The following is a 114,696-nucleotide window of genomic DNA, read 5'->3' on the forward strand; positions in this document are numbered from 1 at the left end:
GCCTGGGGCAATATCGCCAAGTCGCTGATCTTCATGCCCATGGCGATCAGTTTTGTCGGGGCCTCGGTGATCTGGAAACTGGTCTATGACGCGCGCCCGGCGGATGCAGAGCAGATCGGCATCCTGAATGCGCTGTATATCTGGTTTGGCGGCACCGACCCGCAGCAGTGGCTGACCATTCCGTTCTGGAACAACTTCTTTCTCATGGTGGTGCTGATCTGGATCCAGACCGGCTTTGCCATGGTGATCCTCAGCGCCGCGCTGCGCGGCATTCCCGAGGAAACGGTCGAGGCTGCCATCGTCGACGGCGCAGGGCCGTTCCAGATCTTCTTCAAGATCAAGGTGCCGCAGATCATGCCGACCATCATGGTCGTCTGGACCACGATCACGCTGGTCGTGCTCAAGATCTTCGACATCGTCTTTGCCATGACAAACGGCCAATGGGGCACGCAGGTTCTGGCCAACTACATGTTCGACAAGCTGTTCCGCGCCAATGACTGGGGGGTGGGATCTGCCTCGGCCATTGTCATCATGCTGCTGGTCACGCCAATCCTTGTCTGGAACGTGCGTCAGGCCCGCAAGGAAATGCGGTAAGGAGGGCAGAGAGATGGACAATATCGCGGGCCAGAAATCCTCGCTCACCTGGGCGGTTCACATCTCGGTCGTCGTACTGGTGGCGCTGTGGCTGTTTCCGACCGTGGGGCTCTTCGTGTCCTCCTTTCGGACGGCGGACCAGATCGCCAGCAGCGGCTGGTGGAAATCCATGTTCCCCACGGTTCAGAACCTGACCCTGCGCACGGCAGAGCCGGACAAACAGGTGCAAGACGGCGCGCTCTATGTCATCGAGGGCAACCTCTTTGCCGAAGATGGCCGTGAGCCTGCGCCGATCACCGCCTGGGGCACGTCCTCGCGCGATGTTTCGGCCCATGCTCCCGGTGATGCGGTGGACCTGCGCAGCGGCGGCGCGATCACGGTTGCGGACAATGGCGATTACCGGCTGGTCTCGGACCAAGAACTGACGGGCCGCAGGGGCGCGCGTATCTTCGTGACGGCTACGGTCGCGCCCGAGTTCACGCTGGCCAACTACGATCAGATGCTGCTGGACGAAAGCAACAGCGCGGGCATGGCCAAGGCATTCTTCAACACGCTGACGGTGACCATTCCGGCGACGATCATTCCCATCGTCGTGGCCGCCTTTGCGGCTTATGCCTTGGCCTGGATGGATTTTCCGGGCCGTGCGCTGCTGATCGCCTTTGTCGTCGCCTTGTTGGTGGTGCCGCTGCAACTGGCGCTGATCCCGCTGCTCAAGCTGCATCTGAACATCGGCATCGGCAAGGGCTATCTTGGTGCCTGGTTGGCGCATACCGGGTTCGGCCTGCCCTTGGCGGTCTACCTGCTGCGCAATTACATGTCCGGCCTGCCACGGGACATCATCGAAAATGCCCGGGTCGACGGCGCGACCGAATTCCAGATCTTTACCAAGATCATCCTGCCGCTGTCTTTCCCGGCGCTGGCCAGCTTTGCCATCTTCCAGTTCCTCTGGACATGGAACGACCTTCTGGTGGCCAAGGTGTTTCTGATCGACGCCACGGGGCAGACCACGGTCATGACCAACCAGATCGTCGAGATGCTGGGAACCTTCGGCGGCAACTGGGAAATCCTTGCCACGGCGGCTTTTGTCAGCATCGCGGTGCCGCTGATCGTCTTCTTTGCCATGCAACGCTACCTCGTGCGCGGCCTGCTGGCCGGCTCGGTTAAATAAGTGAAACCCCGCCCCGGACGTGATCCGGGGCCTCTACCGGGTGCGGCGATGGCAAGACCATCGCGGGCCCGCGACGGGATACAGGACCCATGAACGCACAGACCAAACCCACGCCCGCACTCGCCGCCGACAAGGATTGGTGGCGCGGCGCGGTGATCTATCAGATCTATCCGCGCAGTTTTCAGGACAGCAACGGCGACGGGATCGGCGATCTCAACGGTATCACCAGCCGCCTGCCGCATGTGGCAAGCCTTGGCGTCGATGCCATCTGGATCTCGCCCTTCTTCACTTCGCCGATGAAGGATTTCGGCTATGATGTCAGCGATTACTGCGACGTCGATCCGATGTTCGGCACGCTGTCGGATTTCGACGTTCTGGTGGACACGGCGCACAAGCTGGGCCTGCGGGTCATGATCGATCAGGTGCTGTCGCATTCCTCGGACCAGCATCCCTGGTTTGCCGAAAGCCGGTCCAGCCGCGACAATCCCAAGGCCGATTGGTATGTCTGGGCGGATCCGAAACCGGACGGTACGCCGCCCAACAACTGGCTGTCGATTTTTGGCGGCTCTGCCTGGCAGTGGGATTCACGGCGCGAACAATACTACCTGCATAACTTCCTGACCTCGCAGCCGGATCTGAACTTTCATAACCCGGACGTTCAGGATGCGCTGCTGGAAACCGTGCGTTTCTGGCTGGATCGCGGCGTGGATGGCTTCCGGCTGGATACGATCAACTTCTACATCCATGACAAACAGTTGCGGGACAATCCGCCGTTGCCGGTCGCGGATCGCGACGATTCCATCGCGCCGCGTGTGAACCCCTACAATCACCAGCTGCACCTATATGACAAGAACCAGCCCGAGAACCTCGATTTCCTGAAACGGTTTCGCGCGCTTCTGGATGAATACGACGCCACCACCGCCGTGGGCGAGGTGGGGGACGCCCAGAAGGGGCTTGAGATCATGGGCGAGTACACCGCCGGGGACGAGCGGGTGCATATGTGCTACTCGTTCGAGTTCCTCTCGGGAAGCCAGCCAGACGCCGCGCGCGTGGCCCATGTGATGGGGCGCGTGGATGAGGTGGTTTCGGACGGCTGGGCCTGCTGGGCCTTTTCCAACCACGATGTCGTGCGCCATGCCTCCCGTTGGGACTTGTCTCCGGCAGCGCAGCGCGCCTTTGCCACGCTGATGATGTGTCTGCGCGGGTCGGCCTGCATCTATCAGGGCGAGGAACTGGGCCTGCCCGAGGCCGACGTTGCCTTCGAGGATCTGCAAGACCCCTATGGCATCGAATTCTGGCCTGAATTCAAGGGACGCGATGGGTGCCGCACACCGATGGCATGGGAGAAGTCCAACCAGAACGGGGCATTCACCACCGGAAACCCTTGGCTGCCGGTCAGCCATGCGCATCTGCCGCTGGCGGCTGCCGAGCAGGAAAAGGATCCCGGCGCGCTGGTGCATCACTACCGCAAGGCGATCCATTTCCGCAAAGCCCATCCCGCCTTGGTCAAGGGCGCGCATGACCGGGTTCAGGCCACCGGCAGCGTGGTGCATTTCATTCGCAGCCATGGTGCCGAAGAGGTCTTTGTGGCGGTGAACCTCAGCGGCGATCCGGCGGTGATCGACATGCCGTCCGGCCAGTGGCAGCAGATCGGGCAGGAACTGGGCAGCACCACCGCCGCCCCAGATGGCAAGCTGCATCTGGGGCCATGGCAACCGGCGCTGGCGCGTCGGACGGTTTGAACGGGGGGAGAAACGGTCGATGACCACGCTGAAACTGACGAATGTCCAGAAAACCTATGCCGGCACGGTTAACGTGCTCAACGACATCAATCTGGACATTGCCGAGGGCGAATTGATCGTCTTTGTCGGTCCGTCCGGCTGCGGCAAGTCCACGCTGTTACGGATGATCGCGGGGCTGGAAAAGATCACCGGCGGTACGCTGGAAATCGACGGGCAGGTCGTCAATGACGTGCCCCCGGCGCAGCGTGGTATCGCCATGGTTTTCCAAAGCTACGCGCTGTACCCGCATATGACCGTGCGCGAAAACATGAGCTTTGCCCTGAAACTGGCCAAGAAATCCTCGCAAGAGATCGAAGAGGCGGTGAACCGCGCGGCAAGGATGTTGCAGTTGGAACCCTACCTTGATCGTCTGCCCAAGGCCCTTTCGGGCGGGCAGCGCCAGCGGGTCGCCATCGGCCGGTCCATCGTGCGCGACCCCAAGGTCTATCTTTTCGATGAGCCGCTCTCGAACCTCGACGCGGCGCTGCGGGTTGCCACCCGGATCGAGATTGCTCAGCTGAAAGAGCAGATGCCTGACCGAACGATGATCTATGTGACCCATGATCAGGTGGAGGCGATGACGCTGGCCAGCCGGATCGTGGTGCTGGCTAACAAAGGGATTGCGCAGGTCGGGTCGCCGCTGGAATTGTACGAGCGGCCCAACAGCGAATTTGTCGCCCAGTTCATTGGCTCGCCTTCGATGAACCTCCTGCCCGGAGAGGTCGTGGGGACGGGTACGCAAACCACGGTCAAACTGGCCGGGGGCGGAACAGCCATATCAGACTATCCGACAACCGACGCGGACATGGGGCTGGCGGTGAATGTGGGCATTCGTCCCGAGGATTTCGTCGCGGCCGACAGCGGCGAGGCCTTCAGCGGTATGGTCGATATCGTCGAGGCCTTGGGCGAGGTGACGCTGCTGTATTTCAAACACGCTGAGGGTGTCGAGCCGGTGATCGCCAAGCTGCCGGGCATCCACGAAGACATGCGCGGCAAGACCGTTGCCCTGACGGCGGCGCCGGAGAAGGTTCACCTTTTCGCCGGAGGAGTCTCGCTGCTGTATCGCTAAGCGGGTGTCGGGCTGGCCTTTGGGGCGGCGTGTGTCGCTGCCGGTCAGGAGTATGAAGCGGCATCCCGCCACGAAAGAGCCGTAAGATTTTCGGCCAAGGGGCGGGTTTGCCTGATAAAACCCGCCAATGAGGCTTGATTTCGAAAAATTTGCGTTGCATTCGTGTCGTGGCTGGATAATTTGCGGCCATGGATGAGATTGACCGCAAAATAATCGACCTTCTTTCGGCGGATGCCCGACGTTCGCTTGCGGACATCGGTGGCCACGTCGCTTTGTCGCCTTCAAGCGTCAACGACAGGATCCGTCGTCTGACCGCCTCTGGTGCAATCCGGCGATTTACCGTCGAGGTTGACCCGACCGCGGTGGAGATGGACACCCTTGTCTTTGTCTGGGTGGCGTTGCGTGAAGATGCCGATGAGGGCGGGTTTCGCGATTTTGCGGCGCGCCATACCGCGATCCTCGAATGCCATCACGTGACCGGCAGCTGGGCCTATATGGTCAAGCTCCGCGTGCGTGCCATGCCTGAGGTCGAGTCTTTCCTCGCAGAACTGAAGGCCAATAAATTCCTTGGCCGCAGCGAAACGGTGATCGTTCTTTCCTCTCCGGTGGCGGACAGGCTTGTGCAGAAGGGGGCTGGCTGATGGAATTCTGGTTGTTTGTCAAAAGCCTGTTTTTGGGCCTTGCCATCGCCGCGCCGCTTGGACCGATCGGGGCGCTTTGCGTCAACCGGACGCTGGAACGTGGCTTTGCCGCCGGTGTCGCCGGTGGGTTGGGTACTGCGCTCGCGGATGGTGTCTACGCGGCCCTTGCGGCCTTTGGCTTTGCAGCGTTTTCCTATGGACTCGGCCTGATCGACACGCCGCTGCGGCTGATCGGGGGGGCTTTCATGCTGTGGCTTGGCTGGAAAAGCATGGTGCCCAAGCCGACCGGCGCGGCGGCGGAAGTGTCCGCCCGGCATCTGTTGGGCACTGCTGCGGCGACTTTTTTGCTGACGATCACCAACCCGATGACGATCCTGTCTTTTGCCGCGATCTTTGCGGGGCTTGGCCTGGCCACTGCCAGCGGGACTAGCGGGGCGGGGATGGTTGTGGGCGGGGTCTTTTTCGGGTCGATGCTGTGGTGGTGCCTGCTGAGCGGCGGTGTGGCCCTTGCCCGGCATCGACTGCCCGGGTGGTTCGCGACATGGATTTCGCGCCTGTCCGGGGTCTTGCTGATTGGATTTGGCGGTTGGGCGGTGATCTCGGCTTTTGCCTGAGCGGCATGCCCCGCGACCGGACTTGCGGATGATGTCGGGACATCAGATCGAGGCGCAGACCTCGGTGATCACATCGCGAAGCCAGCGGTGCCCGGGATCACTGCGGTGCCGTGGGTGCCAAGCCACCTGCATGGGGAACTGGCCAAGGTCGACGGGCGGCGGCAAAAGCCGAAAGGCCGGATCGTTTTCATAGATCCGCGCAATTCGTGTGGGCAGCGTTACCAATCCGCCAATTTCCGCGACCGCCAAAGGCGCGGCAAGGAAATGCGATACGGTCAGGGCAACATGGCGTGTCAGGCCCGCCGTCCCAAGCGTATGGCCCAGCCCAGTTCGCCATTTTCCGGGCGGCGAGACCACGACATGCGGCAGGCTTTCATATTGTTCTTTCGTCACCGAATGCTGGCCGGGCAGGTCATCCTTGCGCAGAAGGCACAGAAAGCCATCCTCCATCAGCGGGGAGATCACAAGGCTGTCGGGCGCGTTGTCAAACCGCCCAAGCGCGATGTTCAGATCACCTGCCGCCAATGCCTTTGTGTCCAGATCCGGCCCAAGCGGTTCGACGACAAGGCTTATCCCTGGCGCGTCGGTTGTGACGCGCGCCATCAGCGAGGGGATTACCACGCATTCGAAATAGGCGCTTGCCGCAATGCGAAAGCTGCGGCGCGCGGAGGCCGGGTCAAAGCTTGGCCGGTCCTCAAAGACATGCCGGAGCCTGTCCAGCGCTTCAGAGACCTCCGGTGCCATGGCGCGCGCCTTTTCCGTCGGCACAACACCATAGCGCGCACGCAGGAAAAGCTCGTCGTCAAAGGCTGCCCGCAGCCGCGAAAGGGCCGCGCTGACCGCTGATTGCGACAGGCCCAGTCGGTTGGCTGCCGCGGTCACGTTCTGTTCTTGCATGATGGCATCAAAGACGGCCAGCAGGTTCAGATCGTATTTCATGATCCCCTCGAAATCGATTTCTGAATGCCAGTCAATCAATTTCTTGATGAACTTGCCAAGACCTAAGTGAGCCTCAGCACAGACAAGAGGACTCGTCGATGGACCAAACACTGAAAATCGTTGCCCGGATGGTGGCGGCCCCCGGACAGGCGGACGGCCTTGCAGACCATATGAAACAGCTGGTCGAGGACACCCGGAAAGAACCCGGCTGCCTTCGGTACGATCTGCTTCGCGGCACGGACAATCCCGACATCCTGATCTTTGTCGAGGAATGGGAAAACCGGGATTTGTGGCAGGCCCACATGGCCGGAGAGGCTATTCGGGCGTTTAACGCACGCATCGGGAACGGGGCCTTTGCGGCCGGAGAAGTTCACCCGCTGCAACAGATTTCTTGAACGTATTCAAACAGGAAAAACACCTATGTCTGACCTTGGATTTGGTGTCGTGGGCACCGGTTTCATCGCGGGTATCGTCGCCAATGCGATCATCGCCGCGAAAGGCGTGAAACTCAGCGCCGTGTCGAGCCGCAAAATTGACAATGCCCGTGCCTTTGTCTCCGAACGGCCCGGAGCCGCGGCGGTCGAAGGGATTGACGCGCTCTTGGCCCGCGATGATGTGGGGGCCGTCTATGTGGCGACACCTACCGCGGCAAAAGAGGCCGTCGCCCTGTCGGCAATAGCGGCAGGCAAACATGTGCTTGTGGACAAGCCGCTGCTGGACGCGGACTCGGTCCGGCGCATGACCGAAGCGGCCTCGGCCAAGGGCGTTCTGTTCATGGATGCCACGCATTTCGTCCACCACCCCAGAACAGAGGCCATCCTTGCGGGCGCGTCCGAGAAGATCGGACAGCCCAAATCGCTGCATACGACCTTTTATTTCCCCTTCGACGATCGCGAAAACATCCGCTTTGATCTTTCGCAGGAACCGATGGGGGCGGTGGGCGACATGGCGTGGTATTCCATGCGCGCGGTTGTCGAATATCTGCACCCGGAGGGCGCGCTGAGCAAAGTGGCCGTTGTGCCTGAGTTCGATCCGACGACCGGGGCCGTGATCCGGGTTTCGGGGCTGGTTGGGTTTGAGAGCGGCGAAGCCGCGACCTTTGACGTGGGCTATACGGCCGGAACCGCAATCATGGATCTTGGTCTTTTGGGCACAGGCGGCATGATTTCGATGGATGACTTTGTGCTCGACTGGAACAACAGCTTTGCGTTCAACAATGCAGAGATCCCCGCCGGCTACACGTATCGCAGCGGCATGGCGGATCGCAGTGCCTTTGCGTTCGTGGAAACGCCAGCGGAAGCCAGTCAGGACAGCCTGATGATCCAGCATTTCGCCGAGGTCGCCTCAGCCGGTGACAGGACTGCCTATGCCGCCAGCGCCAAGGCAAGTCTGGCGACGCAGAGGCTGTTGGATGCGGTTTGGCGGGCCTGTCAGACCGGGGCGGACGCCAAGGTGCCAGCACAAAAATGATGCGGCAGATGGTGCCGAACATGCCGCAAAAAAGCAAAGGCCCCCTTGGCGGGGGCCTTTCCGTTTGTCCTGAACCGGTGGTCATTCCGGTTCGTAGGTCAGCTCAATCGGCTTGCGGAAGATCACGCGATTGCCTTGTCCGATGACGTAGCGCAGTTCGTATTTGCCCGGACCTTCTGGCATCTTCAGCACCATCGGACTGTCTTCGCCGGTGTATTTATACAGGCTGTGCTTGTTGTCCGGCTCTCCGACGCGGGCAAGGCTGATGTAGTCGCCCTTGAAATCCGGGCCATCCCAGTTCAGCCCCAGCACGCCGCCAGCCGGGACCTTGTCCGGGGCATCAATGCTGGCCTCGACTTCGGTCAGCGTGATCTGACGCGTCCCGATCACGCTGGCGCCCTTGCTGGCGGCGACGTAGCGCAGTTCGTAGGTGCCGGGCTCGTTGGGCAGCCGCAGCAACAGTGGCGTCCCTTCGCGGGTGTAGGTGTAGTGGATGTACTTGTTTTCGGGCATTCCCGGTTCCGCGACCGAGATGTAGTCCGGCTGATAGCCGGGACCGTCCCATTCCACGAGGATCGACGCCCCTGCGCGGGCTTGCTCGGGCGCGGTCAGCGAGGCGCTGACCTCTGTCACCTCGATCGGTTTGGTGACCACCACGGTGTTGCGCTGGCCCAGTGTATAGCGCAGTTCATAGGTGCCCGGTTCCGCCGGCATCGTCACTTGCAGCGGTGAACCTTCGCGGGTGTAGGTGTAGCTGATATAGCGCTCACCCGGAATGCCGACGGCGATATAGTCGCCCTGATAGTCCGGTCCGGTCCATTCTACCGTCAGCGGCGCACCGGCGGCGGCAGTGTCCGGGGCCGCCAGCGTGGCGGCCACATCCGTCACCGTGACCCGGCGCGAGGCCATCAACGTGTTGCGTTGACCAAGGAAGTAGCGCAGTTCGTATTCGCCCGGTTCGGTCGGCATGACCACGTTCAGCGGGGATCCTTCGCGGGTGTAGGTATAGTTGATATAGCCTTTCTCACCCAGTTTCTGCACGCCGATGTAATCGCCTTGATAATCCGGTCCCTGCCAGGTGACCGGCAATGGGGCGCCGGCCATTGCCGCCTCATCCGCGTCCAGCGTGATGTCCACGGCGGTAACGGTGATGGGCCGAGACGCCATTGGCGTATTGCGCTGTCCAAGGAAATAACGCAGTTCGTATTCGCCGGGTTCGGGCGGCATGACCACGTTCAGGGGCGAACCTTCACGGGTGTAGGTGTAGTTGATATAGCCCTTTTCCCCGCGCTTCTGAACGCCGATGTAATCGCCCTGATAGTTCGGGCCATCCCAGCTTACCGGCACCGGCGCACCGGCGATCACCGTGTCGTCAGCGTCCAGTGTGATGTCCAGCGGCGTGACGGTAATCGCCTGTTTCGCCAAGGTCTTGCGTCCGTCCGAGAGGATGTAGCGCAGTTCGTATTCGCCCGGTTCCGGCGGCATGACCAGCCCGGCGGGGTTCGCCTCGCGGGTGTAGACGTAATTCACATAGCCGTTGTCATCTGGTTTCGAGATGGCAATGTAATCGCCCTGAGCGTTCGGGCCCTCCCATGCAATCGGGACGGTGGCCCCGGCCACGGCGCTGCCCGGTCCGCTGACCGATGCATCGGGCAGGGAGCTGGGCAGGATCAGCGTAACCGTCTGATCGCCGTCGACCACGTCAAAGGTCTTTTCCACGCTGGCCTCGTCGCTGGGGCGCAGCACTGAAACCGTGTAGGTGCCAGCCGTTAGATCGACGTCCAGATTAGGGACGCGCTGAAAGTCGACGATCAGCTCGTCGCCGCGGCGCAAGTCCCAGACCAGTGGGGTCTCGATGGCACCGCCATCCGGCCCGTCCTGCGCCACAAAGCGCGTGCCGTAGGTTGCGGCGGGTTGCGCCTGTGTCACCTCGGTCAGGGCCTGCCCCAGTTCGCTGGCGTTGGCCGCCAGCAGGAATTGCCCGCCGGTTTCATCGGCAAGGCATTGCATCTGGCGGCGCGCCTCGGGGTCATCCACGTCAAATCCTACCACGTGAACGGTCAGGTCCACGCCGGCCTGTTCCAGCGCACGGGCCGCGGCACAGGGGTCGGGGTTGCAGGTTTCCACCCCGTCCGAAACAAGGATCACGGTGGCCGGTTCCTCGGTGTATTTCAACGCTTTGGCGGCCACGATCACTGCATCGGTCATAGGCGTCTTGCCGCGCGGGCGCAGCTTGTTGACGGCGGCGGCGATGTCGCCACGGCTTGCAGCACCGGGCGCGATCAGCGTTTCGATATCGGTGCAATCGCCCTTGGTCCGATGGCCGTAGGCGGTCAGCCCGATGGTCTGGGTGTCGGGCAGGGTGCGCAGCAAATCGCCGACGACCCCCTGCGCGATCTCGATCTTGGTCAATCCGTCGATCTGCCCCCACATGGAGCCGGAAGCATCGAGCACGAGAATGGATTGACTGCTCTCTTGCGCCACGGCGAGGCCGGGCAGAAGAGAAAGCGCCAGCGCGGCGCGGCGAAACCGGGTCATGGAAATCCCCCTTTGGCGGTAATGCCCATATCCTGCACCGGGGCACCGGATCGGGGCAAGGACGGGTTTACCCGACTCGCGCCTGACCCTTGCAGAGTGCTTTTGCCTTTCCTACCTGCACATTCCTGCCTGTCGTCGTATGTTCACACTTCGTTCACGTTTTTCGATTGGCCATGGCAGGGAATCCGATTATGTCTAGGCGGGTCCGAAGGCCCGGGGGTGCGTGATGCCGGAACTCAAGCAGATCGAAGTGCGCGGTGCGCGCGAACACAACCTGAAATCCATCGACGTGGATATCCCGCGCGATCAACTGGTTGTCATTACCGGCCTGTCGGGGTCCGGCAAGTCGTCGCTGGCGTTCGACACAATCTATGCCGAAGGACAGCGCCGGTATGTCGAGTCGCTTTCGGCCTACGCGCGCCAGTTCCTCGACATGATGGAAAAGCCGGACGTGGACCATATCAGCGGCCTGTCACCGGCGATTTCCATCGAACAGAAAACGACGTCGAAGAACCCGCGTTCGACCGTGGGCACCGTAACCGAGATCTATGACTACCTGCGCCTGCTGTTCGCGCGGGTCGGGACACCTTATTCGCCGGCCACCGGTCTGCCCATCGAAGCGCAACAGGTGCAGGACATGGTCGACCGTGTCATGGGGATGGAGGAAGGCACGCGCGCCTTCTTGCTGGCACCTATCGTGCGGGACCGCAAAGGCGAATATCGCAAGGAGTTTCTGGAACTGCGCAAGCAGGGCTTTCAGCGCGTGAAGGTGGACGGCGAGTTCTATGAACTCGACGAGCCGCCGACGCTGGACAAGAAGTTCCGCCATGACATTGACGTGGTTGTCGACCGGATCGTAGTGCGCGAGGGCATGGAAACGCGGCTGGCGGACTCTTTCCGCACGGCGTTGGATCTTGCCGACGGGATTGCCGTGCTGGAAACCGCCCCGCGTGAGGGCGACCCCGAGCGGATCACCTTTTCCGAGAATTTTGCCTGCCCGGTCAGTGGCTTCACCATTCCCGAAATCGAGCCGCGGCTGTTTTCATTCAACGCGCCCTTCGGGGCCTGCCCGGAATGTGACGGTCTTGGGGTCGAGCTGTTCTTTGACGAACGGCTGGTGGTGCCCGATGTGACGCTCAAGGTGGCGGACGGGGCGCTTGCGCCCTGGCGCAAGGGCAAATCGCCTTACTTCCTGCAAACCATCGAGGCCATCGCCAAGCATTACGAGTTCGATAAGAACGCGCGCTGGAAGGATCTGCCGGCCCATGTGCAGCAGGTCTTTCTTTATGGTTCGGGCGACGAGGAAATCCCTTTCCGTTATGACGAAGGCGGGCGCGTTTACCAGGTGACGCGCGTCTTTGAAGGCGTCATTCCGAACATGGAACGCCGCTATCGCGAGACGGACAGCAACTGGATCCGCGAAGAATTTGAGCGTTATCAAAACAATAGGCCCTGCGGTTCATGCGGCGGCTACCGGCTCCGCGAAGAGGCGCTGGCGGTCAAGATCGGCCCGTCCGATGGCGGGGCCGACCGTTTGCTGCACGTGGGCCAGGTTGTGCAGATGTCGATCAAACAGGCCTTTGACTGGTGTGCCGAGGTGCCGCAATACCTGACCGCCCAAAGGAATGAGATCGCGCGCGCCATCCTCAAGGAAATCCGCGAGCGGCTTGGTTTTCTGAACAACGTCGGACTTGAATACCTCACGCTAAGCCGTTCTGCCGGAACACTTTCTGGCGGTGAGAGCCAGCGTATCCGACTGGCCAGCCAGATCGGGTCCGGCCTGACCGGCGTTCTTTACGTGCTGGATGAACCTTCAATCGGTCTGCATCAGCGCGACAACACGCGGCTGCTCGACACGCTCAAGAACCTGCGCGATCAGGGCAATACGGTTCTGGTGGTCGAACATGACGAAGAGGCGATCCGCGAGGCGGATTACGTCTTTGACATCGGGCCGGGCGCAGGGGTGCATGGCGGGCAAGTGGTGGCACATGGCACGCCGTCCGAGATCTCGGCCGATCCGTCCAGCCTGACCGGCCAGTACCTGAGCGGCGCGCGGGAAATCGAGGTGCCGACCAAGCGGCGCAAGGGCAACAAGAAAAAGATCAAGGTCGTCAAGGCGACGGGCAACAACCTCAAGGAGGTGACAGCCGAGTTTCCGCTGGGCAAATTCGTCTGTGTCACCGGGGTGTCCGGCGGCGGCAAGTCGACCCTGACCATCGAAACCCTGTTCAAGACTGCCTCGATGGCGCTGAACGGCGCGCGTCAGACGCCCGCACCCTGCGAGACGATCAAGGGGCTGGAACATCTCGACAAGGTCATCGACATCGATCAGCGCCCCATCGGAAGGACCCCGCGATCGAACCCGGCCACCTATACCGGGGCCTTTACGCCCATCCGCGACTGGTTCGCCGGTTTGCCCGAAGCCAAGGCGCGCGGCTACAAGCCCGGGCGGTTCAGTTTCAACGTCAAGGGGGGCCGCTGCGAGGCCTGTCAGGGCGACGGTGTCATCAAGATCGAGATGCACTTTCTGCCCGATGTCTATGTCACCTGCGAGACCTGCAAAGGCGCGCGCTATAATCGTGAAACGCTGGAAATTCTGTTTAAAGGCAAGAGCATCGCGGACGTTCTTGATATGACGGTCGAGGACGCACAAGAGTTCTTCAAGGCGGTGCCCTCGATCCGGGACAAGATGGATGCCTTGGCGCGTGTCGGGCTTGGCTATATCAAGGTCGGCCAGCAGGCGACCACCTTGTCCGGTGGCGAGGCGCAGCGGGTCAAACTGTCCAAGGAACTGGCGAAACGGTCCACGGGCCGAACCCTGTATATCCTCGACGAACCGACCACCGGCCTGCACTTTGAAGACGTGCGCAAGCTGTTGGAAGTGCTGCATGAACTGGTCGAACAAGGCAATACGGTCGTGGTGATCGAACACAATCTGGACGTGGTGAAGACCGCCGACTGGATCATCGACATCGGTCCCGAAGGCGGCGACGGCGGTGGGCAGATCGTGGCCGAGGGCACGCCTGAGAAAGTGGCCGAGGTCGAAGCCTCGCACACCGGGCGGTACCTCAAGCCGTTGCTACAGGCGCGCAAGGTGGCTGCGGAATAACCCGGCCACCCGAAGAAAAGCGCGGACAAAAAAGGCCCCGTTGCGGGGCCTTTTGCCATGCTGATTGGCTCAGGACTTCGTCTTGCAGGTGTTGATCCCCAGCAGCGCATAGGGCGGGCAGGACCCCATCGCCGAGGTGCCCAGCATCACGACGCCGACAACCAACAGCAGCCAAGACCAGCCGCCCGACACCATGAAAAAGGCGATGATCGCGATCACGCCGACGATGGCGCGGATAAGGCGGTCAGTCTGACCCATATTCTTTTTGAACATTGTTACCCCCGGTAAAGGTTGATCCAAGATAATGCTTAACGCCGGATCGCGAGTCTTGCATATGATCTGGATCAACCTTCGGGCGGCTTAGTCCGCCAGTTCCGCCAACGCGCCGATGATATCCAGCACGGCGCGGGTATCCGGATCGACGCGGTAGACCTGATCGCGGACCACGACGTAGGTGCGGTCATCGCGCAGACCATAGCGCCCGGGGTCCAGCAGGATCTGCGCGTCACGCGTCACATGATCGCCGCGCGACAGATGATGATGATCGCCTTGTTTCTTGGCCTGGCCCGGAGGAACGCAGGGAACGGCCTTTTTGGCGAGTCCCGGCGGGCAATGGGCCGGGCTGGCCAATGCGGGACCGGCCAGAGGGGCGGCGAAAAGCGAGGCGCCAAGAAGGATGCGGGCAAAACTGCGGTGCATGTTGGTCTCCGGGTTGAGTGTCTTTGCGTCTTTAACGCCTCAACCCGGGGAATGGTCGCATCGGTCGCAAAGGGTCGGCGGCAATCCGCTGGGCCGGATCAGCCGCGCCCGCGTTTTTCAAAGCGTGGCAGCATGGCCGAGAAATCGCGGCCCATGCCGTCCTCATCCTCGACAAAGCTGCGGTAAAGCTCCATCGCGGCCTGACCCAAAGGCGTGTCGGCATCGGCCTCGCTGGCGGCCTGCTGCGACAGGCGCAGGTCCTTCAGCATCAGGTCGGCGGCGAAACCGGGTTGATAGCCATTGTCGGCGGGCGATTTCGGGCCGACGCCGGGCGCGGGGCAATAGGCGTTCATGCTCCACGAATAGCCCGAAGAGGTCGAGACCACGTCGAACATGGCCTGCCGGTCGAGGCCCAGCTTGTCGGCGAGGGCAAATGCCTCGCAGGTGGCGATCATGGTCACGCCGAGGATCATGTTGTTGCAGATCTTGGCGGCCTGGCCATTGCCGGCGGGGCCGCAATGCACGGCTTTCTGGCCCATGATGTCGAACAGCGGCAGTGCCTTGGCAAAGGCCTCGTCCGGGCCGCCGACCATGAAGGTCAGCGTGCCGCCCGCCGCGCCACCGATGCCGCCCGAGACCGGCGCATCCAGCGCCATCATGCCTGCGGCCTCGGCCTCGTCGGCGACTGCGCGGGCCGAGGCCACATCGACGGTGGAACAGTCCAGAAGCACCGCACCCTTGCTCATGGCGGGCAGGATCTGTGCCGCGACCGAACGCAGGATCTGGCCGTTGGGCAGCATGGTGATGACCACATCCGCGCCGGTTGCGGCCTCTTCCGCGGTGGCGACGGGGGTGACGCCCTCGGCGGTGGTGCCCGCCACGTCAAAGCCTTTGACGGCGTGACCTGCCTTGGCGAGGTTGGCGGCCATGGGAGCGCCCATATTGCCCAGTCCGATGAAACCGATGTTCATGGTCTTCTCCTTGAAATCCAGCGTGTCGGCGCCAAGCGGCATCAGCATCTTCGAAACGTCGATCAGCGGCACGCTGTCGAGATCATGCCGCCACTTGGGCGATTTGTCCTTGTCGATGATGGCCGCGCGGATGCCTTCGAGGAAATCGCCCTGTTGCATGATCCGGTGGCTGACGCGGTATTCCAGTTCCAGCGCCTTGCGGATGTCGAGCCCGGGGCCGCGCAGCCGGTGGATCATCTCGAGCGTGACCGCCATGGACAGGGGCGCATTGCGCGACATGGTCTTGAGCCCCTTTTGCGCCAGCTCGCTGTCGCTGTTGCGCAGGGTGTTCAGCACGTCCTTCAGCGCCTCGCCATCGAAAAGCCTATCGATCTCGGCCTGTTGCGCGGCAAGGGCGCTGTCGGGCGGCGTGGGTGCATCCCCCAGCGCCGCAAGATCGCCGCTGTCGATCAGAGCCTGTTTGAGGGCGGGCCAGTCGGCCTCGGGGTGAAAACGGTCAGCAAAGCCCGCGTGGATCGCATCGCCCGGACCCATGCGCGCGGCGGTGATGCCGAGGTATTCGCCCAGACGGCCCGGTGCCTGCGCAAGCACAAAGCTGCCGCCCACGTCCGGGACAAAGCCGATACCGCATTCCGGCATGGAGATCTGTGTCGACTCGCCCACGATGCGATGCGAGCAATGCCCGCCGATGCCGACGCCGCCCCCCATGACAAAGCCGTGCAGGAAGCTGACGATGGGCTTGGGGTATTCCGCCAGCTTGGCGTTCATCCGGTATTCGTCGCGCCAGAAGGCGCGGCCATAGTCGAAATCGCCCGCGGTGCCGGTGCGGTACATCTCGGCGATGTCGCCGCCGGCGCAGAAGGCGCGATCTCCCTCGGCATCCATGATGACGAGCTTGACGCTGTCGTCGTTGCGCCAGGCGTCCAGCGCCTGTTCGGTGGCCAGGCACATGTCCCAGGTCAGTGCGTTGAGCGCCTTGGGTCGGGTGAGCGTGATGCGGCCTGCCTGGCCTTCGGTACGGATCTGGATATCGGTCATTCTGGCCATTCCTGATGTTGAAAGGGGGCTGTCTGCCCCCTCTGGACCTGCGGTCCATTCACCCCCGAGGATATCTTTCGACAGAAGAAGCCCGGGGTCTGTCCGTTGATCAGGCGGCGAGCATCTGGCGCGAGATGATCAGGCGCATGATTTCATTGGTGCCTTCGAGGATCTGGTGGACCCGCAGGTCACGGACGATTTTTTCGATGCCGTAGTCGGCGAGATAGCCATAGCCGCCGAACATTTGCAGGCAACCATTGGCGACTTCGAAGGCATTGTCGGTGACCATGAGCTTGGCCATGGCGCAGAACTTGGTGGCATCGGGGGACTTGGCGTCGACCTTCCAGGCGGCCTGACGCAGGAAGGTGCGCGAGGCTTGCAGTTTGGTTTCGTATTCCGCGAGGCGGAATTGCAGCGCCTGGAACTGGTTGATCGGTTTGCCGAAAGCCTTGCGTTCGGACATGTATTGCAGCGTCAGGTCCAGCGCCTGCTGGGCGGCGCCGAGGGCGCTGGCCGAGATGTTGAGCCGTCCGCCGTCGAGACCGGCCATGGCGTAGCTGAAACCGCGGCCTTCTTCGCCGATCAGGTTTTCCGCCGGGATCGGGCAATCGTCGAACTGGACCTGCGCGGTGGGAGAGGAGCGCCAGCCCATCTTGTCCTCGAGCGCGCCGAAGCTGAGGCCCTCGGTTCCGTTCTCCACGAAGAGCGTCGAGATGCCCTTGGGGCCGTCCTCGCCGGTGCGGCACATGACGACATAGGCATCGGAGTAGCCACTGCCCGAGATGAAGGCCTTGGTCCCGCTGAGGTTGTAGCCCTCGTTGGTGCGGGTGGCGCGGCTGCGCAGGGCGGCGGCGTCCGAGCCGCTGCCCGGTTCGGTCAGGCAGTAGGACAGCACGGTTTCCATGGTCAGGACCTTGGGCAACACGCGGGCCTTGAATTCATCGCTGGCGAAACTGTCGATCATGCGGGCGCACATGTTGTGGATCGACAGGAAGGCCGCGACCGAGGGGCAGGCCATGCTGAGCGCCTCGAAGACCAGAGTCGCGTCCAGCCGTGACAGGCCGGAACCGCCGCTTTCCTCGCTGACGTAGAGACCGCCAAAGCCGAGCTGGGCGATTTCCGGCCAAAGTTCCTTGGGGATGGTGCCTGCGGCTTCCCATTCGCGGGCGAAGGGCGCGATGCGCTCTTGTCCGAAGGCGTAAGCCATGTCGAAGATGGCTGTCTGTTCCTCGCTGAGTGCGAAATCCATTGCGGGGCTCCTCCCTGCCGGGCTCTGAATTGAACGCTTGTTCAGATTGTGCCGCGAAGTGACCTGCAAAGCAAGCGGTGCGCGCGCAATCCTGCTTTGCGTTTTTGCAATGGTTGGGGCGCGGCCTGCGATGGTTGTTTGCGTTAACGCAAAGCGTCAGGGCCGAACCGTCGCGCGGATGACCTGTTCGACGCGCGCCAACCCGATGTCATTGTCGAATTTCGCCTCGGCGGTGGCTCGGGCGGCGGCGGACATGGCGGAACGGTCGGGCGTGTCGAGAAGCTGGCGGATGGTGTCGGCAAACCCGTCTTCGTCCCATTCCTCCACGAGATAGCCGTTGACGCCGTGTTGCACCGCCTCGGGGATGCCCGCGTGCTGGGTGGACAGGGTGATGCAGCCGCAGGCCAGCGCCTCCTGAATCGCGGTGGGCAGGCCTTCGGTATTGCCGTTCTTGGCGGTGACGGAATGCTGAAGGAAGACTTCGGTCGTCAGCAGGTGGTCGCGGACCTTGTCATGGGGCAGGGCACCGGTAAAAGTCACCTGGTCCTCGATCTGGAGTAGGCGGGCCTTGGCCTTGCAATCCTCCAGCAGCGGGCCGTCCCCGATGAAGGTCAGATGGGCATCGCGTCCCTTGGCGGCCTTGGCAAAGGCGCGCAGGGTGATGTGCGGGGCCTTTTTTTCGACCATGCGACCCACGGCCAGAAAGCTGCCGGGCCGTTTGGGGCCGGGGGTAAAGCGGCGGATGTCGACGCCGGAAGGCACGACATGCGCATTCGGGTGCGTAATGCCATGAGCGGCGAGGTTGTCCAGCAGGAACTGGCTGACCGAGAACATGCCCGCAAGGCGCGGCATCATCAGCCGGTAAGACCGGATGCGCTGTTTCGATCCCAGTGCGGCAGAGGCATCGGTGCCGCGCCAGTAAGTGAAAACCGGGATGCCAAGATCATTGCCCAGCTTGGCCACCACAAGCGCCTGGGTGCCGAATTCGGCCAGGATCACCTTGACCTGCTGATCGCGCAGGAAATCCGCAAGGCGCTTGCGGTTGTCTCCGAAGGGCAACCGCGAGGTGCCATGCAGAAGCGCGCCAGAGACAGCGGCGAAAGGCGCGCGCAGCTTGTCCATCACGGTCAGGGGCGCGCGGCGTATGAACAGCGGTTTGCCCAGCGGATCCTCACCGTTGTGGCGTCCGCAAACGACGCAGGTGTCGCCACCGAAGAGATGCTGGATGTGACGATTGATGAAGGTCTCGCCCATCACGAAATAATCGGAGGTTGCGATGGCGGTTTTCATGCGGTGCTCCCGGCTGTTGCGGCGGTCGTACCTTGACCGGGGCGCGCTGCCAAGGGGCGGCTCAGGCCGTATCGAACCCGATGCCCCACCAGCGCAGCGTGTTGACCAGATGCAGGCGGATCGCGGTCACGGCGCGATCGGCATCGCGCGTCTCTAGAGCCGAGATGATTTCCAGATGTTCTTGCATGGCTGGGATGATGCGGTCCGCAAGAAACGGGCGCATGTTCTGGATAATCGCGACACGGTTGCGATTGTCTTCGTACAGTCCTTCGGCAAGTTGCAGCCCGATCCCGCGCGCCAGCATGTCATGCAGGCTGAGATCGGTTTCGATGGCCCGCCGCTGAACCTCTGGGGTGACACCGGCGCGGGCGCGTTCACACATTGCTTCGTGACTGTCACGCAAGGCGCCCAGAGGCAGCGGTTGGCTTGCGTCAATCAGGCGACGCGCGCCCTCTGCATCGAATATCGCGCGCAGTTCAAGGCATTCGCGGGTCCGCTCGGGATCGGCTTCCATGATTGCCAGCCCGCGTTTGGGCAGGATCGTAACCAGTCCCGCCGCTTCGGCCCGTTTCACCGCCTCGCGCACGGCGGCGATGGGCATGGCCAGTTGGTCCACCAGCATCGGCATGGACATAAAGGCCCCGCTGCGCAGACGGCCCTCGCGCAGGTGCCGGATCAGTTCCTGATGTGCCTTGTCGGCCTGCAACTCGGCGGTGCGAACAGATGAAGAAAGCGGCATCGCGGCCCTTCGCCCTTGATTGTTCCGGAAATCAGAAAGGTCATGTTTGATTTTCACGATATCCTGCATCTAACCTATCATCTAACATTTTAGATGCAATGCCAGTTGGCAGGTCAACAGAAATGAAAATCAGGACGGCCCGATCACGTCACAACGGGGCCGCCAAAAGGGAGTAAGAGGATGCACGCCACGACAGCCGAAACAGAGCGGGTGGACGGATCGGAGGACGCGCTGCGCCCGGTCACCCCGCAAGAGAAAACATGGGGCTGGTTCGCCATCTTCAACGTCTGGGCCAACGACATCCAGTCGCTTTTCGGCTATTCGCTGGTGGCTTCGCTGTTCATATCCTTCGGGGTCAGTGGCTGGACAGCCTTTGCCTCGCTGATCGTGGCGGGCTTGTTCGTGATGTTCCTTGTCAATCTTTCGGGCGCGGCGGGTGAGAAATACGGCATTCCCTATCCGGTCTTTGCCCGTGCCAGCATGGGCACCGCAGGAGCCAAGCTGCCTGCCGTGCTGCGGGCCACGGTGGCCGTTTTCTGGTACGGTGTGCAGGTCTATTTCGCCTCGACCGCGTTGGCGTTGTTGATCAAATCCGTCACCGGTGCCAGCGGCGGAGCGATGTTCCTTGGCTTGACCGAGATCGATTGGCTGTCCTTCGTTCTTGTTTGGGCCTTTCACATCGTGATCTTCTGGCACGGCATGGATTGGGTCGAAGGTTTCCTGAATTTCGCCGGGCCCTTTGTTTACGCAGTGATGATCGGACTGGTGATCTACCTGTGGTTTGCCGCCGACGGGAAACTCCTGTCCGAGGCGCAGACGATCTTTGCCAACCCCGAGGGCACATGGGGCACCGAACTGAAGGGTGCGGTGGCGATCTTTGGCACCATGGTGGCCTATTTCGCTGCCGTCATGATCAATTTCTCGGATTTTTCGCGTTACGCCCGGGACAAAAAGGCGATGACACGCGGCAATCTTGCGGGGCTGCCGTTCAACATGATCCTGTTTTCGGCGCTGGCCCTTTTGACCACCGCCGGGGCGGCCGTGGTCTATGGCGAAAAGATCATCAACCCGACCGAGATTGTCGACCGTACGGACAGTATCGTGCTGGGTGTGATCGCGGCCATCACCTTTTTTGCGGCGACCGTGGGTATCAATTTGGTGGCGAATTTCATTCCGGCAGTGAACGGGATCGCCAATCTTGCGCCGGAAAAGATCAGCTTTCGCAAGGCGGGTCTGATCACCTCGGGGTTTGCGCTGGTGATCGGCGGGCTGTGGACCAGTTTTATCAGCCAGTTCGGAATTGGCGGTTTTGTGAACACGCTGGGCGCAACGCTGGCGCCGCTCTACGGGATCATGATCGTGGATTACTACCTGCTGCGGAAACAGGCGCTTAAACGGGATGATCTCTACAAGACGCAGGGCGGGGTCTATCATTTTGGCAATGGCTGGAACGATCACGCGCTGGTGGCTTTTGGCGTGGCCGCGATCTTTTCGGTGGCCACGGTCTGGGTGCCTCTGCTGAGCGACCTTGCAGGATATGCATGGATCATTGGTGCGGTGCTGGGCGGGGCGATCTACTATGCCCGTGCCAAGGGCAAGGTCTCCGTCTGACCCCGACGGTCAAAGGCTGCAAATACACGCCGGTCCCTGTGGGGCCGGCGTTTTGCGTTCACAGATCAGCGTGGAATTCCTCGATCAGATGATGGACCACAGCGCGCATCTGGCCTTCGTGGTCGGCACCGGCCGCGCGGGCGGCTTCCAGCGCGGCGCGCTGGCGTTGCGCCGAAGTGCCGCTTTCGACGATCTCGCGTGCGCGGGCGGCCTCGGCCAGACATTTCAATGCGGTGGCATCCTCTTCGATCAGGGCATAGAGGTCTTCGACCAGTTGCGGGAAGGGGACGACCTGCGCCGCGCCAAAGTCGATCAACCCTTCGGTGACGCCGTAGCGTTGCGCCCGCCAGCGATTTTCGCCGATCAGGAACCGGTCATAAAGGCGCCAGCGCTGGTTTCGGACGCGCAGCCGCCAGAGCATCCGCATCAGGCATTGCACCAGCGCGGCCAGCGTCAGTGCATGTTCCAGCCGGGGCTGCACATCCATGATGCGCGCCTCCAATGTCGGAAAATTGGAGGAGGGCCGCAGATCCCACCAGATACGGGTGCGATCCTCGATCACGCCGGTGTCGATCAGCACCTTGGTCGAGCGATGGTAATCCTGCCAACTGTCGAACTGTGGCGGCAAGCCGGTGCGGGGCAGGTTGTCAAAGACCGAGATCCGGTAGCTGGCCAGCCCGGTGTCCTCTCCTTGCCAGAACGGCGAAGAGGTGGACAGCGCAAGGAGATGCGGCAGGAAATAGCTGGCCTGCGCCATCAGGTCGGCGCGCAGCGGGTCATCCTCCAGCCCCACGTGCACATGCATACCGCAAATCAACATGCGACGAACGACGCCGCCAAGGTCGCGGTCAAGGTCGTTGTAGCGCTGCTTGTCGGTGTGGTGCTGGTTCTTCCAGTCGGCCAGCGGGTGACAGGAGGCGGCAATGGGCGACAGCCCGTGTTTGGCCGCGTGGCGCGACACGGCCGACCGCAAGCGGCGCAGGTCGTCGCGTGCCTCGGCCACGCCAGTGCAGGGTCGGGTGCCGATTTCGATCTGGCATTGCAGGAACTCCGGGCTGACCTGATCTTGCAATTCGGCAGCGCAGGCTTTCATCAGACCGTCCGGCGCTTCGACAAGGGCGCAGGTTTCGCGATCCACCAAGAGGTATTCTTCCTCGATGCCGATGCTGAACGGTGGTTCGGCCATGTCGTCACTCCCTTTTCAAGGAAGAAAACCAGAGCATGTCCATTCTGTGAAGAGGGCAATATCGCCCGGTCAGCCCACGTTTTGCCGCGGCGCCAAAGCCGAGTCGAGGGCGTCAAAACCTGTTTCCGGTTGGCCGGATGCTGCCAAAGCCTCGGATTCATCGCGCAGAATCTCGAACCGCAGATTGGACACCGGTTCGGTGACTTGCTGCATGATCCGCGCGACACCGAATGTCACATCATTCGGTGCGTGGATGACGCTCAGCCCGCCGGTGTCCTGATACCTTTGCAAAAGGCCGTGCGCCCGCTGAACAGATGCGACGATGCCAAGGAAACTGGCGTCCACGCCAAGAACACGCCGGGTGTCGGACAGCATGATGAAATCTGGGCTGAAGTCACGGTGTTGGACATAGTCGCGAAAAGAGGTGAAGCCTTGGGACACGTCGATGACGCCAAACATGCGAAATAACGCAAGACTGCGGTCTGGAAAAATCGTGAATTCAATCGGCATCGCCGTATACCCGTTCGCGATCGTTAAGGAGCCTCCGCGACCTGTCGTTCAATCCCTGTCCTGTCCGGGTATTTGACCTGGCAACAATTGTCGCCGGATACCCGAGTGACAATTGACCTTGGGAATAAAGTTGCATTGGTCACACGCATTAACACAAAGATATGCATCAAAGACACATTTTGTCAAAGGTAGCGCCAATGGAAAAGGCGCGCCAATTAATGGCGCGCCTCTTTTTTTCAAATGGATCAGTCCATTGCCTTGAAGTTGAACTCGCCACCTTCCTTGATGCCCGAGAACCAGCGCGCCGTGACGGTCTTGGTCTTGGTGTAAAAGCGGAAGGCGTCGGGGCCATATTGGTTCAGGTCGCCGAAGGCCGATTTCTTCCAGCCGCCGAAGGTGTGGTAGGACAGCGGCACCGGAATCGGGAAGTTGATGCCGACCATGCCGACATTGACCCGGTGGGCAAAATCACGCGCGGTATCGCCGTCGGCGGTGTAGATCGCGGTGCCGTTGCCATAGGGGTTGTCGATGACAAGGTTCAGCGCGTCTTCGTAGGTGTCCGCGCGGACCTGGCTCAGGACCGGGCCAAAGATCTCTTCCTTGTAGATGTCCATCTCGGGGGTGACGTTGTCGAACAGCGACGGACCGACAAAGAAGCCGTTTTCGTAACCCTGCATTTCAAAGCCGCGGCCATCGATCACAAGGTTGGCGCCCTGGTTCACGCCGCTGTCGATCAAGCCTTCGATGCGCGACTTGGAGGCGGCGGTGATGACCGGGCCATAGTCCACGTCTTCGCCGGCGGTGTAGGGGCCGACCTTCAGCTTTTCGATGCGCGGCACGAGGCGCTCGATAAGGCCGTCGGCGGTTTCCTTGCCGACCGGCACCGCGACGGAAATCGCCATGCAGCGTTCGCCTGCCGCGCCGTAACCGGCACCGACCAGCGCGTCGGCGGCCTTGTCGAGGTCGGCGTCCGGCATGATGATCATGTGGTTCTTGGCGCCGCCAAAGCACTGGGCGCGCTTGCCGTTGTTCGCGGCGCGGCCATAGATGTACTGGGCGATCGGGGTCGAACCGACAAAACCGACACCGGCGATGTCCTCGTTGTCGAGGATGGCGTCGACCACTTCCTTGTCACCGTTGACGACTTGCAGCACGCCATCGGGCAGGCCGGCCTCTTGCAGCAGTTCAGCAAGGCGCAGCGCGGTCGAGGGCACGCGCTCGGAGGGTTTCAGGATCATGGCGTTGCCGCAGGCCAGCGCCGGGGCCATCTTCCACAGCGGGATCATGGCGGGGAAGTTGAAGGGCGTGATGCCCGCAACCACGCCCAGCGGCTGGCGCATGGAATAAAGGTCGATGCCCGGGCCGCCGTCATCGGTAAATTCGCCTTTCAGCAGCGAAGGCGCGCCCATGCAGACCTCGACGACCTCAAGGCCGCGCTGCACGTCGCCGCGCGCGTCGGGCAGGGTTTTGCCGTGCTCGCGGCTGACCAGCTCGGCCAGTTCGTCCATATGCTCGTTGATGAGCGCGCCGAACTTCATCATGACGCGGGCGCGGCGCTGCGGGTTGGTGGCCCCCCATGCCTTTTGCGCCTCGGCTGCCTTGGCGACGGCGTCGTTCAGTTCTTGGACGGTCGACAGCGGGGTCTTGGCCTGAACCTCGCCGGTGGCGGGGTTGTAGACATCAGCAAAACGGCCGGAGCCGCTTTTGACGTGCTGGCCGTTGATCCAGTTGGTGAGTTCGGTCATGTGACTCCTCCTTTGCGGTTGCGCGGACCTTATCCTTGCAAAAATGTTGCGAAAAGACAGAATGCGGCAAAAGCGTTTTGCACAAATGCAAAGGGGATGCAGTTGGACAATTGGGATGACCTGCGGATTTTCCTTGCCGTGGCGCGCGACGAAAGCCTGTCGGCGGCGGGGCGCCGGTTGCGCATGGATGCGGCCACGGTGGGGCGGCGGGTGGCCCGGCTGGAGGAGTCGCTGGGCGCGCCGCTTTTCGCCAAATCACCGCAGGGTTATGCGCTGACAGAGGCCGGCACGCGGCTGGTGCGCTTCGCCGAAGAGGCCGAACAGGCAGCCAGCCAGGCCTCGGAGGCGCTGGTGGGCCGGACCGAGGGGTTGTCTGGCCAGATCCGCATCGGCGCGCCCGATGGTTGCGCAAATTTCCTGTTGCCGCAGGTCTGTGCCCGTATCGCCAGCGAGAACCCCGACCTAGAGGTGCAAATCGTCGCCTTGCCGCGTGTGGTGAACCTGTCGCGGCGCGAGGCCGATATGGCCATTGCTGTTTCTCCACCCTCCGCGGGGCGGTTGCTGGTGCAAAAGATCACCGACTATCGCCTGCATCTTGCTGCCAGCGCCGGATATCTGGCTGAACACGCCCCCGTATCCAGCGTCGAAGATCTGCGCGGGCACCGGATTGTGGGCTATATCCCCGACATGATCTTTGACAAGGAACTGGACTATCTTGGCGACCTCGGGCTTGAACGGGTGCCACTGGCGTCAAACTCGGTCGCGGTTCAGTTTCATTGGCTGCGGCAGGGGGCTGGGCTGGGTGTGGTCCATGACTTTGCCATGCCTCTGGCCCCGGGGATGCGCTTTGTGTTGCGGGACGCAATCTCGCTGGTCCGCAGCTTTTACCTTGTTCGCCACGCAGATGACCGCCGCCTTGAACGGCAGACCCGATTTGCCGAGGCGCTGGTGGCCGGTATGCGCGACGAACTTGTACGGCTGGAAGCCATGGCGCTGAAGGGGCAGGCGATTTCCTGAGCAGACCCGGCTATCCCGCGATCCGCCAAGACTTTCTGGTACTTGACAGGGTGCATGGGGCCGCGTCACGCTGACGCATAAGGTATCGTCGATGGAGGTATAACGATGCAGGTCCACCAGATCCTGAAGAGCAAAGGCACCGATGGCGTGTTCACTGTCAAGCCCGGCACCAAGGTGGCCGATGCTGCACGGATACTGGCCGAAAAGCGCATCGGTACCGTGGTGGTGTCGCCCGATGGCAAGAAGGCTGTGGGCATCCTGTCGGAACGCGACATCGTGCGCGAACTGGCGGTGCATGGCGGTGCCTGCCTTGACGCTTCTGTCGAAACCTACATGACACCGGATCTTGTGACCTGCACGCGGGAAGATCCGGCAGAGGGGATCCTTGCCAAGATGACCGAAGGAAGGTTCCGCCATATGCCCGTGATCGAGGACGGCCAGTTGGTCGGCCTGGTGACGCTGGGCGACGTGGTCAAGGCACGCATGTCCGAACTCTCGGCCGAGAAGGACGCGCTTGAGGATATGATCTCGAACCCCTGGTAACGGATTTCGTCGCACTCGGCGGTTCCGGGTTGCATTCACCGGCGCAATATTGTTGCGTGCCCTCGGACTTACCATAAGGGAAGCTGCGATGCGCGTCGGTCTTTACCCCGGAACCTTCGATCCCATCACACTTGGTCATATCGACATCATCCGGCGGGGTGCTTCGCTGGTCGATCGGCTTGTGATCGGTGTGGCGATCAACCGTGACAAGGGGCCTTTGTTCTCGCTCGAAGAACGCGTGGCCATGGTCGAGGCCGAATGCCAGGAGATTTCCCGGCAGACCGGCACCGAGATCATAGCCCATCCATTCGAAAACCTGCTGATTGATTGTGCCCATGACGTCGGTGCCCAGATCATCATTCGCGGCCTGCGCGCCGTGGCGGACTTCGAATATGAATTCCAGATGGTCGGTATGAACCGGGCGCTGGACGACAGTGTCGAAACCGTCTTCCTGATGGCCGAGGCCCGTCATCAGGCCATTGCCTCCAAACTGGTCAAGGAAATATCGCGCCTTGGGGGGGACGTGTCCAAATTTGTCCCGGCCGAAGTCAAGGCCGCGCTGGACCAGCGGTTTTCTGACTGAATTGGAAAGGGGGCGCCAAGGCCCCCTTGTCTGTGGTCAGGCCTTGCAGGTGAATTGCAGAACCACATCCTGCGCAGGATAGGTGCGCCGCGTGCGGTAGGGGCCATTGTCGATCACATCGGTGATCATGCGACGGTTCGACCTGTCCGCCTTGGCGATGGAATAGGCGCCATCGCCGCACCTGTTCTTGGCAGCGACTTCGCATGTGCCGTACAGCGGAATTCGTCCGGTGCCGAACAGGCCTTTTTGGCCAGCGGTGCTAAGATCGACGGTACAGCGCGTCTGGTACAGGGCTTTGCCATTCAGCGTGCCGATTGGTTCGCCATCGCCGTAAATCGCTGAAAGGCAGCCAGACAACAAACCAAGTGCTGAAAAGCCAAGAATAATACGTTTCATGGGGTGCTCGTATCGGTTGAAATGACCGACCGAATAAAAACCTCTCGCTTTATCGGCAAGGCCGGAAAAGCGAGGCGCCGTCCCATGTCTCCACGGGCGGCGCCTTTCCGCAACACTGTGCCGGTGTCTCAGCCGTAGACGGCCTGGCGGGCAATGCGGCGGATGTCCGAGGGGGCGATGTCCAGATCGCGGGCCACGGCGGCGTCGAGGCTTTCCAGCTCACGGACGGTTGCTCGGTACTGTGCGCGTTTTTTCATATTGGTGCGGATTTCGCTGAAGACGCTCATTGGTCTACTCCTTGTTCGTGTTTCCGTTATCGCAAACATAGCAATGCTGCGGCGCAGAACAATTGACAGAACCGGAAAGGCGCTTTGCGTTTCTTGCAGGTCTGGGAAGGCGACCATGGTGTGTGCGCAACGAAAAAGGCCGCCCGAAGGCGGCCTTTCTTGCGGTCTGGATCCGGTTCAGATCAGCTTGCCGATGGCGACAGCGGTGTCGGACATCCGGTTCGAAAAACCCCATTCGTTGTCGTACCACGTCAGGATGCGGCACATGGTGCCGTCCATCACGCGGGTCTGATCCATGTGAAAGATCGAGGACTGCGGGTCGTGGTTGAAATCCATCGAAACCAGTTTGCGATCCGTATAGCCAAGGATGCCTTTCAGCGGGCCATCGGCGGCAGTGCGGATGGCATCGTTGATTTCTTCGATGGTGGTGGCGCGCGGTGCTTCAAAGGTCAGATCGACCACCGAGACATTGGGCGTGGGCACGCGGATTGCGACGCCGTCCAGCTTGCCAGCCAGTTCCGGCAGCACAAGACCGACGGCCTTGGCCGCACCGGTCGAGGTGGGGATCATCGACATGGCCGCCGCGCGGGCGCGGTACAGATCCTTGTGCAGCGTGTCCAGCGTCGGCTGGTCGCCGGTGTAGCTGTGAACCGTGGTCATGAAGCCGCGGGTGATGCCGATGGTGTCGTTCAGCACCTTGGCCACCGGCGCAAGGCAGTTGGTGGTGCACGAGGCGTTCGACACGATCAGGTCTTCGCTGGTCAGCGAGTCGTCGTTGACGCCGAAAACGATGGTTTTGTCCGCATCCTTGCCCGGGGCCGAGATCAGAACCCGTTTGGCGCCGTTGTCCAGATGCGCCTGGCAGGCTTCCTTCGACGCGAAAATGCCGGTGCATTCCATTACGACATCCACGTCCGACCAGGGCAGGTCGGCGGGGTTGCGAATGGCGGTCACGCGGATCGGGCCGCGGCCTGCATCAATGCTGTCGTCGGTATGCGTGACCGCAACCGGGAAACGGCCGTGCACGCTGTCGAATTGCAGCAGATGCGCGTTGGTTTCCACCGGACCGAGGTCATTGATGGCAATCACCTCGATATCGGTGCGGCCGGATTCGATGATGGCACGCAGGACGTTGCGGCCGATGCGGCCAAAGCCATTGATGGCGACTTTTACGGTCATGGGATGGGTCCCCTTTGTGACTTACGGGCGGGTGCGGAATAGAGCCGGGCAAGGCCCGAGGATGCCGTTAACGCTAACAATCATCGCGGCGCGGAAAAGTCAACCGCCGTGGCGTCAGCCCGGACGGGCAGTGTCAGCGCCAGAAGGCCAGCCAATCCAGCAAGACAAAGAGTTTGCGGCCCAGAAACAGCAGGTTGGCCCCCTCGGCAAGGGTCAGATCGGCTGCGATCAACCCGATGATGACGAGGGCGATCATGATGGCAAGCCTGTTGGTCATGGGCGTTTTGTCTCTGCTCGAAGCTGTGCCACCCTCATGCCAGAGCGCGGGGGCGCTGTCACGAGGGTGCGGCGTTCATCAGTTCCTCGATGAAGAAAGCGAGAAAGGCACCGCGCCCGGTGACGCCGGCCTTGCGATAGATCGCCCCCAGATGCGTCTTGACCGTGCCTTCGGCATTTCCGCGCAACCGGGCGATTTCCGGGATCGCCAGCCCCTTGAGCGTCAGCATGGCCACGTCCTGTTCCGCGGGGGTGAGGCTCCATTTTCCGAAATGCTGGGTCACCACGTCGTGAAAGGCCCCGGCGGCAAGGCTCAGCTGCTGTTCCAGATGGGCCTCGCGCCGCAGCATGGATTTGAGCGTGCGCACCTCAAAGGCAACGGCGGCGATCAATACGATGGCGGCAATGGTTTCCACGATGAAATGCCAATGCGTGACCGGCGGCCAGCCCAGTTCGATTCCGTCCGAAAGCACATCGAACAGAAAGAAGGCTGCGCAGAGAGACTGCGCAGCGATCAGGGCAATCAGGGGCAGGGGGGCCTTGTCCGTCATGGCTCCAGTCGTACCGTGTCCGGCACGGTTTTGACACCCGTTACCATGGCACGGGCCAGATTGATCCCGGTCCTGCGGCTTTCCCAGAGAACGGCGGCCACATGGACCACGACAGAGATCTCGGCCCAAGTGACCAGCGCCTCGTGCAGGGATTCGACCCAATCGACGCCCCAGAACAGGGAGGTCGTCATCATGTATCCGCTGGCCGAGATCCCGATCAACACGGCGATCAGGTTAAAGATCATCAGGGCGCCCAAGGGCGAATGCCCCAAATGCGCAGATTTACGGCCCGTGGCCATGTCCATAAGCTGTCTTCGCAAGGTGCGCCGCCGAGGGGCAAAGCTGTGGAACCGTGCCGTCTTTGGGCCGATCAGGCCCCAGATCAGGCGCAGCACAACCAGCGTCCCGACAGCGTAGCCGATCCAGATATGCAGCGCGCTTTCGGGGTCAGTCAGCAAGGTATTCAAAAGGAACAGCCCCGCCGTGCTCCAGTGAAAGACGCGTAAGAACCGGTCCCATACGTGATGTTCCGTCATCACCAATCTCCTGTGATGTGCACCCGGCTCTGCCCGTGACAGGCAAAGCCGGGCCGACCGGTCAGTCGTCGTTTTCGCTGTCGGTGATGTTCAACTCGGCGTCGAGCGTCAGTTCAAGGTGCTGGCCGTCTTTCAGGGCATAGACCTCGATCTCGCCGTCTTCGGCTTCGATCTTGCGCACTTCGTAACCCTGTTGGGTCAACAGCTGAGTGATCTCGGCCTTGCGGTCGGCATCCGGCGTGACGTCAGTTTCATCGGAGGAGGCGAAAAGCGGCAGGGCGATCAGCCCGGCGAGCGCGGCGGCAACAAGGGTACGTGTCATGGTTGGTCTCCTGTCTGGCGCCCCACGGAATTGCGGGGCGTGACAGGCAGATGGGCGGTGTCGCGCCCGACGGACATCGGCCCAAAGCCGTGGATCAGGCACACTGCGACTTTGGTTTAGGTCTGAAATCGCGGGATTTTCGGGCGCCCTGGATCGGGCACGCCGAAATCGGGGATCAACGTGCGCGGATCGCCAGAACGAAGAGACCGGCAATCGCAGCTGAGGCAAAGACGTTGTAATTCGCCATGGACAGGCCGAACATCTGCCACGGGATCTGGTCGCAGGGCACCATGGGCGCGTTCATGATCGCTTCCATCGCTTCTTCGGGCGACAAGCCTTCCAGCGCGGGGGCGCTACAGCTTTTCAGCCCGTCCCACCACTGGCGTTCGACACCGCTGTGAAAGATCCCGATGACCGAACTGGACAGAGCCGCCAGAGCGCCGAGTCCCAGCAGGATACGGTTTGGCACGAACAGTGCGACAACGCCGAAAATCATCGCGCCTACATGGCCATACCGCTGCCAATAGCACAGCTGGCAGGGCAACAGGCCGCGCACGTACTGGAAATAAAGTGCGCCCAGCAAAAGCCCGGCAGATCCAAGAATGCCAAGAAGGGTCAGCAGTCGGCGGTTCATGACAACCTCAAGCGTTGTTTCGTCATTCACAGGTGCCGCAGGCCAAAAGGCGACGCAAGCCCAAAGACCCCGATGCCAGCGTTGTGATCAAAGCCCCAGCCAGGTCTTGATCAGGCTGGCCAGTGTCGCCCCGGCCAGAACAAGCGTCGCGATCCACACGGTGCCCAAGGCGCTGCCGACCAGAACCAGAATTCCGTCGCGCTGAAGCAGGCCCATGGCCACCAGGACCACGGCAAATCCGGGGACGGTGTTGGTGCCGGGCAGCGGCACGAGGATGGAGGCGCTGAACAGGACCAGGGCGATTCCGATGATCCGGTCCAGCGGCGGGCGCGTCAGGGCACCCAGCCTCGGGCGGCTGACTGCCTCGATCCGGCGCAGCCAGGGGCTGGCGCGCCGCGACAGCGATTCCAGTCCGCTGACAGAAACGGTCCGCTCTCCGAGCTTGCCGGGCAGCCAGGGAACCTGCCGTCCCAGCAGGATCTGGAAGGACACGAACATCAGCGGCAGCGCCACGACCTGCGGGATGCCATAGAGAAAGGGAATGCAGCAGGGCAGGGCAAGGATCAGCAGGAACAGGCCAAAGGCCCGTTCGTGCAGTTGTCCTAACACCCAGGTGAGCGTCACGTTTTCGCCTTCGGCATCCGAGGCCAGTGCCGCAAGCCGGTCCGAGATTGCCGCATCCGTTTGGTTCAGAGGGGTCATCCAGCACTCTCCTTGAGTTTCAGACCGAGCTGTTTTCCCGCTAACAGGTCACGTTGCGGTAGGCCAGCGTCCGACCGTCGCACCTGGCAAGGCCGCAGGAAAAATCGTCTCTGAATGGCAAAAACGCAGCGCCAACTCCGCTTGCCCCCGTTCGCGGCCCTGTGTATAGGAACCTTCGGGCCCAAGTGGCGGAATGGTAGACGCAGGGGATTCAAAATCCCCCGCCTTCGGGCGTGCCGGTTCGAGTCCGGCCTTGGGTACCAAAGACTTGCGGATGCGCTGGCCCGGCGCATCATGGCGGTCAGACAGCTGGAGGCGCAGCGGCGCGTTCCGTTCACCGTCTGAATTCGAGGACCATGATGGCCGCATGATGACCGGTAGCTGAGGATTTAGTCCAGCGGCGGGCCTGTAAAGGTCAGATGATGCCGTCTGCCTGCTTCGACGATGGCGGGCATGTCCTCGGTGATTGCGAATTGCCCTGCCGCCATCTCTGCGAAGAAACGTTCAAAGCCTCCGGGCGTCAGAATGACGAGATGGCGCGAGGGTGCCTCCCCGATGACTTTGAATGTGTGTTCGCTGCCCCGCGGGACAAAGGCGCTTTGCCCCGCGTGCAGGACGGTTTCCACCCCTTCCAGCCAAAGCCGGCACGCACCGGTGAGGATCACAAAGGTTTCGTCCTCATTGTGGTGAATGTGGCGTGGCGGGCCGCTGTCGACCGGCGAGAGACTGTCCACGATGGACATGGTGCCTCCGCTGTCTTCGGAACTGAGGATCGTCTTGTAATAGACACCGTGCCAATGGATCGCGGCGTCATCTGTCATCAGGTCTTTCATCGTTTCATGTCCTTGTCTTGGCGTGAAACGAAAGCGCTTTCGTTGACCTGATCCTAGGACACGTGCAGCATATCCATCAAACCGGTAAATCTTATACGGGCTATCGATGCTGTGAATTTCCTGACCTTCGATTTGAACCTGCTCAAGGTTCTTGACGCCTTGTTTCGCGAAGGGTCGACCACGCGGGCGGGCGATCGTCTGGGCTTGTCGCAATCGGCGGTGTCCTCGGCGCTGACCCGGTTGCGCCACGCCCTTGGCGATCCGTTGTTCGTGCGACAGGGAAACCGCCTTGTCGCCACCGAATTCGCCGAAGGATTGCGGCACAGCCTGCCGCAGGAACTGGAACGCCTAGAGGCGCTGCTGTCGCCGCCGGGCGCGTTTGACCCGTCGACCGCTCAAGGCGGTTTCAAGATTTCGGCAACGGATTTCATGGCCGAGATGCTGATGCCCCGGCTTGGGGCCTTGTTGAATGCCAAGGCGCCGGGGCTGACGGCCCAGCTGGTTGATCTGGTGCCATATGACTATCTTGACAGCCTTGAACGCTATGACGCGGATCTGGCCTTGATCCCCGACAGGGACCTGCCTGCCTGGATCAGTCGGGAACCCTTGTTCCGGTCTTCTTTCGTCGTGGTCGCCCGGGCCGGAAATCCCGGCATCCAAGGGCTGACGCCCGGTGAGGTGATGCCTTTCGAAAGGTTTTGCGCCCTGCACCACGTGATCTTTTCGCCCGAAGGCAATCTGAGCGCCATGGGCGACGCTGCCTTGGCCAAGGTTGGACGCAGTCGAACGGTGGCCATGACGGTGCCCGTCTTTTCCGGGGTGTGCCGGGTTGTCAGCGGCAGCGACCTGATTGCCCTTTTGCCGGTGCAACTGGCCCGCACCGTCGAAGCCGCCTATGGGCTGCAACTGTTTCAGCCGCCAATGCGGATAGATCCCGCGCTGATCGTCGGGATATGGCACAAACGGGCGGATCGTTCTCCGATGGCAGCCTGGATGCGGGACCAGATTTTCGATCTTCTCAGGCCGCTGGATAGCATGGCCTGACCGGGTTCCATGAGCCGCTGGAAGGACGCAACCGCTGGATCCGCGGTGCATGGGTGTTGACATTGCATCATTCGGGCTTCCTCATAGAGCCCGGCATTGATGCCCAAGTTTCAGGCTTCGCACCGTCGATCAGCCCAAAACAGCGACAGAAAGCCTTGTCCGCTACGTTTCGCGGTGATGTTGTCGTCTTTTGGCTGGCTGGTCCCGGTACGGATGATCTGCTTGGAGCACAGGCCGAAACGAGGCCCCGCAGAGGGCCGTTCAACAGTGGAGAACGTTATGAAACATGTATTGACGGCAACGACCGCCATCGCCCTGACCCTGTCCAGCGTGGCACCTGCTTTTGCGAAATGCTCGAACGACACCTGGAACAAGGTGATGGAGCGGGGCACGCTGGTTGTAGGAGTGAAAGCCGACTACAAGCCTTGGGGCTTTCGCGATACCGACGGCAATATCGTCGGAATGGAAATCGACATGGCGCAAGACGTCGCTGACAAGATGGGCGTCAACCTTGAACTGGTGGCCGTGCAGTCTTCGAACCGGATGCAGTTTCTGGAGCAGGGCAAGATCGACCTGATGATCGCCACCATGTCCGACCGGCAGGACCGCCGTGACCTCGTCGGGATTGTCGGCCCGAACTATTACACTTCCGGCACCAACATGCTGGCCCCCAAGGCGCTTGGGCTGACCGATTGGGAGGAACTGAAAGGCAAGCCGGTCTGTGGTAAGCAGGGCGCCTTCTACAACCAGATCGTCGAAGAGCGTTACGGCGCGCAGATCGTGGCCTTTACCGGCAACGCAGAGGCAAAACAGGCCCTGCGCGACAAGAAGTGCATCGGCTGGGTCTATGACGACTCCTCCATCATGGCGGATCTGGCGTCGGGTCAGTGGGACGATTTCGAAATGCCGATGCCGACCGAGGATGACAACCCATGGGCGCTGGCCGTGCCGAAAGCCGAGGAAAACTGTGTCTTCGGTCGCTTCATGTCCGGCATGCAGTACCAGTGGCACCAGGACGGCACCCTGATCGAGCTGGAAGAAAAGTGGGGCATTCAGCCCACCAGCTATCTGGCCAAGCAATCCGACCGGTTCAGCGACTGGCTTGCTGAATAAACCCGTCCGACGGGACCCAAGGACGAAATCCAAAGGTGTCGGCCCCCGTGGCCGGCACCCGATGGGGTCGTCTGCGTGACTAACGCCAACCGGGGGCGCGCATGCTGGACATGTTCACGGAGTTCTTCCGCCAACTGGCCGAAGACCATCCGCGGTGGAACTTCATCTTCTTCTATGAAGAGCGACAATGGGACAAGGTCGTCAGCGGGCTGTGGCTGACGGTAAAGCTGTCCGTGGCCTGTGTGATCTTTTCGGTCATCATCGGCATCGTCGGGGCCGCCATGCAAGGGGCCAACAGCCGCTGGGTGCGGGGCATCGTGAATGGCTACATCCAGTTCTTCCGCAACACGCCGCCTTTTGTGCAGTTGTTGTTCTTTTACTTCGCGCTTGGCCGGTTCACCCCCACCTACAGCCCGGACGGCTGGCTGGAAGTGCCGATCATCACCAACGTCGGCTGGGCGATCATTTCGCTGTCCTTCTTTGCCGGGGCCTTCAACGTCGAGATCTTTCGCGCCGGGGTCGAGGCTGTACCGAAATCCACGCAGGAGGCGGCTGAGGCCTTGGGGTACAAGCGGCTTCAGATCTATCGCTACATCGTCTTGCCGCTGGCCCTGCGCGTGTCGATCCCGGCGCTGAACAACAACCTCGTGAATCTGGTCAAGACCACCACGCAGGCCTTTGTTATCGCGGTGCCGGAACTCTTGTACCAGTCGATCACCATATGGAACGATTTTCCCTCGGCGCAGAACCCGATGATGCTGGTGCTGTTTTTCAGCTATCTTGGGTTGGTCGGGATCCTCGTCATGGGCATGAACAAATGGGAACGTTCGATGCGCATCCCCGGATACGGAGGCTGACATGAGCATTCCCGGTCTCACCGCCCCCGCAACCACCGACATGCCGGTGATGCATTCCTTCAAGGCGCGCTACCGTGCGCCCTCTCAGATCGGGTTTTCCCAATGGATGGCCTCGATCCCGCTTTGGGCCATTCTGGGTGTCTGCCTGATGCTGGCGCTTTGGCCGGTCATGGCTTTGGCCCAGACCGCAACAGAGGATCTTGACCAAGGGCCGATCGCATCGCTGCTGCGCTGGATCCCTTTCATCGTCTTGCAGGGGTTCGTCTTTACGCTGATCATCAGTTTCCTGACCATGGCGCTTGGGACGGTGCTGGGCGTCTTTCTTGGGCTTGGGCAACTGTCCCCCCTGCGTCCGGTGGCATGGCTGTCGATGGTCATCACGCAGATCTTCCGCAACTCGCCCTGGCTGGTGCTGTTGTTCATCGTGATGCTGTCCTTCCCGTTCGAGATCGTCATCGCGGGCGTCATCATTCCGGTGCCCGACTGGTTGAAGGCGGTGATCGGGCTGGCGCTGCCGGTTATGGCCAATATCTCGGAAATCGTGCGAGGGGCGGTGAATTCTGTGCCCACGGCACAGTGGGAAGCCTCGGAAAGCCTTGCCTTCACCCGCCGCCAGACCCTGTTCCAGATCATCCTGCCGCAATGCATCAAGCGCATGATCCCGCCGTGGATGAACTGGTACGCGATCCTGACCATGGCCACGCCCATCGTGTCGATCCTTGGCGTCGAAGAGGTGCTGAACCTGACCCGTCAGGCCATCGAGGCCGAAAACAACCGCCCGGAATTGCTGGTGCCGTTCTACGGCTTCGTGCTGGCGATCTTTTTTGTCTATTGCTACCCGATCGCGCGCTGGACCGTCCGTCTGGAACGTCGCTTCGCGGTCAATCTCTAACGGAGGCGCCAAGATGGCCTGGACCCCGGACCAACCGATCGTATCGCTCAAGGACGTTCACAAGAGCTTTGGCGACCTGCAAGTTCTCAAGGGCGTCAGCCTTGAGGTGATGAAAGGAGAGGTGATCTGCATCATCGGCCCGTCTGGGTCGGGCAAGTCGACGCTGATCCGCTGTATCAATGCGCTGAACGACATTCAGCAAGGGTCGATCACCGTCGAAGGCCAAGAGGTGCATGATCCCAAACTGGACAAGCTGGAGCTGCGCAAGAAGGTCGGCATGGTCTTTCAGCAGTACAACCTGTTCCCGCACAAGACCGCGCTGGAAAACGTCATGATGGCGCCGATCAAGGTGTTGGGCGAAGACAAGTCCGAGGTCGAAACCCGCGCCCGCGCGCTGATCAAGAAGGTCCGGCTGGAAGGCAAGGAAAACAGCTATCCCGGCGAATTGTCCGGCGGACAGCAACAGCGGGTCGCGATTGCGCGGTCGCTGGCCATGCGGCCCGACGTGATGCTCTTTGACGAGGTGACGGCGGCGCTGGACCCGGAAACGGTGAAAGAAGTGCTGGTGACGATCAAGGATCTCGCCGCCGAGGGCATGACCTGTATCCTTGTCACCCACGAGATGGGCTTTGCCCGCGAAGTGGCCGACCACATCTATTTCACCGACAAAGGCGTCATTGTTGAACACGGCCCCCCGGCCACGTTCTTCGACAGCGCGTCGGATCCAAGGACCAAGGAATTCCTCAGCCAGATCCTGTAGGCGGACACTCTGCTGCAAGGCTGACCGTGCGGACCGCTGCTTTGTCCTGCAAAGCGCAGGCACGGCTGCGGTGGTGGGCCAGCCCATGTGTGTTGACTTGAGCAACAGCGGTCATGGTTTGTCTGTGCGGATAATTGTCATTGCCAATGTCAACTTGACATCTATAATGGCATTATGAAAGCGAAGAACCTTTATGAAATCGTCTGGACGTCGCGGCCTTTGATGCAGGCTGCGGAGGCGTCGGTAGAGCAGGGACTGGTTGGCACCGGTCTGACCGTACGTATGCGTGCCGTGTTGGAGGTGCTCAGTGCCCATGGCGACCTGACCGTGCCGGATATTGCGGCTTGGCTGGAGATCAAACGGCAGTACGTTCAGCTGATGGTGAATGAGACACTGGCGTCGGGGTTCACCGAACAACACCCGAACCCGCGGCACAAAAGATCGCCTTTGTTGCGTCTTACTGACAGCGGTCGGTACGTGATCGCCAGCGCTATGTCCAAAGAATTGGAGTTGATGGAACAGATTGGTGCCGACCTCGCGGAGGAAGAAATTGCAACCGCTCTGAGGATCGTGCGTGCGGTGACAGCGAAGCTCAAGGCGCAAAACGGAGATGTTCAATGATCCTAGGCTATTTACTTGCGAGCTCGGCGCTTGGCGTCGTGGGATGGCTTGGCAATGGGATCCGGCGGATCGGTGCGATCAGCCAGGGCAAACCCATTGGTCAACGGGCCGGCACGGCCCTGCTTATGATTGACCTTCAATCTGTCTTCTGGGAGCAGGGTCCCTATACAGAGTCCGTAAAATCCGAGGCGCAGACAGCAATTCTGGACGAGGTTCGTGCCGCACGGGAAAACGGCTGGCCGATCGTGGCGATCCGACAGGAATGGTCCATTCCATCGACACGGTTTCTGGCGCGGATGACGATGAAGGGGCAGGCGGTCGAGGGAACCCAGGGCACTGAACTTGCGCAACCTTTCCGTGGTTTCGCGGACCATGAGCTGGTCAAGCCGGTTCAGGACAGCTTTGCCACAGGGGAACTGGATGTTCTGTTGGCTGGGCTAGGTGTCGGGCGGTTGCGGATCGTCGGGCTGGATTTCAACTACTGCGTTCAGAAAACTGCCCTTGCCGCCCGCAATCGGGGGTTCGAGGTGCATGTCGTCCGGCGCGGGACGCTGGCGGCGGCACCGACAGGGCGGGCAGAGGACCGGATGGCGGCGCAGCAGATCACGGTCTAGGGTCCGGCGCTTTCCGTGCCGCGATCTGCCAGCGGCGCGATCAGCCTGTCCACAATCGGATGCGGAAAGCTGCGCACTGCGGTCACCGCGTAAAAGCTTTCGACAATTTCAAGCGGGAAGGGCGCGCTGGCCAGCAGGCCCTGCGCCAGTTCGTCGGCGACGACAACGGCGGGCGTAATCGCCAGACCGACGTCGTTGCGTGCCAGCAAACGCACCATGGCCATGTCATCGACGGTTGCCGCGATCCGGGGCGTGATGCCCAGCCGCGCGACGAGGCTGTCAAACCCCGTACGGATCGAACTTTCAGTGGGCAGGATCACAGGTTCCGAAGACAGAAGATCCGCAAGCGAGGCATGGGTCAGCCGTCGCGCCGTTCCGTGAAGCGCAACAGGCTGTTCGGCGATCCGGTGCGCCACGAGGTCGGGAAAGCTGTCGCGCGAGGGCGGATCAGTCAGCAGGACCACGTCCAGCGCAAGGTCTTCGAGCGCGCGCAGCAACGTCTGGCTGTTGCCGGAGGACAGCACCAGTTCGATGCTCTCGGCCAGTGCGGGCTGCACGAATCTCAGCTGAAAATTCCGTGACAGGGTCGACAGCGCGCCGACCCTCAGCGGCGCCTTGGCCGCGCCGGTCCCGGTCAGCGTTGCGATCAGATCGTCGCCCACGTCAAAGATCCGGTCGGCATGGTCCAGAGCGATCCGTCCGGCCTCTGTCAGGGTCATGGCGCGCCCGGCGCGGGAAAACAGCGCATGGCCAAGCCTTTCTTCCAAAAGGCGGATTTGGGTCGAAAGCGCGGATTGCGACAGGTTCAACCGCGATGCTGCACGGGTGAGGTTCCCTTCGCGGGCGACCTCTTGGAAATAGCGCAGGTGATGATAGTTCAGTCGCATATCGTTCTATTAAAGCGAATGAATGCATCCATACAATATATTTTTATTCAAACATCGAAGCCTCTAGATCAGCGCGAGATTTGGATTTGGAGGTCTACGATGAGTTACCTGCTCTTGCTTGCACCGCTTGTGCTGGCCGCGGCGGCGGTCGCGATGTTTCTTGCCCCGCCGGATCGGGGCGGGTGGCGATTGCGTCTGCCCGAGCTTTCCGCGCTTGCAGCCCTTGCGATTGGTGCGCTGGCCGCATTGGATCTTGCCGTGTCAGGGGCGACCACCAGCGGATTGATCGGCTTTGCCTCGATCGGCGTGTCTACCCGGATCGACATCGTCAGTGTGGCGATGATCCTGACCGTGGCTTTTGTCGGCTGGATCGTCTTGCGCTTTTCGCGCGTGGCGCTGGACGGGGATGTGCGGCAGGCCGCCTTCATGGGCTGGATGGCGGCAACGGTCGCCTGCGTGCTGTTGCTGGTCAGCGCGGGCAATATCGTGCAGCTGGCGCTGGGATGGGTGGCCACGGGCGTTACCCTGCATCGCCTGCTGTTGCACTACCCGGATCGGCCACGGGCGCGGCGGGCCGCGCGCAAAAAGGCGCTCACCGGGATCATTGCCAGCGCGGCGCTGTTGATCGCGGCAGGGATCCTTGTGGTGGGCTTTGGCACCTCGGATATCGCCGCGATCAACGCCGCGGCGGGCGCGGGCGAAGGCACGGGCCTGCTTTGGCTGGCGGCGCTGCTGTTGGCGGTGGCGGCCGTGTTCAAATCGGCACTGGTGCCAACGCATGGCTGGCTGACCGAGGTTCTGGAGGCACCAACACCTGTGTCGGCCCTGCTGCACGCGGGTGTCGTCAACGCCGGAGGCTTTTTGCTGATCCGCTTTGCGGATGTGCTGATCGCGGCGCCGGGTGTGCTGGCGATGCTGGCGCTGATCGGCGGGTTCAGCGCACTGTTGGGTGCCGCCGTGGCGCTGACCCAACCGGCGGTCAAGACCTCGCTGGCGTGGTCCACCACGGCGCAGATGGGCTTTATGGTGCTGCAATGCGGGCTGGCCCTGTTCCCGCTGGCGCTGCTGCATATCGTGGCGCATTCGCTGTACAAATCGCACGCTTTCCTTGCCTCCGGCGGGGCGGTCAAGGAGGTTGCCTTTATCCGGCGGCCGGGTCCGGTGGCGGTGCCAAACCTTGGCGCCGTGGTTCGGGCTTTTGGTCTGGCGCTGGCGCTCTACGTCGGGGTCGGCCTGTTGTTCGGCATCCTGTCCAAGCCACCGCAGACCGTGGCGCTTGGTGCGATCCTGATCTTTGGCGTTGTCTACCTTATTGCACAGGGGCTGGCCGATCTTGCGCCGCGGGCCCTGACCTTGCGGACGGTCGGGCTCTCTGTGGCGGCGACGGTGGCCTATTTCGCGCTGCAACAGGGGGCGACGCTGCTGTCGGCGGGCACCTTGCCGCCGCCGCCCGCGCCTGACGGGCTGATCTGGGCGACGATCGTGCTGGCGCTGGTCAGCTTTGCGGTCGCTGCCGTGGCACAGGCAACCTTTCCGCTCTGGGCCGGGCATCCGGCGGCGGCTGGTCTGCGGGTTCACCTGATGAACGGTCTTTATCTCAACGCGGTCTTCGAGCGGCTTGGCGGCCGCTGGACCCCCAAGTCCGGAGCGATCCAATGAAAGCGCAGATGACCTGGCCCGGCCAGACCCTTGAACTCCTTGCATCGGCTGAGCAGGCGATGCAGCAAATCCCCCCGGCGTTCCCGCTGGAGGCCACGGTCGCGGTCAATCCGTGGCTTGGCCAGATCGGGGAGGACCGCACCAGCGCCGCAGCCCGGATGGCCCGTGTCGGTGCAGGGCGGATGTTCCTGCCGCGTGAAGAGGTGGCCGCGATGATCGACGCGGGCACCGTGACACCAGCGGACCTTCGGGCTGCCGCACTGGCGCATGGGATAGAGCCGCAGGCGCTTGCACGCGCAGCGCGGGATCCCTCTTGCACCGTTGCGCCGCTGCCGACCATTGCCGAGCTTGCCCAACAGGCCGATGGCGTCGACTGGCCCATGCTGGTCGAAGAGCGGATCAGTCATTGGGCCGCGGCCCAGTTCGACCGGGGACAGGCGTTCTGGCCTGCGCCCGCAGTACGGGCATGGGCGTCGTGGCGGATCTATGCCAGCCGTGACCTGACACCGGGCCTTGCCGGGCTCAGCGGCTTTTCCGCCCGGGTCGAAGCCCTTCCGACCGATCCACAGGCCGCCTTTGCCGAGGCTTGCGAAACACTGAGCCTGACGCCCGAAGCCGCTCCGCTGTATCTGCACCGGCTTTTGGTGACGCTGTCGGGTTGGGGGCAATACGCGCGGCACCTTGGCTGGACCTCTCAGCGCGACGGAAGCCGGGACAGCACTCTGTTTGACTTGCTGACCGTGCGATTGGTGTGGGAAGCGGCCCTGCTGGAGGCCGGCGGCCCGTCGCTGGCAGAGGCTTGGGAAACGGCGATGGCGGACTATGCGCCGCCGGTCGCGCCCGATGCCGATGTGGTGCTTGAGGCCGCCTTGCAAGAGGCCGTGGACCGCTCCGGCGAAAGGCGGCTGGCTGAGACTCTGGCGGGCGACGGCGATCCCGCGCCGCAGGGGCGGCCCGCGATTCAGGCGGCCTTTTGCATCGACGTTCGTTCGGAACGCTTTCGCCGGGCGCTGGAAAGCGCCGATCCCCAGATCCGGACCATCGGCTTTGCCGGATTCTTCGGGCTGCCGATCCGGCACCAGGGGCATGCGTCGGATATTGTCGAGGCGCGGGCCCCGGTTCTGCTGAGCCCGGGCATTGAAACTCGCGCCAGAGGCGATGCTGAGGCCGACGTGCATCAGCGTGTACACCTGCGGACCATCCGGGCATGGGGCCGGTTCAAGCGTGCAGCGGTTTCGGCCTTTGCCTTCGTCGAAGCGGCCGGTCCGCTATATGTGGGCAAACTCTTGCGGGACAGCCTTGGCAAAGGTGAAGGTACAGCGCCAGAGCCGATGCCGGAACTGGATCTGGCATTGGACAAGCGGATCGACGCGGCAGAAACCATCCTGCGGGCCATGTCACTGACCGAAGGTTTTGCGCGGCTTGTGCTGGTCTGCGGACATGGCGCGACAGTCACCAACGCGCCGCACGCCAGCGCCCTGCAATGCGGTGCCTGTGGCGGTTTTGCCGGTGACGTCAACGCGCGGCTTTTGGCGGGGCTGTTGAATGACGATGCCATCCGCGCGGGTCTGGCCGACCGGGGGATCCGCATCCCGGCCGACACCGCTTTCGTGGCCGGGTTGCACGACACCGTGTCGGATGAGGTGCGGCTGTTCGAAGCCACCGGGCTGACCCGTCACCGGGCCGATGTCGACCGCCTGACCGCTGCGCTGAAAACGGCGGGAGAACTTGCGCGCACCGAACGGGCGCAGGCGTTGCCTCGGGGTGCCTGTGAAACCCTTGGCCGGCGTGGGCAGGATTGGTCGGAACTGCGTCCCGAATGGGGGTTGGCCGGGTGCAGCGGCTTTGTCGCCGCGCCACGGTCGCGCACCACGGGGCGCGATCTGGACGGTCGGGTCTTTTTGCATGACTACGACTGGCGCAAGGATGACACGGCCGCCACGCTGGAACTGATCCTCAGCGCGCCGGTTGTCGTGGCCAGCTGGATCGCCCTGCAATATCACGGGTCAGCCATCGCGCCCGAAACCTTTGGCGCAGGCAACAAGCTGTTGCACAATGTCGTCGGCGGGATCGGCGTTCTGGAAGGCAGCGGCGGGCCTTTGCGGGCCGGTTTGCCATGGCAATCGGTTCACGACGGTGAGACCGCGCGCCATGTGCCTAGCCGCTTGGTCGTGGCCATCGACGCTCCGGCAGAGATGATCTCGCAGGTGCTGGACCGGCGCCCCGATGTGCGGGCGCTGTTCGACAACGGCTGGCTGACGCTGACGACTCTGGACGGCGGGCAGGGTCTTGGTCTGCGCTATGACAGGGGCACTTGGGTCGCGCGGACGGATCCCGTTGCCGCGGTGTCCGTGGCGGCGTGAGGTTTGCCACCCGTTGAAACGAACCCCCCGCCGGCGGCAACGCTGGCGGGGGGGGGCGGCCTTGTGCCAGTCAGTTGTTGGGACGCACGCGTGCGCCCGTCTTGTTGGCGAAGGCCTCCAGACGCTCGCGGGCGGCGGGTTGGGTGTTGACTACGCCCGCGACGACGGCCTCGGCATAGGCGGCATCCATGGCCGACATGTTGTTGAGGTGGCTGACCGCCGAACAGATGGCGAAATTGGTCAGCGGCAGGTTGGCCGCTGCCCGGTCCGCCAGTTCCACCGCCATGTCAAAGCTGGACCCGTCGGTGATGTATTGCGCCAGACCAAGGTCGACCGCCTCTTGCCCCTGATAGACGCGGCCCATCAGGATCATGTCGATCATGCGTGACTTGCCGATCAGGTCGCTGACGCGGATGGTGGCCCCGCCGCCGGTAAAAATGCCGCGCTGACCTTCGGGGAGGGCGAAATAGGTGCTTTGGTCCATCACCCGCACATGTGCCGCCGAAGCCAGTTCCAGTCCGCCGCCCACGACCGCGCCTTTGAGCGCCGCAATCACCGGGACGCCGCCGTATTCCATCTTGTTGAAGGCCTCGTGCCAGCGCAGGCAGACATGCATGAACTCATCCGGGCTGCGGTCGGCCTTCCAGTGTTCCACAAGATCCAGACCGGCGCAAAAGTGATCGCCGGCGCCGGTCAGAACCACGGCGCGCACCCCGTCCCGGTGGGCCGAACTGAAAAAGCGCACCAGTTCGTCAATCGTGGCCACGTCCAGCGCGTTGCGCTTGGCGGGGCGGTCGAGGGTCAGGATGGCGACGCCGTTGTCGCGCATCTCGATGGCCAGGTTGGTGTAATCGTCGAAACGGGCGTCAGTCATGTCTTTCTCCTTGGATCCTTGGGGCGCGCGCAAATCAGGCCGAGCAAAGCTCTGCGTCCAGCAGGCTGGCGGTCCCATCGGTGATGCGCGCACGGTCAACCGCGCATTGCACGAGGATATTGTGCGCATAATAAGCAGCGGTGGCGCATTTGCGGGTCATGAATTCGGCGGCCTCGCCACGGGCCAGCGCCTCTTTCGCGGCCAGCATGGACCGGCCCAGTTGCCAACCGGCGGCAAGGTTGCCGGTCAGCATCAGAAAGGGCACGCTGCCCGCGTAGGCTGCGTTGGCATCCTGCCCCAGCGTCGCCAGCAGGTGATCGAGACAGGCTTCGAAATCGTCGCGCGCCGCGTCCAGCCGATCGGCCACCGATTGCATCTGCGCGTCTCCGGCGGCAAGCGCGCGGGCCGTTTCAGCGACCATGGCGGCAAAGCGGCGGGCGGTTGCGCCACCGTCACGGCGCACCTTGCGGCCCAGCAGATCGTTGGCCTGAATGGCGGTGGTGCCTTCGTAGATCGGCAGGATGCGGGCGTCGCGGTAATAACGCGCCACGCCGGTTTCTTCGATGAACCCCATTCCGCCGTGGATCTGCACCCCAAGAGAGGCGACGTCCACCGCGCTTTCGGTGCTATATCCCTTGACCAGCGGCACAAGGAATTCAGCCATCTCGTCTGCCTCGCGTGCGAGCGTTGCATCCGGGCAGGTGGCGAGATCCAGCCAACCGGCGGTGGCGATGGTCAAGGCGCGACAGCCTTCGACGGTGGCGCGCATCCGCATCAGGATGCGGACCGTTTCCGGGTGCTGGATGATCGGCACGGCATCGCCCGAACTGCCGTCCACCGGGCGGCTCTGCACACGTTCGCGGGCATAGGCAAAGGCATGCTGTGTGGCGCGGTCCGCCACTGCGACGCCCTGAACACCCACCGCGAAACGGGCCGAGGTCATCATAACGAACATGTATTCCAGCCCGCGGGTTTCCTCTCCCACAAGAAAGCCGGTAGCGTCTTCGTAGGTCAGCATCGCGGTCGGGCTGGCCCGCACGCCCAGTTTGTGTTCGATCCCGCTGCACGTGACCGCGTTGCGCGCGCCGGGCGTGCCATCGGTCCGCGGCAGGAACTTGGGCACCACGAAAAGGCTCAGCCCACGGGCCCCGGCGGGCGCATCGGGGGTGCGGGCCAGAACGAGGTGGATGATGTTTTCGCTCAGGTCGTGTTCACCATAGGTGATGAATATCTTGCTGCCGTTCACCGCATAGGTGCCATCCGCGCGCCGGGTTGCGGTGGTCCGGATGCGGCTGAGATCGCTGCCGGCCTGCGGTTCGGTCAGGTTCATCGTGCCGGTCCAGCGCCCGGTCACGAGGTTTTCAAGGTAAATGGCCTTTTGCTCGGGCGACCCGTTCTTTGCCAGTGCGTCGATGGCGCCATCGGTCAGCAGTGGACACAGGCCAAAGCTCATGTCGGCGGCATTGACGATCTCGGTCGCGGCGGCACCCGCCGCACGGGGCAGGCCCATGCCGCCATGATCGACCGGATGCGCAAGGCTTTGCCAACCGGTTTCGACGAATTTGGCATAGGCTGCATCATAGCCTTGGGGCAGGGTGACACGACCGTTTTCCAAGCGCGCGCCTTGTTCGTCACCGGCCTGGGACAGCGGCGCCACCACGCCGGAACAAAAGCGCCCGAACTGGTCCAGCGCGGCGCGGATATCCTCGGGTTCGATGCCGTCGTACTGCGGCAGCGCGCGGACGCCGGACCAGCGCGACAGGTGCTGGATGTCGAACATGATGTCGTCGATCGGCGCTTGATAGGTCATCCCTGGGTCTCCTCTACCCTGTTTTCAGATGACACCTATCCAGCGTCCGGGTGGCTCTCAACGTCATGAGATGACAATCTACTTTCCAAAAGTGACAAATCGGCCTATCCGTCGCTTATGTCCACGGCATCCGATCCCGTCAGTTTCACCACCGTGTCCCGCCGGTTGATCGACGATTGGCTGGAGGCGCTGGCCGGATGCTGTTCGCCGGCGCAGTTGCAGGACATGCTGCTGCGGTCGGGACTGGAAACGCCGGGCCACCCCGAGGCGCGCGTCACGCTGGAACAGATCGTGCATCTCTATCAGATTGCGGCGGTCGAAAGCGGGGATGAGATGATGGGCCTGTGGAGCCGTCCCATTCGGGCGCGCGCCTTGCAGCATCTTTTGACCACGGTTCTGGCGGCCGAAAGCCTGCCGTCGGCCCTGCATCGGTTTTCCACCTTCTGGAACCTGTTGCTGGATGACTACCAATGCACCCTGCGCCCCGAGGACGGGGTCATCGCGCTGTCCTTGCAGCCGGTCGGGGATCAGCCGGTGCAGCGCTTTGGGCATATGTTGCTGTTGAAACTGGCGCATGGGTTGCTGTCTTGGCTGGCGGGGCACGAGGTGCCGGTGGCGCGCGTCCGGTTTGCCTTTGCCCGGCCAGAGTTTGCCGAAGACTACGCGATGATCTTTCCGGCGCAGGTGGCGTTCGACGCGCCGCTGTCTTCCATCGCCTTTGACACCGCGCCGATGGGGCCACCTTTGGCCCGCAGCAAACCGGAATTGGTCGATTTCGTGAAACGCGCCCCGCGAGACTGGATCTTTACCGGCTACCGCGAACACAGCCAGTCGCTGCGCCTGCGAGAGTTCCTTTACCGGTCGAACTGGCAGGACTGTGGCCTGTCCGATGCGGCCACCGCTTTTCGGATGACGCCGCGCACCTTGATGCGGCGGTTGGATTCCGAAGGCACCGCCTTTCAGACGATCAAGGACGGGTTGCGGCGCGATATCGCGATCCGCGACCTGCAGGAAAACGCCAAAAGCGTCGAGGTGATTTCGCAGGAACTTGGGTTTTCATCGTCAGCAAATTTCTACCGTGCTTTCAAACGGTGGACCGGGGCCTCGCCCGGGGAATACCGCAGACAGGGGCCTGCCCACGCGGTGACGGTGGCACCGCGCCGGTGATCTGCCTCGGGCGGAGCTTTGCCGCCCGTCATGCGTTTCCGTCTGGGCAGGCTTGACTATCAGCCGCGCCCGCCCAGATACCGACTGGCGGTCGGTAAGGGCCGGAAGTCGGGACCAAGACGAGGCAAACGATGCAACAGACGGCGGGCGCTCCGCAGGAAAACGACGGCAAAAGACGTCGCATGTCGCCGGACGCGCGCCGCGAAAGCATCCTTGATGCCGCGCAGGCGGTGTTCCTGCGGATGGGGTGGGATGCGGTGACGGTTGCGGATGTCGTGGCCGAGGCTGGGATTTCGAAGGGCGGCTTCTACCACCATTTTCCCGCCAAGGAGGATCTCTTTGACGGTTTGGTTCATCGCATGATCGGACAGGCCATGGGCGCGGCACAGGCGGGCCAGAACGCCGCCGAAGGCAACGCGCTCAGCCGCTTCAACGCCTTCATCGTCGCGACCAACCAATGGCGGCTGGACCGCGCGCCGGAACTGCAATTCATCACCGATGTCCTGTTGCGTCCCGAAAACGAACTGTTGTTCCACCGCATCAACGCCGCAGCCTGCCGCGAGGCGCTGCCCGTGGTCCGAACGATGATCGAGGAAGGTGTGGCCGAGGGCTGTTTCCACGTCACCGACGCCATGCTGACCGCCGAGATGATCCTGGCCCTTGGCATGGGGCGCCGCGATGTCTCGCAGCGGGCGATTGCCCTGGCGCGGGGCGGCGAACTGGACCGGGCCATCGGCCTGATCAACGACCGCATGATCGCCGAGGGCGAAATGCACGACCGCCTGCTGGGGCTGCCGCCGGGCAGCATCGCGCTGGCGGATACCGAAGAGTTTCGCCTCATGCTGACGCAGATCGCGGCGGCATGACACGGCCATGACAAACACATTCGACAAGAAGGCACTTTTGCAATGAACACATCTGAAGGCGAACAGGCACGGGTTCCGCTGACATTCACCGACGAGCCCGGGTCTTCGCGGTCGAAATGGGTTGCGGGTCTTTTGGGGCTGGGGTTGGTCGGCTGGATGGGCAGCGGGTTTATGTTGCCCGCACAGCCCAAGGCCGTTGCCGAACCGGTCCAGCCGGTCAAGGCCGTGGCGGTGGCCGTTCGTCTCAGCAAGGCGGAAAACGTGACCCGTGTCTTTACCGCCGAAGGGCAGGCGCAGCCAGACCGGCGCGCCACCCTGCGGGCCGAGACGGCGGGCCGCGTGGCGACTTTGGTCGCGGACAAGGGCGATTATCTGGAACAAGGCGATGTGATTGCGCGGCTAGGCACCCGCGAACAGGACGCCCGCGTGCAACAGGCCCGCGAAGAGGTGGCCCGCGCACGGCGCGAATTCGAAAACGCGCAAACGCTTTTGGAACGCGGCGCATCCACCGTCGACAGGGTGGCCGAGGCCCGTGCGGCGCTTGCCACCGCCGAAGCCCAGTTGACCGAAGCCGAAGAAGCCGCCGATGCCGCCGTGATCCGCGCGCCTTTTGCCGGGCGGCTGGACGCGCTGGACCTTGATGAAGGGGCCTATGTCTCGGCCGGGGCCGAAGTTGGCACCATGCTGGACACCGACCCGCTGACCGTCGTGATTCAGGTGCCGCAGCAATCGCTGGCCCGGATCGTCGAAGGGCAGGAGGCAACCGTCAGCTTTATCACCGGTGAGAGCCGCCTTGGCACCGTGACATATGTCAGCAAGGACGCCGCCTCGGAAACCCGCACTTTCCGGGCCGAGATTACCGTGCCCAATGCTGACGGACAGATCGCTTCGGGCTTGTCGGTGCAGGTGCAGATCCCGACCGGAGAGATGTCGGCGCATTTCGTGTCGCCCGCCATTTTGTCACTGGGTCCGGACGGGACTTTGGGGGTCAAGACCGTTGACGATCAGGACAAGGTTGTCTTTCACGAGGTTGCGCTGGAACGCGCCCAGACTGATGGCGTCTGGGTCAGCGGATTGCCCGAAACAGTGCGGGTCATCACCATCGGGCAGGGGTTTGTCCGTGACGGCGAACAGGTGGCTCCAAGAGACGAGGGAGAAACCATCGCCCCGGATGCTCAAGCCGCGAAGGTGGACCAATGAACAGCCTCATCGACGCTGCCTTCAGCCGCGCCCGCGTGGTGGTGATGCTGTTGGGCCTGATCCTTGCGGTCGGCGCGCTGACATACAGCGCCATTCCCAAGGAAAGCTCGCCCGAGGTGCCGATCCCCACGGTCTATGTTTCGACGGGGCTGGAAGGAATCGCACCCGAAGATGCCGAACGTCTGCTGATCGAGCCGCTGGAGACCGAGCTTGGCGCTCTCACCGGGTTGAAAAGCATGACGGCCACCGCCGCCGAGGGGCACGCCAGCGTTCAGCTGGAATTCGAACCGGGCTTTGATTCTGACGCGGCGCTGGACAAGGTGCGCGCGGCGGTGGACCGCGCCTCGAACGAATTGCCGGACGAGGCGACCGACCCGGTGGTGACAGAGATCAACACGGCCCTGTTTCCAATCCTTACGGTGATCTTGTCCGGTCCCGTGCCGGAACGCACGCTGAATGGTCTGGCCGATGACCTGAAGGACAGGCTGGAAAGCCTGTCCGGCGTGTTGGAAGTGGATGTGGGCGGCGAACGCTTCGAAATTCTTGAGGTACAGATCGACCCCACGGTTTTCGAAACCTACAACCTGTCGTTTGACGAACTGATCAGCCAGATCAACCGGAACAACCGTCTGATCGCCGCCGGCGCGATCGAAAACAGCGCCGGGCGGATCGTGCTGAAAGTTCCCGGCCTGATCGAGGATCTTGGCGATGTCATGGAACTGCCGGTCAAGGTGGATGGCGACACGGTCGTGACCTTTGCCGATGTCGCCACCGTGCGGCGGACCTTTGAGGACCCCACAGGCTTTGCCCGGATCAACGGTCAACCGGCGCTGGCACTGGAGATCAAGAAACGGTCGGGTGCGAACATCATCGAAACCGTCGCCGCCGTGCGTGCCGAGATCGAAAAAGCGCAGGCCGATTGGCCCAAGACCGTGCGTATCAATTACATGCAGGACGAAAGCGAACAGGTGCAGACCATGCTTTCGGACCTCGAGTCGAACGTCATCGCCGCCGTCCTTCTGGTGATGATCGTCATTGTCTGGGCGTTGGGTCTGCGGTCATCGATCCTTGTCGGACTGGCCATTCCCGGTGCCTTTCTTGCCGGGGTCGCGGCGCTGTATTTCATGGGCTACACCATGAATATCGTGGTCCTGTTCAGCCTGATCCTGGTCGTGGGGATGCTGGTGGACGGGGCCATCGTGACGGTGGAACTGGCGGACCGCTATCTGCACGAAGGCCGCTCGGCGCGCGAGGCCTATGCCATGGCGGCCAAGCGTATGTCATGGCCGATCATCGCCTCGACAGCCACGACGCTCAGCGTCTTTTTCCCGCTGCTGTTCTGGACCGGCATCGTGGGCGAGTTCATGAAGTTCCTGCCGATCACCGTGATCCTGACCTTGATCGCCTCGCTGTTCATGGCGCTGATCTTTATCCCCGTGGTCGGGGGGCTGATCGGCAAACGCCAGCCCCAGACCGCGACGCAGCAACGCCAGATCGCCGCCGCGGAACATGGCGATCCGCGTCAGATGAAAGGCGGCGCGGGCCTGTACGTGCGGGTGCTGGAATGGGCGATCCTGCGGCCGGGCCGCACGCTGATCTTTGCGATTTACGCGCTGGTTGCGGCGTTCCTTGCCTATGGGCAGTTCGGCACCGGGATCTCTTTCTTTCCGTCGGTCGAGCCGGACTTTGCGCAGGTCGAGGTGCGCGCCCGCGACAATTTCTCGATCTATGAACAGGATCGTTTGGTGCGCTGGGTCGAGGACAGGCTGCTGCAATACGACGAAGTCTCCAGCGTCTATGCCCGCACCGGATCCAGCCAGCAGGATGACGAAGAGGTGATCGGGCGGATTCAGCTTGAACTGACCGAATGGGACACGCGTCGCCCGGCGGTGCAGATCGCCGATCAGATCCGGCAGGACATGGCCGTGATCCCCGGCATCGACGTGCAGGTGCAGGTGCAGTCCGGTGGCCCGTCTTCGGGCAAACCTGTCAGCCTCGAGGTCGTGTCGCGTGACCGGGCAGCGCAGGCGGCAGCGGTCGAGGCCATCCGCGAACGGATGGATGTCATCGGCGGCTTTACCGATGTGACAGACACGCGCCCGCTGCCGGGCGTCGAATGGGAGATCAAGCTTGACCGCTCCGAGGCGGCGCGCTTTGGTGCCGATGTCACGCTGCTGGGGCAGGCGGTGCAACTGCTGACGCAGGGCATCACGGTTGCGGACTACCGCCCTGACGACGCCGAAGGACCGGTAGACATCCGCGTGCGTTTTCCGGCAGGCGAACGGACGCTGGCCGAACTGGAAAGCCTGCGCGTGCCGACCAGCGCCGGGCTTGTGCCGGTCACGAATTTCGTAAGTTTCGAACCGGCTCCGCGCAGCGGTACAATCAAGCGCATAGATCAGGAGAGGGTGACAACCATCGCCGCTAACGTGGCACCCGGCCTGCTGGTGAATGATCAGATCGTCGCCTTGCGTACCGCGCTGGAACAGATGGACCTGCCCGATGCCGTGTCATGGTCCTTTGCCGGCGAAGCCGAGGACCAGACCGATGCCATGACCTTTCTGATCGGGGCCTTCGCTGCGGCCATCGGATTGATGATCGTGATCCTCGTGATCCAGTTCAACAGCTTCTACCAAGCCTTCGTGGTGATGAGCGCGATCATCTTTTCCATCGCGGGCGTGCTGTTGGGTTTGATTGTGACCGGGCGGCCCTTTGGCGTGGTCATGGGCGGGATCGGTGTGATCGCCCTTGCCGGGATCGTGGTGAACAACAACATCGTACTGATCGACACGTTCAACGATCTCAAACGCGCTGGAATGACCCCGCTAGAGGCCGTTCTGCGCACCGGGGCCCAGCGTCTGCGGCCGGTGATCCTGACCTCCGTGACCACGGCGCTTGGCCTTATGCCCATGGTGATCGGGATCAACATCGACTTTTTCCGGCGCGAGATTGTCTATGGCGCTCCGTCGACACAATGGTGGACCGAACTCAGCGCCGCCATCGCGGGCGGCTTGATGGTCGCGACCCTGCTGACACTGATCGTCACTCCGGCGATGTTGATGCTGGGAGAGCGCATTGCAAACCGGCGCGCAGGCCGCCGCCGTCGACTCGATGGCGCGCAGGCCTGATCGGGCAGGCTGGCAACCGGTCCCTAGGCCGGTTGCCAGTTCATCGCGGTAAAGTCTTCGCAAAAGGCAAAGCGGGCGAGGTGGCTGTCGATGACATCCCGCGCCCGCTCCAGCGCCACGTCATCGGCGCCGCTGATCTCGACGCGCAGCAGGTCAGGCAACGCGGACATACGCGCGGGACCCGAGCCGAGCTGCGCCAGTCCCTGGGCGGCATCATAGTCGACCGTCACCCGGTGGGCGAAGTGTTTGCAGAGTTGCTGAAGGTACTTGCTGGCGTGTTCGGTTGCGAACTCGCCTGTTTGCGTCTTGAGAGGGGTGCTGGTCATCGCATAAATCCTGATTTATTTTGTCGGATATATGTGGTCGTCCGCGATGCGGCAAGGTTTTTCCCGGCACAGTTGTCGGGTTTCCAATGTTTCCCTCAGTCAAAGAGAACCGCTTGCATATGTAATGTTATAACATTACAAGCATTCGGCGAATACGAAGGAGAGCGGTCCCGATGACGAACCATGCTGGAAAATGGCGGCTGGCTGCAACGGCAATCTGCCTTGTCGGAGCAGGGCGATGAGCGATGCCCGTTTGCCGGTCACTCTGCTGACCGGTTTCCTTGGAGCCGGCAAGACCACGCTGTTGAACAGGCTGCTTTCAGACCCCGAATCCGGGCGCATTGCAGTGATCGTCAATGAATTTGGCGAGGCCGGTCTGGATCATGATCTGATCGAACGGTCGACCGAAGAGGTTATCCTGATGCAGTCCGGCTGCCTGTGCTGCACGGTCCGGGGCGATCTGGCGCAGACCATGGCAGGCCTGCTGACCCGTCGCGACAGCGGCGAACTGGATTTCGAGCGGGTGGTCATTGAAACGACGGGCCTTGCCGATCCGGGCCCCATTCTTCAGACGCTGTTGGTCGATCCCTTTCTGGCGCGCCGTACCCGCATGGACGGTGTCGTGACGGTGGTGGACGCGGCCAATGGCCCGGCCACACTGGACGCACAGTTCGAAGCAGTTTCCCAGGTGGCGATGGCCGATCTGATCGTGCTGGGAAAAACCGATCTGGTGATGCCGGAAAGGGTGATCCAGATTGAGGAACGGCTGCGCGCGCTGAACCCGACCGCGCGGATTCTGCACGCTCAACAGGGCAGGGTCACGACCCGGCAGATGTGGGGGCTGAGCGCCCTGCGGGCCGGGGCCGCACCAGACGAGGTTCTGGGCTGGACAACCGGACGGATGCCGCCCGCCGGCGATCCTCTGGCCAACCTGTCCGGCCTGGCCCCGGCTCGCGCGGCGGGGCCGGCGCTTTCACGGCATGATACCCGGATCGGGTCGGCCTCGATCATCCTCGACGAACCGCTGGCCGATGCGGTGTTCGACCATTGGCTGGACACGCTGGTCGCCCTGCGCGGCACCAATATCCTGCGGGTCAAGGGCATCGTCTTTCTCGAAGGTCTGGACGTGCCTTTCGTCTTTCACGGCGTGCAGCACATCTTTGATCCGCCGGTTCCCATGCGTGACTGGACCGGAACGGACCGGCGGTCGCGCATCGTTGTCATCGCCCGGGATATGACCCGACCCGAACTGCAACGCAGCCTCGACATGTTGCGCGCGACAGCCACGCGCGACGGGGGCGGCTTTACCAAAGAGGCTCTTGCCCAATGACCGATACGCGCCTTCCCGTCACCGTCCTGTCCGGCTTTCTCGGAGCGGGCAAGACCACCTTGCTGAACCGTGTTCTGAACAATCGCGATGGCCGCCGGGTGGCGGTGATCGTCAACGACATGTCCGAGGTCAATATCGACGCGGACCTCGTGCGTGCCGATACCGAGTTGTCGCGCACGGATGAAACGCTGGTTGAAATGTCGAACGGCTGTATCTGCTGCACGCTGCGAGACGACCTGCTGGACGAAGTGCGCCGCCTCGCGGGCGAGGGGCGCTTTGACTATTTGCTGATTGAATCCACCGGCATTTCCGAACCGCTGCCGGTGGCCGCGACCTTTGATTTTCGCGACGAAAACGGTGTCAGCCTGTCGGATGTCGCCCGCCTGGACACGATGGCGACGGTGGTCGACGCGGTGAACCTGTTGCGCGACTATTCCAGTCATGACTTCCTGCGGGATCGGGGCGAAACGCTGGGCGAGGAAGACGAGCGCACGCTGGTGCATCTGCTGACCGACCAGATCGAATTTGCCGATGTGGTGATCCTCAACAAGGTTTCCGCCGCCGAACCGCATCAGGTCGATGCCGCGCGCAAGATCATCCGCAGCCTGAACGCCGATGCCCGGATCATCGAAACCGATTTTTCGGATGTGCCCGCCGATGCCATCCTCGACACCGGGTTGTTCGATTTCGAAAAGGCGCACGAACACCCGATGTGGGCCAAGGAACTGTACGGCTTTGCCGATCATGTTCCCGAAACCGAGGAATACGGCGTCACCAGCCATGTCTACCGGGCGCGTCAGCCCTTTGTCCCGGAAAAGATCATGGAGTTGCTGAACGGCGATCTACCGGGAGTGATCCGCGCAAAGGGGCATTTCTGGATCGCCACGCGGCCGGACTGGGTTGCCGAGTTTTCGCTTGCGGGGGCGCTGTCGTCGGTTCAGCCGCTGGGGATCTGGTGGGCCACCGTCCCCGAAGACCGGCGTCCGGCCCATGCCAGCGCCCAGGCCTATATGCAGGCACACTGGCAGGAGCCTTGGGGCGACAGGCGGCAAGAGATCGTCTTTATCGGCAGCGGCATGGACTGGGCCATGCTGAAGGCACGGCTGGATGCGGCCCTGTTGCCCGCGACTGTTGCCGCAACCCCCGAGGATCTGCCGGATCTGCCGGATCCCTTTCCCGTCTGGCGCCGCGCCGAGGAGGCCGCGTGACCGCTTTGCCAGACACTTCTGCCCACATGGTGGGCGGGCTTGCGGTCGTGGACAGGCCCGAGGACCTGTCGGCAATCCGCGATGCCGCCTGTGCCGGGGCCATATGGCTTCGGCATCCTTTGCCCGATGTTCAGCGCTGGATCGACGGGCTGGACCCGGCCCATTTGCCCAGAACCCGCACGATCCTGCGCCCCGAGGCGGTGCGCGGCACGGTGGATCAGGTCTGTGACGCCGCCGGAACGCCGAACTGCGCCGAACGGGTCAGGCTGGTCGATGATATCGCCGCGCTGGCCGATATCTTCACCCGCGTGATGGGCGCGCGTTGGTTGCGCCTGCGCCTTGACGTTGTGGTCACAAATGCCTGTCGCAAGTTCCACATCGACGCGGTGATGGGGCGGCTTGTCTGCACCTATCGGGGCAGCGGCACGCAATACGGCTTTGTCCGTGAGGACAACGAGCCCGCCGAGATCTTTTCCGTGCCCACCGGATCGCCGGTCCTGTTGCGCGGGACGCTTTGGCCGGAACGCCCGGACGCGGGGTTGCGTCACCGGTCGCCCCCGATCGAAGGCAGCGGCGAAACCCGATTGGTGCTTGTGCTGGATCCCGTGAACGATCCCGAGGACGAGATCTGATGCCGCAGTCCCTGTCGCCGTTTCGTCGCATGGGGGCCGGTCTGGTTGCCGCCTGCCTCTGGACGGGCGGACCCGCCCCGGCGCATCCGCATGTCTTTGTCGATGGTGGCGTGGACTTCCTTCTGGGCGAGGGGCCAAGCTTGCAGGCGATCGAGATCACGTGGCTCTACGATGCCTTTGAAACGCTCTACATTCTCTCCTCCCATGGGTTGGAGTTGAATGCCAAGGGGGAACTGAGCGAGGACGACCGCCAAAAGCTGATCGCCTATCGCAGCCAATGGCCTGCGGATTTCGACGGCTCGGCGCATCTTGCCCTTGGCGGCCAGACCGTCGACTTGCAATGGCCAAGGGCGCTGGACGCGCGGTTGCGGGACGGCCGACTGGAAATCCGCTTTACCCGCGATCTTGAGGAACCGTTGGACCTGAGCGGGCGGACGTTGGACGTAGGGTTTTACGAATCCACCTATTTCTTTGCCTTCTCCGTCACCCAGCCGCCCCGGATCACCGGTACCACAAAGGGCTGTGACGCGCGTGTCGTTCCATTCAACGCCGATGCGGAAACCGCTGCCTTGAAGGCCACGCTCCGACAGTTGAGCCGCGAGGAAACCCCCGACATTGCCAATGTTGGCGCGTTGTTTGCCGACAGGATTGCACTGCAATGCGGATCCTGAGCGTATCCGCGTTGATCGTTGCGTTGGTGGTCGGGCTGTTTCTCAGCCTTGATCTGTCAACCGTAGCCGCTTGGGCGGTCGATCAGCAGCGCGGTTTCCAGAACCAGATGGCCGGGGCCATTCGGGCCTTGCGGGCCGATCAACCGGGCGCGTGGCTGGCGTTGATGGGGGCTGCCGGGGCCTATGGATTTGTCCACGCGGTCGGACCGGGTCATGGCAAGTACATGATCGGCGGTGTCGGGCTGGGATCAGCTGTCTCGGCGCCGCGCCTGTTGGGGATCGCGCTGGTGTCCAGTCTTGCGCAGGCGCTTTGGGCGGTCACGCTGGTTTATGGCGGGTTCTTCCTGCTCGAACTTACCGCGGCCCAGATGACCGTACTGGCCGAGGATGTCCTTGCCCCGGCCAGCTATCTGGCGATCTGCGCGGTGGGGGTGATCCTTGCGGGGCGGGGCCTGCGCCGTTTGGCCCGGCCCGTGGCACCTGTGGCTGCTGGGCACGCGGCGCATGACCACGAACACGGCCATGAATGCGCCTGTCACAGTCACGGCCCTTCACCTGAACAGGTGGCTGGCCTGCGGTCAATGCGCGAGGCAATGGCGCTGATTGCCAGCATTGCGATCCGCCCCTGTACCGGGGCGATCTTTCTACTGGTGATTGCCTGGCAGATGGACATCCGTACTGCGGGAGCGGCGGCTGTGGTGGTCATGGGGCTGGGCACTGCCGGACTGACCAGCCTTGTTGCAGTGTCGAGCGTTGCCGCACGCGGGCTAGCTTTTTCCTCGATGGGGCCGACCCGCGCACTTCCCTTGGTCTATGCGCTGGCACAGGTGAGCGCGGGTGCCGCGATCATCTGGATCAGTCTTGTGATGCTGCGGGTGGCGTTGTGACGGCCCGGCAGGGGGCAGCGGTGCGGCAGCACGAATCCTGCGCCACCGCGAAATCGCTGTCGGTCTTGCGAACCCGTCTTGCCGGGTCCGGCAATACCGGCTAGGCCTGTCGATGCTTTCGGTTCCGCGCCACGCGGATGAAATGGGAACACGGTGCGGCCCCTTGAACAGGGGCCAATGCCGAGGCTGCCCTCGCAACTGTAAGCGGCGAGCATGTCGCCCGATCCACTGGCCCATTGGCCGGGAAGGGGGCGCACTGCATCCGAGCCGCAAGCCAGGAGACCTGCCGCAAGCAACAACCAAACCGCCGGACGAGGTGTGCCGGCAAGGGGGAAACATGTATTCAGGCATCACGCCTGTTCGTCCTGCGCTTATTGTCGGCTCCGATGTCCGGGGGGCGCCCGGTGGCTGTTGAGGCCGCGCGCGGGCTGCGGTTCGATCTTGCGGGTTTTGCGCGCGATGGAGCGCTGGGGGATCATGGCGCGCTGATGCGGCTGGTCGAAACGGCCGATCAGCAGGGCTTTGGCGGGATCTGGTTCAACGAGTTTCACTTTCGCCGCACTGGTTTGCCTTATCCGCATACCCTGCTGCTAGGGGCCGAAATCCTTGCCCGGACCGAAAGGTTGCGGTTTGGCACCTCGGTGATGGTTCTGCCGCTGCATCATCCGCTGATGTTGGCCGAGCAGATCGCGCAACTGGATCACCAAAGCGCTGGCCGCGTGGATGTGGGGATCGGGCGCGGCACCGAACCGGCGACCTTCGACGCCCTTGGCATCGACCGGGCCGCGGCCCGGCCTCGCTTTGCCGAGGCGCTGGACATCATGTTGCGGGCCTGGACAACGGGGCGTGTCGCCTCGGATGGTCCGGAATGGGTCTTTGCAGAGACAGAGGTTGGCCCGCCGCCGGTGCAGCGCCCGCATCCGCCTGTTTTCGTGGCCGGTGTCTCGACCGAGACCGTGGCCATCGCGGCGCGTCTCCGGTTGCCCTTGCTGCTGAGCCTCGAGCCAAACGAGGCGCGACAGATTCCCGTGTTTCGGCAGGCGTTGCATGAGGCAGGCGCGGGGCCAGGGCCGATGGCGGCTTCGTCGCTGTCGCGCTACGTGCTGGTTGCGGCAAGCCGCGACACCGCCCTTGCGGCGCTGGACCGCCTGACCGAACGGCTGAATCGTCGCCGCGCCCAGCGGGCTGTGCAACAGGGGCAAAAGCCGCCCAAAACCCGCGACCGGGCCGAGATGCTGGCCGACTACGCCATTGCGGGCACGCCCCAAGATTGCTGTCGCCAGATCAAGGCGCTGATCGCCCGGACCGGTTGCTGCAACCTGCGCTGTCTCTTTGATGCCAATGGCCTGATCCCGCTGCCCGAGGCGCAGGCCGCCATGGCGTTGTTCTCGGCCGAGGTCATGCCGGCCTTTGCCGGATACGCCTTGCCACCCGTTCCCGGTTTTATGCCCGAAAGGACCTGACCCATGAAATCCGCCCTGTTCCTCTCTGCCGCGCTGCTTTTGGCGGCCCCGATGGCCTTGGCCGAAGAGCACTATCCCTACACCGATGAAAACTGCGGCGTGACGACGATTTACGAGGCCGCGCCCGAACGTGCCGTGACCCTGTCGAACAATGCCACCGAGATGATGTTGGCGCTGGGGTTGGAACGCCACATGGCGGGCACCTCCTACATGGCCAATCTTGCCATCAGCCCACGCTATGCCGAGGCCTATGCCTCGGTCCCGGTTCTGTCGCCCCTGGTGGCCACGACCGAACAACTGATCGATGTCGAGGCTGATTTCGTCTATGCGGGCTACCCCGACGGCTTCAGCGAGAAACGCCACACCCGCGACCAGTTGCATGACCTTGGGATGAAGACGCGGTTGAACACCGAGGGGTGCAACCTTGGCAAATATGGCTTCGACGAACTGTACGCCGAGATCCGCTCGCTGGCGGGCATCTTTGGCGTGCCCGAGCGCGGCGAGCACCTGATCGCAGGGATTTCTGCGCGGGTCGCAGAGGTGGAAGCGCGTCTTTCCGGGGTCGAACCGGTTCCCGTTTTCATCTTCAATGGCGGGCAGGATACCCCGCGCGCCGTTCTGGGCAACACCATGCTCAGCCATGTGGTCGCACGCGCCGGAGGCAGGAATATCCTTGGCCATGTGGACAACCGCTATGGCAGCACCTCGTGGGAGCAACTGGTGGCCGAGGCGCCGGAACACATCGTGGTCTTTTACTCGGGCACGGCCAGCGGCAAGGTGGTCGACGATCCCGACGCCGCCATCGGGCAGGCCCGGATCGCGAGCCTGCGGGCCAATCCGATCATCGCGCAGGTTCCTGCGGTGGCAAAAGGCAACTACGTGACCGTTTCCTCGGTCATCGGTCAGCCCGGACCCAGTTCGGTCGATGCCCTGGAAAAGCTGGCGCGGGCCTTTCACCCCGAGGCCTTTGCCGAGTAGGCGCCAGAGATGCGTGACGACATCGATCAAGAGGCCATAAGGCGCGCGGCGCTGTTGCAGGTCCTGCGCAGCCCGGCGCCCGACCGGCAAGACCGCTCGACAGCGGGGCGGGCGGCTGGCGTTCGGGCGGGCCATGGCCGGTTTCTTGCCGTCACCGGCGGTGTCGTCGCGTTGCTATCGGGATTGGCGCTGGCCGGGCTGATGATTGGGTCGGTCGCCATCCCGGCACCACAAGCGCTGGCCATACTGCTGCACTGGCTGTCGGCGGGCTGGTTGATAGAGCCGGACTGGCGCGCGGCGCATGAGATCATCATCGTGCAGACTCGCATCCCGCGGGTGATCCTTGCCGGCGTCGTCGGGGCCAGCCTTGGGGTGTCCGGGATGGTGATACAGGCCATCGTGCGCAATCCTCTGGCGGGTCCGTCGATCCTTGGCGTTTCTTCCGGGGCGGCTACCGGGGCAGTGGTGGTCATGCGCTTTGGTCTGGTGGTCGTGGGGGCCTTTACCTTGCATCTGGCGGCGTTCCTTGGCGGGTTGGCGGCGCTGATGACCGTGTTCTGGATCGCCCGGACCGGCGGCCAGATGACCCCGACGCGGCTGGTGCTGGCCGGTATCGCGCTTGGCGCGGTGCTCAGCGCGCTGACCAGTCTTCTGGTTCTGACCTCACCGGACCCGCAACTGGCGGCGCGGGTACTGTTCTGGACGCTCGGCGGCTTTGGCTCGGCCCAGTGGAAGCTCTTGCTCCTGCCGGTGATTGCCCTGACGCTGGGGCTGGCGGTGATGCTGGCGCAGTCGCGGCGCTTGAACCTGTTGATGGCGGGCGACGAAAGTGCCGTCGCGCTGGGGCTTGATGTCGAAAGTTTTCGCCGCAGGATGTTCCTGCTGACCGCCGCCTTGACCGGTGTCACCGTGGCCCTGTCCGGGGTGATCGGATTCGTCGGCCTGATCATGCCGCATATCGTGCGCCTGCTGGTGGGGGCGGACCACCGCCGGGCCTTGCCGCTGGTGGCGCTGGCGGGGGCAAGCTTTACGATCGCGGCCGATCTTGTGGCCCGTTCGATCATCGCGCCGATCGAACTGCCGGTTGGGATCGTCACCGCCCTTGTGGGGGGGCCGTTCTTTATCTGGTTGCTGCGCCGTGATGCCCGGCGGTTGGTGGGTACGGGATGATCCTGCCGGGACGCCTGAGGATCGAAAACCTCTGCCTGACCGCCGGTCGCGCGGCGCTGGTCCGCGATGTCAGCCTTGATGTTGCCCCGGGCGAAATGCTGGGCGTTCTTGGTCCGAACGGGGCGGGCAAATCCTCGCTCCTGCGCACGGTCTACCGGATGAGCCGTCCCGACAGCGGGCGCGTTCTGATAGATGACGAGGATGTCTGGCACAGGTCTTCTGCATGGGTTGCCCAGCGCGTCGGTGCCGTCCTGCAAGACATGCCGGCGGAGTTCCCGCTGACGGTGCGGGACGTGGTGGCCATGGGCCGGTCCGCGCACAAAGCGCTGTTGGCGGCGGATACAGCCCATGACATCGACCTGATTGATGCGGCGCTGGCCTTGCAACATCTGACCGATATGCAGGACCGCGCCTTTGGGACCTTGTCGGGCGGCGAACGCCAGCGCGTGCTATTGGCCCGGGCGCTGGTTCAGCAGCCACGGGTTCTGGTTCTGGACGAACCGACCAATCATCTCGACATTCGGTATCAACTGTCACTGCTGCGCTTCGTGCGCGAGATCGGCGTGACCGTGATCGCGGCCCTGCATGACCTCAACCTTGCGGCGATGTTCTGTGACCGGCTGTGCCTGATGGACAAGGGGCGCGTGTTGGCCACGGGGCGGCCCCATGAGGTTCTGACACAGGAAAACCTGTCGCGCGTCTATGGCATCGAAACCCTGATCCAGAGGCACCCGACCACGGGATCGGTCTGGGTCTTCCCTGTCTAGGTCGGTTTTGCCAGCCATGCCGGGCAAAGCCCGTCCAGAGGGGGATTTCCTGCGTCGCGCAGTTGCCATGTTGTAAAGACAGGGAAAAACCCCGCATATTGTGGGCCAAGGCCACGGTCCCGCACATCCGGCGGGCGGTGGCGTCACAGACCTTGGACCGCGCCGCATGATCGTACCCTTTCACGTCTCGGAAATGTTGCGGCGCGTGCGTCAGCGGATCACGCAAAGCGGGGGGCTGCCGGGAACCGTTCCGCACAAGGACAAGGGGCGCAACCTGCGGATTTCTCCCAAGGTGACGGAACAGACGGTTGCGCGCCTGCACCGGGATCTGGCGCTGGACGCGGGGGTTCGGGACAGGCTCTTTGATGATCAGACACGCGCTGACCTTTCGCACTATGCAGCCAATATCGAAAACATGATCGGCACGGTTTCGATTCCGGTCGGGGTGATCGGTCCGCTACGGATCAACGGAGTGAACGCCGATGGCGACTATCCCGTGCCGCTGGCCACATCCGAGGCGGCGCTGGTCGCCTCCTATGGGCGCGGTGCAAAGGCGGCCAACAGGGCGGGCGGCATCAGCACCGCGGTCCTCTACGAAGGCGTGCTGCGCAGCCCGGCCTTTGTCTTTGACACGCTGGTCGAGGCCGGACAATTCGTCGATTGGGTCGTGTCCGATGTGGAGGCATTGAAACAGCGCGCCGAGGCGACCACCGCCCATGGCAAACTGGTGTCGCTGGAACCGGTGATCGACAATAACGTGGTCTTTCTGTTGTGCCGGTTCACCACGGGCGACGCGGCGGGTCAGAACATGGTGACATTGGCCACGGATGCGCTGTGCCGCCATATCGCCGATCGCTGCCCGTTCCGCCCGCGCCACTGGTATGTCGAGGGCAATTTCTCGGGTGACAAGAAGGCGTCGGCCCTTGGCATGATCACCGGGCGCGGGCGCAAGGTCAGCTCCTCTGTCGTCCTGCCGCCCGAGGTGGTCGAAACCCTGTTGGGCACCAGCATAGACGCAATGCTGGATTATGGCCGCGTGGCGAACCTTGGGGCGCTGCTTTCAGGGCAGTTCGGGGCACAGGCGCATTTCGCCAATGCGCTGGCCGCGCTTTACATTGCCACCGGGCAGGATGCCGCCTGCGTGGCCGAAAGCGCCGTGGGCTTTACCCGGATGGAACGCCGCGACGCGGGGCTGTTCTGTTCTGTCACCATGCCCTCGATCCTTGTGGGCACTGTCGGCGGCGGCACCGGGTTGCCAACCCAATCCGCCTGCCTTCAGATGATGGGTCTGAAGGGCGCGGGCCATGGCGAAACGCTGGCCGAGATCGTCGCCGCGACCTGTCTTTGCGGCGAGATCTCTATCGTGGCGGCCATGGCCTCGGGCAGTTTCGTGTCCGCCCATGAAAAGCTGGCGCGGCTGCGATGACAGGCTGGCAGCGGTTCCTGATCTACCAGAAAGAGCGCTTCCCGCTTGCCAAGACCGCGCCGTTGTTGGCGGTGTTTTCCGGTGCCAGCATCACCTTTTCGGCGGTTCTGGCGGACCGGCCGCTGCCGGGGGCGGGCCAGTATGCCGCCGGTTTCCTGATCGCGATGATCCTGTTCTTCCAGATGCGCGCCGCCGATGAATGGAAGGACCGCGAGATCGACAGGCTCTACCGGCCCGAACGGCCGATCCCGCGCGGGCTGGTCAGGCTGCACACGGTGCTATGGGCGGCGGTTGTCCTGATGCCGGTCGCGGGGCTGGCGGCTGTCGGCATCGGCTGGGGTGTGCTTGCCCTTTTGCTGATGACTTGGCTTTGGCTGGCGGCGATGACGGTTGAATTCGGCGCGCCGGAATGGCTGCGCAACCGGATGCTGATCTATCTGGCCAGCCATATGATGATCATGCCGATCATGGACTTGCTGCTGACCGGGATCGAATGGGTGGGGCAGGGCGGTCCCGCACCGGGTCTATGGCTGTTCCTTGCGCTGTCCTTCGTCAACGGCTGCGTGCTGGAAATCGGGCGCAAGACATGGGCACCCGAGGCCGAGCGGAAAGGCGTGGAAAGCTATTCCGCGCTTTGGGGTCCGGCGCGCAGCGCGTGGATCTGGTTGGGCTTGGTGGCACTGGCCGCGCTGTTGCTTTGTGGCGTGGGCATTGCCTTGGACGCGATCTGGCCGCTGGCGGCTGTGGCGCTGGTGGGGCTGTCCGGTGCGGCGGGTGTCGCGATTGGCTTTGCCCGCGCGCCCAGCGTCAGGGGCCAAAGCCGTCTGGACGCGGCGGCGGGGCTTTGGGTTCTGATCTGCTACGCGGCGGCGGGCTTTCTGCCGTTGATGCTGCGCGGGGTGACATCATGACGGGCGTGATCGCAGCAGCGCAGGCGCAGGACCCGCAGGTGGTCGGCGGCAAGGCGGCGGCCTTGTCGAAATTGACCGCCGCCGGGTTCGACGTGCCGCCTTTTCTTGTCCTCACCGATGCGGCCTTTCGCAACGCCGGAAATGACCTGAGCGACACCGCCGCGCGGGCATTGCCCAAGGCGTTGGCGGCACTGGGGCCGGGGCCCTACGCCGTGCGTTCCTCTGCCCGGGCCGAAGACGGGGCCGAGGCCAGCCACGCAGGCCAGTTCGACACGGTGCTGAACGTCGCCGCAGAAGCGTTGGAGCAAGCGGCGCGGCAGGTGCGTGCCTCGGGGCTTGCCGACCATGTGGCCCGCTATCGTCTGGATCGCGGCGTCGAAGACGCAGGTCTGCCGGCCGTATTGGTGCAACAGATGGTGCCCGCCCGTGTGGCCGGGGTCGGCTTTTCCGCCGATCCGGTCAGCGGGCGGCGGGACCATGCGTTGGTCTCTGCCGTTGCGGGATTGGCCGACAGGCTTGTCAGCGGTGAGGTCGACGGGGAAAGCTGGACCCTCGACCGGGACGGGCAGGTTGTCGAGGCCCCCGCCGCCGCGCCCCGTGTTCTGACCGCCGACGAGGCTGTTGAGGTCGCCGCGCTGGCCCTGCGGGCCGAAACCGCCTTTGGCTCCCCGCAGGACATCGAATGGGCCTATGACGGGGCGCGTCTGTTCATGCTTCAGGCCCGCCCGATCACCACCGGATTGCGCCCTGTTCCGATGCCGGATCAGAGGCTGGTGGTGCTGGACAATTCCAACATCGTCGAAAGCTATCCCGGTCTGGTCAGCCCGCTAACCTACAGTTTTGCCGCCTATTGCTATAACCGCGTCTACCGGGCCTTCGTTGCGCTGCTGGGACTGCGCGGGGAACAGATCGACGCGCATTCCGCCGTGTTCGACAACCTTCTGACGCGCGTCGACGGGCGCGTCTATTACAATCTCGGCAACTGGTATCGGGCGCTGGCACTGTTGCCCGCCTTTTCGCTCAATCGCGGCTACATGGAAACCATGATGGGGGTGGACAACCCCTTGCCCGAGGAGTTGACCGACCGGCTGGCGCCGCCCCCGGCCAAGGGCTGGGGCAAGGTGGCGGCGCTGTTCAATCTGGCACGCGTTGCGGGCGGGCTGCTGCGCGAGGCCCTGCGCCTGCCGGGGACGAAACGCCGTTTCATGGCGCGCCTGCAAGAGGCGCTGGAGGATGGCGCCGACACCGACCGCAGCCTGACGGAACTGGCCGCGATGTACCGACGGATCGAAGCCACGCTGCTGGACCGTTGGGATGCGCCTTTGGTGAATGATTTCCTCTGCATGATGGGATTTGGCGCGTCGCGTGGCCTGTTGCGGAAATGGGCCGGTGACGCCGGTCTGGAGTTCCACAACGACGTGATGATCGGGCAGGGCGGCATCGTCTCGGCGGAACCGGCGCGACGGATTGCGGAGATGGGGCGCATGGCGCGTGACAGGCCGGGCGCGGCAGAGGCATTGGCGCAGGGGCGTGATGCGCTGCACGCCTTTCCCGAACTCGATAGCGCCGTGGCCGCCTATCTGCGTCTTTTCGGGGACCGCTGTACCGAGGAATTAAAGCTGGAAAGCCTGCCGCTGACCGAGAATCCCGCACCCCTTCTGGCGGCCATTGCCAGCGCAGCCCGTCGGGAAACCCCCGCCGAAGGCCGCCGTCACAGCCCGGACTGGGCCGGGTTGATGCCGGGTCGCCCGCTGCGGCGCGGTCTGGCGCGGGCCCTGACCGTTTGGGCGGCGGCGCGGGTCCGGGACCGCGAAAACCTGCGCTTTGAACGCACGCGGATCTTTGCACTGGCGCGCCGGACCTTTCTTGCCATGGGGCGAGAGTTCCATGCACTTGGCTTGATTGACGATCCGCGCGACGTCTTGTTCCTCACCGTCCAGGAGGTGATGGGCGCAGTCGAAGGCAATGCGCTGGGGGATGATCTTCGCGCCTTGGTGACACAGCGACGCGCCGAAATGGAGGCCAGCACCCGGCGCCCGGCGCCCCCCGAACGGATCGAGCTGCGCGGCGCAGTTGCCGCCCATGCCCCCGGACAGGCCAAGAGCGATGCGGCACCCACGGGCGACAGCCGCACAGGAACAGGCTGTTCCAAGGGAACGGTCACCGCCCGGGCCCGCGTGATCCGCGACCCGGGCGCAGAGATGTTGGAACCGGGCGAGATCCTTGTGGCTTCGAATACCGATCCGGGCTGGATCGCGCTGTTCGCCGGAGCTTCCGCCATCGTGGTCGAGCGCGGCTCGCTCCTGTCGCATTCCGCCATCGTCTCACGCGAGATGGGCATTCCCTGTGTCGTGGGCATCCGAGACGCAACCCGATGGCTGCAAACCGGTGACGTGATCACGGTCGACGGGGCCACAGGCCATGTGAGCAAAGCCGATGGATGACCGCCGCATCGACCAACGTGCCTCGTTCGAGCGCATCCGCTATGCGCAGGCATGGGAAGACGCCGATGTACTGACGCAGGCCATGGGCGAGGTGCGCGGAGGGGAACTGGTGGCGGTCTGTTCCTCTGGCGACAACGCGCTGGCGTTGTTGTTGTCCGATCCGGCGGCGGTCCATGCGGTGGATATTTCGCCCGCGCAGATCGAATGCCTGAACCTGCGGTTGGGGGCCTATGCGGCGCTGACCCATGCCGAATTCCTTGAACTGATGGGCGCGCGCGCCAGCACCCGCCGCGCCATGCTGTTGTCCCGCGCGCTGTCGGATGTCTCTGACCAGACGCGTGCCTTCTGGGCCGATCTGACGCCTCAGGTCGAGGCCTATGGCGCAGGCGGGGTGGGCAAGTTCGAGGGTTATTTTCGCCTGTTCTCGCGTTTCATGCTGCCGCTGGTTCACAGCCGTGCCACCATTGACGGAATATTCGAACCCCGTGACCCGGCGGCGCGGCAGGCATTCTTTGACACGCGGTTCGACACATGGCGCTGGCGCCTTTTGGTCAAGCTGTTCTTTTCCCGTGCCGCCATGGGGCTATTGGGGCGCGACCCGGCCTTTTTCGAACATGTGCAGGGCAGCGTGGCCGACCATGTCTTTTCGCGTCTGCGCCACGCCGGGATCGACACCGACCCGTCGCAGAACCCCTACCTGCATTGGATCATGAAACGGTGCCACGGCACCGCGCTGCCATTGCCTTGGCGGGCCGAAGCCTATGAGGTCATCCGCCACCGGCTTGACCGTATCCGCCCGCATCCGGGCACGGCCGAGACGCTGAATGTGACAGATGCGGCGGGGTTCTACCTGTCTGATATCTTTGAATACATGTCGCCGGATCTGGCGGCGCGGGTTTATGGCCGGTTTCTGGACATGGCCCGCCCCGGCGCGCGGCTGGTCTATTGGAACATGATGGCGCCGCGCCGCGTGCCCGCAGCGCTGGCGGAACGGGTTACGACCCTGACGGACCTGGAAACCCGTTTGAAAGCGCAGGACAAGGCGTTTTTCTACTCTGATTTCGTGGTCGAAGAAATCCGATGACAGTGATTTGGCAGACCGCTCTGGCGCTTGGGCTGATCCTTGGCCTGCTGGGGATCATGACATGGCTGTCCCGCCATGCCCGCGACCACGATTGGCACCCCGAACTGGCGCGCAAGATCGTGCATGTGTTGGCCTCGGGCCTTGCCATCCCTTTGCCTTGGTTATTCGTCGATGACTGGCCGGTGTGGCTGGTGTTGGGGCTGGCGCTATTGGCCATGACGGCGATGCGCACGCCGTTGCTGCGCGGTCCTGGCCGCGCTCTGCATTCGGTCGAGCGCAAGTCATGGGGCGACGTGTTGCTGGTGGTTTCGGTCGGCCTGTTGTTCCTGCTGCATGCGGCGCATCCGGTTCTTTATGTCCTGCCGCTTGCGGTTGTCGCACTTGGAGATGCCGCCGCCGCCCTTGCAGGCAGCGCCTATGGCCGCACCTTTTACCTGACCCCCGATGGCCGCAAGAGCGTCGAGGGCAGCACGATGTTCTTTCTCGTGACGGTGATCCTCGCCATGGTCTGCCTGCTGCTTCAGACCGACATGGCGCGCACGGATTTGATCCTTGCCGCTTTCAGCATCGCCCTGTTTGCCACGGTGATCGAAGCCGACAGCTGGGCCGGGCTGGATAATCTCTTTTTGCCGATGGGAGTGTTTCTGTTCCTCTTCAACTTCATCGGCTGGCCCGGAGAGCCGGGCTTGACGCGCGTGCTGGGCCCGCTGGTGGCGATGCCTTTGGCCTATGGGCTCAGCCGCGGGGCCGGGGCCTCGCCACAGGTGGCGCGCATTCACGCGGTGGCGCTGTTCATGATCCTGTCGGCGGTGCATGTCTGGAACGCGGTTTTGCCGGGGCTTGTGCTGTTGGCCCAGGCGCTGGGGGCAGGTCGGAGAGCGCGGCCCGACGGCGACCGGGGCGCGCTGAACATTGTCACGGGGCTTGCGGCCTTCAGTTTTGCCTTTCTGGCGATCGAAGTGCCCTGTCGTGCCAGCGGGATCAATTTCTACGGTTTCGGCTGTGCCGCGGTTGCTGCCGGTCTGCTGGCGCATGGGCTGCCTCGGATGACGCAGGCCTTACGCCTTGGGGCTGCTTTGGCGGCGGCTGGCACATTGTGGTCGCTTTGGGTTCTGCTGACCGGACTGAATACCGGCACCACCGCGTGGCACGGAACACAGGAAATCGAAGCCGCTGTCGTGATCGCCCTGACGGCGCTGTTGCCGGTGCTTTGGCCTGCATTGTTTCACCGCAAGGCCGAGGTCCGGATATCGCTGCTTGGGGCGCTTCCGGCGCTATGCCTATATGGGGGCCATTGTCTGTTGATCGGGGGAGGCGGCGCATGAGCGGCGAGGCACGGAAGTCCGACGGCGCGCGCGCCAAGCTTTATCTCGACGGCCCTCTGTGGGAGGGCGCGCCCGCGGCCACCATCGGCGATTTCAAGTGCGACAGCGCAGAAGAGGGCGCGGCCCTTCTGCGCGACCTGTGCGGGGAAATGAAAGCCGGGGGCGTGACCCGCGTCCTTGGTCCGATGAACGGCGACACATGGCACAGTTACCGCCTTGTCACCGAAAGCGACGGCACGGCCCCCTTCCTGATGGAACCGAAAAGCGGCCCGCATGACCTTGCGGCCTTTGAGGCGGCGGGTTTCACCCCTGTCTCGCACTATTTCTCGGCCCATGTGGCGCCCGAAACCGGAATCGGGCCGCAGCCCGCGCCCATGCCGGGGATCGAGATCGCCAATTGGGACGGCAGCGCCCCCGAAGCGCATTTCGCCGAGGTCCACGCGCTGTCCTCGCAGGCCTTTTCGGGAAACGCCTTTTACCAGCCCATCGGGTTGCAGGACTTTCTTGCGCTTTACATGCCTTTTGTGCCGCTGCTGAAACCGGACCTGATCTTTACCGCCCGCGACACGGCGACAGGCGCGCTTTTGGGCTATCTGTTCGGCATTCCCAACTATGGGCACGGCGCGTCACCGGAACAGGTCATCCTGAAAACCTATGCCAGCCTGCGCCATGGTCTTGGGCACCACCTTGCCCGTGCCTTTCACATCCGCGCCCGCGACATGGGATTCCAACAGGTGATCCACGCGCTGATCCATGACGACAACGCCTCTGCCGACCGCAGCCGCCGCCACGGGGGGCAGGTCTTTCGCCGCTACGCCCTGATGGGACGACATCTGGATGACTGACCTCGCCCGGCGGTTCTCGGCCGTGGCGGCCGAGCAGGGTGCGCGCCCGGCGCTGGTCGCCCCGGGTGCAAGCATCAGCTTCGCCGAACTGGAGCGGCGCGCCGCCGCTTTCGCCGCCACCTGTGCGCGACGTGGCATCGCCAAGGGGGACCGCATCCTTGTCGCCATGCCGGTGGGGGTCGATCTTTACGTGGCACTGGCCGCCTGCTGGCGGCTTGGGGCTGTCGCGGTCTTTCCCGAACCGGCGCTGGGGCTTGCCGGTCTGCGCCACGCCATAGCTGTCACCCGCCCCCGGGCGCTGTTCGCCAGCGGGCTATATCGCCTGATCCGTTTCCTGCCCGCGCTCTGGTGTGCGCGGCGTCTTGCACCCGGTCAGCGGGACAGGGGCCATGTGGACTCTGTGAACCTGACGCCCGAGGACCCGGCGCTGATTTCCTTTACCTCCGGCTCGACCGGTGCGCCCAAGGCGATCCCGCGCAGCCACGGCTTTCTCACCGCGCAATATCAGGCAGTTGCCCCGCTGCTGGCCTCTGACGGGGCGGAAAACGATCTTGTGGCCTTTCCGGTCTTTGCGCTGGTCAACCTTGCCGAGGGGCGGCCAAGCGTTCTGCCCAACTGGAAACTCACCCGCCCCGAAGCGGTCACGCCCGCTGCGCTGGCCGGTTGGATCAGGCAGACCGGCGCAACCCGCGCGCTGTTGCCGCCCGCGCTATGCGAAACCCTTGCGCAAGCCGATCTGCCGCGCGCGTTGCACAGCGTCTTTACCGGCGGCGGGCCGGTCAAACCGGCGCTGGTGGATCGGTTGCGGTCACGCAATCCGGGGCTGCGGGTGATCTCTGTCTACGGCTCGACAGAGGCGGAACCGATCGCCGATCTGAACTGGGACGAAGTCAGCGCGGCCGACCGCATGGCCATGGCCGGGGGCGGGGGTCTTCTGGCCGGGCCACCCGTGGCAGGGACCGACCTGCGCATCGTCGAGGATGAAATCCAGGTCGCCGGGCCGCATGTGAATGCCCATTACCTCGACCCCCGGCACGAAGAAGGCACAAAGGTGCATGAGGGCAACCGCACATGGCATCGCACAGGTGATGCCGGGCGGCTGGACGAACAGGGGCGGCTTTGGCTGCTGGGGCGGCACAGCGGTGTGGCGCAGGGGCGCGATGGGCCGCTTTACCCTTTTGCGGTGGAGCTGGCGGCGGAAAGCTGGCCGGGGGTGCGGCGCGCGGCGCTGCTGCCCACACAGGCGGGGCCGGTTCTGGTCTACGAAGGCACGGCAGAGGCGTGCGCCGAACGCGCGCGTGCCCTTGGGATCGATCGGGTGCAGCGCGTCGCGGCGATCCCGCTGGACAGGCGCCACCGGTCCAAGGTCGATTACACGGAATTGCGCCGTCAGGTGGAGCGCGCAACAGGTTGAACGGGCAGGGAGTGCAGCAATGGATATTCTGGTCAAAGGGGGCGTGCTGCCCGACGGCAGGCAGGCGGATATCGCCATCACCGGCGGCATCATCACGGCAGTGGAACCGGGCATTACCGCCGAGGCGGGGCAGGTCATCGACGCCAGCGGCAAGCTGGTGTCCCAGCCTTTTGTCGATGCGCATTTCCATATGGACGCGACGCTGAGCTATGGCCAACCGCGGGTGAATGCCTCGGGCACCCTGCTGGAGGGGATCTCGCTCTGGGGGGAGTTGAAACAGATCCAGACGCGCGAGGAAATCGTGGCGCGCGCGCTGACCTACTGCCGTCAGGCCGTGGGCAAGGGCATCCTTGCCATCCGCAGCCACGTGGACGTGACCGATCCGAATTTCCGCACGGTCGAGGCGCTGCTCGAGGTGCGAGAGGCGGTGCGCGAGGTGCTGGACCTGCAACTGGTCGCCTTCCCGCAGGACGGCTGGTATCGCGCGGCGGGGGCCGAGGCTCAGGTGATCCGCGCGCTGGATGCCGGTGTCGACGTGGTCGGCGGCATCCCGCATTTCGAACGGACCATGGCGGATGGCGCGGCCTCGGTCCGGGCGGCCTGCGAACTGGCGGCGGAACGCGGCCTGCGCGTCGACCTTCATTGCGACGAAAGCGACGACCCCCACAGTCGCCATATCGAGACACTCGCCGCCGAGACCCTGCGCTGCGGCTTGCAGGGCCGGGTGGCAGGGTCGCACCTGACCTCGATGCATTCGATGGACAATTACTATGTCGCGAAACTCCTGCCACTGATCGCCGAGGCGCAGGTGGCCGCCATCCCCAACCCACTGATCAACATCACCTTGCAGGGCAGGATGGATACCTATCCGAAACGGCGCGGGCAGACGCGCGTGCCGGAACTGCGCGCCGCCGGGGTGACGGTGGCCTTCGGGCAGGATTGCGTGCGCGATCCGTGGTATCCGCTGGGCTCGGGCGACATGCTGGAGGTGGCGCATATGGGGCTGCACGTGGGCCTGATGACCGCGCCGGACCAGATGCGCGCGGGGTTTGGCATGGTGACGGAGAGCCCGGCCCGGATCATGGGGCTGGACTTCGGCCTGACACCGGGCGCGCGCGGCAGCCTTGTGATGCTGGACGCCCCCGATCCGATCGAGGCGCTGCGGCTGCGCCCGGCGCGTCTGGCGGTGGTTTCGAACGGGCGCGTGGTGGCCCGGACGGAACCGGCCCGGACCGAGGTTCTGGCGGAGTTCTGAACCCGCGCAGCCGAGCGCATGGCCTGCGTCCCCTGCATCTTTGCCAACCGCAGCGATTGGTGGTGATGTCAGGCCAGAACAGCCTCCCGTGCATCGGCCCGGATCATATCGGCGGCCTTCTCGGCGATCATGATCGTCGGTGAGTTGGTATTGCCCGAGGTGATCCGGGGCATGACAGAAGCATCCACCACCCGCAGCGCGCCGATGCCCTTGACCCTCAGGGCACCATCGACCGCGGCGCCATCATCAGTGCCCATCCGGGCGGTGCCCACCGGGTGGAAAATCGTCGAGGCGATCTGTCCCGCGCCCTCGGCCAGTTCGGCATCGGTCTGATAGCCGGGGCCCGGTTTGAACTCTTCGGGGAGATACCGGGCCAGCGGACCTTGTTCCATGATCCGCCGCGTCAGCCGGATCGACCGGGCCGCCACCAGACGGTCGCCTTCGGTCGAGAGGTAGTTCGGCTGGATTTCAGGATGCACCATCGGATCGGGCGAGGTGATCCGCACATGCCCCCGGCTTTCGGGCCGCAGGTTACAGACACTGGCGGTGATCGCGTCAAAATCATGCGGGGACTGGCCAAAGGCCTCCAACGTGACGGGCTGGACGTGATATTCAAGGTCCGGCGTGGCCACGTCCGGCGAGGAATAGGCAAAGGCCCCCAATTGGCTGGGCGCCATCGACATGGGGCCGGATCGGGTGGCAAGATATTCCAGTCCGATCTTGGCCTGTCCCCAGAGCGAAGCGGCCATGGTGTTCAGCGTCTTGGTGCCCTGCACCTTGTAGGCGCAGCGGATTTGCAGATGGTCCTGAAGGTTGGTGCCGACGCCGGGCTGATCCAGAACCGTCTGGATCCCGTGCGTTTGCAACAGCGCGCCGGGTCCGATCCCTGACAGTTGCAGGATCTGGACAGACCCGATGGAGCCTGCCGACAGGATGACCTCGCGCCGGGCATGGGCGCGGGCCGGGGTGTTGCCACGGCGGAACTGGACACCGGTGGCGCGGCGGCCCTCAAGGATCAGGCGTTCGGTCTGGGCGTGGGTGGCCACCTCAAGGTTGGGACGGTTCCGCGCCGGGCGCAAAAAGCCCTTGGCCGTGCTCCACCGCCAGCCGGCGCGCTGGTTGACCTTGAAATAGCCGACACCGTGGTTGTCGCCACGATTGAAATCCTCGGTCTCGGGAAGGCCCGCGGCGACCGCGGCCTCTTTCCATGCGTCAAGAATATCCCAGCGCAGGCGTTGTTTTTCCACCCGCCACTCGCCGCCCTGACCATGCATCTCGTCGGTTTCGAAATAGTCTTCGGACTTTTTGAAATAGGGCAACACGTCGTCCCAGCCCCATCCGGTCAGTCCCATCTGGCGCCAGCCGTCGTAATCCGCCGCCTGTCCGCGCAGGTACAACATTCCGTTGATCGAGGAACAGCCGCCCAGCACCTTGCCGCGCGGGTACAGCAATTCCCGCCCGTTCAGCCCGTCGCAGGCGGCGGTCTTGTAGCCCCAGTCGGTGCGCGGGTTGCCGATGCAGTAAAGATAGCCGACCGGGATATGGATCCAGTGGTAGTTGTCCTTGCCTCCGGCCTCCAGCAGCAACACGCGGGTATGCGGGTCTTCGCTAAGGCGGTTGGCCAGCACACATCCCGCGCTGCCCGCGCCGACGATGATGTAGTCATAGCTTCCCAGATCCTGCATGGCCTGCCCCCGTTGTCGTGCCGTGTTCCGCAGTATGGGCAAACGGGCAGGGCCGGAGCAATCTGCAAAAACAGTCAATCAGTGTGTGTTTTCGTTCAGGATTTTGCTGGATAGGGTGGTGGTGAAAGGATCTGCCATGACCGATGATCTGGATTGGACGGATGTCCGCTATTTCCTTGAAACCGCCCGCGCGGGCCGGTTCAGCGGCGCGGCCCGCCGTCTGGGGGTCAGTCACACGACGGTGGCGCGCCGGGTGTCGCGGTTAGAGACGGTGATGCGCAACCGCTTGCTGGAACCGGGCGAGGCGGGGCTGATCCCGACCGAGGCGGGGACCGCGCTGATCCCGCTTGCCGAACGGATGGAGCTGCAGGCCGCGCAAGTGCTGGACCGGTTGCAGCGCCCCGGCGCGCTGACGGGACGGGTGCGGATCGGCGCGCCGGACGGGTTTGGCAATGCGGTGCTGTCGCGCATTCTGCCCGGTCTGACCCGGCAGGAGCCAGAACTGGACATCGAACTGGTCCCGGTGCCGGCGGCGCACAAGCTGTGGAACCGCGAAGTGGACATCGCCATCAGCCTTGATCGACCGGAAACCGGGCGGCTGGTTTTGCAAAAACTGACAGACTACGATCTGCGGCTGTATGCGGCACCGGGCTTTTTGCGGACGCTTTCCGCGCCACCCACCCGGGCAGACATGGAGCGTTTGCCCATGGTCGGCTACATCGACGAACTGCTGTACACCGAAGCGCTGGATTTCAACCGGCTGGTCCATCCCAATGCGCGGACGCGCTACAAGGCCGCCACGGTTCAGGCCCAGATGCGGGCCATCGAAGAGGGGGTCGGGCTGGGGGTTTTGCCTTGTTTCATGGCCCGTGACAGCGACCTGGTCCCGGTGTTGCCGCAAGTGATCACCTTTGCCCGGGCCTACTGGCTCTTGTGTTCCGAGGCGGATCGCGAAATTGCACGCATTCGGCGGGTGATCGATTTCTTGCGGGATGAAACCCGGAAACGCACCGAGATATTCAGGTTTGACGGCTGAACCCCGGCGCGGCACGGCGGCCGCGACAGACCCTCGAAGGGGGGCAAAACCGGCCGATCCGGCGAACCGGGCCACGGATGCCACGGGTGCCCCGTGACAGGGCTGCTCCGGATTTTCCGCCAAAACGCGCAAAATCCGCCTATACTTTCAGCGAATCCGGTTTGAACCGTTCATTTTCGATACGCCTGACGTGACAGGAATTTCATGCACCAGATGCTGATCACAGCAGGGCATCTAGGGTTCCGCCTCACTCTCCTCCCTGAGGGTCTGGTCCAAGAGATGCCACCAGCCGGGCAAATTCCCGGGGGAACACGGCGGGGCAAAAACCCGGGAGAGTACTGCGCGTTTGGGGGCACCGGTCTCTCGAGTTCCGCCTCGGTCCCCCGATCAGCAATTCATCTGGCGGGACGTTGCATGAGGGGCAGACCCATGTTTGCAAGACGTCATTTCGTGGCCGCGGCCACAGCGCTGGCCATGGTGGCCGGGGTGCCGGTTCAGGCTCAGGAAAAAACCGATTTCAAGGTCGCCTGGTCGATCTACGTGGGCTGGATGCCCTGGGGATACCTTGACGAATCCGGGATCATGGACAAATGGGCCGAGAAATACGGCATCACGGTCGAGATCGTGCAGATCAACGACTATGTGGAATCGATCAACCAGTATACGGCGGGTGCCTTTGACGGGGTTTCGGCCACCAACATGGACACGCTGTCGATCCCGGCAGGCGGCGGCGTGGACACGACCGCCCTGATCGTCGGCGATTTTTCGAATGGCAACGACGCGGTGATCGTCAAGGACGGCGAACTGGCCGATCTGGCGGGCAAACCCGTGAACCTTGTGGAACTGTCGGTGTCGCACTATCTGCTGGCGCGCGCATTGGACAGCGTGGATCTTCAGGAACGTGACCTCGGCGGGGTCATCAATACCTCGGACGCGGATATGATCGCGGCCTTTACCACGTCAGACGTGCAGGCCGTGGTGACATGGAACCCGCTTGTTTCGACCATCCTCGAAGAACCGAATGCGAAAAAGCTCTTCGACAGTTCCGACATTCCCGGTGAGATCATCGACCTGATGGTGGTCAACACCGAGACACTGGCGGCCAACCCGGACTTCGGCAAGGCGCTGGTTGGCGCGTGGTACGAGGTTTTGGGCCTGATGGCGGCGGGCGATGAGGCGGTCCTGACCGCCATGGCAGAGGCCTCGGGCACCGATCTGGCGGGGTACAAGGCACAGCTGGAGTCGACCGAGATGTTCTATGATCCGGTCGCGGCCGTGGCCTTCACCGCCTCGCCGGAATTGCCGACGACAATGGTCAACGTGGCAGAGTTCCTCTTTGACAAGGGCATCCTTGGCGAAGGCGCGCCCAGCCCGGATTTCGTGGGAATTGCTTACCCGGACGGCACCACCACCGGTGACCCGAACAACGTCAAGTTCCGTTTCGACACCACCTACATGCAGATGGCGGCGGACGGGGCTTTGTAAGCACCGCGCGGTTCCTCCGCCGGTTTCGGCGGGGCGGGCCGCGTGCCCCTGACCACCCGTGCCCCGGGCTTGACCCGGGGCCTCTGCCTGTAGAGGAGTCTCATGCGCTGGATCAATCGAAGACCGGGCCCTGTTCTGGCCACGGTGCTGGCCGCGTTGCCCTTTGTCGCGGTGCTGGCCGCCTACATGATCGGGTCGGACATGCGGCTGGCGGTGAACCCGTCGGACAAGCTCTTGCCCGCGCCGACGACCATCCTTGCCACCGCGGAACGGCTGCTGACAGAGCCGGACCGGCGCTCGGGCGAGATCCTGTTCTGGCTGGACACTTGGGCCAGCCTGCAACGGCTGTTTCTTGGAGTGGCCATCGCTTCGTCGCTGGCGCTGGTCGTTGGCATGGTAATCGGCATGCTGCCCTATCTGCGCAGCACATTCGCCGCCTTTGTCGCCGTGCTATCCATGGTTCCGCCGCTGGCGATCCTGCCCATCCTCTTCATCATGCTGGGACTGGGCGAAGTGTCCAAAGTGGCGCTGATCGTGATCGGCATCGGGCCCTTCCTGATCCGCGACATGAGCCAGCGCGTGCTGGATTTGCCCCGCGAACAATTCGTCAAGGCGCAGACGCTGGGCGCCTCGTCGATGGCGATTGGCCTGCAAGTGGTCCTGCCGCAGGTTCTGCCACGCCTGATCGGATCCTTGCGCCTGTCGCTTGGGCCGGCGTGGCTGTTCCTGATCGCCGCCGAGGCCATTGCCGCAGATCAGGGCCTTGGCTATCGGATCTTTCTGGTCCGACGTTACCTCGCGATGGACGTGATCCTGACCTATGTGGCCTGGATCACCTTGCTGGCCTACCTGCTGGATTTCGCCCTCCGGCAGGTGTCGCGGCGCGCCTTCCCTTGGGATGGAGAGGCGCTATGAGCTATGTCGAGGTCAAGGGGCTTGCCAAGGCTTATGGCAAGCGCACCATCATCGAGAACGTCAATGTCTCGGTGCCCAAGGGGCAGTTCATTTCCATTGTTGGGGCTTCAGGTTGTGGCAAGTCCACGTTCCTGCGGCTGTTGCTGGCGCAGGAACAACCCACGGCAGGGGAAATCCATATCGACGGCGCGCCCATGGCCAAGGAACCGGGGCGCGATCACGGCATCGTCTTTCAGCGCTATTCGGTCTTTCCGCATATGACCGTGCTGGACAACCTTGTGGCGCCCATCGCGTTCGACGCGAATTTCTGGGGCCGCATTTCGCGCGCGCGCCGCAGACAGGAAAGGGACAAGGCACGCAAGACACTGGCGCGCATCGGTCTGGACCATGTTGCGGGGCAATACCCGTCGGATCTGTCGGGCGGGATGCTGCAACGTTTGTCCATTGCGCAGGCGCTGGCCAGCGATCCCAAGATCCTGCTGCTGGACGAGCCTTTCGGCGCGCTGGATCCCGGGACCAAGATCGTCATGCATGATTTCCTGCAAGAACTGCGGGACGAAACCGGCATGACCGTTTTCATGATCACCCATGACCTCGAAGAGGCCTTCAAGCTGGGTGATCGAGTCTGGGCCTTCGACAAACCCGTCTGGGATGCCGAAGATCCCGAGGCCAACGCGGCCACGATCACCTATGACTTCGATGCCCGCGACAACGGCATCCCCTATCAGACCCTGCGGGAGCGAACCAATGTGTTGCAGGCACGCTAGGGGTCCGGCGGGACGGGAATCCCGGACTCGACTGGAGGCGCGTGGGCTTTTATGACGGCCGCAAGGAGTATTCGCCATGTAATGGACAGCCACATACGGACCAATGCGACGCCGCCCGCCGGGGCAGGTGTCGGTTCGATGTGGACTGTGGCAGGCGGGTCGACCCGCCGTGCCCCACCGGAGCATGGACAAATGGATATTCTGAAATACCCGCGGACGCGGCACCTTGAAGGTTCGCGCCTTCAGGCCGGTGATCTGGCGGATGACAAACCTCTCAAGGAACTGGCAGGCATTCCGCTTGTGGTCGAGGAAAAGCTGGATGGCGCAAACTGCGGCATCTCCTTTGATCGCGACGGCGGGTTGCTGTTGCAAAGCCGTGGGCATTATCTGACCGGCGGCGCGCGCGAACGGCATTTTGGCCTGTTCAAGACATGGGCCAGCGTGCTGGCTCCGCGCCTGCATCAGCGGTTGAGCAGCCGCTTTGTGATGTATGGCGAATGGATGCTGGCCAAGCATACGCAGTTCTACGATGCCCTGCCGCACTACTTTATGGAGTTCGACGTCTTCGACCGTGAGGCGGGTGTCTTTCTGTCGACCGAGGCGCGGCGCGCGTTGCTGAGGGGCCTGCCGATCATGCCGGTGCCGGTCCTGCATCTGGGCGCGTTGCAGTCGGTCAAACAGATCGAGCGTTTCATAACCCCGTCGTTGTATCGCACGGCCACATGGCAAGACGCGCTGGAACGTGCGGCGCGGGCTTCTGGCAGCCGTCTGGAGATGGTCGAAAAGCAGACCGAGAACAGCGATCTTGCCGAGGGCCTTTACGTCAAGCTGGAGCGGGACGGCGTGGTGGCCGAGCGTTACAAATACGTGCGCGCGGGGTTTAAGCAGGCGATCGACGCCTCTGAGGGGCACTGGCTGGACCGGCCGATCCTTGAAAACGGATTGGCGGACGGGGTCGACATCTTTGCCCAAACGCTCGGTCTGCCCGGTGCCTATGACGGGGAGGAGGTGTGATGGCACATCTGTCTTTTCCTGATCTGCTGGCGCTAGTGCCCTGTTCGCCTGACAGGGATCTGAACTGGGCCGCCATTCAGGCTCTCTGGCCCGAGTTGCGGGTGCTTGATGACTGTCCGCAGGATCCGTTTCACCATGGTGAGGGGGACGTGGGCATTCATACGCGCATGGTGCTGGAGGCGCTGATAGGCGATCCCGATTGGCGCGGCCTGCCACAAGAGGACCGCGAATTGCTGTTCTGGGCGGCGGTTCTGCATGACGTGGGCAAGCCCGGCACCACCATCACCGAGGATGGCCGCATCAGGGCCCCCGGCCATTCGCGCCGGGGGTCGCTGATGGCGCGGCGCCTGCTGCGCGAGATCGGCGTTCCGTTCCACTGGCGCGAGGCGCTGTGCGGCATAATCAGCTATCATCAGGTGCCCTTCTGGCTGATCGAACGGGACGATCCGGCGCGCGAGGCGATCAAGCTGTCGTGGCGATGCCGACCCGATCTATTGTGCCTGCACGCCCGCGCCGATGCGCGCGGCCGGATTGCCAGCGATGTGCCGGGGATCGTCATGAACACCGATCTTGCCCGCGAAGTCTTTGTCGAGACCGGGTGCCTGAACACGCCCTTTGCCTTTGCCAATGATGAAAGCCGCGTGGCGTTTTTCGAACGTGACGACCGCGATCCGCATTATGCCGCCTGGGAAGAACCCAAATGCACGGTCACGATGCTGTCGGGCTTGCCGGGGTCGGGCAAGGATACATGGATCGCCGCAAACGGTGGCGATTTGCCGGTCATCAGCCTTGATGCGCTGCGCGAACAGATGGGTGTGGCCCCCTCGGCCAATCAGGGGGCTGTGGTCGAGGCCGCGCGCGAAGCGGCCAAGTCCCATCTGCGGGCCGGGCGGGATTTTATCTGGAACGCCACCAATATCAGCCGTCAGGTGCGGGCCAAACCCTTATCGCTTGCGCGCGCTTATGGGGCCCGGGTCGAGATCGTCTACCTCGAAGTGCCGCCCGACAGGCTGGCGCGCCAGAACCGTGACCGCGACGGCGTGGTGCCGCAGGCGGTGATGGACAACCTGATCACCAAACTGGAGCCGCCCGAAGCCTGGGAGGCGCACAAGATCCACCACGTCCTGCCGGAGGCCGCCGTGGCGGCCCCGGTCTGATACCCCGAAAGGAGATCAATCAAGATGTTTTCGCCCCATGATCGCAGCCGTTCCCACCATCCACGCGACTATCGCCGGGATGAGCGGCGCGCCCATCACCCGGATCTGACCCGCCTGCAAGGGTGGAAGTCCATGAAGGCCGAAGCGGCTCTGCCCGAAGGCCGCTGGGACGAGGAACGCCGCTGGGCGCTGCGCATGGGGCTGACCGGGGCCGACAGCATCGAAGACAAGTCGATCCCGACCTTTGCCCGTGGGGAGCTGCCGCATTACGCGGGTATCAACACCTTTCTCAAGGCCCCCTATGCCGAGGATGTCACCGAGGTTCAGCATTATGACGCCACCGTGCTGGGCATTCCCTTTGACGGCGGCACCACCTATCGTCCCGGCACGCGGTTCGGTCCGCAGGGGGTGCGCAAGATCAGCGCGCTTTATACACCTTACAACTACGAAATGGGGGTGGACCTGCGCGAACAGATGACCCTCTGCGACGCGGGTGACGTGTTCACCATCCCGGCGAACCTCGAAAAATCCTTTGACCAGATCAGCCGCGCGGTCAGCCATGTTTATTCTTCAGGCTCGTTTCCGGTGATGATCGGCGGCGATCATTCGATCGGCTTTCCCTGTGTGCGCGGCATTGCCGAGTGTACCTCGAAAAAGATCGGCATCGTGCATTTCGACCGCCATGCCGACATCCAGGAAAAGGATCTGGACGAACGGATGCACACGACGCCGTGGTTCCATTCGACACTGTTGCCCAATGTGCCGGCCAAGAACCTTGTGCAGGTCGGTATCGGCGGATGGCAGGTCCCGCGTGAGGCGGTGAAGGTGGCGCGCGAGCGCGAGACCAACATCATCACCATGTCCGACATGGAAAAGATGGGCGTCGACAAGACAGCCGAAATGGCGCTGGAGATGGCATGGGACGGGGTCGACATGGTCTATATGTCCTTTGATATCGACAGCATCGACTGTGGTTTCGTTCCCGGAACCGGCTGGCCGGAACCCGGCGGGTTCCTCCCGCGCGAGGCGTTGGCGCTGGCCTCGAAGGTGGCGGCCGAAGGGCTGTGCGGCATGGAACTGGTCGAGGTATCGCCGCCCTATGACACCAGCGACATTACCGCGCTGATGGGCACGCGGGTCATCGTCGACGTGCTGGGCAGCATGGTCGCGGCGGGCAAGATGGGCGCCCACAAAAAGCACATCGACAAGCCGGTGACGATTCCGCACGGCGAATTCGAGGGCAACCGCTGGAGCAACAAGCCCTGAGCGGCCAAGCAGGAGAGACCCATGCCCCATGATATCGTGAACGGCCACATTGGCCACCATCACCACCACCCGCATGATCACAATCACAGCCATGATGCGGACCACCTGCACAGCCATCTGCCGCCCGAGGACGAGGCCGCCGAATTGCAGGTTCTGGCGACGCAATTCATCGACGGGTTCGTGCAGGCCGCCGACAAGGCCAGTTACCTGCGTCTTGCCGGTGTGCCCTTCGAACGGCCCGGCGCAGGTGGCGACAGGGCGCTGAAACTGGTGGACGTGGAACTGAAGACCGAATGGCAGGTGGGCACGGCCTCACCGTCATTCGGATCGCGTGAGCTGAGTTACCTGCCTTTTCCCGGCGAAATGGTGCGCGAGCGGACCAATATGGCGCTTGTCTATGTCTCGATGGCGGAAAAATCGCTTTGGGACATTCGCAGCTTTCTGCAAGAGCGGGTGGCCGGGCAGGGGAGGTGAACCCGCCCGGACATGGCTGCGCTCAGATCAGCAGGGACTCGGGGGTCACGTCGGTCAGCATGGTGTCACGCAAGATCACCGTGACTCCATCGTCCTCAAAAACAAGGTCGTCGCCTTGCTGGACGAACTCAGCCATGGCGTCGGCGCTGTCGGCATAGCCGAAGCCGCGCAGGTCCAGCGTGTCCCAGCTTTCGAAATCGGTGACCACATGGGTGCCGTCATAACTGGGGTCAAAGACGAAAGTGTCCGACAGGTCGCCGCCGGACAAGGTCGAATTGCCGGCACCGGGGTCCAGCACGTCGTCCGGGCCAAGCGCCCGTGTCCATGTTTCAAGGTCCTCTTCCATCAGGCGGCGGAATTCGGGGCTTTCGGCAAACTGCGAAACCACCAGTTCGCGTGACGCGCCGTCTCCGAGCAAGGCCAGCCAATAGGCTTTGCCCCCGGCGTCGGCCCCCCGGTTCATGACGTTGCTATAAAGCAGTTCGATGAACGCCTCGTCACTCAACGCACCATAGGTTGCCTGAAACTCGGGGCTTTGCACGAAGCCGGAGATCACCTTGAAATAGCTCGCGCCATCGGCCAATTTGCCGGTCCAGTAGGAATGACCGCCCGCATCCGGCGCGCGATCCAGTGTTGCCTGATACAGGCGAAAGGCCATACCGGCATAGGTGGTCGAGGCACCGTCCATCTGGTCGCCATAGAGCGCGTCGTCGCCCGCCTGTCCGCGCAATGTGTCCGCCCCGGCCTGACCGATCAGCGTATCCGCTCCGTCGCCGCCTTCCAGCAGGTCATTCCCGCGTGCGCCGTCCAGCAGGTTGGCTCCGGCGTTCCCGACGATATGGTTTGCCCAGCCGTTGCCGATGCCGTCGATATTGCCACTGCCTGTCAGGACCAGATCCTCGACCTCGGGCGCATCAGCCCAAAGCCGGAACGTAACGGATGAGTTGATCAGGTCGTGGCCTTCGTCCGCTTCTTCGATCACGACATCATCGGCGTGATCGACATAGTAGACGTCGTTGCCGGTGCCGCCGATCAGGGTGTCCACCCCCTTGGTGTCCTGAAGCGTGTCATCGCCGGCCATGCCATAGATCAGGTCATTGCCCCATGCACCGTTCAGCGCGTTGTCGCCGCTGTTCCCGGTTAGCACGTTGTCGCCACCATTGCCCGTACCGCGCAGGTCGGCGCTCCCGGTCAGGGTCAGGTTTTCAAGGCTGTGCCCGAAATCCCGCAACTCGAAATCGACGGATGCACGCACAAGGTCGGTGCCCGCGCCATCCTCTTCGACGATGACGTCGCCTGCGTGGTCGACGACAAAGATGTCGTCCCCGTCGGTCCCCACCAGCGTCTCTGCGCCGTCCGTGCCTTGATCCTGCATCTCTGCCAATGCGGCGACGAGGCTGTTTGCCAAGGCAATGCTGGCGGCGTCGGAATAATGCAGCCCATCGGCGAACATCTGTGCCGGGGTCAGCCCCGCGGCCACAAGCACGGGGTCGGGCTGTACCGTCACGATTCCGGCGGTGTTCGCCCCAAGCGCGATCAGCTCCGCCTGTATGGCGTCCCAGTGCTGGCGCTCAGAGGCGGCGGGGGCATGATCGGACAGGCCCGAAATCACGATGGGCGCGGTTTCCACGCCGGTGTCCCGATTGCCAAGCGCCGCGGCCACGGAGTGGCGGAATTCGGTCATCAGGTCGTGGAAATCCGGCGCATAGTCGGCAGGCGTGCCGGATCTGTCGGTGTCGCCTTCGCCTTGGACCCAGATCACACCAGCCACATAGCCGTCCGGCGTCGCCTCCAATGCGGCGACGGTTTCCTCGACGATCAATGTGCGCATTTCGCCGGGCGTTTCCCAATCGGTCTTGCCATCACGCGCGCTGGTCAGCGGCGCTCCCGAGGAATAGACGCGCACCAGCACGTAGTTGCCCGGACCATAAGTTTCGTCCAGCGCGTCAATGACCTCGCCCGCAATGCGACCAGCATTGCTTTGCCCAGCCAATACAATGATGGGCGTACCCACTGCTCACCTCCAGTCACCCCCGCGCGAGAGACTGGCAAGCGACTGTTAACGCAGCCTTTGAAGGTCTGAGGAAAACCTTAACGATTTGAACCGGTTTGAAGCGATCAGCCCATGTCATGGCGGATCGCCGCCAAGAGCAGTGCGCCAAGCTTGGCGTTGCCGTGCAGCACGTCGTCTGCCTGTTGCTGACCGCCCTCGGCCAGTCGGGGACCGCCGCGCATGAACTCGGCCTGTGTCAGACAGCCCTGTGCCAGCGTCGTGGAAGGTTGCGTGACAAGACGCGCGTTGCCGATGGTCCCGAAACAGCCCTTGTGGGCGGCGTTCAGATCCTGCGACAGCGCGTCTCCGTCGCCATTGCGGACCACCCTGCGAAAGACCGGGTACTTGCCGTCATCCTGCAAAAGCGCGTCTGACGGGTAGGGCTGTGGCACCACCCAGACCGGGCCAGGCGCGGCGCGGGCGATCAATGCGGCCAGCGAGGCCCCGGTCAGGGCCGACAGGGCCGCGCGGTAAGCGGCACGGGTCAGAAGCGGTCGGGCTTTTGGCAGGGTGTCGCCGGAAAGGGCCCGGGACAACGCCTTGGCCCCCGACGGCCAGCCAGACACATGGTGATCCTGTTGCAGGCGTACCGCGGCAAAGGCCGAGGGCACCAATCCGGCCAGGATCACAGCGTCAAAGGTGCCAAGATCAAGACTGTCCGCGGTGCCAAGGGGGCGCAGCCTGTCGCGGAAGGCATCGGTCGAGGCCCGCAGAACCTGTCCGTCCATTGCGACCTCCGATGCCGCAAGTCCGGGTTTTGCAAAGACGGTCAGGGTTTCGCCGCGCGGATCCTGCCGGTGCGCGGCGATCAGCATGGCGGCGTGGGAGTCCCCGATCAGGCAGAGCTTCATCACAGACGCTCCGGCGGGGCAAAGGCTTCCAGCAGTGCTTCTTCGCAGATTTCATCTGTGCGCTCCGAAGCTGCGGCCGGGGCGGCGGCCGTTTTTTGGATCTGAGGCCGCGGCACGCCGCCCAGTTCCGGATGCGCGCCGAAAAAGACCGACATGACCGTGGCCACGCCCTCGGGCGTCACGGTGCGAAGGTTGTCGTTGTAAAACCGGCTGGCGAAGGGTGTCCCGGTGATGATTTCATAGGAGGGGACATAGTCCATCCCCTCGTCCAGTGCGGCGACCTCGCCGGCCGCTGCGCGTAACACGGATTTCGAATAGGTCGTTGCGGCCAGAACGTGATCGCCGCTGGCTGTGGCGGTCAAAGGCACGGGGGACACGGTCAAGAGGATCCGAATATCGGGAACCCATGACCGCAACCGCGCGATCGCCTCTGTCAGATCCTCGTGGACTTCGGCAAAGCCTTGGTTGACGAAGACGTGTCGCTTGGGGTCGAACTCCCCGCCAACCACGCCGGGAGCGGTCGGGAAGACCAGTCCGGTGTCGCGGTCGGCCCAACATTCGGTCAGGCCCAGAGTAAAGACAAAGACATCCGTCCGATCGAACATGGCCCGTACGCGGCGGAGGTGATCGCGGCGAAAGGCGCAAAGCTCCAGTTCGGTGGCAAAGCCTTCGGGTTCGACATTGGGGCGCAGCCCGTCGATCCATGCATCGCCACGCCGCCAGAGAGCCTCTTCGTGCAGGCTGGCATCTTCGGCGTCTTCCAGCAATTGCCGCAACTGGCGCGCGGTATAGACGTTGCCGTACCGGGCAGAGAACAGGCCATAGCCATGCCGCCGCGCGACCTCGACCGGCATCAGCGGCGGGGCGGGCTCAGCGTCGACCAGCTCCAGCGCCGAGGCGCGGACATAGGTCGCGATGTTCTGGGCGAAACAACTGCCCGCCGTGGCAATGCGCATTCCGGGACGCAAGGCGAACTTGGGGGCATAAAGCCGGTCCAACAGGAAATCCTCTGCCTCGCGGCAGGGTTTCCAGAAAGCAGAGGGCGGCAGATTGGCGTAGGGCATGGGCAAAGCCTATGGGTCCAGCGGTGCCAAACTAAGGCAATTTCGCAAAATTGCTGTGACGCGACCGCCGGGGCGCGCCACAGCCTGCGAAACCGGCGATTTGTTTCGAATGATTCGCATTCCGTGCAGAGGGGACCGGCGGCGGGGTTCTCCAATACCGCGCGGGTTGCGAGATTGATGCGCCAAGCGCGACAGTGGCAAAGAGATTGTGGCGGCCATGTGGCGGCGGATCCGACCCATCCGGTAGAAAATCTATTGTTGCCGTAATCGGAACAATTTGCCAGCCGATTTCCGGAATTTTGCGAAATATGGCGCAAACATATTAGATTTCCACCAGATTTGGGGGTCATTCGTTTCCGAAAAGCGAAAAGTTCTTTCGACAATCTGAGGCAAATTCAGGGCGAATATGCCTAAACCTGTCCAATTCCCGCCCTCGTTGATCCCGAGTCTGCCATTTTCTCCTTCTCGGAACGCGGTGGGCAAAGTATTAATTTTATCCAAGCCCAACTGGGGGGTGAAGACTGCTGGCCACGGGGGCGGCCGCTGAACCGCTCGCATCCATTGATGCGAAGTGAAGCGAGGATGGAGAATCCGTCCGTGCCGCAAAGGCATCTTCGTTCACGTCAAGACGTGGGCAAGAGGCGCGCGATCACTTCGCAACAAAACAGGCATGGCGAGCACGCGAGGAAACGGGCAGTGCCGTGCGCATTGTCAGCGCAAAAGCGCATTGGCGCGAGGGGCCTGGCCCTCGTTTGGATTGTTATGAGGGTCGAATAAAATGGCTGATTTGGTCTTGGAATGGGGTTCGCTTGGTCCGTTTGGGACCAACCTCACGGATGCTGATGGCGGGGTTTCCGCAACCGTCGACGCGGGCGGCGTTGCCGTCGATATTTCCTTCGATGCCCTGAGCGCGGGCGGCTCGGCCTTTACTTTCAACGCGCCGGGATTTGTTGCCCCGGGCGAGACCTTTTCGAACCAGTCCTTCCTCAAGCTCTTTGGCGAAGGTGGCCCGGCCGCCGGTGACACCTCCAGCACGGTTCTGGATTTCCGCGCGACCAACACCGACCTCTACACCGACGCGGCGCAGAATGTTTCGTTCCGCATCAACGACATCGACGTCGGCGCGGGTGGCGACCTTTTCGAAAGCGGCGCCGGGTTCGAGGATATCGTCAATGTGACCGCATTTGGTCCTGACGGCACCGAGGTTCCGGTGACGCTGTCGCTGGGATCGGCGATCACGAACACCGGCGGCGACCTGACCGGTGGCATTGAATCCGGCTTCGAAGACGGCGCGGTTTCTGTGCTGGTCGAGATCACCGGCCCGGTGGCCAGCATCCAGATCGAATATGCCAACGGCGCGGTCAGCCAACAGGGTGTGACCATCTCGGACATCGAGTTTTCGACCGTCGATGTGACCGACGAAAACGATGATCCGGACGCCGCTGACGACAGTGCAACCACCACCGTGGGCACGCCGGTGACCGTCACGCCGCTGACCAATGACAGCGACCCGAACGGTGACCTGCTGACGATCACCGGTGTGACGCCCCCCAGCAACGGCTCGCTGGTGGACAATGGCAATGGCACCGTGACCTATACGCCCGATCCGGGGTTCATCGGCACCGATACCGTCGATTATACAATCTCGGACGGCAATGGCGGCACCGACACCGCCACGATCACCTTCTACGTGACCGACCCCGAGAACGTGCCGCCGGTGGCTTTTGACGACTCGGCCGAAACCGACGAAGACACCGCGGTCATCATCACGCCGCTGGCCAATGACGTTGATCCCGATGGCGATGACTCGCTGCTGGTGGTCGACAGCATCACCCAGCCGGCCAATGGCACCGCGACGCTCAACAGCGACGGCACCGTGACCTATACGCCCGACGCGGGCTTTACCGGCACCGATACCTTCACCTATGAAGTGCGCGATCCGGGTGGCGCGGGCGACACTGGCGTTGTGACGGTGACAATCTCGGAAGATGCGCCGCCGCGGATCGACACCGATGTGTTCCCGGTGGCACCCGGCGACCAACTGCTGGATCCGCTGAACGGACTGGATGAAGATCCCGATCCCACGGATGATCTGGACAATATCGTGGGCGACGGGACCGCCGAACTGATCGAGACCGGGGATGATGCGGACACGATCATTGCCAACGGCGGCGACGATACCGTGAACCCGGGCATCGACGATGACTATGTCGAACTGGGCGGCGGCAATGACTCGCTCTTCGATATTCAGGGCGCCGATACGATCCTTGGCGGGCAGGGCGATGACACGATCATCGCCGGCACCGATACGTTCTCGGACTACGAGGGCGACGATCCGGCCTTTGCACCGGGAACACCGCTTGCGGATCTGGGCTTTACCGCCGATCCCAACCAGAACGACGGGCGTGACTCGGTCCAGGGCAACCGGGGCAATGACTATATCGCCACCGGGGATGATGCCGATACGATCGACGGCGGCGGCGAGAACGATACGCTCGACGGCGGTATTGACGATGACCTCATCATGGGTGGTCAGGGCGACGACTCGTTGATTGGCTCGCACGGGTCGGACACGCTGGATGGCGGTCAGGGCAATGACTATATCGACGGTTCGAACATCGCTTCGCTGGAAATGACCGACGACGTCGACGTCAACACCGAGAACGACCGTGACCTGTTGCAGGGCTTCCTCGGCAACGACACGCTGATCGGCGGCGACGATGACGACACGCTGCAAGGCGGTTCGGGCGATGACTATCTTGACGGTGGCATCGACGAAGACCTGCTGACCGGTGGCGGCGACAACGACACGCTGGTCGGTGGTCAGGGCAATGACACGCTGAACGGCGGCGCCGGAGACGACAGCATCATGGGCGGTTCCGACCGTGACGTGATTATCGTGGACAGCGCGGCGGACGGCATCGGCGATACCGTGGACGGTGGCTCGGGCGGCTTCGTCGATCAGGTCAACCCCGAGGATCCGCCGAATCAGGACTATGACATCCTCGATCTGTCCGGTGTCGGCGCCAAGGATGTCGACTGGCGTATCGTCAACGAAACGGTCGACAGCAACGGCAACGGTCTGGACGGCACGATCGAATATCTCGACGGTCAGGGCAATGTCATCGGCACGATGGACTTCTTCGAGATCGAGGAAATCGTGCCCTGCTTTACCCCCGGCACGCTGATCGCCACACCCGAGGGCGAGCGTCTGGTCGAAGACCTGAAGGTCGGTGACCGGGTCATCACCCGCGACAACGGCATCCAGGAAATCAAGTGGGTGGGCCGCAAGGACCTGACCGGCTTTGACCTGGCCCGCAAGCCGCACTTCAAGCCGATCCTGATCCAGAAAGGGGCGCTGGGGAACAACCTGCCCGAGCATGATATGCTGGTGTCGCCCAACCACCGCGTGCTTGTCGCCAACGACAAGACGGCGCTCTATTTCGAAGAGCGTGAGGTTCTGGTGGCAGCCAAGCACCTGACCGGGTTGGACGGCGTGGACGAGGTCGAGGCCAATGGCGTCGCCTACATCCACGTGATGTTCGACAGCCACGAGGTCATCCTGTCGAACGGCGCGTGGACCGAAAGCTTCCAGCCGGGCGATTACAGCCTCAAGGGCATCGGCAACGCTCAGCGTCAGGAAATCCTCGAACTGTTCCCGGAACTGGAACATGCCGAGGGGCTCAAGGCCTATGCATCGGCCCGCCGCTCGCTCAAGAAACATGAGGCGGCGCTGCTGACGCAGTAAAAGGCTCGCCGGAACGGAATATGCAGCCCCGTTCCGGCGCACGACGACCCTCGCGCCCGGAACGGATACCACTGAGACGGGGCAGCCTTGGCTGTCCCGTCTCTTGAGTTTTGGGCAGGTCCGCGCAATTCGAACGAGTCCAATTGTAGATTTCAGGAGTTGGAAAACCTCTTCGGTCAAGATCCGCCCGAGGCTATCAGAAAGGCGGCCGTGGGATGGGTCAGGAACAGGTTTGTTTGATCGTCGACGATTTGGAATTTGACCGGCGCATGATGCGCCGTGTCATGGCAAAACACTGTCCGGATGTGCCTCTGGCGATCGCGCGCAACCTGACAGAGGCGCGTCAACGTCTGGCTGCGGGCGATGTATCGATCCTGTTCCTCGACAATGCTTTGCCCGACGGGATGGGCGTCGATTTCCTGGCCGAGATGAAAGACAACAAGGCGTTGAAGGCCGTGCCTGTCGTTATCGTCAGCGATTTTCCTTCGCCCTTCATGTACGCCAAGGCACAGGCCGCCAATGTCTGTGAGGTCTGGTCAAAACGCGAATTTGTGGGGGATGCGGTGCGCCGCGTGCTCAGGAAACATCTGCGGGCCCACTAAATCGCAGGCGCGCAGGTTTTTTTTCATTCTGCGGCGCAGATGTCGCCTTGGGATGCGCGCCACGCTTTCCACGCTTCCGGAGTGTCCAGATCCGTCAGGGCGCGCTGTCCTTCCAGCGGGATTTGCCGAGTGCGATGCGCATTGGCGCGCAGGACGTCACGCGCGCCCTTGTCGCCGGTAAGCGTTTGCAGCGCCATAAAGCAATCTGCCGGGAACAGGACCGGATGGCCCGGCGTGCCGTCCTCGGCCGTGGCTTGTTGAAGCATTGGGAAAGGAAGGGATTGGAAGCCATTGATAAGCTTCAATATATCCTCGCTTTCTATTTCAGGCATATCGGCAGGCAGGATCACCATCGCCTTGATCCCCCGCGGCATCAGGCCCACACCCCGACGGATCGACGCCGACATGCCAAGGTCAGAGTCCGGCACCTCGATCACCTGTACCGGCAAGCCTTCCAGCGCGGCGGCGCGGGGATGGTCCCATTCAGGAAGGGTCACGGCCACATGGGCGCCCGTGTCGATGGCGCGCAGTGCCTGACGACGCAACAGCGGCAGGCCCTCCACATCCTCTGTCAGCTTGTCGCGTCCGCGCATCCGCGAAGACGCGCCCGCGGCGGGAATGAGAATCGAAATATCCAGCATGAGGCAGAGACTAACACAGGTTGAGCAAGAATGTGGCGTCTCTTGTGTCAGGCGCGCAACTTTTTGTGTCACGCGCCCGTGTCATCGCAATATGCTGCGGTGCGTCATTGCTGTCGCAGCATCAGCCGCGCATGCGGGCGCCATCCGCATCGAACAACACGTCTTGCAACAGACGGGCGGGTCTCATCTGTCCCAGGATTTCGATCTCGGCAGACAATCCCGGGACGGCTTTTTCTCGCGGAATCAAAGCCATGGCGATGGATTTTCCGGCAAAGTGGGAATAGCCGCCAGAGGTGCAGAACCCCTGTACGGTGCCATCGATCCAAACCGGTTCGTAGGCGTTCACATCCGTATCCCCGGCCTCTACCTCAAAGACGGCAAGAATGCGCTCTGGCGGAGTGGCGCGTTCGTTTTCTGCGGCTGCACATCCGATGAATTCTCCCTTGTCCCAGTGAATGAACCGGTCCAGCCCGGTTTCGGCGCAGGTGTAATCGGGCGAAAACTCGCGCCCCCAAGAGCCAAAGAACTTGTCCAGCCGCAAGCTCATCATGGCGCGCATACCAAAGGGTTTCATCCCCAAGGGTTCCCCCGCCGTCCAAAGCGTCTGCCACAATTGCCGCTGCGCCATCGGATCGCAGTAGATCTCAAATCCCAGATCCCCGGTGTAGGACACGCGTTGTACCAGACAGTCGGTCATCCCGATCACCATGGGGCGCACGTCCATAAAGCGCATCCGGGACACATCCGACCGTGTGCAGGCTTGCAGAATGTCCCGGGCGCGCGGACCAGCGATCTGAAATCCGTTCAGTTTATCACTGATATTCTCGATACTTACGCCGCCTTCTTGATGTTGAAGGAACCAGCGCATGTGATAGGCCTGCGCGCCATAAGACGCCGTCAACTGGAACGTCTGTTCGTCGAGGCAACTGACGGTAAAGTCACCGATGATCTTGCCGGCCGGTGACAGCATCGGCGTCAGGGAAAGCCGTCCGGGTTTCGGGATGCGCCCGGCCATGATCCGGTTCAGCCAGTCGCGGGCCTTTGCCCCGGTGACACGGTATTTGCCGAAGTTATGAACCTCGTTGATGCCGGCGGCCTCGCGCACGGCGCGGACCTCGCGCGCGGTGGCCTCCCATGCGTTCGAGCGGCGAAAGGACGGGGTCTCATATCTTGGCTCACCCTCGGCGGCGAAATAGTTGACCACCTCCAGCCCGTATTGCGCGCCCCAGACCGCGCCCATGCCGTCAAAGATGTCATACATCGGGGTCGTGCGGTTCGGGCGGGCGGCGGGCAATTCCTCGTTCGGATAGCTGACGGAAAAGCGTTTCTGGTAGTTCTCGATGACCTTGGGCAGGGTATAGCCGGGCGAGATCCAGTCACCAAATCGGGCGACGTCCATGGCGGCGGTGTCGCGCTCGCATTCGCCCTCGACCATCCATTGCGCCAGCATCAGGCCGACGCCGCCGCCCTGACTGAACCCGGCCATGACGCCGCAGGCCGACCAATAGCCGCGCAACCCCGGGATCGGCCCCACAAGCGGATTGCCGTCAGGGGCAAAGGTGAACGGCCCGTGGATCACGGATTTCACCCCGGCGCGCTCCAGCACGGGAAAGCGTTTGTACGCAAATTCAATGCTGTGTTCGATCTTGTCAAAGTCATCTGGCAAGAGTTCGTGGCCGAACTCCCATGGCGTTCCGTCCACGGCCCAAGGGCGGCAGGGCTGTTCGTAGAAGCCGATGCAAAGGCCACGGCCCTCTTGCCGCAGATAGCTTTCGCCAGCGGGGTCCATCACATGCGGGTGCTCGCTGTCGCGCTCGTAGATTTCGGGCGTTTCCTCGGTGACGAGGTATTGGTGCTCCATCGGGTGCAGCGGCAGGTAGACACCGGCCATTTCGCCGACTTCCCGGGCCCAGAGTCCACCAGCGTTGACCACATGTTCCGTGTGGATCGTGCCCTTGTCGGTCACAACGTCCCACGTGCCATCTGCGCGAGGGTTGGTTTCCAATACCTTGGTATGGATATGAATTTCTGCGCCACCCATGCGGGCGGCCTTGGCATAGGCATGGGTGGTGCCCGAAGGATCAAGGTGCCCGTCCAGCGGATCGTAGAGCCCGCCGATGATGCCATCGGTATTGACGATCGGCGCCAGCTTGGCGATCTCTTCGGGGCTGACGATCTCTGTCTCAAGGCCCATGTAGCGGTGCTTGGCCCGCTCGGCGAGCAGCATGTCGAACCGGTCGCGATTGTCGGCAAGCGTCACGCCGCCGACGTGGTGCAACCCGCAGGACATGCCGGTCAGCTCTTCCAGCTCGCGGTAAAGGCGGATCGTGTAACCTTGCAGCGCGGCCATGTTGGTATCGCCGTTCAGCGTGTGGAAACCGCCCGCCGCGTGCCATGTCGATCCGCTGGTCAGTTCAGAGCGTTCCAGCAGCATGACGTCGGACCAGCCCAGTTTCGTCAGGTGATACAGCACCGAGCAGCCGACAACGCCGCCTCCGATGACAACGACGCGGGTGGTGGTTTTCATGGTGAGCCTCGCTGCAAGAAATGATTTTCTATTGGCTACTTCACCCCGAACAGAGTTCCAAGGTTTGCGACAAGGCGACAGCGAGCGTCGCAAACGGGCATTTCTTTCGCGGAAAGCGGGGGCAGATTCAGCCGCAGATTTGCGGAGAGACCCATGCGAAACCAAGCCCAGGCCGTCGTCATCGGAGGCGGTGTCATCGGATGTTCCATCCTCTATCACCTGACAAAGCTCGGGTGGAGCGATGTAGTCCTACTTGAAAGGGACGAGTTGACGTCGGGGTCAACATGGCATGCGGCGGCCAATATTCACGGTCTGCATGACAGCACCAATATCAGCCGCCTGCAACACTACACGATGAACCTGTACAAGGATCTGGAGGCGGAAACCGGCCAAAGCTGCGGCGTGTTCCAATCTGGCAGCCTTTACCTTGCCCAGACCGAGGCGCGCGAACATCAGCTGCGCCTTCAGGCCGCCAAGGCCAAGCTCTACGGCATGAATTTCTACGAGATCACCCGCGACGAGGCCGAGCGCCTGCATCCGCTGGTGGATTTCACCGGCATTCGCTGCATCATGTTCGAACCCGATGGCGGCAATGTCGACCCGTCCGGTGTGACGGCGGCCTATGCGGCGGGTGCGCGTCAGAAAGGGGCGGAGATTCATCGCTTTACCCCCGTAACAGCGACCGAACAGCAACCCGATGGCAGCTGGATCGTCCGCACGCCCAAGGGCGACATCGCAACGCCATGGGTCATCAACGCCGCCGGGCTGTGGGGGCGCGAGGTGGCGGCGCTGGCCGGGATCAAACTGCCGCTGCAACCGACTGAACACCAGTATTTCGTGACCGAGACCATTCCGGAAATCGCCGCCATGGACCGGCGTCTGCCTTCGGTCGCGGACCGGGACGGCGAATATTACCTGCGTCAGGAGGGGCAGGGCCTGCTGATCGGTGCCTATGAACGGGACGTGCGCCTGTGGGCCGAGGAAGGCACACCGCTGGACTTTGCGCATGAACTGTTCGCTGACGATCTTGAACGGATCGAAGACAACATGATGCGCGCCATCGACCGTTTGCCGGTGGTGGGCAGCGCGGGCATCAAACGTGTCATCAACGGGCCGATGATCTGGTCGCCAGACAGCAACGTGCTGATGGGACCGGTGCCGGAGTTGAAAGGCTATTTCTGCTGCAACGGCATCATTCCCGGTTTCTCGCAATCGGGTGGCATGGGCCTGATGGTGGCGCAATGGATCATCGAGGGTGAGATGCAATACGACATGTTCCCATGGGACATGGCGCGTTTCGGCGACTGGGCGGATGAGAAATTCACCAAGGCGCGGGTGATGAACCAATATGCGCACCGCTTTTCGATCCATTTTCCGGGGGAAGAGCGCGAGGCCGGTCGCCCGGTGCGCACACGGCCCGTTTTCGAGAAGCAAAAGGAACTGGGCGCGAAATTCGGCCTCAACTACGGCTGGGAGCATCCGGCCTATTTCGACGCAGAGACCGAGGATACGCCGGGCTTTACCCGTCAGGGCTGGTGGGAAAGCGTTGGGCGCGAGGCGCGGATGCTGCGCGAAACCGGCGGCATCATCGATATTTCCAACTTTGCCAAATACAGCGTGAAAGGGCCGGGGGCCGAGGATTGGCTGAACGCGGTTTTTGCCAACCGGATGCCGCGGCAGGTGGGCCGGTCCTGCCTGACGCCGCTGATCGGAAAACGCGGCGGCATCGCGGGGGATTTCACGGTCACGCGGCTGGCCGAGGATGAATTCTGGGTCATCGGCTCAGGCATGGCGGAACGCTATCACGCGCGGTTCTTTGGCGAGGTCGCCTTGCCGGCGGAAACCCATTTCACCTCGCTCACCCAATCGACCTGCGGTTTCAACGTGGCGGGCCCACGCTCTCGCGAAATGCTCCAGCGCATGACCAACGCCTCTCTCAGCAATGAGGATTTCCCGTTCATGAGGTCGCGGAGGATCGAGGTGTCGGGCATCGAGGTGGTCGCCTTGCGTGTGTCGTTTACCGGGGATCTTGGCTGGGAACTGCATTGCCGCACAGAGGACCAGAAAAGGCTTTACGAAGCCTTGCTGGACGCGGGTCGTGATCTGAATATCGGCCCGGTGGGCAGTCGCGCCCTGATGTCCCTGCGGATCGAAAAGGGCTATGGCTCGTGGAGCCGCGAATACAGCCCCGAATACTGGCCGCAGGAAGTGGGGCTTGAGCGCCTGTGCAAGCTGGACAAGGACTTTCTCAACAAGGAGGCCCTGTTGCAGGTGATCGACAAGCCCGCGCGCGAGACATTGGTGATCCTTGCACTGGACGAAGAGGCGGTCAGCGCCTCGGCCGCCGATGCCACCGGGGGCGAGCCGATATTTCGTGGCGGGCAGGGCGTCGGGCGCGTCACCTCGGGCGGGTATGGCTATTCCCTTGGGAAAAGCCTTGCGCTGGGTTACGTCAAGGCCGGTATGGCGGCCCCCGGAGACCGGGTCGAGGTCATGGTGCTGGGCCAGCCGCATGGCGCGGTGATCCTGTCCGAACCGCCCTTTGATCCCGAAGGTGCCCGCCTGCGCGGATGAGCGGTCAGGGCATCGCGGGCCAGCCGATCCTGGCCCGCATGTCTCCGCATTTGTCGCTGCAATCCATGCGGCACCCGCGGCTGCGTCCGTCATGGGTATAGGCATCACAGCGCGCAGGGATGCCGTCCGCTTTGCAATACAGCGTGATCCCGGATCCGTCATGCCCCCACAACTCGGCCTTACGCATGGCGGTGGCCGAGTAGTATTCGCAATGGGCCCCGCTTTCGTTTGGTGCGCGGGGCGTCTGGATTTGTGCCAGATGATGTCCGCCGTCCAATGAGAAATAGGCGGCCACACCCACTTCCTTTCCGTCCGCGATCCGCACCTGCGACTGGATCAGACCAGCCTCGCCGTTGGCCGGATTCGAGGGGAAATAGCTGCATGCAAGGTGGTTGTCCGGATCTGATGCGGGAAAGCGATGTTTGTCCTGCTGCCGGGTCGGATCGGGATTGCGGTGCGGACAGTTTTTTGGAAGCCCTGCGACGGGTGTAGCACCGTTCGCGCCGCCAAGCTGCGTTCTTAACGCGCCGATGTCCGCGTCGAGGATTGCGACCCAGTCCCTGAGGTTGTCCCGCAGGACACCGGACCGGGTCAGGTAATCGCGGACCATCGCGCGGATGGCGTTTTCAAAGGCCACGCTGTCGAGGTCATCCATGCCGCCATCGGCATAGTATCTTGCGCCGATCTCGATGATCAGTTCCTCGACCGTCAGCAGACGAGGAGGGCCGCGTCCGTCGATCTCTGGCAACAGCACCTTGTCTGACTGCGCCAGAAGATTGGCGAAAGCCTCGCGTTGCTGCTGTTTGCGGGCAAGTTGCGCTTGCAGGATCTTTTTCTGCGTGTCGGCGTCGATCGCTTGGTCCTTTTTCATCCGCTCAAGCGTGCGATAAAGCCGTTCGCGTTCAATCTCTAGCCCGGCGATCTGTCCTTTCAGCTTTTGCCAGCGGTGATGGTTCCCGTTGTAGAAGTCGATCAGGGCGGACATGTCTCCGCAGGTCGATCCGCAGCCGTCGACCGTCTGGCCGCCCAGCCTCTGCAAACGGTCGCGCGCGCGCAGCAGCGCCCGCAGTTCGTCGTTCATGATCCGTGAATCCTGACTGCCGATGGCTTGCGCGATCTGCCTGCGTTTGGCGGCAATCGCATCGGTGTTCCGGTTCCACGGGGCAATCCATGTTGACCATGCTGCGGCCTGAAAGCGTTCGATTTCCTTTTGCTCAAAGCTCCGGTCGCGCATTTCACGCTCGGCCAATGTGATCCTGTTCTTGATGTCCGCGATTTCACTGTCGAAATCGCGTGCTGCAAGCGGGTTGGACAGCGCAACCCAAAGGGCAAGGCACAGCGCGACGAATCCGTGCAGGCGGGCGGGATCAGGGGAGCGCATCAATCCTGCCTCCCTTCCAACGGTTCGCGCAGGTACGAGCAGATGCTGATCGGCTCTGCGAAACGCAGTATGAACCCCGCGCGATCCGGCATGTGGGCGACGATCAGGTGGACCGGCCAGTCCTTGACCATGTCCAGCACCGCGCCCTTGGCGTCTTGCCGCGTGATCCGTGCCGGGTAGACGCGGGCATAGCCGGATAAGGCATCCGGGGCCTCAGGATGCGGAGCATCATCCAGAACAGTAGACGGGGTGGCGTCAAGCCGGATAACCTCGGTAAAGCCATCGATTGGATCGAGTCTTTTGCCAAGGCCGCGATAGCCCTCGTCACTGCGGACAAAGGCGATACGGCGATCGGTGCAATGCGGGGCACGGCCAGTCCATTCGCCCAGCAACACCGTGTCAGGAAAACGGGTGGCGGGCGGCTGCACTGGATCGTCTGCCTCGGGCGCGCGCGAAGGCGGAAGGCCACGTATCAGATCGGCAGGGTCCTGTGGCGGAAGCGGATTTTGGCCGCCTTTCAACAGGTCGTTGATGTCAAACCCCTGCGCCTGCCAAAGCCTGCCTGGCGGGTCTGCGCGGCCTTCAGGTGCAACGAGCAGCAGGGCAAGGCAGAAGCTGACCAGCAGTGCGGCAATGCGGTTGCATCGCATGTTTGCCTCCTTTCCCGGTGACGGGCACCAAGGGCGCACCGCCACGAAAAGGCTAGCAAAGCCGCGAAAACCGGCCTTGAGGCAAATCAAGCGCCGCCAATGCGGCCGCGATCAGGCGGTTTCAGACAGCAGCGGCCGCACCTTCAACCGCGTGATGCGGTTGTGTTCGCGGGCCATGACTTCGAACCGGAAGCCATGAAAGCTAAAGACCTGACCCACGGTGGGGATCATCTGCGCCTCATGGATCACCAGCCCGGCCACGGTATTGGCCTCGTCATCGGGCAGGTTCCAGTCGGTGGCCCGGTTGAAGTCCCGGATCGTCATCGCGCCTTCGATCCAATAGTGGCCGTCCTCGGCCTTGCGGATCGGATGTTCGGCGTCGGGATCGAATTCATCGGTGATCTCGCCGACGATCTCTTCGAGGATGTCCTCAAGCGTGATCAGGCCCTGCAAGGCACCATATTCGTCAACAACCAGCGCGAAATGTGTCCGCCGACGCAGGAACTGACGCATCTGGTCGTCGAGCGAGGTGGTATCAGGCACAAAATAGGGCTTCATGCAGATGTCGATCACCTTGAAGTCCTGTATCACGCCTGCCATCGGCTTTTCCTCGTCCACCAGCCGATACATCGCGCGCAACAGGTCCTTGGCGTGAACGACGCCAATGATGTTTTCGGGATCATTGCGGAAAACGGGCAGGCGGGTGTGGCTGCTTTCAAGGCATTGTTCAAGGATTTCCTGCGGGCGGGCGTCCGCATCGATCATCTCGATCTTGGAGCGATGCAGCATGATCTCTTCGACGGTGCGTTCGCTCAGGTCCAGCGCGCCAAGGATCCGGTCGCGGTCTTCTTTTTCGACGACGCCTTCGGAATGGCCCAGTTGCAGGGCACCGGCGATTTCCTCGCGAACGGCAAGGATATGGCTGTCAGGGTCGGTCCGCACCCCAAAGATGCGCAACACGCCGCGCACCAGCAGGCGAACCGCCGAAACGACGGGCGCAAACAGCCGCACGATCACTGCAATCGGTCCCGAAACCCGGGCCGCGGCGGTTTCGGGATTGGTGATGGCATAGGTCTTGGGCAGGACTTCGGCGAAGATCAGCACCAGCAGTGTCATGAACAGCGTCGCCAGCGCAACGCCGCTTTCGCCAAAGGCACGGGTGAACAGCGCCGTGGCCAGCGAGGTGGCAAGGATGTTCACAAGGTTGTTGCCCAACAGGACCGAACCGATCAGCCGTTCATTGTCCTCGGTGATCTTCAGCGCGCGTTCCGCCCCGCGCGATCCCTTGTCCGTTGCGGCCCGCAGTTTGCCGCGGGATGCGGCAGTGAGGGCCGTTTCCGACCCCGAGAAAAAGGCCGAGAGCATGATAAGACCAAGGATCGAGGCGGAGGTGATCCAGAAGGCAGCGTCGAATGTTTCGGTCGGGGCGTCCATGTGGGCAGTCCTTTGGGTTTGGACCGGTTATGGGGGCGCGACCGTGGACGATCAAGGGGCGCGGGGGCGCATCTTGGGCGGTGCGGACCTATGGACGCAGTCAGTTGTCCTTGGCCAGCGGGTGATGGTCCAGCACTAGGTCGCGCAACCGTTCTTCCAGCACATGTGTGTAGATTTCGGTGGTGGCGACATCGGCATGGCCAAGAAGGGTCTGGATCGCCCGCAGGTCGGCACCGTTGGCCAGCAGATGCGTCGCGAAGGCATGGCGCAGCGTATGTGGTGTGACCTTGTCCGGCGAGACGCCGGCCTCGACCGCCAGTTCCTTGATCAGCATGTAAAAGGCATGGCGTGTCAGGTGCCCGGCCTTTCCACGCGAGGGGAACAGAAAGGCCGAGGCCGGTTTGCCCGCCGTGCGCGCCGCGTCTTCCTGAGCTTCGCGGGCATCCAGCCATCCGGCCATGGCAAGCCGGGCCGGCGGAGAGAGCGGCACCATGCGTTCCTTGCCGCCCTTGCCGCGGATCAGCAGCATACGGGGATCACCGCGAGCAGCAGCCAGCGGCAGAGCGACCAGTTCGCTGACCCGCATTCCGGTGGCATACAGCAGTTGCATCAGGCAGGTGTTGCGGCTCCGGTCGTCGGGGGTACGGCCATGGTTCTCGGCGGCCTCCAGCAGGCGGTCGACCTCTTCGACGGTCAAGGTCTTGGGCAGGCGCTTGTCCCGCCCCGGACCTGAGATCTGCAAGGCTGGATTATCTCCGCGCATGCCTTCTTCGAAGGCAAATCTGTAAAGTTGTTTGACCGCCGATAACCGGCGGGCGCGGGTTGCCCGCGACAGGCCCTGCGCATCGCAGAAGACCAGATAGGATTCGATGTCTTCCTGGGTCGCATCGGCGAAATCGCGGTTCTTGCCGTCCAGCCAGTCCTGCACGTGGGCAAGATCGCGTTCATAGGCCGCCAGCGTATTGGCCGCAGCGCCCCGTTCGGCGGCCAGCGCCTCGAGGAACAGGGGCACCCAGCGCGCAGGCGTCACCGACGTGCCCTTTCGGCGTCAAGGATGACCAGTTCCAGTGCCGCGCGGCGGGCAAGGTCTTCCAACCCGAGGCTGCGGAAGGCGGCAATGGCATCGGTCAGATCCTGACCGTTCCCGGCGGCACCGGAGTTGAACAGGACCATGGCGCGCAGAATGACCTCGCCCAATTTGCCTTCGGCGAGTTGCTCGCGCAGCGCGCGAGGCATGGCGGCACCGGAAAACCCGGCGGCAACGGCCTGGGCATGGGGCAGATCCGCCAGTTCCGCCGGGGCAAGCCCGCGTGCGATGGCGGTCAGAAACACGGTTTCTGGCGTGTCGTCGGTCATTTCCAGCGCCAGCGCTTCGTAGGCGGGTGACAGGAATGCGGCGCGTCGGGCAATTGCGGCGGCGCGACGGTCCAGCCGGCTGCCAGCCAGCCGTTCACCATAGAGTTCGGCAAAGGGCACCAGCAAACGGCCCGAAGCCATCTGCGGCCAGACCTTTTGCAGCGCCTCTGCGACGGCACCGGGGGCCGCCCGGTTCAGCGCGCGTTCAAAATCCTGCAAGGCGTCGACCCGGTCCCAGACTCCGCCCGAGGCCGCGGGGCGGCGCAGGGTATAGATGCCCAGCAGGCGGTTGGCGGGCAGGCTGCCCGCGCGGGCCAGTCGCTCGGCGGCAAGGATCTGGTCGCGCCACCCGTTGTCGCCGTTCAGGTCAAGCACCGCGAAGGGAAGCGGCAGCGGGGCCGTGGGCAACGGTTCTCCGAGAGCTTCGAACAGGCGAAATTCCAACGGTGTCGGGCGCACCGGCGGCAGCAGCGGCGTGTCGTCGGCAAGCTCCGGATCAAGGAACCTTATCAACAATTCGGCCCGGCGGCCCCGGATGTCCCCCAGCGTCTGCGCGGTTTGCAGTATCAACACCGCACGATTCCAATCACCGTCGCGGGCGGAACAAAAGACCTGCAACGAGAGGTCGTTACTCAGCCGCGGCTGCGCCGACAACGCCCGGCAGACCGGCGCGGATTGCCCCAGCAACAGCGCAAGATCCGCCCAGACGGCAAACAGATCCGGATCATCGACGCCGGTGATGTCCAGAAGGGCCAGCGCCTCTTCGACCAGTCCCTGTTCCTCGAGCCAGTTCAGTCGCGCGGTCAGGTGTGCAAGGTTGCGATCACCGGCGGGCGGATCGGCCTCGGCCAGCATCATGACCCGCATATGCGCCCGCAGCGCCGGAACCGGTAGTTCCAGCGCCCGGATCAACCCCTCTAGCGTGGCCGGGTCCGACCCTTGCCAGAGGGTCGTCGGCAAACCGGTGGTGCCCGGTGACAGCAGGCCAGCCGCGCCCGGATTAGGTGCCCCCAAAGGGGCCGAGTCGACCCTTGGCGGGGTCACATTGCTGGCAACGGGCGCGTCCTGCGCCGATGCGGCCAAGCCGAGCCCAAGCCCGGCGCACACGGTCAGTAAGGCAGGCAGGCCGCGAAGCAGCATCCTAGCTGTCTTCCAGTTGCACCGGCACGCGGCGCTCGGACTGGGGCGGGCTGAAATCGGCACCGAAGAAGGGGCCGACATAGGCATAGGCAATCAGCGCCAGCACCCCCAGCACCAGCAGATAGAATAGCCATTTGATCAATCGGCCCATGTGAACACGCCCCTGCCTCGTCTTTTTTGAACTTATACCTAGCCTTTTTGTCGCGATCACGTCATTCACGCAACAGGTTAAGCGATGGGCAAGGGATGGCCGAGGGCACGGTTCACAAGGGTTTGATCCTGCACAAGACAATTGTCTTCGTGGGCATGATGGGTGCAGGCAAGACAGCGGTCGGACGGACGCTGGCAGCGCAGCTGGGCGTGATGTTTCGCGATTCGGATCACGAGATCGAAGAGGCGGCGAACATGAGCATCGCCGAGATTTTTGCCCGCGACGGGGAACCTTTTTTTCGACGCAAGGAAAGCCAGGTGATCGAACGCCTGCTGGAAGGCGAACCCGGTGTCTTGTCGACAGGGGGCGGGGCTTTTCTGTCGGCTGACAATCGCGAGATGATCTCGCGGATGGGGGTATCCATCTGGTTGGACGCGGATATCGACCTGTTGTGGGAGCGGGTGCGCCACAAAGACACGCGCCCCTTGCTGCGTACGCCCGATCCCAAGGGAACGTTGACCCGCCTCTATGAAACGCGGGTGCCGGTCTATCGCAAGGCCGATGTGGCCGTGCCGTCAACGCCGGGCACATCGCTGGACCAGATGGCCCGCCGCGTGACCCAAGTGCTGATCGAAACGCGCCCGGACGTGTTGGAGAGACTGGAATGATCGAAACGGTGAATGTCCCGCTGCCGGGACGCGAATATGACGTGCGCATCGGCGAGGGGCTGCTGGCGCGCACCGGGGTCGAGATTGCACCGCTTTTGCGGCGGTCCCGCGTCGCGGTGGTCAGCGATGAAACCGTGGCTGCGGCGCATTTGCCGACGCTTGAGGCGGCCTTGGGCGCCGAAGGCATCGACTGCGTTGCGCTGACTCTGCCCGCCGGGGAAGGCACGAAATCCTGGCCGCATTTCACGCGGACCGTCGAATGGCTGCTGGAACAAAAAGTCGAACGCCGCGACGTGGTGATCGCTCTTGGTGGCGGCGTGATCGGTGACCTTGTGGGCTTTGCCGCGGCGGTGCTGCGGCGCGGTGTGCGCTTTGTGCAGATCCCGACCTCACTGCTGGCTCAGGTCGACAGTTCCGTGGGTGGCAAGACGGGCATCAACGCGCCGCAGGGCAAGAACCTGATCGGAGCGTTTCACCAGCCTGCGCTGGTACTGGCTGACATCGGGGTGCTGGACACGCTGACCCCGCGCGATTTCCTTGCGGGCTACGGCGAGGTGGTCAAATACGGACTGCTTGGCGACGCTGCGTTCTTTGACTGGCTGGAAGCCAATGGCGCCAAGGTGGCCGGGGGCGATCGTGCCGCGCGGGCCCATGCGGTCCAACGCTCGGTCGAGATGAAGGCCGAGATTGTCCTGCGGGACGAGACCGAACAGGGCGACCGGGCGCTGTTGAACCTTGGTCACACCTTCTGCCACGCGCTGGAGGCCGCCACCGGCTATTCCGACAGGTTGCTGCATGGCGAAGGGGTTGCGATCGGCTGCGCGCTGGCTTTCGAGTTGTCCGCACGTCTGGGCCTGTGCCCGCAAGAGGATCCCAGCCGCGTCCGGGCCCTGTTGAAAGACAGCGGAATGCGCTGTGATCTCAAGGATATTCCCGGTGATCTCCCCTCGGCCGAGGCGCTGCTGGACCTCATGGGGCAGGACAAAAAGGTCGTGGACGGTCAGCTGCGCTTTATTCTTGCGCGCGGGATCGGGCAGGCTTTCGTGACCGCGGATGTGCCACGCGACAAGGTGCTGGATCTGCTGGCCGAACAACTGGCTGACCGCTGATCTGTCAGCGGCGGCTGCGCAAGACCATCAGTTCGCCGACGTTTTCCGAGGTGACGTAGCCCAGCACATGTCCCGCGGCATCTGTCGCGGCGACTGCGGGGGCCTGTTGCAAGGCGTCCAGCGCCTGCGACAGCGGCGCAGCAAGCGGTAGGGTCGGCACGTCCTCCATCACCTCACCGACGGGGTGGCTATTGAGCCCCTCGGCCATTGCCTTGAACAGCGCCTGCCGGGTGAGGAAACCGGCCAGCCGCCCGTCTTCGTGCAGGACGGGAAACTCGTGCTGGGTTGTCCGGATGAGGGTCTGCCCAGCCACATGCATCGGATCGGCAGGGGACAGGCTTTCGAAACTTGTGATCACCGCATCCCGCAGGTGCAATCCGTCGGCAAGGTCGCGGCTTTCCACGTCGCGGGCCTCGGCCTGGGCGGCGACAAAGACAAACAGGGCGATCAGCAACAGGATCAGGTTGCCGCTGGTCAGGCCGAAAAATCCAAAAAGAAAGGCAACGATCTGTCCCGCGCTGGCTGCGATCCGGGTGGCGCGCACACGATTTGTGCTCATGGACAGGAGCGCTCGCAGGACCCGCCCTCCGTCCATGGGGAAGGCCGGGATCAGGTTAAAGACCGCAAGGAACAGGTTGACCGCCGCAAGCCGGCCCATGAAGTCCTGCGGGTTGGTCGGGTCGGAAAGGGCCTCGATTTCGGTCGAAGCGCCAAAGGCAATCAACCCGGCCCAGATCAACACGTTTACTGCAGGGCCGGCAAGCGCGACGGCGATTTCATGCACGGGGTTTTCCGGCATTCGTTCCATCCGCGCCATGCCGCCGATGGGCAGCAGGGTGATGTCCGGCGTCTTGATCCCGTAGCGGCGCGCCATCAGGGCGTGGCCGTATTCATGCGCGACGACACATCCAAACAGCGCCAGAACGAACAGCGTATTGTCCAGCGCCGCAGCCGGGCCGCTTTCGGCCCAAGCGGCTGCCGCAACCCATGCCAGCAACAGGAAAAAGGTGGCATGGACACGCAGTTCGGACCCCAGAAGGTGGCCAAGGCGAAAGGTCCAGGTCATGACATCTCCTGTCGGACAAACGTGCTGGCACAGAGATAGGGGGCCAATCCGGACCGCGCCAGCCGCAACACGGCCCGCTGCGACAGAAAACCCCCGGCGGGAGGAACCGCCGGGGGCTGTCATGCTGATCTGGTTGTGTGGCCTAGAACGGGATTTCGTCGTCGATGTCACGGGCCGGGGCACGCGAGGGGCCCGAGCCGCCACCCGAACCGCCGCCATAGCCCGGATCGTCATAGCCGCCGCGGTCATCGTAACCGCCACCGCCGCCACCACCACCATAGCCGCCGCCCGAACCGCCGCCGTAGCTGCCGCCACCGCCGCCGCCTTCGCGACCGTCCAACATCTGCAACGACCCGCCAAAGCCCTGGATCACGACTTCGGTCGAATACCGGTCCTGACCGTTCTGATCCTGCCATTTGCGGGTCTGAAGCTGACCCTCGATGTAAACCTTCGAACCTTTGCGCAGGTACTGTTCACAGACCCGCACCAGCCCTTCCTGGAAAATTGCCACTGAATGCCATTCGGTGCGTTCGCGGCGTTCGCCGGTGTTGCGGTCCTTCCAGTTCTCCGAGGTCGCAATCCGCAGGTTGCAGACCTTTCCGCCGTTCTGGAACGTCCGCACCTCGGGGTCGCGCCCGAGATTCCCGATCAGAATGACCTTGTTGACGGAACCTGCCATGTCTTTTCCCTTCGAATCTCATCGGCGTGTGTTCGCCGACCCTACACCTTTCGGGGAACCAACCGAAAGGTGCGCCCCGGCGGCACTGGCGAAAATGTCCAAAATGCGTATAGTCCTGCCTGACGATTTGATCAGGGGGATAGTTTTATGGTGCGAGGGGGAATTCGCACGGCCGGAATTTGTCTGGTCATCGGACTGGTTGCCGGGACAGCAACCGCCGAGGTTCTGTCGACCAAGAACCGGTCACATATCTTTTCCAGCCAGACCAAGGTTCTGGATAACCGGGCGGCCCAGCAATACAAAAGCTCGATCCGCCTGCAACCGCCCAAGGTGGTGACACCGACCAAATGGGGCCCGGCCACCGATGGTGCGCTTCCCGTCTACCGAGGCGGCTATAATGGTGAATATGCCGAAATGGCGCGGGTCGCCGCCCGCAAACATGGCATTCCTGAGGACCTGTTCCTGCGCCTTGTGAATCAGGAATCGCGGTTCAACCCCAAGGCCAAGTCCCACAAAGGGGCGATCGGGCTGGCACAGTTGATGCCGGATACGGCGCGTTTGTTGGGGGTTGATCCGCATGATCCGCGTCAAAACCTCGATGGTGGCGCGCGCTATCTCAAGCAGCAGTATCAGAAGTTCGGAAGCTGGCGGCTGGCTCTTGCCGCCTATAACGCCGGGCCGGGGGCTGTGCTGAAACATGGCGGCGTGCCGCCATACCGTGAGACACGCAATTACGTGAAAAAGATCATGGGCGGTTAAGCCGGAGTTCCGATCCGGCTTAAACCTTGGTTATGCCTTTGCTGTCAGACTGTTCCGGGAAATCGCTAGGAAAGGCGGATCGGCGGGATGGTTGGTCATTTGCTCTGTTGGATTCGGTGCATCCTGTGCACCGGTTGGCTGATGGCGGGGGGGCTGTATCTGTGGGGCGCGGCACCGGTGGCCGCACAAAGCTGTCAGGTGCCTCCGGATCTCATGGGCGTTGCACGGACGCTGGCGGCGCTGCCGCGTGACGCGACCGTATTGCCGCCGGCAATGGTCAACCGCCTGGCCGCGCAGATGGAATCCGTTTCTGAAACCGCCATCATTCGCGCGTTGAGCGGGGCGGGCATCGACAGCGTTGTGGCCATCGCGGTCGACCTACTGGCCGAGGCAGAGCGTCTTGCAAACGGGGCGGATTACAACCCGGCGCGGCTTGCCTCCCTGTTGCGCGATCTCGACCAGCAAAGCAGACTGGCCTGTGTCGACAGCGGTAAATCCGTCTTTCAACGGCTTCAAAGCGGGCGTGACGGCGGGTTCTTTGTTGAAAAAGGATCTTCCTGGTCGGAACTGGAAAAACGCGCGCAAGAAGACAAGCTCTTTGCCGCAGGCGCAGTGGTGATCGCCATGGTCGGGTTCATCTCGGTTCTGGTGCTGATCGACACCGGCTATCGCTGGATCATGGCCCTGCTGTACAATCGCAAGGCCTGCCGGATTCCGGCGGATCTGTGGATCAATGACCGGGTTCTGGATGGGCTGATCGTCACCCTTGGCAAAGGCGGGTGCCGCTTTCATCCGCTCAATGCGCCCGCCTTTGATGAGGTCTTGTCCGATTTGCGTGGCGGACAGGCACGAATTCAGGTCGAAGAGCTGGAGCTTGGCGTCGCCTGCAGCAGCATCCATGAAACCGTGGTCGATTTCCGGTTCGACAAGCCGCTGACCATCAAGGCGCAGCGTGAAATCCTCGAATATTCGACGATCTCGCCATATTACATCCGCAAGACCCGCGATGGCGGAGAAGCGGCGACAGCGCATTTGTTGCAGTGACCGGAAAAATGGCCCAGGCATCCGCTGCCCGGGCCATTTTCGCACCTACTCGGCGGCGATCTTGATGACGGGTTCCATACTGGCGAACTCGTCCTCGGACAGGTGGCACTTGATCTGGTGGCCGTCTGCCATGATCCGCACCGGCGGCACCTCCTTGTCACACAATCCACCGGCAACCCGTTCCTTCCAGCGGCACCGCGTCTGGAACGGGCAACCCGACGGCGGATTCATCGCCGAAGGAATGTCGCCTTCCAGCACGATGTGTTTCTTTTCCACATGCGTGTCCGCGATGGGCACAGCCGATAGCAGCGCCTCGGTGTAGGGGTGATAGGGCGGGGCAAAGACCTGATCCGTCGTGCCCAGTTCGACCACGTGGCCAAGGTACATCACCATGACACGGTCGCTGAGATAGCGCACGATGGACAGGTCGTGGCTGATGAACAGCAGCGTGGTCTTTTGCTCGCGCTGGATTTCCATCAGCAGATCGGTCACCGCCGCCTGCACCGATACGTCCAGCGCCGAGACCGGTTCATCCGCCACCACGATCCGCGCGCCGCCCGCAAAGGCCCGCGCGATGCCCACGCGCTGTTTCTGCCCGCCGGACAACTGGCGCGGCATCCGTTCGGCAAAGGCACGCGGCAGTTTCACCAGGTCCAGCAGGCGCAGCATCTCTTCGCGGCGTTCGTCGTCCGAGTTCCCGTGTTCAAAGATTTCCAGCGCGCGCATGATCTGCCGCCCCACGGTCATCGAAGGGTTCAGCGTGTCAAACGGGTTCTGGAACACCATCTGCACGTCGGCCACGGTTTGCGTGTCACGCTTTTCGATGGGCGTGCTTTCGATGTTGCGGTTGTCCAGAAGGATCTGCCCGTCAGTGGCCGTTTCCAACCCCATCAGCACCTTGGCGAATGTCGACTTGCCACAACCGGATTCGCCCACGATGGCCAGCGTTTCGGATTCCCGAGCCTCGAAGCTGAGGGTTTCGTTGGCTTTGACCACCTTCTTTTCGCCGGAACTGCCGAACAGCGCGTTGGCGGCTACCTCGTAGTATTTCTTGAGGTTGTCCATCTTGAGCACGACCTTGCCCGGTTCGGATTTCTCGTTCGACCGGACGTTTTGCGGTGGCGCGTTCCAGTCGATCTCGTCGATCCGCAGGCAGCGCGAATTATGCCGGTCGTTGCCGGTGATCTTGGTCATCGGAATGCGATCTATCGCATCACAGCGCCCGGCCTCGAAATAGTCGCAGCGGGGGCCAAAGTTGCAACCCGGCGGGCGTTCATGGGGCAGGGGGAAGTTGCCCGGGATCGCCACCAGCGGGCGGGCGTTCTTGTCGGCCCCGGGCAGCGGGATCGACCGGAACAACGCCTGCGTATAGGGGTGCTGCATCTCGTCAAAGACATCTTCGATGCTGCCGGTTTCCACCGCCTCGCCCGAATACATCACGCAGATCCGGTCGCAGGTTTCCAGCACCAGACCAAGGTTGTGCGAGATGAACAGCATCGATGTGCCGTACTTCTTGCCCAGTTCCTTGACCAGTTCGACAACCGCCGCCTCGACCGTCACGTCCAACGCCGTGGTCGGTTCGTCAAGGATCAACAACGCAGGTTCCGCCATCAGCGCCATGGCGATCACGATACGCTGTTGCTGGCCGCCGGACAGCTGGTGCGGATAACTGTCGAGGATCCGCTTGGGGTCCGGCAGTTTCACATCCGTGACCACCTGTAGCGCGCGATCATAGGCCTCTTTCTCGGAAAGGCCCTTATGGATCATGGGCACTTCCATCAGCTGCTTGGCGATCTTCATCGCAGGGTTAAGCGAGGCCATGGGCTCTTGATAGATCATGGCGATCTCGGACCCGCGGATGTCGCGCAACTCTTCCTGGCTCATCTCGTTAAGGTTGCGGCCCTTGAACTTGATCGAGCCGCCGACGATGCGGCCGTTCTTGCCAAGGTCCTGCATGACCCCAAGCGCCACGGTGGATTTGCCGCAGCCGGATTCCCCCACAAGCCCCACGGCCTCGCCCGGCATGACCCGGACCGAGAAATCCATGACGGCGGGGATCTCGCGCAGGCGGGTGAAGAAGGAAATCGAGAGGTTGTCGATCTCAAGGATCGGCCCGTCGTAGTCGTCTTTCATGTCGTGTCTCCCTGTCGGAGGGACAGCGAAACGCTCAAGGTTTCTTCTGTCCTGAAATATCCCGGAGGTGTCGCCCCAAAGGGGCGCCTACCAGTGTTTTTGCGCGGTTCCGGCGCGCCGGGGGCTGCGCCCCCGGACCGTCCTTTTATCAATCCCGCAGGGATTCCTCGCGCAACCCGTCCGCCAGCAGGTTCAGACCCAGAACAAGGCTCAACAGCGACAGCGCGGGCGGCAGGGCAGGGTGCAGGTAGATCGAGAGCAGCTTGCGCCCCTCGTTGATCGTCGACCCCCAGTCCGGCGATTCCGGCGGCAGGCCAAGGCCAAAGAAGCCAAGGGTGCCCAGAAGGATCGTCGTATAGCCGATGCGCAGGCAGAAATCGACGATCAGCGGCCCGCGCGCGTTGGGCAGGATCTCCCACAGCATGATGTACCAGGGACGTTCGCCGCGTGTCTGTGCCGCCGCCACGTAGTCGCGGGTCTTGATGTCCATGGTCAGGCCCCGCACGATGCGGAACACCGTGGGCGAGTTGACGAAGACCACCGAGACAAAGACCACCAGGACACCGCCCGGCACGTCGAAGAAATCGAGCGGCCAGAAGGTGATCTTGGAAGCTGTCGGGTCCGGGTTGTTGACCAGCGACATGTAGATCAGGAACAGCGGGACAAGAACGATCGCGAGGTAGACATAGTCCTTGGACGGCTGCGTCCGGTAACGCGAATGGATCAGCACGCCCGCGAAGATCAGCGGGAAGAGGAACAGCACCACCGCCATGTATTGCGGCAGGCCCGTGGCCACGATTTCCGGCGTCACCAGCAGGTAGAAGAGCAGGATGACCGGGAAAGCGAGGATCAGGTTGGCGACAAAGCTCAACGCGGTGTCCAGACGACCGCCATAGTAACCGGCGGGCAGGCCAAGCGTGATCCCCACCATGAAGGCAAAGAGCGTGGCCAGCGGCGCAATGGCGATGACGATGGTCGACCCGGCGACAACGCGGCTAAAGACGTCACGGGCCAGGTTGTCACCGCCCAGCAGATACCACTGGAATTGGCCGTCTTCGGCACCGCGCATCGGCGTGCCGGGCACCTTGTTCTTCATGCCGGACACCTGGCTCAGCGGGTCATGCGTCGCGATCAGGTCAAAAGCGCCGTAGAAAACCGCCGTGTAGACCCAGAACATCACAAGGCCAAAGCCGATCATCCCGATCATCGAATCAAACAGCTTGCCGTAGAGGCCCAGCTTGCGTTTGTAGATGATCGACACGGTGAAGGTGACGACAAGCGCGATCCAGACAGGGGTCAATTGCTGACTGATTCCGCCGACGATGCCAGCGCCGGTGCCCATCAGGACACCGCCAATGACATAGGCCAGCACAAGGGCCAGTACGGCCAGCCCCAGCCAGTTTACCAGTTTCGCAGAAAGCCCCCAAACGCCCCCGGTGGCCATGATCGTGCCATCCGGGTTGGTCTGGATTCCCGTATCGGGTTCGAAAAGGGACAGAATGATCTTGGCCACCAGCGCCACCGCAAAGACGGGCACGAGAATAGTCAGGATCGGGTTCAGGACGGTTCCAAGGCCGCCGGTCCAGGTCAAGGGATCCATCACGGCCTCCTTAGGTTACACTGATGCGCGGGTTCAGGTAGACATAGCCGATATCAGAGATCAGCTGGGTCACCAGAACCACAAAGACGGAGACAACCGAGATCGCCAGCAGCATCTCGATGTCGTTGTTGCCCGCAGCGCGGACGAGTTCCCAGCCAACTCCTTTGTACTGGAACAAGGTCTCGACGATCACGACGCCGTTCAGCAGCCATGGGAACTGCAACATGATCACGGTAAAAGGGGCGATCAGCGCGTTGCGCAGCGCGTGCTTCATCACGATGTTGCCAAAGCTGACGCCTTTCAGGCGCGCCGTGCGGATGTATTGTGCCGTCATGACTTCGGCCATCGAGGCCCGCGTCATGCGGGCGATATAGCCCATACCGTACAGCGCGATGGTCAGCACCGGCAAAAAGAAGTTCTCGAAGGTCGGGTTCTCCATGGCGCTGGTGGCCGTGCCCTTGAAGATCGTCTTGCCCTCGATCCAGCCCCAGTCGTTCAGGATGGGGCCAAGGCCGTTGCGTGACGAGGCGAGCAGCGCGATGAAGATCACGCCCGAGACGTATTCCGGCGTGGCGGTGGTGGTGATCGAAAAGGTCGACAGCGAACGGTCGAGCCCCGATCCTTCGCGCATCCCGGCCAGAACGCCGACGATCAGCGCCGACGGCACCATCAGCAGCAGCACGCAGAGCATCAGGAACCCGGTGTTGCCCATCCGGGTGCCAAGCGCCTCGGTCACGGGGGCCTTGGCCACGGTCGACCAGCCCCAGTGCCCTTGCAGGATGCCACAGTATTTCGGGGCCTCTGCCGGATCGGCACCGGGCAGGATGCAGCGACCGCGCGGGTTGCCGTCACGGTCTTCGCCCGTCCAGCCCGGCGCAAGGCCCAGCCATTCGGCGTAGTTGCCGAAGATCCGGACGTCAAAGCCGGTATTGACCTGTGCCGAGGCTTCCTCGAGCGTGATCTTGCCCGACCGGAAGTCCGCCAGCATCTGTTCGTCCAGCGGCGAACGATAGCCGTTGTTGGACAGCCAGGTGGCGACCTCGATATCCGTCATCCTGAAATTGCCCTCGGACTTCGCGAGCTTTTCCAGATTTGGATAGAGGTTCGTCATCACGAAGACGATGAAGGTCAGGCAGAAGGCGGTCAGTAGCATGACCCCTAGTCGCCTGAGGATGAAAAGACCCATGAAATGCCCCCGTTGGTGGCTGGGGACCGGTTCTGGCCGGTCACACTTGCTGATAGCTTGCGGCCCGCAGGTTTTCGCGCGGAGCCAAGGCGAAAAAGGGCCGCGCTTTTGTGTGCGCGGCCCCAGAGCGATCAGCCGGTCAGGCTGAGATGCCCCATTTGTAGATTTGCGGCAGATAGGCGATATGCATATCCACACCCACAAGGTTTTCGTTGTGGTGGCGCATGATCGACCGCCAATAAGGCTGAATGGTCACGCCTTCCTCGATCACGATGGACTGGATCTTGGCCATGACCTCGCGGCGCTTGTCCGCGTCGGCGATCGAGTTCGCCTCGGCCAGCAGGGCGTCGAATTCGGCGTTTGCCCAGCCAAATTCATTCCATGCTTCGCCCGAACGATAGGCAAGGCCCAGAACCTGCGTACCCAGCGGCCGGTGGTTCCAGTTGGTCGACGAGAACGGGTATTTCACCCAGTCGTTCCAGAAGGTCGAGCCGGGCAGGACGGTCCGCTTGACCTTGATGCCGGCGTCGCGCAGCTGGGCTGCCACGGCGTCGGTGGTGTCCTTGCGATAACCGTCGTCGATCGAAATCAGCTCGTGCTCGTAATCTGCCATGCCGGCATCGGCCATCAGCTGGGCCGCCTTGGCCGGGTCATGCGGCAGGCGCGTGACCGAAGCGTCGTGTTCCGGGTGCATCGGGCCGACGTGGCAGTTATCTGCCGCGACGCCGTTGTTGGCATAGCCAAGTTCAAGGCAGACGGCGTTGTCGACAGCCATGGCAATGGCCTGACGCACGCGCTTGTCACCGTAGATCTTGTTGCCGTTCTCATCCTCGGCAAGCTGGTTCGGACGGATCACGATGGTCGCACCCGAGGCAACCTCGGACCGGGTCAGGCCGATGGCATCGAGAATCTCGATGAATTCGCCCTGGCTTTCCCAGTTCATGTCGATTTCTTCGGATTCATAGGCGGCGATCACAGCGGCCGGGTCGGTGCCGTAGTCGATGAATTCGATCCGGTCGATAAAGCCACCCTTGCCGGCGGCATATCCCCACCAGTCGTGGCCTTCGTTGCGGACCAGCACACCTTTGACGCCCACTTCGAGGCTCTCGGGCAGCATGAAGCCGGTGCCAACCGGGTTGTCCAGCATATTGGCCGGGTCATGGCTGCTGTGGACGATGGCGGCGGGGTAGTCGGCCATGCCCGGGATGATGGTGATGTCGGGCGACGCGCAGACCAGTTTGACGGTGTGGCTGTCGACCACGGTGATCGCGCCATCTGCGGCCTTGTTGGTTTCGGGGTCGATCAGCGATGCCATGCGGCCCGCCATCGAGTTGCCTTCGACGTCCTTTTCACACCAGCCTGCGATATTGCGTGCCACGTCTTCTGCTGTGAAATCGTCGCCGTTGTTCCACTTCACACCCTTTCGGACATACAGGGTGTATTCGGTGGCGTCGTCATTGGCTTCCCAGCCTTCCAGCAGCATCGGTTCGAACGAGCCGTCGCTGTTGTATTCCACGAGGTATTCCAGCCATCCGGCGGTGAAAGTGGCGATCTGGGTCCAGTCATAGGTGCGCGGATCCTTCAGCGCGCGGACTTCCATTTCCATGCGGATCGTGCCGCCCTGCTGGGCATGCGCGGCTGCCTGCGCGGGACGCTGCAAGCCACCCAGA

101 protein-coding genes, 1 tRNA gene, 1 pseudogene and 2 riboswitches (2 of these 105 cut by a window edge) are annotated in these 114,696 nt (G+C 62.9%); of the genes and pseudogenes, 59 read left to right on the forward strand and 44 right to left on the reverse strand.

What is annotated here, in order from left to right:
• The 6 genes from KJP30_RS01640 to KJP30_RS01665 form a co-directional block, all read left to right on the forward strand.
• Positions 1-594 carry the 3' portion of a carbohydrate ABC transporter permease gene (locus tag KJP30_RS01640; RefSeq protein ID WP_218447228.1) on the forward strand. The gene continues 408 nt to the left of window position 1, outside the view, so the window shows 594 of its 1,002 coding nt (coding positions 409-1,002); its start codon lies beyond the left edge, outside the window; it ends in the stop codon at positions 592-594.
• Between the two features lie 13 nt (positions 595-607).
• A complete protein-coding gene (locus KJP30_RS01645; protein WP_218447229.1) occupies positions 608-1,762 on the forward strand; it encodes a carbohydrate ABC transporter permease in 1,155 nt (384 codons plus the stop codon).
• Between the two features lie 89 nt (positions 1,763-1,851).
• On the forward strand, positions 1,852-3,504 hold the full coding sequence (bglA, locus tag KJP30_RS01650; protein WP_218447230.1) for a beta-galactosidase BglA: 1,653 nt from the start codon (positions 1,852-1,854) through the stop codon (positions 3,502-3,504).
• Positions 3,505-3,523: 19 nt separating this feature from the next.
• Complete coding sequence (locus tag KJP30_RS01655) at positions 3,524-4,612, forward strand: ABC transporter ATP-binding protein (protein WP_218447231.1); 1,089 nt, start codon at positions 3,524-3,526, stop codon at positions 4,610-4,612.
• A gap of 188 nt (positions 4,613-4,800) precedes the next feature.
• The gene (locus KJP30_RS01660) at positions 4,801-5,253 is read left to right on the forward strand and encodes an Lrp/AsnC family transcriptional regulator (RefSeq protein ID WP_218447232.1); all 453 of its coding nucleotides are present in this window, start codon (positions 4,801-4,803) and stop codon (positions 5,251-5,253) included.
• On the forward strand, positions 5,253-5,867 hold the full coding sequence (locus KJP30_RS01665) for a LysE family translocator (RefSeq protein WP_218447233.1): 615 nt from the start codon (positions 5,253-5,255) through the stop codon (positions 5,865-5,867). The genes KJP30_RS01660 and KJP30_RS01665 overlap by 1 nt, the downstream gene beginning before the upstream one ends.
• Positions 5,868-5,909: 42 nt before the next feature.
• Here the strand turns inward: KJP30_RS01665 and KJP30_RS01670 are convergent, their stop codons facing one another.
• Positions 5,910-6,806 (reverse strand): LysR family transcriptional regulator, encoded by an 897-nt coding sequence (locus KJP30_RS01670; RefSeq protein ID WP_218447234.1) that lies wholly within the window; start codon positions 6,804-6,806, stop codon positions 5,910-5,912.
• 98 nt (positions 6,807-6,904) lie between these two features.
• Between KJP30_RS01670 and KJP30_RS01675 the strand changes: the two genes are divergently transcribed.
• Together KJP30_RS01675 and KJP30_RS01680 are read left to right on the forward strand one after the other, a co-directional pair.
• The gene (locus tag KJP30_RS01675; RefSeq protein WP_218447236.1) at positions 6,905-7,201 is read left to right on the forward strand and encodes a putative quinol monooxygenase; all 297 of its coding nucleotides are present in this window, start codon (positions 6,905-6,907) and stop codon (positions 7,199-7,201) included.
• A 25-nt stretch (positions 7,202-7,226) separates the two neighbouring features.
• Positions 7,227-8,276 carry a Gfo/Idh/MocA family protein gene (locus KJP30_RS01680; RefSeq protein ID WP_218447237.1) on the forward strand — a complete coding sequence of 350 codons (1,050 nt, stop codon included), beginning with the start codon at positions 7,227-7,229 and terminating at the stop codon, positions 8,274-8,276.
• A gap of 81 nt (positions 8,277-8,357) precedes the next feature.
• Here KJP30_RS01680 and KJP30_RS01685 read toward each other — a convergent pair whose 3' ends face one another.
• Positions 8,358-10,814: a vWA domain-containing protein gene (locus KJP30_RS01685; RefSeq protein ID WP_218447238.1), complete on the reverse strand. Its 2,457-nt coding sequence runs from the start codon at positions 10,812-10,814 to the stop codon at positions 8,358-8,360.
• A gap of 226 nt (positions 10,815-11,040) precedes the next feature.
• On the opposite strand from KJP30_RS01685, the gene uvrA reads away from it, so the two are divergent.
• Positions 11,041-13,923, forward strand: a complete 2,883-nt coding sequence (gene uvrA, locus KJP30_RS01690; RefSeq protein WP_218447239.1) for an excinuclease ABC subunit UvrA — start codon at positions 11,041-11,043, stop codon at positions 13,921-13,923.
• Between the two features lie 69 nt (positions 13,924-13,992).
• Here the strand turns inward: uvrA and KJP30_RS01695 are convergent, their stop codons facing one another.
• The 7 genes and pseudogenes from KJP30_RS01695 to KJP30_RS01720 all read right to left on the reverse strand — a co-directional run bounded on the left by KJP30_RS01695 (position 13,993) and on the right by KJP30_RS01720 (position 19,909).
• Positions 13,993-14,181: a YgaP family membrane protein gene (locus KJP30_RS01695; protein ID WP_246594323.1), complete on the reverse strand. Its 189-nt coding sequence runs from the start codon at positions 14,179-14,181 to the stop codon at positions 13,993-13,995.
• 102 nt (positions 14,182-14,283) lie between these two features.
• A complete protein-coding gene (locus KJP30_RS01700) occupies positions 14,284-14,622 on the reverse strand; it encodes a DUF1236 domain-containing protein (RefSeq protein WP_218447241.1) in 339 nt (112 codons plus the stop codon).
• A gap of 98 nt (positions 14,623-14,720) precedes the next feature.
• Positions 14,721-15,593: a 3-hydroxyisobutyrate dehydrogenase gene (gene mmsB / locus KJP30_RS25150; protein ID WP_343222751.1), complete on the reverse strand. Its 873-nt coding sequence runs from the start codon at positions 15,591-15,593 to the stop codon at positions 14,721-14,723.
• Positions 15,594-15,623: 30 nt separating this feature from the next.
• Positions 15,624-16,640, reverse strand: a pseudogene (locus tag KJP30_RS25155) (enoyl-CoA hydratase/isomerase family protein); the annotation flags it as partial.
• Positions 16,641-16,740: 100 nt separating this feature from the next.
• A complete protein-coding gene (locus KJP30_RS01710; RefSeq protein ID WP_218447243.1) occupies positions 16,741-17,880 on the reverse strand; it encodes an acyl-CoA dehydrogenase family protein in 1,140 nt (379 codons plus the stop codon).
• 156 nt (positions 17,881-18,036) lie between these two features.
• Entirely contained in the window at positions 18,037-19,170 is a 1,134-nt protein-coding gene (locus tag KJP30_RS01715) for a glycosyltransferase (RefSeq protein ID WP_218447245.1), read from the reverse strand.
• 61 nt (positions 19,171-19,231) lie between these two features.
• Positions 19,232-19,909, reverse strand: a complete 678-nt coding sequence (locus KJP30_RS01720; RefSeq protein ID WP_218447246.1) for a GntR family transcriptional regulator — start codon at positions 19,907-19,909, stop codon at positions 19,232-19,234.
• 180 nt (positions 19,910-20,089) lie between these two features.
• Between KJP30_RS01720 and KJP30_RS01725 the strand changes: the two genes are divergently transcribed.
• A complete protein-coding gene (locus KJP30_RS01725; RefSeq protein ID WP_218447247.1) occupies positions 20,090-21,520 on the forward strand; it encodes an NCS1 family nucleobase:cation symporter-1 in 1,431 nt (476 codons plus the stop codon).
• A 58-nt stretch (positions 21,521-21,578) separates the two neighbouring features.
• On the opposite strand, the gene KJP30_RS01730 is transcribed toward KJP30_RS01725, so the two are convergent.
• The 3 genes from KJP30_RS01730 to KJP30_RS01740 form a co-directional block, all read right to left on the reverse strand.
• On the reverse strand, positions 21,579-22,706 hold the full coding sequence (locus tag KJP30_RS01730) for a carboxylate-amine ligase (protein WP_218447248.1): 1,128 nt from the start codon (positions 22,704-22,706) through the stop codon (positions 21,579-21,581).
• Positions 22,707-22,775: 69 nt separating this feature from the next.
• A complete protein-coding gene (locus KJP30_RS01735; protein WP_218447249.1) occupies positions 22,776-23,165 on the reverse strand; it encodes a hypothetical protein in 390 nt (129 codons plus the stop codon).
• Positions 23,166-23,461: 296 nt separating this feature from the next.
• The gene (locus tag KJP30_RS01740) at positions 23,462-24,961 is read right to left on the reverse strand and encodes a CoA-acylating methylmalonate-semialdehyde dehydrogenase (protein ID WP_218447250.1); all 1,500 of its coding nucleotides are present in this window, start codon (positions 24,959-24,961) and stop codon (positions 23,462-23,464) included.
• A gap of 96 nt (positions 24,962-25,057) precedes the next feature.
• Here KJP30_RS01740 and KJP30_RS01745 point away from each other — a divergent pair, with 96 nt between their 5' ends.
• The 3 genes from KJP30_RS01745 (at position 25,058) to coaD (ending at position 27,104) form a co-directional block, all read left to right on the forward strand.
• Entirely contained in the window at positions 25,058-25,978 is a 921-nt protein-coding gene (locus tag KJP30_RS01745; RefSeq protein WP_218447251.1) for a LysR family transcriptional regulator, read from the forward strand.
• A gap of 105 nt (positions 25,979-26,083) precedes the next feature.
• Positions 26,084-26,521, forward strand: a complete 438-nt coding sequence (locus KJP30_RS01750; RefSeq protein ID WP_218447252.1) for a CBS domain-containing protein — start codon at positions 26,084-26,086, stop codon at positions 26,519-26,521.
• An 88-nt stretch (positions 26,522-26,609) separates the two neighbouring features.
• Positions 26,610-27,104, forward strand: a complete 495-nt coding sequence (gene coaD, locus KJP30_RS01755) for a pantetheine-phosphate adenylyltransferase (protein ID WP_218447253.1) — start codon at positions 26,610-26,612, stop codon at positions 27,102-27,104.
• A gap of 36 nt (positions 27,105-27,140) precedes the next feature.
• Here coaD and KJP30_RS01760 read toward each other — a convergent pair whose 3' ends face one another.
• From KJP30_RS01760 to KJP30_RS01800, 9 genes are all read right to left on the reverse strand, one after another.
• Positions 27,141-27,500 (reverse strand): hypothetical protein, encoded by a 360-nt coding sequence (locus KJP30_RS01760; protein WP_218447255.1) that lies wholly within the window; start codon positions 27,498-27,500, stop codon positions 27,141-27,143.
• A 128-nt stretch (positions 27,501-27,628) separates the two neighbouring features.
• On the reverse strand, positions 27,629-27,787 hold the full coding sequence (locus KJP30_RS01765) for a DUF1127 domain-containing protein (RefSeq protein WP_218447256.1): 159 nt from the start codon (positions 27,785-27,787) through the stop codon (positions 27,629-27,631).
• A 177-nt stretch (positions 27,788-27,964) separates the two neighbouring features.
• Entirely contained in the window at positions 27,965-28,966 is a 1,002-nt protein-coding gene (gap, locus tag KJP30_RS01770; RefSeq protein ID WP_218447257.1) for a type I glyceraldehyde-3-phosphate dehydrogenase, read from the reverse strand.
• Positions 28,967-29,099: 133 nt separating this feature from the next.
• Entirely contained in the window at positions 29,100-29,243 is a 144-nt protein-coding gene (locus KJP30_RS01775; RefSeq protein ID WP_218447259.1) for a hypothetical protein, read from the reverse strand.
• A gap of 58 nt (positions 29,244-29,301) precedes the next feature.
• Positions 29,302-29,793, reverse strand: a complete 492-nt coding sequence (locus tag KJP30_RS01780) for a helix-turn-helix transcriptional regulator (RefSeq protein ID WP_218447260.1) — start codon at positions 29,791-29,793, stop codon at positions 29,302-29,304.
• Entirely contained in the window at positions 29,790-30,329 is a 540-nt protein-coding gene (locus tag KJP30_RS01785) for a cytochrome b/b6 domain-containing protein (RefSeq protein ID WP_218447261.1), read from the reverse strand. Before KJP30_RS01785 ends, KJP30_RS01780 begins: the two co-directional genes overlap by 4 nt.
• 61 nt (positions 30,330-30,390) lie before the next feature.
• A complete protein-coding gene (locus KJP30_RS01790) occupies positions 30,391-30,651 on the reverse strand; it encodes a PepSY domain-containing protein (protein ID WP_218447263.1) in 261 nt (86 codons plus the stop codon).
• Between the two features lie 175 nt (positions 30,652-30,826).
• A complete protein-coding gene (locus KJP30_RS01795) occupies positions 30,827-31,285 on the reverse strand; it encodes a disulfide bond formation protein B (protein ID WP_218447264.1) in 459 nt (152 codons plus the stop codon).
• A gap of 87 nt (positions 31,286-31,372) precedes the next feature.
• On the reverse strand, positions 31,373-31,987 hold the full coding sequence (locus tag KJP30_RS01800) for an exopolysaccharide biosynthesis protein (protein WP_218447265.1): 615 nt from the start codon (positions 31,985-31,987) through the stop codon (positions 31,373-31,375).
• Positions 31,988-32,166: 179 nt separating this feature from the next.
• On the opposite strand from KJP30_RS01800, the gene KJP30_RS01805 reads away from it, so the two are divergent.
• Positions 32,167-32,250, forward strand: a tRNA-Leu gene (locus KJP30_RS01805).
• A gap of 126 nt (positions 32,251-32,376) precedes the next feature.
• Here KJP30_RS01805 and KJP30_RS01810 read toward each other — a convergent pair.
• Positions 32,377-32,808 carry a cupin domain-containing protein gene (locus tag KJP30_RS01810; protein ID WP_246594324.1) on the reverse strand — a complete coding sequence of 144 codons (432 nt, stop codon included), beginning with the start codon at positions 32,806-32,808 and terminating at the stop codon, positions 32,377-32,379.
• 123 nt (positions 32,809-32,931) lie between these two features.
• Between KJP30_RS01810 and KJP30_RS01815 the strand changes: the two genes are divergently transcribed.
• The 7 genes from KJP30_RS01815 (at position 32,932) to KJP30_RS01845 (ending at position 38,721) form a co-directional block, all read left to right on the forward strand.
• Positions 32,932-33,864, forward strand: a complete 933-nt coding sequence (locus KJP30_RS01815) for a LysR family transcriptional regulator (RefSeq protein ID WP_218447267.1) — start codon at positions 32,932-32,934, stop codon at positions 33,862-33,864.
• Between the two features lie 279 nt (positions 33,865-34,143).
• Positions 34,144-34,977 (forward strand): transporter substrate-binding domain-containing protein, encoded by an 834-nt coding sequence (locus KJP30_RS01820; protein ID WP_218447268.1) that lies wholly within the window; start codon positions 34,144-34,146, stop codon positions 34,975-34,977.
• A 101-nt stretch (positions 34,978-35,078) separates the two neighbouring features.
• Positions 35,079-35,834: an amino acid ABC transporter permease gene (locus KJP30_RS01825; RefSeq protein WP_218447269.1), complete on the forward strand. Its 756-nt coding sequence runs from the start codon at positions 35,079-35,081 to the stop codon at positions 35,832-35,834.
• Position 35,835: 1 nt separating this feature from the next.
• Positions 35,836-36,726, forward strand: a complete 891-nt coding sequence (locus KJP30_RS01830) for an amino acid ABC transporter permease (protein WP_218447271.1) — start codon at positions 35,836-35,838, stop codon at positions 36,724-36,726.
• Positions 36,727-36,739: 13 nt separating this feature from the next.
• A complete protein-coding gene (locus KJP30_RS01835) occupies positions 36,740-37,486 on the forward strand; it encodes an amino acid ABC transporter ATP-binding protein (protein WP_246594325.1) in 747 nt (248 codons plus the stop codon).
• Positions 37,487-37,660: 174 nt separating this feature from the next.
• The gene (locus KJP30_RS01840) at positions 37,661-38,107 is read left to right on the forward strand and encodes a MarR family winged helix-turn-helix transcriptional regulator (protein WP_218447272.1); all 447 of its coding nucleotides are present in this window, start codon (positions 37,661-37,663) and stop codon (positions 38,105-38,107) included.
• Entirely contained in the window at positions 38,104-38,721 is a 618-nt protein-coding gene (locus KJP30_RS01845; protein WP_218447273.1) for a cysteine hydrolase family protein, read from the forward strand. The genes KJP30_RS01840 and KJP30_RS01845 overlap by 4 nt, the downstream gene beginning before the upstream one ends.
• Here KJP30_RS01845 and KJP30_RS01850 read toward each other — a convergent pair.
• Positions 38,718-39,608, reverse strand: a complete 891-nt coding sequence (locus KJP30_RS01850) for a LysR family transcriptional regulator (protein WP_218447274.1) — start codon at positions 39,606-39,608, stop codon at positions 38,718-38,720. The genes KJP30_RS01845 and KJP30_RS01850 overlap by 4 nt on opposite strands.
• 99 nt (positions 39,609-39,707) lie before the next feature.
• Here KJP30_RS01850 and KJP30_RS01855 point away from each other — a divergent pair, with 99 nt between their 5' ends.
• Positions 39,708-41,267 carry a proton-conducting transporter transmembrane domain-containing protein gene (locus KJP30_RS01855; protein WP_218447275.1) on the forward strand — a complete coding sequence of 520 codons (1,560 nt, stop codon included), beginning with the start codon at positions 39,708-39,710 and terminating at the stop codon, positions 41,265-41,267.
• Positions 41,264-43,630, forward strand: coding sequence for a YbcC family protein (locus tag KJP30_RS01860; RefSeq protein ID WP_218447276.1), 2,367 nt, complete (start codon positions 41,264-41,266; stop codon positions 43,628-43,630). The genes KJP30_RS01855 and KJP30_RS01860 overlap by 4 nt, the downstream gene beginning before the upstream one ends.
• 70 nt (positions 43,631-43,700) lie before the next feature.
• Here the strand turns inward: KJP30_RS01860 and dmdD are convergent, their stop codons facing one another.
• Positions 43,701-44,504, reverse strand: coding sequence for a crotonase/enoyl-CoA hydratase family protein (gene dmdD / locus KJP30_RS01865; protein ID WP_218447277.1), 804 nt, complete (start codon positions 44,502-44,504; stop codon positions 43,701-43,703).
• Positions 44,505-44,538: 34 nt separating this feature from the next.
• Positions 44,539-46,314: an acyl-CoA dehydrogenase family protein gene (locus KJP30_RS01870; RefSeq protein ID WP_218447278.1), complete on the reverse strand. Its 1,776-nt coding sequence runs from the start codon at positions 46,312-46,314 to the stop codon at positions 44,539-44,541.
• 117 nt (positions 46,315-46,431) lie between these two features.
• On the opposite strand from KJP30_RS01870, the gene KJP30_RS01875 reads away from it, so the two are divergent.
• From KJP30_RS01875 to KJP30_RS01890, 4 genes are all read left to right on the forward strand, one after another.
• On the forward strand, positions 46,432-47,481 hold the full coding sequence (locus KJP30_RS01875; protein WP_218447279.1) for a helix-turn-helix domain-containing protein: 1,050 nt from the start codon (positions 46,432-46,434) through the stop codon (positions 47,479-47,481).
• Between the two features lie 131 nt (positions 47,482-47,612).
• Positions 47,613-48,347, forward strand: coding sequence for a TetR/AcrR family transcriptional regulator (locus KJP30_RS01880; RefSeq protein WP_218447280.1), 735 nt, complete (start codon positions 47,613-47,615; stop codon positions 48,345-48,347).
• Between the two features lie 42 nt (positions 48,348-48,389).
• On the forward strand, positions 48,390-49,547 hold the full coding sequence (locus KJP30_RS01885; RefSeq protein WP_218447281.1) for an efflux RND transporter periplasmic adaptor subunit: 1,158 nt from the start codon (positions 48,390-48,392) through the stop codon (positions 49,545-49,547).
• Positions 49,544-52,675 (forward strand): efflux RND transporter permease subunit, encoded by a 3,132-nt coding sequence (locus tag KJP30_RS01890; protein ID WP_218447282.1) that lies wholly within the window; start codon positions 49,544-49,546, stop codon positions 52,673-52,675. The genes KJP30_RS01885 and KJP30_RS01890 overlap by 4 nt, the downstream gene beginning before the upstream one ends.
• Before the next feature lie 23 nt (positions 52,676-52,698).
• On the opposite strand, the gene KJP30_RS01895 is transcribed toward KJP30_RS01890, so the two are convergent.
• On the reverse strand, positions 52,699-53,001 hold the full coding sequence (locus KJP30_RS01895) for a DUF2218 domain-containing protein (protein ID WP_218447283.1): 303 nt from the start codon (positions 52,999-53,001) through the stop codon (positions 52,699-52,701).
• A gap of 238 nt (positions 53,002-53,239) precedes the next feature.
• Here KJP30_RS01895 and KJP30_RS01900 point away from each other — a divergent pair, with 238 nt between their 5' ends.
• The 17 genes from KJP30_RS01900 (at position 53,240) to KJP30_RS01980 (ending at position 72,811) form a co-directional block, all read left to right on the forward strand.
• Positions 53,240-54,331 carry a CobW family GTP-binding protein gene (locus KJP30_RS01900; protein WP_218447284.1) on the forward strand — a complete coding sequence of 364 codons (1,092 nt, stop codon included), beginning with the start codon at positions 53,240-53,242 and terminating at the stop codon, positions 54,329-54,331.
• The gene (locus KJP30_RS01905) at positions 54,328-55,539 is read left to right on the forward strand and encodes a GTP-binding protein (RefSeq protein WP_218447285.1); all 1,212 of its coding nucleotides are present in this window, start codon (positions 54,328-54,330) and stop codon (positions 55,537-55,539) included. The genes KJP30_RS01900 and KJP30_RS01905 overlap by 4 nt, the downstream gene beginning before the upstream one ends.
• Positions 55,536-56,171, forward strand: a complete 636-nt coding sequence (locus KJP30_RS01910; RefSeq protein ID WP_343222730.1) for a DUF1826 domain-containing protein — start codon at positions 55,536-55,538, stop codon at positions 56,169-56,171. Before KJP30_RS01905 ends, KJP30_RS01910 begins: the two co-directional genes overlap by 4 nt.
• Positions 56,171-56,842 carry a DUF1007 family protein gene (locus KJP30_RS01915; RefSeq protein WP_218447286.1) on the forward strand — a complete coding sequence of 224 codons (672 nt, stop codon included), beginning with the start codon at positions 56,171-56,173 and terminating at the stop codon, positions 56,840-56,842. Before KJP30_RS01910 ends, KJP30_RS01915 begins: the two co-directional genes overlap by 1 nt.
• A complete protein-coding gene (locus KJP30_RS01920) occupies positions 56,830-57,729 on the forward strand; it encodes a nickel/cobalt transporter (protein ID WP_218447287.1) in 900 nt (299 codons plus the stop codon). The genes KJP30_RS01915 and KJP30_RS01920 overlap by 13 nt, the downstream gene beginning before the upstream one ends.
• Positions 57,730-57,831: 102 nt before the next feature.
• Positions 57,832-58,034, forward strand: a riboswitch (cobalamin riboswitch).
• A gap of 99 nt (positions 58,035-58,133) precedes the next feature.
• Positions 58,134-59,192, forward strand: a complete 1,059-nt coding sequence (locus KJP30_RS01925; RefSeq protein ID WP_218447288.1) for an LLM class flavin-dependent oxidoreductase — start codon at positions 58,134-58,136, stop codon at positions 59,190-59,192.
• Between the two features lie 3 nt (positions 59,193-59,195).
• Positions 59,196-60,170, forward strand: coding sequence for an ABC transporter substrate-binding protein (locus KJP30_RS01930; RefSeq protein WP_218447289.1), 975 nt, complete (start codon positions 59,196-59,198; stop codon positions 60,168-60,170).
• A gap of 9 nt (positions 60,171-60,179) precedes the next feature.
• Positions 60,180-61,340: a FecCD family ABC transporter permease gene (locus KJP30_RS01935; RefSeq protein ID WP_218447290.1), complete on the forward strand. Its 1,161-nt coding sequence runs from the start codon at positions 60,180-60,182 to the stop codon at positions 61,338-61,340.
• The gene (locus tag KJP30_RS01940) at positions 61,337-62,107 is read left to right on the forward strand and encodes an ABC transporter ATP-binding protein (protein ID WP_218447291.1); all 771 of its coding nucleotides are present in this window, start codon (positions 61,337-61,339) and stop codon (positions 62,105-62,107) included. The genes KJP30_RS01935 and KJP30_RS01940 overlap by 4 nt, the downstream gene beginning before the upstream one ends.
• 166 nt (positions 62,108-62,273) lie before the next feature.
• Positions 62,274-63,533, forward strand: coding sequence for a hydroxymethylglutaryl-CoA reductase (locus KJP30_RS01945; RefSeq protein WP_218447292.1), 1,260 nt, complete (start codon positions 62,274-62,276; stop codon positions 63,531-63,533).
• Positions 63,530-64,444 (forward strand): UbiA family prenyltransferase, encoded by a 915-nt coding sequence (locus KJP30_RS01950; protein ID WP_218447293.1) that lies wholly within the window; start codon positions 63,530-63,532, stop codon positions 64,442-64,444. The genes KJP30_RS01945 and KJP30_RS01950 overlap by 4 nt, the downstream gene beginning before the upstream one ends.
• On the forward strand, positions 64,441-66,888 hold the full coding sequence (locus KJP30_RS01955; RefSeq protein ID WP_218447294.1) for a PEP/pyruvate-binding domain-containing protein: 2,448 nt from the start codon (positions 64,441-64,443) through the stop codon (positions 66,886-66,888). Before KJP30_RS01950 ends, KJP30_RS01955 begins: the two co-directional genes overlap by 4 nt.
• Entirely contained in the window at positions 66,881-67,972 is a 1,092-nt protein-coding gene (locus tag KJP30_RS01960) for a BtaA family protein (protein ID WP_218447295.1), read from the forward strand. Before KJP30_RS01955 ends, KJP30_RS01960 begins: the two co-directional genes overlap by 8 nt.
• Complete coding sequence (locus KJP30_RS01965) at positions 67,969-69,297, forward strand: hypothetical protein (protein WP_218447296.1); 1,329 nt, start codon at positions 67,969-67,971, stop codon at positions 69,295-69,297. The genes KJP30_RS01960 and KJP30_RS01965 overlap by 4 nt, the downstream gene beginning before the upstream one ends.
• Entirely contained in the window at positions 69,294-70,142 is an 849-nt protein-coding gene (locus KJP30_RS01970; RefSeq protein WP_218447297.1) for a hypothetical protein, read from the forward strand. The genes KJP30_RS01965 and KJP30_RS01970 overlap by 4 nt, the downstream gene beginning before the upstream one ends.
• Positions 70,135-71,556 carry an AMP-binding protein gene (locus tag KJP30_RS01975; RefSeq protein WP_218447298.1) on the forward strand — a complete coding sequence of 474 codons (1,422 nt, stop codon included), beginning with the start codon at positions 70,135-70,137 and terminating at the stop codon, positions 71,554-71,556. The genes KJP30_RS01970 and KJP30_RS01975 overlap by 8 nt, the downstream gene beginning before the upstream one ends.
• A gap of 19 nt (positions 71,557-71,575) precedes the next feature.
• Entirely contained in the window at positions 71,576-72,811 is a 1,236-nt protein-coding gene (locus KJP30_RS01980; RefSeq protein WP_218447299.1) for a cytosine deaminase, read from the forward strand.
• Positions 72,812-72,879: 68 nt separating this feature from the next.
• Here the strand turns inward: KJP30_RS01980 and KJP30_RS01985 are convergent, their stop codons facing one another.
• On the reverse strand, positions 72,880-74,496 hold the full coding sequence (locus KJP30_RS01985) for a GMC family oxidoreductase (protein WP_218447300.1): 1,617 nt from the start codon (positions 74,494-74,496) through the stop codon (positions 72,880-72,882).
• 136 nt (positions 74,497-74,632) lie between these two features.
• On the opposite strand from KJP30_RS01985, the gene KJP30_RS01990 reads away from it, so the two are divergent.
• The 8 genes from KJP30_RS01990 (at position 74,633) to KJP30_RS02025 (ending at position 82,610) form a co-directional block, all read left to right on the forward strand.
• Positions 74,633-75,532 carry a LysR family transcriptional regulator gene (locus KJP30_RS01990; RefSeq protein ID WP_218447301.1) on the forward strand — a complete coding sequence of 300 codons (900 nt, stop codon included), beginning with the start codon at positions 74,633-74,635 and terminating at the stop codon, positions 75,530-75,532.
• Between the two features lie 223 nt (positions 75,533-75,755).
• A riboswitch (guanidine-I (ykkC/yxkD leader) is annotated at positions 75,756-75,868 on the forward strand.
• A 93-nt stretch (positions 75,869-75,961) separates the two neighbouring features.
• Positions 75,962-77,017 carry a putative urea ABC transporter substrate-binding protein gene (locus tag KJP30_RS01995; RefSeq protein WP_218447302.1) on the forward strand — a complete coding sequence of 352 codons (1,056 nt, stop codon included), beginning with the start codon at positions 75,962-75,964 and terminating at the stop codon, positions 77,015-77,017.
• A gap of 102 nt (positions 77,018-77,119) precedes the next feature.
• The gene (locus KJP30_RS02000) at positions 77,120-77,932 is read left to right on the forward strand and encodes an ABC transporter permease (RefSeq protein ID WP_218447303.1); all 813 of its coding nucleotides are present in this window, start codon (positions 77,120-77,122) and stop codon (positions 77,930-77,932) included.
• Positions 77,929-78,699: an ABC transporter ATP-binding protein gene (locus KJP30_RS02005; protein ID WP_218447304.1), complete on the forward strand. Its 771-nt coding sequence runs from the start codon at positions 77,929-77,931 to the stop codon at positions 78,697-78,699. The genes KJP30_RS02000 and KJP30_RS02005 overlap by 4 nt, the downstream gene beginning before the upstream one ends.
• A gap of 192 nt (positions 78,700-78,891) precedes the next feature.
• Positions 78,892-79,713 (forward strand): RNA ligase family protein, encoded by an 822-nt coding sequence (locus KJP30_RS02010; protein WP_218447305.1) that lies wholly within the window; start codon positions 78,892-78,894, stop codon positions 79,711-79,713.
• A complete protein-coding gene (locus KJP30_RS02015) occupies positions 79,713-80,870 on the forward strand; it encodes an AAA family ATPase (RefSeq protein ID WP_218447306.1) in 1,158 nt (385 codons plus the stop codon). Before KJP30_RS02010 ends, KJP30_RS02015 begins: the two co-directional genes overlap by 1 nt.
• A gap of 24 nt (positions 80,871-80,894) precedes the next feature.
• Positions 80,895-82,136 (forward strand): agmatinase family protein, encoded by a 1,242-nt coding sequence (locus KJP30_RS02020; RefSeq protein WP_218447307.1) that lies wholly within the window; start codon positions 80,895-80,897, stop codon positions 82,134-82,136.
• Between the two features lie 21 nt (positions 82,137-82,157).
• Positions 82,158-82,610, forward strand: a complete 453-nt coding sequence (locus KJP30_RS02025; protein WP_218447308.1) for a hypothetical protein — start codon at positions 82,158-82,160, stop codon at positions 82,608-82,610.
• Between the two features lie 22 nt (positions 82,611-82,632).
• Here the strand turns inward: KJP30_RS02025 and KJP30_RS02030 are convergent, their stop codons facing one another.
• From KJP30_RS02030 to KJP30_RS02040, 3 genes are all read right to left on the reverse strand, one after another.
• A complete protein-coding gene (locus tag KJP30_RS02030) occupies positions 82,633-84,624 on the reverse strand; it encodes a DUF4214 domain-containing protein (RefSeq protein ID WP_218447309.1) in 1,992 nt (663 codons plus the stop codon).
• 104 nt (positions 84,625-84,728) lie between these two features.
• On the reverse strand, positions 84,729-85,514 hold the full coding sequence (locus KJP30_RS02035; RefSeq protein ID WP_218447310.1) for a hypothetical protein: 786 nt from the start codon (positions 85,512-85,514) through the stop codon (positions 84,729-84,731).
• Complete coding sequence (locus tag KJP30_RS02040; RefSeq protein WP_218447311.1) at positions 85,514-86,578, reverse strand: GSCFA domain-containing protein; 1,065 nt, start codon at positions 86,576-86,578, stop codon at positions 85,514-85,516. Before KJP30_RS02040 ends, KJP30_RS02035 begins: the two co-directional genes overlap by 1 nt.
• A gap of 778 nt (positions 86,579-87,356) precedes the next feature.
• On the opposite strand from KJP30_RS02040, the gene KJP30_RS02045 reads away from it, so the two are divergent.
• Positions 87,357-90,326, forward strand: a complete 2,970-nt coding sequence (locus KJP30_RS02045) for a Hint domain-containing protein (RefSeq protein ID WP_218447312.1) — start codon at positions 87,357-87,359, stop codon at positions 90,324-90,326.
• Positions 90,327-90,562: 236 nt separating this feature from the next.
• Positions 90,563-90,928, forward strand: a complete 366-nt coding sequence (locus KJP30_RS02050) for a response regulator (RefSeq protein ID WP_224874295.1) — start codon at positions 90,563-90,565, stop codon at positions 90,926-90,928.
• Between the two features lie 23 nt (positions 90,929-90,951).
• Here KJP30_RS02050 and KJP30_RS02055 read toward each other — a convergent pair whose 3' ends face one another.
• Positions 90,952-91,569: a nucleotidyltransferase family protein gene (locus KJP30_RS02055; protein WP_218447314.1), complete on the reverse strand. Its 618-nt coding sequence runs from the start codon at positions 91,567-91,569 to the stop codon at positions 90,952-90,954.
• 121 nt (positions 91,570-91,690) lie between these two features.
• Positions 91,691-94,096 (reverse strand): GcvT family protein, encoded by a 2,406-nt coding sequence (locus KJP30_RS02060; RefSeq protein ID WP_218447315.1) that lies wholly within the window; start codon positions 94,094-94,096, stop codon positions 91,691-91,693.
• 153 nt (positions 94,097-94,249) lie between these two features.
• Here KJP30_RS02060 and KJP30_RS02065 point away from each other — a divergent pair, with 153 nt between their 5' ends.
• On the forward strand, positions 94,250-96,670 hold the full coding sequence (locus KJP30_RS02065; protein WP_218447316.1) for a GcvT family protein: 2,421 nt from the start codon (positions 94,250-94,252) through the stop codon (positions 96,668-96,670).
• Positions 96,671-96,674: 4 nt separating this feature from the next.
• On the opposite strand, the gene KJP30_RS02070 is transcribed toward KJP30_RS02065, so the two are convergent.
• From KJP30_RS02070 to KJP30_RS02095, 6 genes are all read right to left on the reverse strand, one after another.
• Positions 96,675-98,051 carry a coiled-coil domain-containing protein gene (locus KJP30_RS02070; RefSeq protein ID WP_218447317.1) on the reverse strand — a complete coding sequence of 459 codons (1,377 nt, stop codon included), beginning with the start codon at positions 98,049-98,051 and terminating at the stop codon, positions 96,675-96,677.
• A complete protein-coding gene (locus KJP30_RS02075; protein ID WP_218447319.1) occupies positions 98,051-98,701 on the reverse strand; it encodes a hypothetical protein in 651 nt (216 codons plus the stop codon). The genes KJP30_RS02070 and KJP30_RS02075 overlap by 1 nt, the downstream gene beginning before the upstream one ends.
• Positions 98,702-98,812: 111 nt before the next feature.
• Positions 98,813-100,135, reverse strand: coding sequence for an HlyC/CorC family transporter (locus tag KJP30_RS02080; protein ID WP_218447320.1), 1,323 nt, complete (start codon positions 100,133-100,135; stop codon positions 98,813-98,815).
• A gap of 100 nt (positions 100,136-100,235) precedes the next feature.
• Positions 100,236-101,165, reverse strand: a complete 930-nt coding sequence (locus tag KJP30_RS02085) for a site-specific tyrosine recombinase XerD (RefSeq protein WP_218447322.1) — start codon at positions 101,163-101,165, stop codon at positions 100,236-100,238.
• On the reverse strand, positions 101,162-102,631 hold the full coding sequence (locus KJP30_RS02090; RefSeq protein WP_218447323.1) for a hypothetical protein: 1,470 nt from the start codon (positions 102,629-102,631) through the stop codon (positions 101,162-101,164). The genes KJP30_RS02085 and KJP30_RS02090 overlap by 4 nt, the downstream gene beginning before the upstream one ends.
• A 1-nt stretch (position 102,632) precedes the next feature.
• Entirely contained in the window at positions 102,633-102,782 is a 150-nt protein-coding gene (locus KJP30_RS02095; RefSeq protein ID WP_218447324.1) for a hypothetical protein, read from the reverse strand.
• Positions 102,783-102,877: 95 nt separating this feature from the next.
• On the opposite strand from KJP30_RS02095, the gene KJP30_RS02100 reads away from it, so the two are divergent.
• Positions 102,878-103,450, forward strand: coding sequence for a shikimate kinase (locus KJP30_RS02100; RefSeq protein WP_218447325.1), 573 nt, complete (start codon positions 102,878-102,880; stop codon positions 103,448-103,450).
• Positions 103,447-104,559 (forward strand): 3-dehydroquinate synthase, encoded by a 1,113-nt coding sequence (gene aroB / locus KJP30_RS02105; RefSeq protein ID WP_218447329.1) that lies wholly within the window; start codon positions 103,447-103,449, stop codon positions 104,557-104,559. The genes KJP30_RS02100 and aroB overlap by 4 nt, the downstream gene beginning before the upstream one ends.
• 4 nt (positions 104,560-104,563) lie before the next feature.
• Here the strand turns inward: aroB and KJP30_RS02110 are convergent, their stop codons facing one another.
• Positions 104,564-105,625 carry a site-2 protease family protein gene (locus KJP30_RS02110; protein WP_218447330.1) on the reverse strand — a complete coding sequence of 354 codons (1,062 nt, stop codon included), beginning with the start codon at positions 105,623-105,625 and terminating at the stop codon, positions 104,564-104,566.
• 142 nt (positions 105,626-105,767) lie between these two features.
• Positions 105,768-106,304: a single-stranded DNA-binding protein gene (gene ssb / locus KJP30_RS02115; protein ID WP_218447331.1), complete on the reverse strand. Its 537-nt coding sequence runs from the start codon at positions 106,302-106,304 to the stop codon at positions 105,768-105,770.
• A 147-nt stretch (positions 106,305-106,451) separates the two neighbouring features.
• On the opposite strand from ssb, the gene KJP30_RS02120 reads away from it, so the two are divergent.
• Both KJP30_RS02120 and KJP30_RS02125 read left to right on the forward strand, forming a co-directional pair.
• Positions 106,452-107,063 (forward strand): lytic transglycosylase domain-containing protein, encoded by a 612-nt coding sequence (locus KJP30_RS02120; protein WP_218447332.1) that lies wholly within the window; start codon positions 106,452-106,454, stop codon positions 107,061-107,063.
• Between the two features lie 141 nt (positions 107,064-107,204).
• A complete protein-coding gene (locus KJP30_RS02125; protein ID WP_218447334.1) occupies positions 107,205-108,107 on the forward strand; it encodes a preprotein translocase subunit SecE in 903 nt (300 codons plus the stop codon).
• Between the two features lie 45 nt (positions 108,108-108,152).
• Here KJP30_RS02125 and KJP30_RS02130 read toward each other — a convergent pair whose 3' ends face one another.
• The 4 genes from KJP30_RS02130 to KJP30_RS02145 form a co-directional block, all read right to left on the reverse strand.
• Complete coding sequence (locus KJP30_RS02130; RefSeq protein WP_218447335.1) at positions 108,153-110,240, reverse strand: dipeptide ABC transporter ATP-binding protein; 2,088 nt, start codon at positions 110,238-110,240, stop codon at positions 108,153-108,155.
• A gap of 148 nt (positions 110,241-110,388) precedes the next feature.
• A complete protein-coding gene (locus tag KJP30_RS02135) occupies positions 110,389-111,840 on the reverse strand; it encodes an ABC transporter permease (RefSeq protein ID WP_218447337.1) in 1,452 nt (483 codons plus the stop codon).
• Positions 111,841-111,850: 10 nt separating this feature from the next.
• Positions 111,851-113,026 carry an ABC transporter permease gene (locus KJP30_RS02140; protein ID WP_218447339.1) on the reverse strand — a complete coding sequence of 392 codons (1,176 nt, stop codon included), beginning with the start codon at positions 113,024-113,026 and terminating at the stop codon, positions 111,851-111,853.
• 139 nt (positions 113,027-113,165) lie between these two features.
• A protein-coding gene (locus KJP30_RS02145; protein WP_218447340.1) for an ABC transporter substrate-binding protein crosses the window boundary here: on the reverse strand, positions 113,166-114,696 show its 3' portion. Its footprint extends 140 nt past the window's final position; the window shows 1,531 of its 1,671 coding nt (coding positions 141-1,671); its start codon lies beyond the right edge, outside the window — the gene reads right to left on this strand; it ends in the stop codon at positions 113,166-113,168.

Source organism: Antarctobacter sediminis (genome assembly GCF_019218285.1).
GTDB lineage: Bacteria > Pseudomonadota > Alphaproteobacteria > Rhodobacterales > Rhodobacteraceae > Antarctobacter > Antarctobacter sediminis.

Bases quoted from the DNA above. Each gene is read 5' to 3' on its own strand.
- KJP30_RS01960 (WP_218447295.1), top strand. From the start codon at position 66,881: ATGGATGACCGCCGCATCGACCAACGTGCCTCGTTCGAGCGCATCCGC.
- KJP30_RS01845 (WP_218447273.1), top strand. From the start codon at position 38,104: ATGATCCTAGGCTATTTACTTGCGAGCTCGGCGCTTGGCGTCGTGGGA.
- KJP30_RS01775 (WP_218447259.1), bottom strand. From the start codon at position 29,243: ATGACCAACAGGCTTGCCATCATGATCGCCCTCGTCATCATCGGGTTG.
- KJP30_RS01750 (WP_218447252.1), top strand. From the start codon at position 26,084: ATGCAGGTCCACCAGATCCTGAAGAGCAAAGGCACCGATGGCGTGTTC.
- KJP30_RS01730 (WP_218447248.1), bottom strand. From the start codon at position 22,706: ATGGCCGAACCACCGTTCAGCATCGGCATCGAGGAAGAATACCTCTTG.
- KJP30_RS01955 (WP_218447294.1), top strand. From the start codon at position 64,441: ATGACGGGCGTGATCGCAGCAGCGCAGGCGCAGGACCCGCAGGTGGTC.
- KJP30_RS02090 (WP_218447323.1), bottom strand. From the start codon at position 102,631: ATGCTGCTTCGCGGCCTGCCTGCCTTACTGACCGTGTGCGCCGGGCTT.
- aroB (WP_218447329.1), top strand. From the start codon at position 103,447: ATGATCGAAACGGTGAATGTCCCGCTGCCGGGACGCGAATATGACGTG.
- KJP30_RS01970 (WP_218447297.1), top strand. From the start codon at position 69,294: ATGAGCGGCGAGGCACGGAAGTCCGACGGCGCGCGCGCCAAGCTTTAT.
- KJP30_RS02070 (WP_218447317.1), bottom strand. From the start codon at position 98,051: ATGCGCTCCCCTGATCCCGCCCGCCTGCACGGATTCGTCGCGCTGTGC.
- KJP30_RS01765 (WP_218447256.1), bottom strand. From the start codon at position 27,787: ATGAGCGTCTTCAGCGAAATCCGCACCAATATGAAAAAACGCGCACAG.
- KJP30_RS01680 (WP_218447237.1), top strand. From the start codon at position 7,227: ATGTCTGACCTTGGATTTGGTGTCGTGGGCACCGGTTTCATCGCGGGT.
- KJP30_RS01935 (WP_218447290.1), top strand. From the start codon at position 60,180: ATGCGTGACGACATCGATCAAGAGGCCATAAGGCGCGCGGCGCTGTTG.
- KJP30_RS02020 (WP_218447307.1), top strand. From the start codon at position 80,895: ATGTTTTCGCCCCATGATCGCAGCCGTTCCCACCATCCACGCGACTAT.
- KJP30_RS02015 (WP_218447306.1), top strand. From the start codon at position 79,713: ATGGCACATCTGTCTTTTCCTGATCTGCTGGCGCTAGTGCCCTGTTCG.
- KJP30_RS01990 (WP_218447301.1), top strand. From the start codon at position 74,633: ATGACCGATGATCTGGATTGGACGGATGTCCGCTATTTCCTTGAAACC.
- KJP30_RS01885 (WP_218447281.1), top strand. From the start codon at position 48,390: ATGAACACATCTGAAGGCGAACAGGCACGGGTTCCGCTGACATTCACC.
- KJP30_RS01720 (WP_218447246.1), bottom strand. From the start codon at position 19,909: ATGCCGCTTTCTTCATCTGTTCGCACCGCCGAGTTGCAGGCCGACAAG.
- KJP30_RS02140 (WP_218447339.1), bottom strand. From the start codon at position 113,026: ATGGGTCTTTTCATCCTCAGGCGACTAGGGGTCATGCTACTGACCGCC.
- KJP30_RS01870 (WP_218447278.1), bottom strand. From the start codon at position 46,314: ATGACCTATCAAGCGCCGATCGACGACATCATGTTCGACATCCAGCAC.
- KJP30_RS01700 (WP_218447241.1), bottom strand. From the start codon at position 14,622: ATGCACCGCAGTTTTGCCCGCATCCTTCTTGGCGCCTCGCTTTTCGCC.
- KJP30_RS01840 (WP_218447272.1), top strand. From the start codon at position 37,661: ATGAAAGCGAAGAACCTTTATGAAATCGTCTGGACGTCGCGGCCTTTG.
- KJP30_RS01655 (WP_218447231.1), top strand. From the start codon at position 3,524: ATGACCACGCTGAAACTGACGAATGTCCAGAAAACCTATGCCGGCACG.
- KJP30_RS02125 (WP_218447334.1), top strand. From the start codon at position 107,205: ATGGCGGGGGGGCTGTATCTGTGGGGCGCGGCACCGGTGGCCGCACAA.
- KJP30_RS01785 (WP_218447261.1), bottom strand. From the start codon at position 30,329: ATGACGGAACATCACGTATGGGACCGGTTCTTACGCGTCTTTCACTGG.
- KJP30_RS01995 (WP_218447302.1), top strand. From the start codon at position 75,962: ATGTTTGCAAGACGTCATTTCGTGGCCGCGGCCACAGCGCTGGCCATG.
- KJP30_RS01760 (WP_218447255.1), bottom strand. From the start codon at position 27,500: ATGAAACGTATTATTCTTGGCTTTTCAGCACTTGGTTTGTTGTCTGGC.
- KJP30_RS01915 (WP_218447286.1), top strand. From the start codon at position 56,171: ATGCCGCAGTCCCTGTCGCCGTTTCGTCGCATGGGGGCCGGTCTGGTT.
- KJP30_RS02065 (WP_218447316.1), top strand. From the start codon at position 94,250: ATGCGAAACCAAGCCCAGGCCGTCGTCATCGGAGGCGGTGTCATCGGA.
- KJP30_RS02010 (WP_218447305.1), top strand. From the start codon at position 78,892: ATGGATATTCTGAAATACCCGCGGACGCGGCACCTTGAAGGTTCGCGC.
- KJP30_RS01820 (WP_218447268.1), top strand. From the start codon at position 34,144: ATGAAACATGTATTGACGGCAACGACCGCCATCGCCCTGACCCTGTCC.
- KJP30_RS01890 (WP_218447282.1), top strand. From the start codon at position 49,544: ATGAACAGCCTCATCGACGCTGCCTTCAGCCGCGCCCGCGTGGTGGTG.
- KJP30_RS02035 (WP_218447310.1), bottom strand. From the start codon at position 85,514: ATGAAGCTCTGCCTGATCGGGGACTCCCACGCCGCCATGCTGATCGCC.
- KJP30_RS01670 (WP_218447234.1), bottom strand. From the start codon at position 6,806: ATGAAATACGATCTGAACCTGCTGGCCGTCTTTGATGCCATCATGCAA.
- KJP30_RS01685 (WP_218447238.1), bottom strand. From the start codon at position 10,814: ATGACCCGGTTTCGCCGCGCCGCGCTGGCGCTTTCTCTTCTGCCCGGC.
- KJP30_RS02025 (WP_218447308.1), top strand. From the start codon at position 82,158: ATGCCCCATGATATCGTGAACGGCCACATTGGCCACCATCACCACCAC.
- KJP30_RS01975 (WP_218447298.1), top strand. From the start codon at position 70,135: ATGACTGACCTCGCCCGGCGGTTCTCGGCCGTGGCGGCCGAGCAGGGT.
- KJP30_RS01735 (WP_218447249.1), bottom strand. From the start codon at position 23,165: ATGTTTGGCGTCATCGACGTGTCCCAAGGCTTCACCTCTTTTCGCGAC.
- KJP30_RS02060 (WP_218447315.1), bottom strand. From the start codon at position 94,096: ATGAAAACCACCACCCGCGTCGTTGTCATCGGAGGCGGCGTTGTCGGC.
- KJP30_RS01675 (WP_218447236.1), top strand. From the start codon at position 6,905: ATGGACCAAACACTGAAAATCGTTGCCCGGATGGTGGCGGCCCCCGGA.
- KJP30_RS01695 (WP_246594323.1), bottom strand. From the start codon at position 14,181: ATGGGTCAGACTGACCGCCTTATCCGCGCCATCGTCGGCGTGATCGCG.
- KJP30_RS01850 (WP_218447274.1), bottom strand. From the start codon at position 39,608: ATGCGACTGAACTATCATCACCTGCGCTATTTCCAAGAGGTCGCCCGC.
- KJP30_RS02075 (WP_218447319.1), bottom strand. From the start codon at position 98,701: ATGCGATGCAACCGCATTGCCGCACTGCTGGTCAGCTTCTGCCTTGCC.
- KJP30_RS01810 (WP_246594324.1), bottom strand. From the start codon at position 32,808: ATGACAGATGACGCCGCGATCCATTGGCACGGTGTCTATTACAAGACG.
- KJP30_RS01930 (WP_218447289.1), top strand. From the start codon at position 59,196: ATGAAATCCGCCCTGTTCCTCTCTGCCGCGCTGCTTTTGGCGGCCCCG.
- KJP30_RS01985 (WP_218447300.1), bottom strand. From the start codon at position 74,496: ATGCAGGATCTGGGAAGCTATGACTACATCATCGTCGGCGCGGGCAGC.
- KJP30_RS01780 (WP_218447260.1), bottom strand. From the start codon at position 29,793: ATGACGGACAAGGCCCCCCTGCCCCTGATTGCCCTGATCGCTGCGCAG.
- KJP30_RS02100 (WP_218447325.1), top strand. From the start codon at position 102,878: ATGGCCGAGGGCACGGTTCACAAGGGTTTGATCCTGCACAAGACAATT.
- ssb (WP_218447331.1), bottom strand. From the start codon at position 106,304: ATGGCAGGTTCCGTCAACAAGGTCATTCTGATCGGGAATCTCGGGCGC.
- KJP30_RS02110 (WP_218447330.1), bottom strand. From the start codon at position 105,625: ATGACCTGGACCTTTCGCCTTGGCCACCTTCTGGGGTCCGAACTGCGT.
- mmsB (WP_343222751.1), bottom strand. From the start codon at position 15,593: ATGAACATCGGTTTCATCGGACTGGGCAATATGGGCGCTCCCATGGCC.
- dmdD (WP_218447277.1), bottom strand. From the start codon at position 44,504: ATGACTGACGCCCGTTTCGACGATTACACCAACCTGGCCATCGAGATG.
- KJP30_RS01710 (WP_218447243.1), bottom strand. From the start codon at position 17,880: ATGGATTTCGCACTCAGCGAGGAACAGACAGCCATCTTCGACATGGCT.
- KJP30_RS02095 (WP_218447324.1), bottom strand. From the start codon at position 102,782: ATGGGCCGATTGATCAAATGGCTATTCTATCTGCTGGTGCTGGGGGTG.
- KJP30_RS01830 (WP_218447271.1), top strand. From the start codon at position 35,836: ATGAGCATTCCCGGTCTCACCGCCCCCGCAACCACCGACATGCCGGTG.
- KJP30_RS02005 (WP_218447304.1), top strand. From the start codon at position 77,929: ATGAGCTATGTCGAGGTCAAGGGGCTTGCCAAGGCTTATGGCAAGCGC.
- gap (WP_218447257.1), bottom strand. From the start codon at position 28,966: ATGACCGTAAAAGTCGCCATCAATGGCTTTGGCCGCATCGGCCGCAAC.
- KJP30_RS01855 (WP_218447275.1), top strand. From the start codon at position 39,708: ATGAGTTACCTGCTCTTGCTTGCACCGCTTGTGCTGGCCGCGGCGGCG.
- KJP30_RS02045 (WP_218447312.1), top strand. From the start codon at position 87,357: ATGGCTGATTTGGTCTTGGAATGGGGTTCGCTTGGTCCGTTTGGGACC.
- KJP30_RS01660 (WP_218447232.1), top strand. From the start codon at position 4,801: ATGGATGAGATTGACCGCAAAATAATCGACCTTCTTTCGGCGGATGCC.
- KJP30_RS01740 (WP_218447250.1), bottom strand. From the start codon at position 24,961: ATGACCGAACTCACCAACTGGATCAACGGCCAGCACGTCAAAAGCGGC.
- KJP30_RS01895 (WP_218447283.1), bottom strand. From the start codon at position 53,001: ATGACCAGCACCCCTCTCAAGACGCAAACAGGCGAGTTCGCAACCGAA.
- KJP30_RS02120 (WP_218447332.1), top strand. From the start codon at position 106,452: ATGGTGCGAGGGGGAATTCGCACGGCCGGAATTTGTCTGGTCATCGGA.
- KJP30_RS01965 (WP_218447296.1), top strand. From the start codon at position 67,969: ATGACAGTGATTTGGCAGACCGCTCTGGCGCTTGGGCTGATCCTTGGC.
- bglA (WP_218447230.1), top strand. From the start codon at position 1,852: ATGAACGCACAGACCAAACCCACGCCCGCACTCGCCGCCGACAAGGAT.
- KJP30_RS01645 (WP_218447229.1), top strand. From the start codon at position 608: ATGGACAATATCGCGGGCCAGAAATCCTCGCTCACCTGGGCGGTTCAC.
- KJP30_RS01835 (WP_246594325.1), top strand. From the start codon at position 36,740: ATGGCCTGGACCCCGGACCAACCGATCGTATCGCTCAAGGACGTTCAC.
- KJP30_RS02040 (WP_218447311.1), bottom strand. From the start codon at position 86,578: ATGCCCTACGCCAATCTGCCGCCCTCTGCTTTCTGGAAACCCTGCCGC.
- KJP30_RS01790 (WP_218447263.1), bottom strand. From the start codon at position 30,651: ATGACACGTACCCTTGTTGCCGCCGCGCTCGCCGGGCTGATCGCCCTG.
- KJP30_RS01825 (WP_218447269.1), top strand. From the start codon at position 35,079: ATGCTGGACATGTTCACGGAGTTCTTCCGCCAACTGGCCGAAGACCAT.
- KJP30_RS01715 (WP_218447245.1), bottom strand. From the start codon at position 19,170: ATGAAAACCGCCATCGCAACCTCCGATTATTTCGTGATGGGCGAGACC.
- KJP30_RS01800 (WP_218447265.1), bottom strand. From the start codon at position 31,987: ATGACCCCTCTGAACCAAACGGATGCGGCAATCTCGGACCGGCTTGCG.
- KJP30_RS02080 (WP_218447320.1), bottom strand. From the start codon at position 100,135: ATGGACGCCCCGACCGAAACATTCGACGCTGCCTTCTGGATCACCTCC.
- coaD (WP_218447253.1), top strand. From the start codon at position 26,610: ATGCGCGTCGGTCTTTACCCCGGAACCTTCGATCCCATCACACTTGGT.
- KJP30_RS01795 (WP_218447264.1), bottom strand. From the start codon at position 31,285: ATGAACCGCCGACTGCTGACCCTTCTTGGCATTCTTGGATCTGCCGGG.
- KJP30_RS02130 (WP_218447335.1), bottom strand. From the start codon at position 110,240: ATGAAAGACGACTACGACGGGCCGATCCTTGAGATCGACAACCTCTCG.
- KJP30_RS02055 (WP_218447314.1), bottom strand. From the start codon at position 91,569: ATGCTGGATATTTCGATTCTCATTCCCGCCGCGGGCGCGTCTTCGCGG.
- KJP30_RS02000 (WP_218447303.1), top strand. From the start codon at position 77,120: ATGCGCTGGATCAATCGAAGACCGGGCCCTGTTCTGGCCACGGTGCTG.
- KJP30_RS01905 (WP_218447285.1), top strand. From the start codon at position 54,328: ATGACCGATACGCGCCTTCCCGTCACCGTCCTGTCCGGCTTTCTCGGA.
- uvrA (WP_218447239.1), top strand. From the start codon at position 11,041: ATGCCGGAACTCAAGCAGATCGAAGTGCGCGGTGCGCGCGAACACAAC.
- KJP30_RS01980 (WP_218447299.1), top strand. From the start codon at position 71,576: ATGGATATTCTGGTCAAAGGGGGCGTGCTGCCCGACGGCAGGCAGGCG.
- KJP30_RS01745 (WP_218447251.1), top strand. From the start codon at position 25,058: ATGCAGTTGGACAATTGGGATGACCTGCGGATTTTCCTTGCCGTGGCG.
- KJP30_RS01945 (WP_218447292.1), top strand. From the start codon at position 62,274: ATGATCGTACCCTTTCACGTCTCGGAAATGTTGCGGCGCGTGCGTCAG.
- KJP30_RS01920 (WP_218447287.1), top strand. From the start codon at position 56,830: ATGCGGATCCTGAGCGTATCCGCGTTGATCGTTGCGTTGGTGGTCGGG.
- KJP30_RS01950 (WP_218447293.1), top strand. From the start codon at position 63,530: ATGACAGGCTGGCAGCGGTTCCTGATCTACCAGAAAGAGCGCTTCCCG.
- KJP30_RS01875 (WP_218447279.1), top strand. From the start codon at position 46,432: ATGTCCACGGCATCCGATCCCGTCAGTTTCACCACCGTGTCCCGCCGG.
- KJP30_RS02135 (WP_218447337.1), bottom strand. From the start codon at position 111,840: ATGGATCCCTTGACCTGGACCGGCGGCCTTGGAACCGTCCTGAACCCG.
- KJP30_RS01665 (WP_218447233.1), top strand. From the start codon at position 5,253: ATGGAATTCTGGTTGTTTGTCAAAAGCCTGTTTTTGGGCCTTGCCATC.
- KJP30_RS01900 (WP_218447284.1), top strand. From the start codon at position 53,240: ATGAGCGATGCCCGTTTGCCGGTCACTCTGCTGACCGGTTTCCTTGGA.
- KJP30_RS01860 (WP_218447276.1), top strand. From the start codon at position 41,264: ATGAAAGCGCAGATGACCTGGCCCGGCCAGACCCTTGAACTCCTTGCA.
- KJP30_RS01880 (WP_218447280.1), top strand. From the start codon at position 47,613: ATGCAACAGACGGCGGGCGCTCCGCAGGAAAACGACGGCAAAAGACGT.
- KJP30_RS01725 (WP_218447247.1), top strand. From the start codon at position 20,090: ATGCACGCCACGACAGCCGAAACAGAGCGGGTGGACGGATCGGAGGAC.
- KJP30_RS01940 (WP_218447291.1), top strand. From the start codon at position 61,337: ATGATCCTGCCGGGACGCCTGAGGATCGAAAACCTCTGCCTGACCGCC.